Below are 110,911 nucleotides of genomic sequence, written 5' to 3'. Positions count from 1 at the left end.
CACCGTCCGGCGTCAGCCGACCACGACCGCGTATGGAATAGCTGCTCGTTTGGGTGTGTGGAGCGCCGCTCACTGGGGCTCCCTCGCCAGCACGGGATCGGGCAGCCCGCGGGTGGCCAGGAACTGCCCGATGCACGGGGCGAAGTCGCTGGGGATGCAGGGTCGCGCCATCGTGCAGTCCTGGCAGGCGCGCCGGACCAGCCGCACAGTGGCCTCGCCGACTTGCACCGTCCGACGCCGTGACGCCAGCCGCCAGCCCCTCGCAGGACCGACAAACCCCCGAGAAGTTCGCCATGCGCTGATCGTGGTCGCTGAGCAGCGTCCAACCCATCACACGCGGTAGTCCATCAAGGAGTAACTTCTATCCGGCGACCGGATACCGACCACGGGCCGCTGTCCGAAGCGCGGATACGCCGGGAGTGACCAGGGGAGGCACCCTTGAGCACGCGCACAGCGACGACCTTCTCCGTGCCAGAGCATCTATGGGACACCGACGCGATGCTCGACGCCCTGGCCGCCCGCGATATCGCTCAGGTATTTCGCCTGGTCCAGCGCGAGACCAGGGTCAGCCAGACACACCTCGGCGTCGCAACCGGCCTCAGCCAAGCTCAAGTCAGCGAGATCATCGGCGGAGGTCGCCGAGTCAGCAGCATCGACGTCCTGACCAGGATTTCAACCGGCCTCTGTATGCCCAGCGAGGCCCGCGTGGTCCTGCTGCTCGGCGACCGCGGCCACGGCATCGCGCCCACCACGACGCTATCTGGCGATGTGATAGCCGCTCAGCCCGCGCCGTATGCCCAGGCTCTCGCCGAGGAGGCGTTGGCCGAGCGGTATGCCGACGTGGAGGCGGTCTACCCGAGCAGGTCGGAGTTCACCTCCAAGATGCCGCCGCACGCCCTGTTCGACTGCGCCACCGACATCCGCGCCGTCGGGTTGTCCCTCAACCTGATCTGCCAGCAGTACGCCGACAGCCAGCTCGCCCAGCTGGTCGAGAACGGTGCTCGCCTCCGCCTGCTCTTCCTCGACCCGGCCGGCGCCGCGATGCGCCAGCGCGAGATCGAAGAAGACATGACCGTGGGCCACCTCGGCGCTCTCACCATGCTCAACCTGCAAGGCGTGCTCCGCGTCCGCGACCGGCTGGCCGCCGATATTCGGGACCGCATCGAGGTTGCCACCTACGACCAGACAATCCGTGTCAACGTCACTTTGATCAATGACTCGCTCTGCGTCGCGCAGCAGTACCTACCGCACGCGCGAGGCGTCGAGTCCCCGACCATGGTGATCAAGAAACGGTGGCCGGCCGCAGGGCTGTACCACGTGTTCGAGCGCACCTTCGACGAGCTTTGGAGCGGTGGCCAGCCCCGATGACCGACTACGCCGACCTGCTACCGATCGCCCACCAGGCCGTCGACCTCGCCCGCGACATCATGCGCACCATGCAACCCGGTGCGTTGACCGCCAAAGGCGATCGGGACATGGCCTCCGAGGTCGACTTCGCCATCGAGGGACGCGTACGCGCTTTTCTGGCGGAGCGCAGTCCGGACATCGGCTTCCTCGGCGAAGAGAACGGCCCGAGCGGAGCAGCAGGCGACCTGCTGTGGGCGCTCGATCCCGTCGATGGCACCGTCAACTTCGTCCACGGTTCACCTCTGTGCGGCATCTCCCTCGGCCTCATCACCGGGAATCGCTCCGTTCTCGGTGTCATCGACCTCCCCTTCCTTGGCGTCCGCTACCACGCAGCCGAGGGCCTCGGCGCCCACGCCAATGACCAGCCCATCGCCGTCAGCACCACCGCTCGACTCAGCGACGCCGTAGTGGCCCTTGGCGACTACGCCGTGGGCGATGGTGCTGAGGACAAGAACCGCACCAGGTTCGCCCTCACTCAGCGCCTGGCCAGCAGGGTGCAGCGTGTACGCATGCACGGGTCCGCCGCCATCGACCTCGCCTGGCTGGCCGCCGGCCAGGTCGACGCCGCCGTCATGCTGGCCAACAAACCGTGGGACACCGCAGCCGGAGTGATCATCGCCAGGGAGGCCGGCGCAGTCCTCGTCGACCAGGACGGAACGCCGCATCACACCGGGTCGAGTGCCACCATCGCCGTGAACCCCGCGCTTCTTGCAGCCATCCTCGACCTCGTCGCTGGCGAACCCGTTCCCGCCTCATAGCCGATATTCAGCGGTCCGGCCGGAGGGAGATACTCGCCCCTTTCAAGACCTCCAAGGATCACCGCATGAACCCTGATGGCAAGATGCTGTACGTCATCGTCTGTGCGGCCGGCCCCGCCGACGAGGTAGGCCGACTCGTCGGCCTACCTCAAGCCTCGACGCGGCGGGCTCCGACGGCGGCCGTCTGAGTGATGGCGGGTCGACGGTGACGGATGGTTAAAGGATCATCCGCCCATGCCGAGGTTTCGGAACTCTTAGCTAGTCCGTTGGACGAACTGTCGCGACCCCTCGTCCGGTTGGCTCACGGAGGGCACCTCCGGAATCTACCTGCCGGAAGGAGAACATGTGGATGCCCGCCTCGCCCACGGCACAGATCGTGCTTCGACCGTCGGCCCAGCAAACGTCTGAGAGTGTGCTGGCGACACGAATAGTCGCCACGTTCTCCGCACGCATCCAGTCCCAAACCCGGATCGTCGCGTCATTTCCGCACGTCACCAATAGATTACCAAGCCGGTTGAGGTCGCAACCGGTGATCGCCGACTCATGTCCGCGGAGAATGAGCGGCTCAGCGGCACCCGACAGGTCCCACACGCGAGCGGTCGTGTCGTCGCTTCCGGTGATCAGACGATTGCCCGAATTCGCGAACGAACAGCATAGGACCTCGCCTAGATGTCCGGTCAGATGATGCTGTTTCAATCCGCGAGGCATTGACCACAGCAGGGCAGTCCGATCCCAGCTTGTCGTGGCGAGGACGGCATCGTCGGGCGAGAAAGTGCATCCCGATACCCAGTTACCGTGTCCGGGGATAACCTGCTTTGTCTCTGTCGTCACAACGTCCCACCGCGTCAAGCAACCATCGTGGGCGCCCGCGACGATACTTTTCCCATCCCTCGAAAAGGCGCAGCTCTCGAACTTCGCACCATCAATGTGGAGATTGGCTCGCTCATTGCCGGTCTGCATGTCCCAGAGGCGGACGGACCCGTCCCATCCAGCCGTGGCACCGATATCACCAGCGCTTGTCACCGCAGCTGCGGTGATGGGACCTTTATGCCCCGCGACCTCATGCAGCAGCTCGCCGGAGGCTGCCCAAATCTGCACCATCCCGTCGCGTCCACCGGTCAGCACCCGGCCGGAATGAATGTCGGAGGCACAGGCCACGAGACGCCGACGCGTAGTGCTCGCCTCTGCCACGGTCTCGGTAGCTCCTCGCTTCCACAAGCGTGCGGACCTGTCGCGGCTGGCCGTGAGCAAAGACGTGCCATCTTGGCTAAACGTACAGTCGGAAACGAAGTAATTGTGCCCAGACAGCACGGCCAGTCGATGGCTGTGGTGCGGATCCCATAGGCGGACCGCTCGGTCGTCGCCGCAACTCGCGAGGACCTCACCTGATGGGTCCACTGCCACAGCGTTGACTCGGCCCTGATGATCACGAAGTTCGGCAAGCATCCGGAATGTCTCGGTATCCCAAATCCGGACGGCGGAATCTTCCCCGCCGGTTGCGAACCAAGAACCGTCTGGCGCCACAGCACATGCCAGGGCACCTCCGATGTGCGCGCGAATCTTGTGCAGACGCTCGCCGCTGGCGACCGACCAGCAGGTAACTGAGCCGTCCGCGGCAGTTGCCACGATCCACGATCCGTCCGGGGCGATTCCACCGGCCAACAAACGCTCGGAATGATCCTCGAATACGGATAGGAGGGTGCCGTCGTCGGCCCGCCATCGGCGTGCGGTTCGATCGTCGCCGAAGGTCACGACTTCGGTACCATCTGGCGTGATGGTGCAGCCGTTGACGGCACCGGCGTGGCCGGACAACGTCGTTCGGAGCTTGCGGGTTACTACGTCCCAGATACGTCCAGTGCCGTCCACTCCGACGCTGAGCAACGTTAGGCCATCGGGGGCGAAGGCACATTTCGTCACTGCATCTTGGTGACCGCGGAGCTGGAAGAGGCGTTGGCCCGTGGTGCGATTCCAGATGTCCACCGTCTCGCCGAAGCCCGTGGTCGCGATCCAGGCAGCGTCGGAATCTGGTGATATGGAACAACCCGTGAGGGCATGGTCAGAGCCTGCGAAAACACGAATCAGCGCGGAACTCTGCCCGGGCAGCGGCCAGCGATTCTCCAGCCACGGCTGGCTTCGATACAGGGTCGATTCGTAGTCAGAAACTATCTGAGCCAGAGCTGGAGTGCCGGACAGCCGGCTGATCAAGACAGCGGGGTAGGCGTGTTTGGGAGTGATCCGCTGTAGCACGTGCGCTTCCCGGGCGAGTGCGCCCTTGAGCTCAGCGGCCATCGGCGTGTCAGAGCGCGCCAGGTCGGCCTCCACAGCGGCGACGTCGTACCGCTGGCTCTTGGCCACAGTCCATCGTAGATCGGTTACCAGTGCATTCAGTTCGGCTGTCTGGCCGCTCTCCTCCAAATGGTAGGTGAGGTGCTGCCACAGATAGTCGTTCTCTGGAAGAGACCACCAGCGGCCCAGCATGGGCGCGCGATTGGCGTCCAGAAAGAGAGCGTTGAGTTCGTGCAGACGCTCGGCGCCGACCTCGTGGCGCAGGTACAGCCGGAGGACGTCGTGTAAACGGATCGACTGGCTGGCTTGCTGGTATGCCGCGACGAGAGAAAGGTCGACGAGATCGGCGACCAGGCGCATGCTGTCGACCGCGGAGTACTGGCCCGTCGAGGACCACAGAGTCTCCAAGGCTTCTAAGGGGACGTCAACGTCCTCGTTGAAAATCGCAAGTTCCCGGTATCGCTCCCGGTCGGCTTCGGTCAGCATGGCCACGCTTGCCTGCACGGTGGCATGCACGGCACGGTCGCGGCCCTTGGTCACCCGAATGTCGAGCGCAGCGGGTCCCTCGGTCGAGAGTCGGCCGACCAGCCAGTTCACCGCAGACAACAGGTCATTGCCATCGCGCACTGCTCGGCGCAGGGTGCCGTTGAGCAAAGCCATTAGCAGCGGCCAGCGACCTGTCAGCTCCAGGAGGCGCCGTACCTGCTGCGATGGAAGCTTCGGCAGCCCCGCACCCAGGAGGGTCTCGGACTCACGCTGCTCCATCTGGTCGACATGGACGAACTCGGCGTCGTCCGGGATCAGGCCGGGAATTCGCGTCGTAATCAGCCTTGTACAGCGCCGTCCGCCGATCAGAAACGGGCGGAGCTGGTTGTCGTCCCAGACGTCATCAACCACAAGCAGGGTCGCTGGCCCGTCGTCGAGCAACTCGCCCAGGCGATGACCCGCCTGCTCTGGATCAGTGAACGCAGGCCGAGCTCCGGTGAGCTGCTCACAAAGGTCGTTCACAGCGGAAGCGAGGTCGGGACCTTGTCTGTCCTGCCCGACCGTGATCCAAAGGAGTCCGCCCGGGAAGAGTTCTCGCAACTCCGGCCGGGAGCAGACGTAAGAGGTGAGGGTTGTCTTGCCGAATCCGCCAGCCCCGTGGACAGCAGTGGTGATGCCGACCGTCGTTCCGGTTCCGCTAGTCAGCACGCGCAGCATCTGTGCTGTGAGATCGGGGCGGTCGATGGGGCGCCGGTTCAGGGCTGGCATCATCCACGGCGTGTTGCGCCGTGATCCCGTAGCGGTGGACTGCACCTCAGACAGCGGAGCAGTGGCGTCGCGGAAGGCCACCCAGACCTGACGCGCTTCGTCTGGATCACCACCGAGCGCCTCTACCACGCCCTCGAACTGCTCCCAGCCAGGTGGCTTGTCACATTTAAGGATCTTGGCAACCGTCGTGTGGCTGATTGCGCCATCGAGTCGACGTGCGATCTCCCTCGTGCTCGGCTCACCGTTGTCGCGATGCAGTCGCTGAACGAAGGCCCTCAACTCACCTAGGTCGGCAGTGGACACAGCGCGTCAGCCTGGCAGCCCTGTAAACATTTGTAAAGGACAGCGATCCACAATGGTGGAACTCGTATGTCATCAGAAAGCTACGGATCATGACGGAAAGGTTTGTCCACCTGCGTAAACGCCCTCTCCCGGGGATCCAAGCTGGAGGCATGAGCACCTCAGTCGAGTGGACGTCCGCGATCTTTCTCATCACGGTCACGGCCCTAGTGATCATCAATCTCTACTCCCCGGACGAGGGCCGGCGCCGCCGCGCCCTTCGGCTTCTCCGCATGTTCCTCCGGCGCTGACCCTGCCAGTCCACGGCCGGCTCGAGTCCCCAGCTCGGGCCGGTCGATCTTTTCAGCTTCAAATGGCTGACCGACTGTTTCACTGCATTAACTAGCTAGATTCGCCCTTGCAAACGCTCTTCCAAGTGGCGCAAACAAAGGTATCCAAAGTCACCATCTACCAAGATGAATCCGGCTTACCCGTGCCAGGTTCTGTAGCCGCTAATCCCTCTCTCGGCCTTCGGTCGGCATCGGCCGGCGCGCCGGCCAGTTCGCTGCTCAGGGCCATGACGATCGTCGCCTCTGGCTGATCTCCGATGCTGGTTCCGGCGATCGCTGCCGCACCGCTTCGCGACTTGCCACCGGATCTGAACCGGGCGCTGCCTGTGACTCAGCGGACACTTCAGCCGAAGAACTGGGCCTCAGGTGCGAGGCCGGCGAAGAGGGCGTGACTGGCAATGAGGTCGCACTCGACCTCCAGGAGCTGGGCCGCAGTGCAGGTCGGCAAGGCCGCCCAGGAGCTTTCGAGGTCGCCGGTGAACGCGGCCCGCTGGCGGTGGTCTTCGAGGCGGCTCTTGGCCGCGTGAGCGGTCAGCCGAGCCCCGATCCGGCCCTGTCCGAGGTACACGAGGTGCTGCTCCCCGGCGCTGCGGATTCGGTAGACGCCCAGAGTCGGCTCGGCGATCAGCCCGGGGCGCCAAGGACTCCACGGGAGGCCGGCCCACTCAGGGGCGGTGGGGGCATGGTCCAGGTCGAGCACCGGGGCATAATCCAGCGATCGAGTGACAGCGGGATCTTGATACCCGCGAGCTCGGCGCCCGGACTTCGCCAGCGCGGCGTTGTTGCCGGTGGACTTGATCCAACCGTCCGGCATGCGCCCGAAGTTGGCCGTCGGCGAGCGACCGAACTCCGCCCGGTGCTCCGACACCACGACGCACTCGGCGAGCTTGCGCTCCCGGACATCCCCCGCGAGCTCAGCCACTGAGACCTCGAACTCGGCGCCCTCCGCGGTGCGCATCACCCAGAGGCAGGGAGCGGCGGTGTGCGGGTCGTTGTACGGCATCTCGTCGCCATACAGGGCGCAAAGCTGGCTGAGCCGGCCACGGAGCCCCGAACTCTGCCCGACGTAGGCCAGAGTGCTCTCCCCCACCCGCCTCACGCGGTAGAGCCCTGGGCCGCGCGGTACCCGGAGACGGGCCACCCGATCGTTCAGCGGCAGCCAGTCAGCCCAGGAGAGCGCCAGCGTCCTTGGCTCCGGTAGCGGGCGGGATCGCACGGACGAAGGCTAGGACATGAATCCGACGATCTCGGGGCCGCTGGGGCGACTCTGGGCCGTCAGACGTCCCAAAGCGTTGACCAAAGATGACCATGACCAACGGCGTTTACCCAGGTCAGCACCCTTGGCCGGCCCTGCTGCCAGGACCGGCCGAACACCCTATCGGTAATTGTTGAACTGGAGGGCGACGCCGAAGTCCTCCGCCTTGAGCAGGGCGATCACGGCCTGGAGGTCGTCCCGCTTCTTGCCGGTGACGCGGAGCTGGTCGCCCTGGATCTGCGCCTGCACGCCCTTCGGCCCCTCGTCGCGGATCTTCTTGCTGATCGCCTTGGCCTTGTCGGCCTCGATCCCCTCGACCACCTTGAGGTCGATCTTGAAGGTCTTGCCGGACTGCCGGGGCTCCCCCGCGTCCAGGGACTTCAGCGAGATGTTCCGCTTGACCAGCTTCTCCTTGAACACGTCGAGCGCGGCGGCGGCCCGCTCCTCGGTCTCCGACGTGATGGTGAAGGCCTCGCCCGACTTGGCGAGCTCGGTGCCGGTGCCCCGGAAGTCGAACCGGGTGCTCAGCTCCTTCTCCGCCTGGTGGAAAGCGTTGTCGACCTCCTGCCGGTCGACCTTGCTGACGATGTCGAACGACGGGTTGGCTGCCATGATCAGACTCCTGCGGCTGGATGCTTGTCGATGCCGCCCTCGGGCCGTGCTGACCCGGCGACATGCCGACCGTACCCGGTTGCGAGGCGGCCCTGCGGTACGGCTATGCTCATCTCCGCTGCCGCGCGAAAGCGTGGTGGCTGCCCAGGCGGGTTGCCCGAGCGGCCAATGGGAGCGGACTGTAAATCCGTCGCGAAAGCTACAGAGGTTCGAATCCTCTACCCGCCACAGGCAGGCAGGACGGCCCCGGAGTCATGACTCCGGGGCCGTTCTCGTTTTCCGGGGACCACCCGATCCAGCTAACTCACAGCGTTCTCACGGATGAACGTGCAGGGTTTTCGCGTTCTCTGGAGTGTGGGTCATGAGCCCGCATGCTGAAGGAGTCGAACGTGCACACCCATCACAACGGACTCAAGACGGCCGCCCTCCTCGGGCTGCTCACCGGCCTGATCCTGGCCGTGGGCTACTGGCTCGGCGGGAGCACCGGCCTGGTCATCGCGGTGATCTTCTCGCTGGTCACCAACGCGGTCAGCTACTTCTACTCGGACAAGATCGCGCTACGGGCGATGGGCGCCCAGCCGGTCAGCGAGGCCGAGTTCCCGGCGCTGTACCAGATCGTGCGCGAGCTGGCCCAGCAGGCCGGGCAGCCGATGCCCCGGCTGTACGTCTCGCCGTCGATGCAGCCGAACGCTTTCGCGACCGGGCGGGACCCGGAGCACGCGGCGGTCGCCGTGACGGTCGGCATCACCCGGATCCTGGACACGCGGGAGCTGCGCGGCGTGATCGGCCACGAGCTGTCGCACGTCTACAACCGCGACATCCTGATCTCCAGCGTGGCGGGCGCGCTCGCCGGGATCATCACGATGTTCGCCCAGCTGGCGATCTTCCTGCCGTTCGGCGGGTCGGACGACGAGGACTCCTCGAACCCCGCGTCGCTGCTGCTGATGCTGATCCTCGGCCCGCTGGCCGCGTCGGTCATCCAGCTGGCGATCAGCCGGAACAGGGAGTTCCAGGCGGACGCCTCGGGCGCCACCCTCACCGGCGACCCGCTGGCACTGGCCAGCGCGCTCGAAAAGATTCATTACGGTACGCAGCGGGTGCCGCTGCCGGCCGACGGGCAGCTCACCAGCACCGCGCACCTGATGATCGCCAACCCGTTCCGCGGCGGTGGCGTCTCGGCGCTGTTCTCCACCCACCCGCCGATGCAGGAGCGGGTGCGGCGGCTGCACGAGCAGGCGGCGCTCACCAGCGGGGCGTCCCGGCCGTACGTGCGCTGATCTCCCGTACCGGAAACTGACGGCCGCGCCCATCGGCGCGGCCGTCACTGTCATGGTGAGCCGCATGACAGGCGGACCTGTTTCAGGTGTGTTCCGGCAGTGTCGGCGTTAGCGTCGAAAGCCTTGTTGGCCGTTACACCAAGTCCTGGAGGTTCCGCCTGTGACCGCGTTGCGTCAGTACCTTGGCGTGTGGCAGCTCCCGGGCGGACGGACCCTGCTGATAGTCGGCATCCTGGCCCGGCTCGGCATCGGGATGACCCCGCTCGGCCTGCTCCTGCTCGTCGAGCAGGCCACCGGGCGGTACGCGTCCGCCGGACTCGCCGGCGGCGTCTACGCCCTGGCCGGCGCGGCGCTGAGCCCGGTCGCCGGTCGGCTCGCCGACCGGATCGGCCCGGCGCCGATCCTGCTCGCCACCGCGATTCTGCACCCGCTCGCGCTGGGCGCCCTGCTGCTGGCCAGCCGGGGCGGCGAGGACGCGCTCACCTGGATCTTCGCGGCCTCGGCCGCGGCCGGCGCGACCTATCCGCCGCTGACCGCGGCGATCCGCCGCGCCTGGAACGACATGACCGCGCCGGGCAGCGCCGGGCAGGGGCTGCGGTCGGCCGCGCTGGCCGCCGAGACCTCGCTGTTCGAGCTGGTCTTCGTGCTCGGCCCGATGCTCGTCTCGGCCCTGCTGGTGCTGACCACGAATCCGGCGACCGCGCTGGTCAGCGCCGCGATGGCGACCTTCGTCGGGACGACCTGGGTCTCCCGGCTGCCGGTGATGCGGCACCGCGGGGCGCACCACGCCGACCACGCGGCGAAGGGCCTCGGTCCGCTGCGGGCCGGCGGCTTCCCGGCGCTGCTGCTCTGCGTCAGCGCGCTCGGCGTCGCGTTCGGGGCGGCCGGGGTGATCGTGCCGGCCTACGCCGCGCAGCACGGTGGCGACGAGGCGCTGGGCGGGGTGCTGCTCGGCGTGTGGGGTGTCGGCTCGGCGATCGGCGGCATCTGGTTCGGCACCCGGCGGCCGGCCATGGCGCTGCCCCGGCAGTTCGCCTGGCTGCTGGGCGCGGTCGCGCTGAGCTTCCTGGTGCTGGCGTTCATGCCGAGCCCGCTTCACCTGGGCGTGGCCCTGGTGCTCGGCGGCGCCACCATCGCGCCGGCGCTGACCGTGGAGACCAGCCTGGTGGGCCGGCTCGCGCCGGCCGGGATGCTGAACGAGGCGTACACCTGGATGGTGACCGTGTCGGTCTCCGGCAGCGCCGCGGGCGGCGCGCTGGCCGGCGTGATCGTCGACCAGCCGGGCGGGCTGCCGTGGTCGTTCGTCTTCGCGGCCGTCGTGCTGATGCTGGCCGCCGCGGTCGCCGCGATCCCGGAGGGGTCGATGGCCCGGGCCGACCGGCACGCGGCGGAGCGGTTGAGCGGCGCCCTGGCCGCGGAGCCGGTCTAGCGACTTCCTGGGGAGGAAGCGGGGTCGCGCCGGGTTCGCTCGGCGCGACCCTTTTTTGGTGCACTTTGGATAGCCTGACGCGCAGAGGTGGCGTACCCGAAGGAGCGCGGTCATGGCTAAAGAGGTGTCCGGCCCCGGCCGGCGCTCCGAGCAGGTCGAGACGCTGCGCGCGGCGGACGCCGACCGGCAGCAGATCGCCGATCAGCTCAAGGGCGCGCTCGACGAGGGCCGGCTCTCCCTGCACGAGTACGACGAGCGCGTCGCCGGCGCCTACGCCGCCCGGACGTACGCGGAGTTGCTGGTCCTGGTCCAGGATCTGCCGCGGCCCGGGACGAGCGCGGCCGAGGTGCACGCCCGGCGGAGCGCCGAGGCACGCCGCGCGGCTCGCCGGATGCCGGTCGCGCTGCTGGTGCTGTGGACCGTCTGGGCCTCGCTCGCCGCGGTGAACCTGGTGGTCTACGCCCTGGTCCGGGAGACCGTGAACGACTGGGTGTACCCGTGGCCGGCCTGGATGCTGGTGCCCGGCGTGGCGCTGGCCGCCGTCACGGTCGGCGTGCAGGTGATCCGCCACCAGCAGCGCCGGAGGTAATTTCGGGGCATGACCCGAGTACCGCTTTCCGTGCTGGACCTGGCCACCGTCAGCGAGGGGCACACCAGCGCCGACGCACTGCGCGGCACCATCGCGACCGCGCAGGCGGCCGACGAGCTGGGCTACGCCCGGTTCTGGGTCGCCGAGCACCACAACATGCCGGCGGTGGCGTCCACCACCCCGCCGGTGCTGATCGGCGCGGTCGCGGCGCAGACCCGGCGGATCAGGGTCGGGTCCGGCGGGGTGATGCTGCCGAACCACATGCCGTTCGTGGTCGCCGAGCAGTTCGCGCTGCTGGAGGCGCTGTATCCGGATCGCATCGACCTCGGGATCGGGCGGGCGCCGGGCACCGACCAGGCCACCGCGGCCGCGCTGCGCGGGGTCTCGCCCTATCTGACCGTGGAGCATTTCCCGGAGCACCTCCAGACGATGCTGGGGCTGCTCGGCGACGAACGGGCAGCCGGCAAGGCCGGGCGGCTGCATGCCACCCCGGCGCCGACCTCGCACCCGGAGGTCTGGATCCTCGGCTCCTCGACGTACGGGGCGCAGATCGCGGCGGCGCTGGGCCTGCCCTTCTGTTACGCATATCACTTCGCGATCGCGTCCGATGTGGATGCCGCGCTCCAGCTGTACCGGTCCGGTTTCCAGCCGTCGCCCCGGTTCCCCGAGCCGCACGTGATGGTCAGCGCCTCGGTGATCGCGGCGGAGACCACCGAGGAGGCGCGATACCTGGCCGGGCCCAGCCGGGTGATGGCGCTGAGCCTGCGGACCGGGCGGCTCGGCTCGATCGTCTCGCCGGCCGACGCGGCCGATCGGCAACTGTCCGATCTGGACCGGCAGATGCTGGAGTCGCTGCCGGGCACGCAGTACGCGGGAACGGCGGACGAGGTGGTGACCGCCCTGGACACGCTGGTCACGCGTACCGGGGCGGACGAGCTGATCCTGGCCGGGACCGTCTACGACCCGGCGACCCGGCGGGACACCCTGGCCAGAATTGCGAAGGCGTGGGGGATGTAAGTCTGCTTTCATGGCCGGATGACCTGGGAGATCACATCCGACCTGGAGAGGTTCGCCGCGGCCGCGGGGGACTTCCTGCGGGCGTCGCCGGTCCGGCACACGGTGTTCCTCACCCTGATCGACAACCTGCGGGTCCGCGGGCGGCATGCGTACGGTCCGGCTGATCCGTTCTTCGGCTGGTGGACCACGTCGTCGGGGGCGGTGGACGGGGTGCTGCTGCAAACCCCGCCGCACCCGGTGCTGTTCAGCTCGCTGCCTCCCGAGGCGGTACCGGCGGCGGTGGAGGCGCTGGCGGATCGGCCGATCTCCGGCGTCACCATGGCGGAGGGCGACATCCCGGCGTTCGCCGGCGAGCGGTCCTATGTGGCCGGCATGCGGACCCGGCTGTTCCGGCTCGGCACGCTGACCCCGCCCGACCCGGCGCCGCCCGGCTTCGCCCGACCGGCCACAGTGGCCGACCGCGACCTGCTGCTCACGTGGGTGGCAGACTTCGAGGCGTTCGTCGGCGAGCCCCGGGAGGACACGTCCGAGCTCGTCGACGACCACCTGGCGTACGCCGGGGTCACGCTGTGGATCGACGGCGGGAGGCCGGTCGCGATGGCGATCCGGTCCCGCCCGCAGGCCGGGATGGTCCGGATCCTGCGGGTCTGGACACCGCCGGAGTTGCGGCGGCGCGGTTACGCGGGCGGGGCGACCACGGCCGCCACCCGGGCCGCGCTCGACGAGGGGGCGAGCGAGGTGGTGCTGTACACCGACCTGGCGAACCCGACGAGCAACGCGCTGTACCAGCGGCTCGGCTATCGGCCGGTGGAGGATCGAGCGATGGTGAGGTTCGTATGACGGTCGGGACGGTGCTGTCGGTCAACGTGGCGGCCGCGGCGCCGCCGATGGGCAAGGGCGTCGCGTCCACCGGCATTCACAAGTTGCCGGTGTCGGCGCCGGTGGAGGTGCGGGCGCCCGGGTTGAAGGGTGTCGGGCTGCACAGCGGGTTGGTCGGCGACCACATCGGGGACACGAAGAATCACGGCGGGAACGACCAGGCGGTTTACGCGTACGCCACGGAGGACTACGCGTGGTGGGCCGAGTCGCTGGACCGCGAGCTGCCGCCCGGGATCTTCGGGGAGAACCTGACAACCTCGGGGCTGGACCTGCTCGGCGCGGTGATCGGCGAGAAGTGGGCGTTCGGGTCCGGACTGGTGTTGCAGGTCACGTTCGGGCGCCTGCCGTGCGTGACGTTCCAGAACCGGATGGCCGAGCCGCGCTGGGTGAAACGGTTCACGGCGGCCAACCGGCCCGGGACGTACCTGCGGGTTCTGGTACCCGGGCAGCTGGCGCCGGGTGACCGGATCGCGGTGGTCGAGCGGCCGGCGCACGGGCTCACGCTGACCGAGGCGTTCGAGATCTACATGCGGGACCAGTCCCGGCTGGCGCGCCTGCTGGACGCGCCGGAGCTGCCGTCGTCGCTGCGGGACGAGGTGCTCGAGCGTCTCGGCTGATCCGTCCCGGGGCCGTGGTTGGATGACGGGATGGAATTCGCGGTGACCGACGTGCCGGAGAAGGGGCGTTTCGAGGCTCGGGACGAGTCCGGGGCGCCGGCCGGGGTGCTGACCTATCAGGTGACCGGGCCGATCGTCGTGTACACGCACACCGAGGTGGACCCGGCCTTCGAGCGGCAGGGGGTCGGCTCGGCCCTGGCCCGGGCGGCGATGGACGACGCCCGGGCGAAAGCGCGGACCGTCGTCCCGATGTGCCCGTTCGTCGCCGAGTGGCTGGACAAGCACCCGGAGTACGAGTCGCTGGTGGCCCGCACCACCCGCCGCGTCAAGTAAGGGCGTCGAACAGGACTTGCGGGGCGAAGCCCAGCACCACGGCGACCGCGACCGACGCGACCAGGGTGGCGGCCACCGGGCGGGAGATCGGGAGCCGCGGGTGCAGGGCCGCGTCGACCAGGACCGGGTCGGCCACGCTCAGGCCGATCCTCGGGGGCAGGGTGTACAGGGACGCGGCCACCCGGACGTAGTACGCCAGCGCGATGACCGCGTTCAGGACGACCACGGCGGCGAGCCAGGCCCAGTTCCGCTGGACCAGGACGTTGACCACGGACAGCTTGGCGAACAGGCCGGCCAGGCCCGGGGGCAGGCCGGCGAGACCGGCCAGCGCCAGCACCATGGCGGCACCGAGCCACGGGTGGCGGCGGCCGGCGCCGCGGTAGTCGAGCAGCGGGCCGCCGTCGGCGCCGGGCGGGCGCAGCGCGACGACCACGCCGAACACGATGAGCTCCAGGACCACGAAGAAGACGGCGTAGGCCAGGGCCGCGGGGACGCCGGGCGCGCCCAGGGCCAGGGCCGCCAGGATGTAGCCGGCCTGGGCGATCGAGGACCAGGCGAGCAGGCGGACCATCCGGGTCTGGCGCAGGGCGACCAGGTTGCCGACGGTCATCGTGAGGACCGCCAGGACGGCCGTCACGGCCCGGGCGTCCAGGCGGCTGACGATCGCCGCCAGGGCCAGGACCCCGCCGAGCTTGGACGCCGTGGACAGGTAGGCGGCGATCGGGACCGGCGCGCCGTCGTAGGTGGCCGGGGCCCAGGCGTGCAGCGGCACGGCGGCGACCTTGAAGGCCAGGCCGATCACCAGCAGGGCCACCCCGACGCCGGCCAGCGGGCCGAAGACGCCGGTGGCCGGGGTCAGCAGGGCCAGGTGCAGGGCGCCGGTGGCCGCGTAGTTCAGCGCGGCGCCGAGCAGGGTGACGGCCGTCGAGACCACGCTGATCAGGAAGAACGTGACCGAGGCGGCGGCGCCCTCGGTGGTCGCCCGCTCGCCCGGGGCGAAGCGGCGCAGCCCGACCAGCACGTACAGCGGCAGGGTCAGCGTCTCCAGGCCGACGATCAGGGTGATCAGGTCGCCGGCGTAGGCGACCACCACGCCGCCGGTCATCGAGCAGGCCAGCAGGAAGCAGAACTCGCCGGCCGGGGCGATGGCCAGCCGCAGGGCCGGGGTGGAGAGGGCGAGGACGCCGACGGTCAGGGCGGCGAAGAGCGCGGCGGTGACCGCGGCCGGCCAGGTGGGCACCCAGGAGCAGGCGCCGGTGGTGCAGAAGGTGCCCGCCTCGGCGCCGACGGCCAGGGCGGCGACCGCGGTGGCCAGCGCGCCGAGCGCGGTGGCGGCGATCGTGACGGCGCGCTTCGCGACGAACAGGTCGGCCAGGAAGGCGAGGATCGCGGTGCCGGCCGCGGCGTAGAGCGGCAGCAGCGCGACGTGGTTGACCGACTGGCTCACGGGTGGACTCCCAGGAGGGTGGTCAGGGGCAGGGCGGTCTCGGACAGCACCAGCGCGGGCAGGACGCCGACCACCAGGGTGAGCAGCACCAGCGGGGCCCAGGCGAACCACTCGGCCGCGGCGATCGACGGGCGCAGCGCGTGCACCGTCGGGGTGGCCGGGCCGTGGGTGAGCCCGCGCAGCAGCCGCAGGAAGTAGGCCGCGGTCAGCGCGCCGCCGACGGCCGCGACCACCGCCAGGATGACCCACAGCGGACCGCCCCGCTGGACCGCCGCGATGACCGCGAACGCCTCGCCCCAGAAGCCCGCCAGCCCGGGCAGGCCGAGCGAGGCGACGGCGGCGAAGCCGAACAGGCCGGCCAGCCGGGGCGCGGTCTCCCGCAGGCCGCTGAGCTGCGCCAGCGAGCCGGTGCCGGCCCGGTCCTTGATCGTGCCGGCCAGGAAGAACAGCAGGCCGGTGATCAGCCCGTGTGCCACGTTGCCGAGCAGCGCGGCCTGCAGGCCGGTGACGGTCAGCGTGGCGATGCCGAGCAGCACGAAACCCATGTGCCCGACGCTGGAGTAGGCGATCAGCCGCTTCAGCTCGCGCTGCCGCAGGCAGATCAGCGACCCGGCCAGGATCGCGACCACCGCGAGGACGCCGAGCACCGGGGCGGCCCAGGCGGCGCCCTCCGGCGCGACGCCGACGCCGACCCGGATCAGCCCGTAGGTGCCCATCTTGAGCAGCACGCCGGCCAGGATCACCGAGCCGACCGTCGGCGCCTCGGTGTGCGCGTCGGGCAGCCAGGTGTGCAGCGGCCAGAGCGGCGCCTTGACCGCGAACGCGACGGCCAGCAGGGCGAACGCCACGCACTGGGTGGTCCGGCTGAGCTCGGCGGCGCCGGTCAGCGCGACCAGGTCGCCGGTGCCCGCCTTGGTCACCACCAGGACCACGCCGAGCAGCAGCAGGACCGAGCCGAAGAGCGTGTAGAGCACGAACTTGCGCGCGGCCGCCCGGCGGTTCTCGCCGCCCCAGCCGGCGATCACCGCGTACATCGGCAGCAGCACGACTTCGAAGAAGACGAAGAAGAGGATCAGGTCCAGGGCCAGGAAGGTGCCCAGGACACCCACTTCCAAGATCAAGAGCAGGACGGTCAGCGTACGCCCACTGCCGCCACCCTCGGGCACCTTGCGCACCGTGTAGGCGCAGCAGAGCAGCGTCAGCAGCCCGGTCAGCGCCACCAGCGGGTACGAGACGCCGTCGATCCCGAGGTGGAACCGCAGCCCGAGGGCCGGCACCCAGGGCAGATCCAGGTTCAGCCAGGGCAGCAAAGGCGGCACCGGGCGGTCGCCGTAGGCGAACCAGATGTCGCCGCGGTCCGCGCGCAGCGGCAGCGGGGCGAGAGTGAGCACGAAGGTGATCGCGGCGAAGACGGTCGCGACGATCCGGGCCTGCCGGTCGCGGGCCGCCGGAAGCAGCGACACCAGCGCCGCGCCCAGTCCGGGCACCGCGAGCATCGTGGGAAGCAACCAGGACATCAGGCGGCCCCCAGCCACGCGACGATACCGAGTATCAGGGCGCCGAACAGCACCAGGACGGCGGCGCCGGGCAGCGCGGCGGTCCGGTGCGCGTCGGCGAACATCCCGCCGAGCCCGCGGGTCGCCGTGCCGGTGCCCTCCACCGCGACGTCCACCACCCGCTCGTCGGTGGCGGTGGCCAGCCGGGCCAGCGCCTTCACCGGGCGCACGACCAGCACGCCCTGCACGTGGTCCAGGTGGAACCCGGAGGCGAACAGCGGGCGGGCCCGGCCCAGCGCCTCGACCGGGTCGACGCCGGGCGCACCCCACCAGAGCCACCAGGCGGTGCCGGCCCCGGTCGCGAGCAGCAGCATCGGCAGGGCGACGATCACGCCGAGGTGCGGGTCGTCCAGCTCCAGCGCGTGCCGGAACCCGGGGGCGAAGGCGGCCAGGCCGAGCAGCGCGGACGGGATCGTGAGCAGCAGGATCGGCCAGCGCATCAGCGCCGGCGGGTCGTGCGGGAGAGCCGGCGTCCGGTAACGCGCGTCGTCGAAGCCGATCTCCCAGTCCGGGCCGTCCGGCCCGTACGCCCGGGACGGGCCGAAGAACGCCCGGAGCAGCAGCCGCATCGAGTACCAGGCGGTGATGCCGACCGCGAGGAGCGCGGCCAGCCAGACCAGCCAGGCGGCCCAGACCGGCACCGGCTCACCGCCGTCGGTGGCGTGCGCGGCGGCGGTCAGCACGGTCTCCTTGGACCAGAACCCGGCCAGCGGGGGCAGCCCGGCCAGCGCGCCCAGGCCGATCACGAACGACCAGAAGGTGACCGGCATGTGCGCGCGCAGGCCACCCATCCGGGACAGGTAGTTGGTGCCCACCGCGTGGATCACCGCGCCCGCCGCGAGGAACAGCAGCGCCTTGAAGGCGGCGTGGGTGAGCAGGTGGAACAGGGCCGCGGCGGGCGAGCCGACAGCCAGGGCGCCGGTCATGTAGCCGATCTGGGAGACCGTGGACCAGGCCAGCACCCGCTTCAGGTCGTCCTGGGCCATCGCGGAGAGGGCGCCGAGCAGGATGGTGATCGAGGCCATCACCGCGAGCACCGCGAGGGCCACCGCGGACTGCTTGAACAGCGGGTAGGTCCGGAACACCACGTAGACGCCGGCCGCGACCATCGTGGCCGCGTGGATCAGCGCGGAGATCGGGGTCGGGCCGGCCATCGCGTCCGGCAGCCAGGTGTGCAGCGGGAACTGCGCGCTCTTGCCCGCCACCCCGGCCAGGAGCAGCAGCAGCGCGGCGGTCAGCGTGGCGGGCCGGTAGTCGGTGGCGAGCACCTGGTCGAGGCGCGCGGTGCCGGCCCCGGTGACCAGCACGGCGATGCCGAGCAGGAAGCCGACGTCACCCACCCGGGTGACCAGGAACGCCTTCACCGCGGCGGCCGGGGCCTCGGGCAGCCGGCGGTCGTGACCGATCAGCAGGTACGAGCAGGCGCCCATCACCTCCCAGCCGATCAGCATGAGAATCAGGTCGTTGGCGGTCACCACCAGCAGCATCGCGCCGGTGAACAGGCTGATCTGGGCGGCGTAGGGCGCGTACCGCGGGTCGTCGTGCAGGTAGGTGATCGAGTAGAGCTGCACCATCAGCGCGACCAGGCTGACCGCGATCGCCACGTAGACCACCGGCGGGCTGATCGCCGCGCCGAAGGTCACCGGGATGTCCCCGAACCGGACCAGCTCGACGCCGGTCTCGAACGGGCCCCCGTCGTCGGCCAGCAGGCGCAGCGCGAGCAGCAGGGCGGCCGCGGCGCCGGCCACGCCGAGGCCGGCGGCGATCCGGCGGCGCGGCCCGAGACCGTCGCCCGGCGGCAGGAGCAGGCCGAGCAGACCGGCCAGCAACGGTACGACTTGCAGCAACGAAGCAGCGGTGTCGACGCTCACCCGTCCACCCGTTCCGCGTCGGCGTCCAGCCGCACCTCGTCGATCGCGACGGCTTTACGCATCCGGTAGTACTGAAGAACGATCGCCAGGCCGACGCCGACCTCGGCGGCCGCCAGCACGATCACGAACAGGGCGAACACGCCGCCCGAGCCGGGCTGCGCGTTCGGCGTGGCCCAGGCCTCGCCGGGGACGCCGCGCAGCGCGGACCGCAGCGAGACGTCCGCGGTGACCAGGATCAGGTTGACCGCGTTCAGCATCAGCTCGACGGCCATCAGCACCAGGATCGCGTTGCGACGGCGGACGACGCCGTACACACCCAGGCCGAACAGGGCGGCGCCGACAACGTACGGAATGGTCACGTGCATCTAGGCCGGGGCCTCCTCGGACTCGGCCGGCTCGGCGGGGGGCGCCGGACGGGCCCCGATGTCGGGGCGGGACAGCACGATCGCGCCGACCAGCGCGGCCAGCAGCAGGATCGAGAGCACCTCGAAGGGCAGCACCCAGGTCCCGAAGATCTCCTTGCCGACCGTCTCGGCGGTGCCCGGGTCCGGGCTCGGGTACTCGATCCAGCGGAACGCGTCGGCGAACAGCGCGGCCAGGCCGAGACCGACCCCACCGCCGATCAGGGCGGACGGGCCGGTCGGGCGGTCCAGGTCGGCGGACGGGCCGATCGGGGCGCGGGTCAGCATCACCGCGAACAGCAGCAGCACGACGACGGCGCCGACGTAGACCAGGACCTGCACCCAGGCGACCAGTTCGGCGCCGAGGACCAGGTAGAGGCCGGCGATCGCGCCGAGGCTGACGACCAGGTAGAGGCCGGAGCGGACCAGGTGGGTGCTGGTCACGACCAGGGCGCCGGAACCGACCGCGACGGCGCCGAGCGCGAGCAGGAGCACATCGGCGACGGTCACGAGGCGGACTCCGGGCGTGGCTGCTCAGGGCGTACGGAAGCCGGTCTTGCGGTCTTGGCGGCGGTGGCCGCGCCCGGACCCGCGGCCTTGCGCGCCGCGGTCGCCTCCTCCTTGGAGGGCTCGCCCAGCACGTCGTGCGCCGGGGGCGGCGGCACGGTACGCATCCACTCGCCCAGCCGGTTCTTGTCGTGCAGCAAGGAGAGGACGTCGGTCTCCGCGTACTCGAACTCGGGCGTCCAGTGCAGCGCGTCGAACGGGCAGACCTCGATGCAGATGCCGCAGTACATGCAGAGGGAGAAGTCGATGTCGAACTTGTCCAGCACGTTGCGCTGGCGGGCGCGCGCGGCGCCGGGGACGACGACCTCCTCCTTGTGCGAGTCGATGTAGATGCACCAGTCCGGGCACTCGCGGGCGCAGAGCATGCAGACCGTGCAGTTCTCCTCCAGCAGCGCGATCACGCCGCGGGAGCGTGGCGGCAGCTCCGGCTCGACGTCCGGGTACTGCTGGGTGGTGGTCTTCTTGGTCAGCGTCTTGAGCGTGACGGCAAGACCATTGATCAAACCCTTGCCGGGTACGGGGCGATCGCCGTCATCAGTCACAAGGGCATATCCTGCCCGGTTCGTTCGAGTGACGCGAGGTCGACCCGGCCGTATCTTGGAGTAACGTTCGGTTGCGGGTGTTGCTACCCCTGTTCGGAGGCCCAGATGACCATGGCGATCGGTGACATTCCCCGCGCGTCCGGCTGGACCACTGAGGATCTCGAAGACCTGCCCGACGACGGCCTGCGCCGCGAGTTGCTCGATGGAGTGCTGCTCGTGTCCCCCTCCCCCACGGACATTCATCAAATCATCGCCGGCCGCCTGATGGTGGCTCTCGAGGAGAGCTGCCCGGACTACCTTCAGGTGACGCAGGGTGTCGAGATCCGGATGAGCAACAATCGGTCCTTCATCCCGGACGTGCTGGTGGCGACCGACAAGGCGGCACAGCGCGGCGGGGTTATTACACCCCCAAAGAGGTCGTGCTGGCGGTCGAGATCGTGTCGCCGACGTCGATCGCGATGGACCGGATCACGAAACCCGCCCTGTACGCGGCCGCCGGGATCCCCTATTACTGGCGGATCGAGACCTTCGAGGGGCTGGTCGTCCACACCCACACGCTCGATCCCGAGGGCCAGGTCTACCGGCCCACCGGGTCGTACGAGGTGCGCCTCGACGTGCCGGAGCCGTGGGCCATCAGCATCCCGATCGAGCGGCTGCGGCCCCGGCACATGAAAGAGCGTTAGAGCAGGGACTTCACCGCGACGGTGAGGATCAGCTGGGCCAGGGAGAGCGGGACCAGGATCAGCCAGCAGAGGCGTTGCAGCTGGTCCTCGCGCAACCGGGGATAGGTCACCCGGAACCAGATGATCACGAAGGACAGGGCGAAGATCTTCAGCAGCGTCCAGAGCCAGCCGAGCTGATCGCTGAACGGGCCGTGCCAGCCGCCCAGGAACAGGACCGTGGTGAGGCCGGCGATGACGATGATGCCCACATATTCCGCCAGCAGGAAGAACGCGAAGCGCAGGCCGGTGTACTCGGTCATGTAACCGAAGACCAGCTCGGAGTCGGCGATCGGCATGTCGAACGGTGGGCGGCGGATCTCGGCGAGACCGGCGATGAAGAAGACGATCGCGGCCGGGGCCTGCCAGATCAGCCACCACGGGCGCCAGGCCTCGACGATGCCGGGCAGGCTGAGCGTGCCGGCCGCCATCGCGACGCTGGCCGCGGCCAGGACCAGCGGAAGCTCGTAACCGAGCAGCTGGGCGGCCCCGCGCAGGCCGCCGAGCAGGCTGTACTTGTTGGCCGAGGCCCAGGCGGACATCAGCACGGCGACCACGCCGATCCCGAGGATGGCCAGGACCAGGAACAGGCCGATGTCGAGGCGCTGGGCGACCAGGCCGTGCGGGCCGAGCGGGATGGTCAGGATGACGACCAGGTAGGGGAAGAGGGCGACGATCGGGGCCAGGCGGAAGACGGTGCGGTCGGCGCCGTGCGGGTGGACGTCCTCCTTCTGCACGAACTTGACGCCGTCGGCGACCAGCTGGGCCCAGCCGTGGAAGGCGCCGGCGTACATCGGGCCGACGCGGCCCTGCATGTGGGCCATGACCTTGTGCTCGGCCTGGCCGACCAGCAGCGGGAGGACCAGGAAGCCGACCATGACGCCGGCTACCCGGATGAGGAGGTCCAGCCAGAGTGGCATCAGCTCGCCTCTTCCCCGGTCGCGGTGGGCTTTTCAATCCCGGTGGGCGTTTCGGTCGCGGCCGGTTTTTCGGTCGCGGTGGGCGTTTCGGTCGCGGCTGGCTTTTCTGCTGCCGCCGCGTTTTCGGTACGCGGTGAGCGCGCCGGTCGCTCGCCCGGGGTCCGCACCGGGCGCTCGCCCCGGGCCGGACGTGCCGGGGTCTCCGGGGGCGGGATCTTGCCCTTCATCGGCCCCCACTCGTTCGGGTCGGGGACGCCGGGCGGGCGCATCGGGGCGCGCTTGGCCGTCCCGGCCTCCGACTCCCCCGGCTCCTTGGCGCCCGGCCACGGCTTGGCCACCCGGGCGGCCAGCACGAACTCCTTGCGCAGCGGGTGCCCCTCGAACTCCGGCGGCAGCAGCAGCGGCCGCAGATCCGGATGACGGGCGAAGACGATGCCGAACATCTCGTGCGTCTCCCGCTCGTGCCAGGCCGCACCCGGATAGAGGTCCACCAGGGACTCCACCTCGGGATCGGCGCGCGGCACCCGGGCGCGCAGCAGCACCCCGTGCCGGCGGCGGGTCGACCAGAGGTGGGCGACCACGTCGAACCCGTCCTCCAGCTCGTCCACCGCGGACAGCCAGTCGAAGAAGTCGCAGCCCAGCGCGCCCGGATCCTGGGCGATCGTGGCCGCGTGCCACCAGCGGGCAACCGGCACGTCGACGACCGCGCGGGCGTGGCCGGGGCCACCACCGGAGACGCTCGCGGTGACGGCGCCCGGGGCCGGGTCGTCCTCCGTCGCCAGCAGCGCTACCAGTCGATCTCCGACCTCTTCGGGCGTCATGCTGGTCATCCTATGATCTGGGGCCGGTCCACGGTCTGCCGCCGGGCGCCGGTCCGCAAACGGTCCGCAACCTGCTGCCGGGCACGGACGTGTAGTCGCCGTGACAGCCATCGCCGAGAGCAGATCGGGGACGTCGAGCGCCGTGCACCATGACCCGCCGACGTTCGACGAGGTGTACGCCGCCCACTACGCCGACCTGACCGTGCAGTTGTACGCCTACTTCGGCGATCGCCAGGAGGCGCAGGACGTCGTACAGGAAGCCTTCTGCCGGGCCTTGAGCCGGTGGCGGACCGTTTCCCGATATGACGATCCGGTCGCCTGGGTCCGGCGCGTCGCCTGGAACCTCGCGGTCAGCCGCTGGCGGCGGGCGCGGACCGCGCTCGGCTTCCTGCGCCGGCAGCCGAGCAGCGAACCGCGGGCTGACGGGCCGGAACCGGACCGGGTGGCGCTGATCGCGGCGCTCGCCGAACTGCCCGACAAGCAACGGCGCGCCCTCGTCCTGCACTACCTGGCGGACATGCCGGTCGCCGAGGTCGCCCGCCGCGAGGGGGTGGCCGAGGGAACCGTGAAGTCCTGGCTGCACCGCGGCCGGACCGCGATGGCCGTCCAACTGAACCTGACCGACACCGCCGGAGGCGAGCGATGAACGATCAACTCGAGCGACTCTTCGCCGACCTGCGGTCCGAGACGATGGCGACGATCATGCCGCCCGGCGTGGACGCGGCCCGGACCACGGTCCGGCGCCGCCGGATGCGGCGGACCGCGGTCGGCGCCGGACTGGCCGTCCTGCTGGCGTCCGGCGTCGGTCTCGGGGTCGCGAAGCCGCTGCGGCCGGCACCACCGGCCCAGCCCGGCACGCCGCTCTCCCTGGATGCGCGGAAGAGCCTGGCTCTGGACGCCGCCCGGGCGATCCGGCTCAACAGCTGGCCGCAGGTGACCGGCGGGACGATCACCGACGACGTCTCCGTCGGACTTCAAGTCATCCCGAGGGAATACGACTTCGTCGCCGCCTGCGTCGGCGACACCGGCACCGTCGACCTGAGCGCCGGCGACACCCACCTCAGCCTGCCGTGTGCCCGGAACCCTGTTCAGCAGAAGGTCCGGGTGACCTTCACCGGGGAACGGCACCAGATTCTCGTCGGCGCGCACGCCGACCGGGCGGCGGCGGGCCGGGTCGGCGTGGCCTGGGCGCTGAACATCTCCTCCGAGGAGATGACCCGGATGCAGACCGAGGCTGGACAGCTGGTGGGAGAGAACGCGTCGACCTCCTGGCTGGAGGTGGGTGACGGTGAAGAGGACGACACGGCACGGGCCGGGGTCTACCGGATCACCATCGCCTGCGTCGGCACCGGATCGGTCCGGGCCCGGGTCGGGAACACCCAGCTGACTCCTTCAGCCAAGCCGCTCAAGACCTACGATCAGCCCTGCGATGGGACGGTGGGACGTTTCGACGTGACCATGCCGGCCGGCACCAAGCTCGGCACCTTCGAGGTCCGGGCGTCCGAGGACGCCCGGAACAGGGCTGCCGTCGGATACCGGGTGGAGCGCATCTGACCTCAGAGGCCGGGGATGCGGCCGTTGCGGAACACGTCGACGAAGTCCTGGTGGTCCTCGCGGGCCTGGTCACCGTACTTGTGCGCGAAATCGACCAGGTGCCGCACGAAACCGGCCTCGTCCTTGTCGACGACCGCGACGATCGCCTCCTCGGTCGAGAAGTCGACCAGGTCGTGGCTGGACTCGTCGTCGGCGACCGAGTGCATCCGGGCCACCGCGCGGCCCAGGTCGGCGATCACCCCGGACAGCTCCTCCGGCTCGTTGACGTCGGACCAGTCCAGGTCGGCCGCATAGGGCGACACCTCGGCGACCAGCTGGCCGACGCCGTCCAGCTCGGTGAACCCGAGCCACGGGTCGGCGTGCGCCTGCAGGGCCCGCTGCGACTCGGCGGTCCGGTGGCCCTGGTGCTTGAAGTAGGACCGGACCCGGTCGTCGTCGATCCACCGCGCGACGGCCGGGATCTGCGCCTGCTTCATGTAGATGACGACGTCGTTCTCCAGGGCCTCGGTGTGCCCCTCCAGCAGCAGGTTGTAGGACGGCAGGCCGGCCGAGCCGATCCCGACGCCCTTGCGCAGCTTGATGTCCTTGATGTTGGTGGAGATGGTCCGCCCGGCGTCCGGCAGCGTGCCGAGGTACTGCTGGAAGGCGGCCGTCACCCGCTCGACCGTGGCCTCGTCGACCTCGTAGACGCCGTCGCCGAGGGAGAAGCGGCGCTCGTAGTCGTCGATCGTGGTCTGACCGTCGAGCAGGTCGACCCGGGTGTTGAGGCGGGCCTCCTGGAGCACCCGGCGCAGCGCCCCGGTCGCGTTCTCCAGGGTGATCGAGCCGATCGCGTCGTCGCCGCCGTGCGCGATCGCCCGCAGCTCGGTCAGATACGACTCGGCGAACACGGTGACCAGCGCGGAGATGTTGTCGTCGGAGAGCGCCTTGGAGTAACCGATCAGGGCGACGCTGGCGGAGAAACGCTTCAGATCCCAGGAGAACGGCCCGACGTACGCCTCGTCGAAGTCGTTGACGTTGAAGACCAGCCGGCCGGACGAGTTCATGTAGGTGCCGAAGTTCTCCGCGTGCAGGTCGCCGTGGATCCAGACCCGGCTGGTCCGCTCGTCGAGGTAACTGTCGTCGCGGTAGTCGCCGACCTGGTCGGCGTAGAACAGCGACGCGCTGCCCCGGTAGAACGCGAACGGGGAGGCCGCCATCTTCCGGAATTTGCGGCGGAACGCCGCCGGATCGATCGCCATCAGCTCGCCGAACTCACGAGTCAGGACGTCAACAATGAAGTCGGCACGCGACGCTTCGCTCATGCCGATCACGCTAGACCGGCGGGGCCACCACGGGAGCGGTTAACGCGGCCGCGTTCTTGGCCAGGGGGTCGGGGCGGGAGACGCCGCCGGGGCCGGACTGCTCGGCGGCGATCTTCTCCTGGAGACGGAGGATGCCGTGCAGGAGTGCCTCCGGGCGGGGTGGGCAGCCCGGGACGTAGACGTCGACCGGGATGATCTGGTCGACGCCCTTGGTGACCGAGTACGAATCCCAGTACGGCCCGCCGCAGTTGGAGCAGGAGCCGAACGAGATGACGTATTTCGGCTCGGGCATCTGGTCGTAGAGCCGCTTGATGGCCGGGGCCATCTTGTCGGTGACCGTGCCGGAGACCACCATCAGGTCGGCCTGGCGCGGGCCGTGCGCGAACGGGATCACGCCCAGGCGCATGAAGTCGTGCCGGCTCATGCTCGACGCGATGAACTCGATCGCGCAGCAGGCCAGCCCGAAGTTGAACACCCACAGCGAATACCGGCGCCCCCAGTTCAGCACGAACCGGATGGGTTCACCGAGCACGCCAGGAAGGGCCATCCGGTCAACCTACCTCGTTTGCCGCGGGACGTTGGAGGAGGCTCAGGAAGCCGGTCAGCAGGGCCTCGCGCAGGGCCGGTGGGGCGGCGTTCAGCAGCGTGTTCACCTCGGCCATGCGGCTGAAGTCGCCGTCGCCCAGGCCCAGGCCGGCGGCCAGGCCGGCGATGAAGTCGGGGGTGATCATCTCCGGGGAGAGTGGGGGCAGGTTGGGGACCTGGACCGGGCCGCGGGCCTCGGCGGCGGCGACCGCGTCGGACAGGTCCGAGGCGAACGACGCGGCGGTGGGCCGGACCGAGGCGGTCACCGTGAGGTGGATGGTCGAGGGCAGGTCCCGGTACGCCATCTGCGGCTGGGTGTGCCAGCCGCGCGCCGCCAACTCGTCGGCGAGCACGAACAGGTCCACGCCGTCCGAGGCCAGGCAGACGACGCTGGTCTCCGGCGGGGCGTACAGGCGGACGCCGTCGACGGCCCGGACCGCGTCGCCGAGAATGCCGACCGCCTCGCGGGTGGCGGCGGCCAGCTCCAGGTAACCGGCGTCGCCGAGGGAGCGCAGGGTGGCCAGGGCCGCGGCGATCGGGCCGCCGGAGCGGGTGGACGAGATGACCGGGTTGATCATCGTGTAGCCGGGCCAGTCGGCGTACGCGAAGTACTGCGGGCGGCGCAGCTCCTCGGAGGCGTGCAGCAGCACCGAGACGCCCTTCGGCGCGTAGGCGTACTTGTGCAGGTCGACCGAGATGCTGGTGACGCCGGGCACGGACAGGTCGAACGGCGGCAGGTCGGCGCCGAGCCGCCGCAGGTAGGGCAGGATCCAGCCGCCGAAACAGGCGTCGACGTGGAACCGCACGCCGCGATCACGGGCAATGGCCGCGAGAGCGGGGATCGGGTCGACCACACCGTGCGCGTAGGACGGCGCGGAGGCCGCGACAAGCACGGTATCCGGCCCGATCGCCGCCTCGACGAGGGAGGGGTCGGCACGGAGATCTTTCACCGGCACGACGTCGAGCGCGACCCTCAGGTAGTGCGCGGCCTTGGCGAACGCCGCGTGCGCGGTGGACGGGACGACGAGCCGCGGGTTCGCTATGGACGGGTGCGCGTCCCGGGCCGCCTTCACCGCGAGGATCAGTGACTCGGTGCCGCCGCTGGTCACGCTGCCGACCGTCGCCGCGGTGCCGCCGAGCAGCTTGGCGGCCGCGCCGACCAGCGCGTTCTCCATGGCGAGCAGGGACGGGAAGGCGGTCGGGTCGAGACCGTTGACCGAGGCGGAGACGGCGTACGCCTGCCGCGCCAGCTCGTCGAGGCCGGCCACGGCCGGGTCGTAGACGTACGCGAAGAGCCGCCCGCCGTGCGTGGGCAGATCGGCGGACCGCAACCCGCGCAGCTCCGAGAGGATCTGGTCGGCCGGGACGCCCTTCTCGGGAAGCGCGTCGATCATGGTTTGATCCTCTCCTGGTAGCCGCGGAGCAGCACGACCCCGGCGCCGACCAGCAGCGCCGGAAGCACGGTGAACCCGAGCAGCACGCCGAGCCGCGCGGTCGCGTCCTGCACCGCGGCCTCCCCGGTCGCCGACGAGACGTAGCCGAAGATCTGCAACATCAGGGCGTAGATGCCGGGGCCCAGCGCGAGGCCGAGGGTCTCCCCCGCGGTCCACAGGCCGGTGAAGACGCCGGCCTGGCGGCGACCGGTGCGCGCGGTGTCGAAGGCGATGCAGTCCGGCAGCATGGCCATCGCGAACACCTGCTGGCCGGCATATCCGGCGCCGATCACGGCCACGGTCAGGTAGACCACGACGGCGGGCAGCACCTCGGCGGTGAGCAGCGACAACGCGCCGGCCGCGAAGAGCAGCGAGGCGAGGATCAGCGAGCGGAGCTTGCCCCAGCGCTTGCCGAGCGCCGTCCAGATCGGCATGACCAGCAGGGCCGGGCCGACGAACGCGGCGAACAGGAACGTGCCGCCGGCCTCCTGGCGCAGCACGTGGTCGGCGAAGTACTGCACGCCGGCGAGCATGGTGCCGATGCCGGCGGCCTGCACGATCCAGCAGAGCAGCAGGGCACGGAACGGGGCGTTGCCCGACGCGACGCGCAGCTGGGCTAGCAGGGACGGCTCGGCCTCGCGGGCTATGCGGGACTCGGCTCCACGCGTACCGAAAAAGGTGCAGACCGTGCCGGCAGCGATCAGGGCGGCGACGAACAACCCGGACCACCGGTGTCCGGTCCGGCCGCCGCCGGTCGCCTCGACGACGAACGGCGCCAGCGCCCCGGAGATCAGAATGGCGAGCGCCAGGACGGCGACGCGCCAGGTCATGAGACGCGTGCGTTCGGAGTAGCCGTCGGTCAGCTCGGCCGGCATCGCCACATAGGGCACCTGGAAGAAGGCGTAGGCGGTGGCGGCGATCAGGAAGGCGATCGCGACGTAGGCCCCGGAGGCGGCGCTGCCCGGGAACGGCGCGAGAAAGATGGCAGCGAACAGCCCACTCAGCGCTAGTCCAGCGACCAGCAGAAACGGCCGGCGGGAGCCCCTGCGGTCGGAGATCCGACCGGCGAGCGGGTTGACCAAGACGTCCCACGCCTTCGGCAGGAGCACGAGCAGGCCGGATACGCCCGCTGCGACACCCAGCGTGTCGGTCAGATACGGCAGAAGCAACAAACCGGGCACCGTGCCGAACGCTCCGGTGACCAGGGAACCGAGGGCATACCCAGCCAAAACACGCCTGGGCAGGACACTCGCCCGGGTTACCACGGAAGAAGGACCGGTGGGCGTCATCGACGCGCATCGTAACCATGATCGGGCGTTGCCGCCTACGCTCGCCGCATGGGAAGCGTTGCGGCCGGCGTCGCCGCGAGCCATCCGGCGACCGCCCGCACCGGAGTGCGGATTCTCGAAGCGGGCGGCACTGCCGCCGACGCGGCGGTCGCCGCCGTCCTGGCCTGCTGTGTCGCCGAGACGATCTACACCGGGATCGGTGGTGGCGGGTTCGCCACCTACTTCGACGCGCGCACCGGCGAGGTCACCTGCCTGGACTTCTTCGTCGCGGTCCCGGGTCTGGACGGCGACCGCAAGCCGGAGCCGATGGTCGCGGTCGACGTGTTCTTCGGCGGACTGCCACAGATCTATTCGATCGGCGGGGCCAGCGTGGCCGTGCCCGGCGTGCCGGCCGGCCTCGGCGAGGTGCACCGGCGCTGGGGCCGGCTGCCCTGGTCGGACGTGGTCGCCCCGGCGGCCGGCCTGGCCCGGACCGGCGTGCTGCTGCCGGCCGCGCACGCCCGCACGCTGAAGTCGTGCGCGCCGGCGCTGGCCTACGGCGACGGCGCCGGCGCCTACCAGCCGGGCGGCCGGCTGCTGGAGAGCGACGAGCTGCTGTTCCACCACGGTCTCGCGACCGCGATGGACGCGCTCGCGGCGGACGGGCCGGAGGTGTTCTACACCGGGGAGTACGCGGATCTGCTGGTCGCCACGGTCCGCGAGGCCGGCGGCACGCTGGGCCCGGCCGACCTGGCCAGTTACCGGGTGGCCGAGGCGCCGGTGGACAACGCGACGCTGGGCGGCCACCGGGTGTGCGCCCGGCACGACCTGAACCGGACCGTGGACACCATCGGCGCGCTCCCGGCCGACCTGTCCCGGCCCGGACGGGCCGTCGGAGTGGCCACCGCGCTGCGCGACCTCGGGGCGCAGCGACTGGGCGACACCACGAACGTCTCGGTGGTCGACCAGGAGGGGAACGCCTGCGTGATCACCACGACGCTCGGGCTGGGCGCCGGGGTGTGGCTGCCCGGGCTGGGGATCAACCTGAACTCGATGCTCGGCGAGGGCGAGTTGCTCACCGAGGAGCTGGTGCCGGGACGGCGGATGTCGTCCTACATGTGCCCGCTCGTGGTGATCGGGCCGGACGACTCGCTGACCGTGGCAGCCGGGTCGGCGGGTGCCTCGCGGATCCGGACCGCGCTGGTGGACACGCTGCTCGGGGTGCTGGTGGACGGGCTGGACGTGGCGGACGCGATCGCCCGGCCCCGGTTCCACGCGGTGGAGGACACCATCCACGCCGAACACGGGTGCCCGCCGGAGGAGTTGACGGCGCTGCGGGATGCCGGCTGGCAGGTGGTCGAGTGGCCGGACCTCAACCATTACTTCGGCGGGGTGACCGCGGTCGGCCAGGCCGGCGCGGCCGGTGATCCGCGCCGGGGCGGCGTCGGGCTGATCCTCTGAAAAGGCCCGTCACATCCGGCGGGCGGCGGTCGCCTCGGACGCGGCGGCGGTCTCCCGCAGCGCGACGACCAGGTCGGTCGGGGCCAGGCCGAAGACCCGCTCGGTGTGCGAGCTGTCCATCAGGAACGGCGCGTAGAACTGGTAGTCCATCTCGGCCAGCTCGCGGGCGATCGGCACCACCAGGCCGGCCGTGCGCATCACGAACCGCGGCAGGCTCCGCACCGTGACCTGCGGCACGCCGGCCGCCGCGCAGTACCGCTCGGCCAGCCGGCGCATGCTGATCGCCGGCCCGGACGGGACGTGCCAGGCGCGGCCCAGCGCGCGCTCGTCCCGGGCCAGGGTGACCAGGGTGCGGGCCATGTCGCCGGTGTAGGTGAAGGTGTGCGGCGCGTCGACGTCGCCGGGCGCCCAGGCCGTGCGGCCCTTGGCGATCGCCGGCAGCAGTACCGCGGAGATCGTGCTGACCGCGCCGGCGCCGACGTAGTCCGAGGCGCGGGCCTCGAATGTGCGGATCCCGGCGGCCAGCGCGTCCTGCCACATCTGGATCCGGATCTTGCCCTTGCGCCCGGTGGCCGCCAAAGGGGTGTCCTCGGTCATCCGGCCGCCGGGCTGGGGGCCGTAGCCGTACAGGTTGCCGGTGATCGCGTAGACCGCGCCGGAGGCCTTGGCCGCGGCGATCATCGCGTTGTTCATCGGGAACCACTTGTCGGCCCACTCGGTGTACTTCGGGTTCGCGCAGTTGTAGATCACCTCGGCGTCGCGGGCCAGCTCGGTCAGCCGGCGGGCGTCGGAGGCGTCCGCGGCGACCCGCTCGACGAGCGGGTGCTCCGGGCCGCTGCCGCTGCGGGTGACGATGCGGACCCGCTCGCCCTGCTCGGTCAGGATCCGGGCGACCCCGGAACCGATCGGACCGGAACCGATGATCACGTGCGACATTGCTGTTCTCCTTTGCGAGCAGTGCTCTCTGTTGAGAACGACGATGCCATGTTTTCTCGTCACGTGCAAGAGCAGTGCTCTCGTTGTGGCACACTGGCCCCATGAGCGCCGCCAACCTGCGCGCCCGCGTCCGGGCCGAGATGACTGAAGAGATCAAGCAGGTGGCCCGCCGCCACCTGGCCACCGACGGGGCGAACCTCTCGCTCCGGGCCGTCGCCCGTGACCTGGGGATGGCCTCGTCCGCGGTGTACCGGTACTTCGCGAGCCGGGACGACCTGCTCACCGCGCTCATCATCGACGCCTACGAGGCCGTCGGGGAGGCCGCGGCGCGGCAGGACACGCCGGGCGCGGAGCCGGCCGCGCGGTGGGTGGCGATCTCGCACGCGGTCCGGGACTGGGCGCTGGAGAACCCGCACCAGTGGGCGCTGATCTACGGCAGTCCGGTCCCGGGGTACCAGGCGCCGCAGGACACCATCGAGCCGGCGATTCGGGTGATCATGCTGCTGGCCGGGGTGCTGCGGGACGCCCTGACGGCCGGGAAGCTCACCGATGTGCCACCGCAGCCGGAGGGGCGGTTCGGGGAGGAGATGGCCGCGGTCGCCCAGCACTTCGGGGCGGACGTGCCGGCGCATCTGGTGGGGGCGACGATGTACGGCTTCCTGCACCTCTGCGGTGCGGTCAGCGCGGAGTTGTTCGGCCAGCTCAACAACACGATCGAAGAGGATCGGCGGGGATTCTTCGGGTGGCAGATGCGGGCGACGGCACGGTTCGCCGGGCTTGCTGATTGAGAGCTTTGTGTACGGCGGGTCCGCCCGCTCCTCCCTGTCCGCGGGTGGTGCCGGAAACCGGTCAGACGCGCCGGGCGTGCAGGACGTGGCCGCCCGGTGTCTCCGGTGGGACGTCCGGGCGGTCGAAGTAGCGGGCCGCGAGCTGCGACGGGCCCAGGTCCTCGATCTCGCCGAAGCCGAGTTTTTCGAGGTCGGCGGCGATCTCCTCGGGCTCGAAGAAGGTGAGCCACGGCTCCCCGAGCTTGGCGACCCGGGCGGCGCGGGCCTCCAGGGCGGCGCGCCGCTCGGCCGGCATCCGCTCCGGGGACTGGGCGTAGTCGAAGGCGACCTCGCTGCCACTCTCCCGGGCGACGAACTTCAGGGTCTCGCCGAAGCCCTCCTCGGAGAGATAGGGCACCACGCCCAGCCACAGGAAGAACGCCGGACCGTCGAGCTCCAGCTCGTCTCCCAGGCTCTGCTTCTCGAAATCGATCCCGACATATCGCAGATTCGCCGGAACGGCGAGCCCAGCCTGGGCGAGCCGCTCACGCTTCCACGCCTGGGTGTCCGGGTGGTCGATCTCGATCACCTCGAGGCCGGCGTGCGGATTGCGATAGGCGAACGTGTCCAGCCCCGCGCCGAGCACGACCACCGTGCGCACGCCACGACCCACCGCCGCCGCCAGATGATCCTCGGCGAACCGGTGCCGGGCCGCGATGAACAGGCGCATCCCGCGCCGCGGCGCGTCCTGCTCCAGGTTCTCCGCGTCGGCGCCGAGCACTCGCAGGGCGAGCGGATCCCGGAAGATCGACCCCTGCTCCAGCACCTGGTGCGCCGCGCGATACCGCGCCGCGCTGTACGCGGTCTTACTCGCCTGTCCGGTCTCCATCAGGTGCCCACCCGGCCTCGTCGATCCTTACCCGGTCGCCGCGCAACGGTACGCCCTCGGCGAGCAGTCGCGCCCGCGCCTCCCGCTCGTGGCCGGGTGGCAGCCGGCCGGCGCTGGTCACCACGCGGTGCCACGGCACCCCGCCGCCGTGCCGGGCCATGATGCCGCCGATCTGCCGGGGCGAGTTGCGGCCGGACCGCTCGGCCAGCGCGTCGGCGATCGCGCCGTACGACATCACCCGGCCCTCCGGGATGCTCTCGACCAGGCTGAGGACCGCTTCGACGTACTCCTCGGGTGTCATCACCGGCCACGATATGGGATCCGCGGCGGTTCGGCACCGGGCGGCCGAGCAGAATGGGCCGAGTGCGGGACGTGGTGACCGGTGCGCGCCGGATCGTGGTCAAGGTGGGGTCGTCCTCGCTGACCACGGCGGCGGGCGGCATCGATGAGCAGCGGTTGGACACCCTGGTCGAGGTCCTCGGCGGACTGGCCGGGGCGGGACGTGAGGTGGTGCTGGTCTCCAGCGGTGCGATCGCCGCCGGGCTGGCGCCGCTCCAGCTGCCCCGCCGGCCGCGTGACCTGGCGACCCAGCAGGCCGCCGCCGCCGTCGGCCAGGGTCTGCTGATGGGGCGATACACCGCGGGGTTCGCCCGGCACGGGCTGACCGTGGCGCAGGTGCTGCTGACCGTCGACGACGTGACGCGGCGGGCGCACTATCGGAATGCGTACCGGACGCTGCGCAAGCTGCTCGACCTGGGCGCCCTGCCGATCGTGAACGAGAACGACACGGTGGCCACCGAGGAGATCCGGTTCGGTGACAACGACCGGCTGGCCGCGCTGGTCGCCGCGCTGGTCCAGGCCGACCTGCTGGTCCTGCTCTCCGATGTGGACGCGCTGTACACCGGCAGTCCGTCCGACCCGGCCTCCCGGCGCATCCCGCTGGTCCGCGGCGACGCCGACCTCGACGGGGTGGCGATCGGCTCGGCCGGCAAGTCCGGCGTCGGCACCGGCGGCATGGTCACCAAGGTCGAGGCGGCCCGGATCGCCACCGGGTTCGGCATCCCGGTGGTGCTGACCGCCGCCCCGCTGGCCGCGCCCGCGCTGGCCGGCGACGAGGTGGGCACGCTCTTCGAGGCGTCCGCCAGCCGTCCCGCGGCCCGGCTGTTCTGGCTGGCCCACGCCACCGCGCCGCGCGGCCGGCTGCACCTGGACGAGGGCGCGGTCGCCGCCGTGGTGGCCCGCCGCAAGTCGCTGCTGCCGGCCGGGATCACCGCGGTGGACGGCTCGTTCGCGGCCGGCGACCCGGTCGACCTGGTGGATGCCGGCTCCGGCACCCCGGTCGCCCGCGGGCTGGTCAACTATGACGCGGTGGAACTGCCGGCGCTGCTCGGCCGGTCCACTCCGGAACTGGCCGCGGCGCTCGGGCCGGGCTATGAACGAGAGGTGGTCCATCGGGACGACCTCGTACTCCTATGAGAGCTCCTATGAAGGGTTTGACATGAGCGTGCTGGAGCAGGCCGCGGCCGCGCGGGTCGCCGCCATCGACCTGGCCGCGGCCACCCGCGCGGAGAAGGACGCGGCGCTGCTGCTGATGGCCGACCGCCTGGTCGAGCGGACCGACGACATCGTCGCGGCGAACGCGGTCGACGTCGCCGTCGCCCGGGACTCCGGGATCTCCGAGGCGATGATCGACCGGCTCGCGCTGGATCCGGCCCGGATCGCCGCGATGGCCGACGGCCTGCGTCAGCTCGCCGCCCTGCCCGACCCGATCGGTGACGTGGTGCGCGGCTCCACCCTGGCCAACGGCCTGGAGCTGCGGCAGGTCCGGGTGCCGTTCGGCGTGGTCGGCATGATCTACGAGGGCCGGCCGAACGTGACGGCGGACGCCGCCGGCATCTGCCTCAAGTCGGGGAACTCGGCGCTGCTGCGCGGCTCCCGCTCGGCCTTCTCGTCGAACGCGGCGATCGTCTCGGTGCTGCGCAAGGCGGTCGCCGACGCCGGCCTGCCGGCCAACAGCATCCAGCTGCTCGACGCCACCACCCGCGACTCGGTGAAAGAGCTGATGCGCGCCCGCGGCCTGGTCGACGTGCTGATCCCGCGCGGCGGCGCCGACCTGATCAAGACGGTGGTGGAGCAGTCCACGGTGCCGGTGATCGAGACCGGGGTGGGCAACTGCCACGTCTACGTGGACGCCGACGCCGACCTGGAGAAGGCCCTCGCCATCACGATCAACTCCAAGACCCACCGGAACTCGGTGTGCAACGCGGCCGAGTCGCTGCTGGTGCACGCGGAGATCGCCGACTCGTTCCTGCCGCTGGTGCTGGAGGAACTGGGCTCCCGGGGCGTCACCGTGCACGGTGACCCGCGGGTGGCCGGGTACAGCGACGACGTGGTCGCCGCCACCGAGGAGGACTGGGGCCGGGAGTACCTCTCCGCGGACATCGCGGTCGCCGTGGTCGACTCGCTGGAGGACGCGATGGACCACATCCGCCAGTGGGGCACCGGCCACACCGAGGCGATCGTGAGCGAGTCGGTCACCGCGACCCGGCGGTTCGTCGCCGGGGTGGACGCGGCCGCCGTGATGGTGAACGCGTCGACCCGGTTCACCGACGGCGGCGAGTTCGGCTTCGGCGCCGAGATCGGCATCTCGACGCAGAAACTGCACGCCCGCGGCCCGATGGGGCTGCCCGAGCTGACCTCGACGAAATACGTCGTGACCGGCAACGGTCACACCCGCTGACCCGGGTTCATCGGCGAAGGCCCCGCGCCCGCACCTCTCGTGCGGTCGCGGGGCCTTCGGCGTCTTCGTCGTCAGAAGTCGATGTCCGCCGCGCCGGTTTCGAGCCGCACCGGCACCGGGTTCGTCACGAGGACGTTCCCCACGATGTCCTGGACCGCGCCGGAGGTCCACGACATGGTCCCCTGGGTCACCGTGTTCAGCTGACCGGCCGCGGGAGCCGTGCCGAGCGTCACCGTGACCTTGCTGCCGCTCACCACGACCGTGGCCGGCATGTCGACCGTGGGCGAGGACTTCTTGAAGTACCCGGCGACACCCATGGTGACCGTGCCGAGGGGCAGCAAGTTGCCCGCCGAGTCCAGGAAGGTCAGCGTGTCCGGGGTCTTGCAACCCGAGGTGGCGCACTGGGCGACCCGGACGGTGATCGATCGTGCCGAGCCGTCCCAGCTGCCGATGATCGAGGCCGGGCTGATCGGCTCGCTGTAGGTCAATTCGAGGGTGTCACCGGCGTCGAGCTGGCCGGCCGTGTTACCCGCCTTGTTGGCCGCCTGCACGTCCACCATGGTGGGCGGCGTGGCGTCGACGCTGAACCCGCTGGTCACGTTCACGGTCTGGTTCGCGCTGTCGGTGGTGACCACGTGCAGCACGTAGTCGCCGTCGGCGAAGTTGCTGAAGGCGAACGGAATCTGCCAGTTCGCCAGATTGCCGGTGGCGGTGAGGAACTGCTCGGCCGACCCGGTGAACGCGCTGCCGGTCCAGTAGCCGCCACCGGTCCGCCGCACGCTGACCTGCACCTTGGTGAGGGTGGCGCCGGTGGACGGGGTGGCCGTTCCGCAGAACCCGGTGCAGTTCCTGGCCCAGGTGCCCGAGCCGTGCTTGCTGGCGGCGGCCGGGAAGGTGACGGCGGCGGTGCCGGACGTGACCACCGGCGTGAAGACGGTGACCGAGGCGCGGGTGCCGGCCGGGCCGGACCAGGGGCCCTGGACCGCGCGGACGGCGTACTGCCAGGTGCCGTCCGGGACGGAGGTCTCGGTGCAGCTGGTCGAGCCACGCACGCCGGAGCAGCCGGAACCGATCGCCGCGGGGGTGCTGCTGCCGGTCGCGTAACGGAAGACTCGGTAGCCGGCGGCCGGACCGGCGGCCGACCAGTCCACCCGGACCGAGGAATCGGTCGCGGTGGCGGTCACCCCGGTGACCGTGGCCAGGCTGGTGGCGCCCGCGGTGGCCTGCCCGGTGCCCCGGGCGGCCCAGGCGGCGAACGCGACACCGGAGTCGGCGAGCAGCGCGGCGGTCAGGCCGGCGGCCGACAGGGCATAGGCGGAACGCGGCAGTGTCATTTGCTGGCCTTCCGCGCGGTGATGCTGAGCCGGAGGGTGAAGGTGGCGCCCTGACAGGCGTTGGCCACGGTGCGCGGCATGCGGACCGGCAGGTAGCCGATGCGGATCAGCCGCCCGGAGCCGATCCGGGCCGGCAGCGCCGGCTTTCCGGCGTAGCGGCCGATCGTGAGGTCGGCCGACGTCACCGTGCAGCCCTTCCGGTTGACGGCGGTGACCTTGCCGGAGACCGCGGTCAGCGTGACCGGGAATCGGTACGGGTTGTGCACCATGACGGTCATCCGCTGCTCGGCGCCCGGGTACAGCCCGGTGACCGGGAACCCGCCGACACCGAGCTTTGCCGGCGTGCCCTGACCGGCGAGGGTGGCCTCGACGGCCACCTCCGGGTCGTCGTGCCTGGTCGACGCGCCCGCGCCGATCAGTAGCACCGCGGCCACGACCGCGGCCATTGGTGTGTACCGCATGACTCCCCCTCTCCGGTCAGTGACTACCGGCCGGTGGGAAGGACTTCCCACCGGCCGGAGGCGAACGATCAGGCGTTGCTGACGCCGCTCAGCGAGACCGCGACGGTGAACGTGGCGCCCTGGCAACCGTCCTCAGCGTCGGCGATCATGTGGACCGACTTCGCCAGGGTGAAGGTCTTCGACTCGCCCTTGGCCAGGGTGAGCGCGAGCCCGGTCTGGTTGGCGAAGGTGATGTTGCTCGCCGCGCACGAGGCCGCGTGGCCGCTGTCGACCGTGACGGTGCTGCCGGTCACCGTCGTGACCTTGACCGGGTAGCTGTTCGGGTTGTGGATCGTCAGCTTGGCGTCGCCGTCGGCGCCCGGGAACAGGTCGCCGTCGACCGTCACGCTCTCCGTGGTGAGCGCCTGCGCGGTGGTGGCCTTGGCCGCGGCGGTGCCGGTGCCGGTGGCCGACCAGGCGGCGTAGGCGGCGCCGGCGCCGGTGGTGACGGCGAGGACGGCACCGACGACGACAGCGTTCTTCACGGACTTACGCATGGATGTGGCTCCTCGAAGAAAGATCGGTCTTCGCAGGCGCCGGTTTCGCTACTGACTCCCCGCTGGACTGGAGCGACCATCGTTATCGCCCAGCGGATCTTCGTCTCGCCCAGGCCCGTGTCGGGCCTGCACCAACTATGGAGTAATGCCCGGCTTTACCCAATGGCCCCTTATTACGGTGAGTAATTCCGGCCGGGTGTGCCCCGGTAGCCGTTCGGGTTCAATCCGGTGGCGCCGGGTGCAGTTCGGTTGCCGGCCTTGACACCGCGGAAAAATCGACTGCAACCGAGGCCTGTGCCACGGCGTGTCCACCCCGATCGGCCGGCGAACGACGGCCACCGACGGAGAGCGAGGCGGCGAGTGGTGACGTCCCCGGACGGCGACTTCGAGGAGTTCTACCAGGCCTGCGCGCAGCCACTGACGATCCAGCTGTTCGCCTACACCGGCAGCATGGCCGCCGCGCAGGACGTGGTGCAGGAGGCGTTCTGCCGTGCGCTGACCCGGTGGCGCAAGGTCTCGGAGTACGACGACCCCGCCGCCTGGGTCCGCCGGGTCGCCTGGAACCTGGCGACCAGCCAGTGGCGCCGCGCCCGCACCGCCCGACGCTTCCTGCGCCGGCACCGGGTCGAGCACGCCGCAGAGCCGAGCCCGGACCGGGTCGCGCTGGCCCGGGCGCTCGCCACCCTTCCCGACCGGCACCGGCGGGCGGTCATCCTGCACTACCTCGCCGACCTGCCCGTCAGCGAGATCGCCGCCCAAGAAGGGGTGGCCGAGGGCACCGTCAAGTCCTGGCTGCACCGCGGGCGGGCCGCACTCGCCGCCCAGCTCACCGAGAAGGAGACGAACCGTGCGTGACATCGACGACGAACTGCTCACCGACGCCTTCGCCGCGTTCCGGGACGCGGTCACGCCGTACGCCAAGGTCAGCGGCGCGGCGGTGACGCGGACCGTGACCCGGCGCCGCAAGCGCAACCACCTGGCGGCCCTGGGCGTCCTCACCCTCCTGCTGATCGCGGTCCCGGTGACCGCGGCGACCGTGACCGGCGGCGATCGGCCCGGCCCGGCCGCCCCGGTGGCCGCCTCCTCGCCCACCGCGGCGCCCAGCCCGTCGGGTCCGGCCGGCCAGGCCGCCATCACCTTCCGTGATGTGCGATCCGACGCGCAGGGTTTCGTCACCGAGGCGGGCGGCGTCACCTGCTTCATGATTGATTCGACCGGTTACGACGTGGCGCGCTGCGAGGTGAGCGGCGAGGGCGGCTGGGCGCCCGGCGCCGGACTCCCGTGCCCGACCGGGCAGAGGGAACTCTTCGAGGTCGACGGTCCGGAGAAGGGCGCGCGGACGTGCGCCGCCGAGGGGGTCGACCACGAGGGCGCCGAACTGCTGCCGAACGGCTCGGGGCTGCGCCTCAACGACCTCGAATGCGCGGCGGCGCCGGGCTGGCTGCGCTGCGCCAACTCGGCGAGCCGGCACGGGTTCACCATCTTCCCGGACAGCTTCCGGGTGTGGTGAGTCCGGTCAGCGGCAGGCGCGCAGAGCGGTCAGGGTGATGTTGACGTCGAAGATCGGGCCCTCGTTGCTGTCCCAGCCGCCGTCGGTGCGCTGGGTCTCGGCCAGTCGCTTCCACGCGTTCCGCAGCAGCCAGTCGTCGCCGAGGTTGACCCGGCGCAGGGCGGCGGCCATCGCGGCCACGTCGGCCGGCGACATGTCGGGCAGCCGCTCGCCCAGGACCAGCTGCACCCGGGACGACTCGTAGAAATACTGCTGCTGATAGAGCAGGCCGGCGATGTGCCAGCCGGCGGCCAGGAAGGACGGCCAGGTGCCGTCCGGCCGCAGCTGGGCGGCGACGAACGCGGCGGCCGAGGCGAGCACGTCACCATAGCGCCCACGGGTCTGGTACGGATCGACCTCGACGGTGGCCGCGGTCAGCCAGAAACCGGCCACCGAGGTCAGGTAGAGCGTGGCCTCCGGGTCGCCGGGCAGCGCCCACGCCGGGGCCTGGTCGGCGAGCAGCTCGTGCTCCTGCCAGGTGCCGTCCGGGCGCTGGGCGTGCGCCAGCCAGTGCAGCGCGCGCTCGGCGACCGGGCCGGCCTGGAGGCCGCCGAGATCGTCGAGCTCACCGAGGCGGAAACAGGTGGCGTCGACCGAGGGAACCTCGCCGTCGGCCGAGGCCGGCCACCCGCCCTCCGGCATCTGGCCGGCGGCGATCCGGTCGATGATCTCCGAGGACGCCGGCTGCCCGGTCCGCAAGTAGTGCAGGCGCGCACGCTCGACCGGGTCACCATGGGCCACGACGTAACCGATCGCGGCATCAATATCGACCACGGTGGAGACGCTACCCGGCCCTCCTGTGTTTCGGCGGACCAATCAGCCATCTGTCGTAATGGTCCGATTCCGGCACGGCACTGTCACACCGGAGAGTCAAGATCATGACTCTCCGGTGTGACGGCGATCAGTACGACGGGAGCGACGGGTCGACCGTGTTGACCCAGGAGACGATGCCGCCCTGGACGTGCACCGCGTCCTTGAACCCGGCCGCTTTCAGCGCGGCGAGCGCCTCGGCCGAGCGCACCCCGGACTTGCAGTGCAGCACGATCTGCCGGTCCTGCGGGAACCTGGCCAGCGCCTCGCCGGACAGGATCTCGCCCTTGGGGATCAGCACCGCGCCGGGGATCCGGTTGATCTCCCACTCGGCGGGCTCGCGGACGTCGACCAGGAACACGTCCTTGCCGGTGTCCTGCCAGTCCTTGAGCTCACGAGCGGTGATGGTCGAGCCGGTCACCGCCTCCTGCGCCTCCTCGGAGACCGCGCCGCAGAAGTCCTCGTAGTCCTCGAGCAGGTCGGTGACGGTCGGGTTCTCCCCGCAGAGCGCGCAGTTCGGGTCCTTACGGACCTTGATCTTGCGGTACTCCATCTCCAGGGCGTCGTAGACCATCAGGCGGCCGACCAGCGGCTCACCGATGCCGGTGATCAGCTTGATCGCCTCGTTGACCTGGATCGAGCCGATCGACGCGCAGAGCACGCCGAGGACGCCGCCCTCGGCACAGCTCGGCACCATGCCGGGCGGCGGGGGCTCCGGGTAGAGGCAGCGGTAGCAGGGACCGTGCTCCTCCCAGAAGACCGAGGCCTGGCCGTCGAAGCGGTAGATCGAGCCCCACACGTACGGCTTGCCGAGCAGAACGGCCGCGTCGTTCACCATGTAGCGCGTGGCGAAGTTGTCGGTGCCGTCGACGATCAGGTCGTACTGGCTGAAGATCTCTTTGACGTTGTCGCGGTCCAGCGCGGTGTTGTGAATGACCACGTTGACCAGCGGGTTCACCTCGGCGATGCTGCGCGCCGCCGACTCCGCCTTGGGCGTGCCGACGTCGGAGACGCCGTGGATGATCTGGCGCTGGAGGTTGGACTCGTCGACCGTGTCGAAGTCGATGATGCCGAGCGTGCCCACGCCGGCCGCGGCCAGGTAGAGCAACGTCGGCGAGCCGAGGCCGCCCGCGCCCACGGCGAGGACCTTGGCGTTCTTCAGCCGCTTCTGCCCGTCCATCCCGACATCGGGGATGATCAGGTGACGCGAATAGCGGCGGATCTCGTCGACGCTCAGCTCGGCGGCCGGCTCGACGAGCGGGGGCAGAGCCACAGTTCACTCCCCGGGTTCGGTGGTAAGGATCGCCGCCCATTCTTGCTCGTTCGGCGCGGTTGTGCCCATGACGTCCACCACGGGCCCGACATGCGGGATCGCGGAATATTTACGGCCTGGGCTCGCCCGCGTACCGCTTCCCGTCCCGGTAGGGCCAGGCGTTGCGGACGCAACCCTCCAGACCGTACGTCTGGGGCAGCATCACCGGCGCCGGTTTCCCCTCGCCGGGGCAGGCCTCGTGGCCGTGCCCGAGCTGGTGCCCGACCTCGTGGTTGATCGCGTACTCGCGGTACTGGTCGAGCTCGCCCTCGTAGTCCGGGATCGCGGTGGCCCAGCGCTCGGCATTGATCACCACCTCGCCCGGCAGCCGGCACGAGGTGAAACCCTCGGTGTGCAGGCCGCCGGTGGCGCACATCCGCTCCGACGTCTTCGGCGTGGCCAGGAAGATGGTGAACTCGGCGTTCGGATCCGACTTCGGCACCCGGCGCAGGCGGAGCTTGCCGCTCGCGATCCAGCTCCGGTGGTCACCCAGGGTCTGGTCGATCGACTCGGCGAAATCGGCCGGCGCGACCCCGGACACCGTCTCCTCGACGGCCACCCGGAACCGGTGCATCTTGCCGGCTTCGCCGAGGATCGGGCCGCGCGATCTGGCGTACCGGAAATCGCCCGTCTTGCCGGCCTCCGGCGGCGCACCCTGCACCGAGCCGACCCGGTCCGCCTCGTTCTTCGCCGCCACGTCGCCGGCTTGCTCACCGCCGGCCGGTCCGGCCGCGCGCTGGGCCGTCTCCTGGTCGACCGCCGCGGGTCGCTGCCGATCCCGCAGCTCATGACCGACGATCAAAACCAGGGCGACCACCAGGACGTACGCCAGGAAGGTCACCCGGCGCCGGCGACGCAGCAGCTTGCGGCCGGACGGCGTCAGCTTCGCCGGACTCTCCGCCTGACCGTCGACGTCGGGCGGCGGACTGGTCCGGTCGATCTCCACGACCGGCGGCTCCGCATGCTCCTCGTGAGGAACAAATTCCACAGATTTCGGTACGACCAGAGCCGCCTCGGGCTCGGCGGGGGGTGGGACGGGCTGCTCGTGGGCCGGGGGCGGGGTGCGCTCCTCGGCCGGATGCCACAGGCCGTCGGGGATCCCGGCCGGCAGGCGCAGGCTTTCCGGGAGGCCGGGCGGCGGGTGCTCGGTCGACCAGAACCAGGCGGCGTCGTGTGCTTCCTCGGTCGCCGGGTCGGCCCAGGTCTGGTCGGCGGTGACCCGCGGGATCTCGGCGGTGTCGGGCACCGTGCCCGGCATGGTGTCGCCGGTGTGGGGGGGCAGCGCCGGCCGGTTCCCGGCCGGTGCCACTGGCGCCTCAGCGTGCCGGGCCGCTTCCGCGTGCTGGGCCGCCTCAGCGTGCCGGGCCGCCTCAGCGTGCCGGGCCGCCTCAGCGTGCCGGGCCGCCTCAGCGTGCCGGGCCGCCTCAGCGTGCCGGGCCGCTTCCGCCATCGGGTGGGCGGTTTCGGCTTCCGGCATCGGGCGGGCGGTCCTCGCTGGGACGGCCGAGGGCCGCGTGAGGTTCTCGCCCGGCTCTTGATAGGCCGTGGACTGCGAGCCCGTGCTCCCGGCGGTACCCGGTGTCGCGTTCGCCGACCTGCCGCGAGACCGTTCGGCCCGGGTGGGCGCCTCGCCGTCGGGCCGAACCTGCGTCCCGCCGCCTGACCAGCCCATGGGAGTCGGCGCCTCGCCGGCAGATCGGTCCGGTCCGGTCGGCGCTTCGGCAGCGGGCCAGTCGGTCGGGGCCGGTTCGCCAGCGGGCCGGGCCGGATCGCCGGCGGGCCGGGCGGTCGGGGCCGGTTCGCCGGCGGGCCGGGCGGGAAGGGCCGGTTCGCCGACGGGCCGGTCGGTCGAGGCCGGTTCGCCGGCGGGCCGGGCGGGCGCGAAGAAGCCCGACTGGGCGGCGGGGCCGGACGGATCCGGCTGGGTGGACGTGATCGTCGCGGCCTTCAACGGACGGACGATCGGGCGACGACGGCTGGGGCGCTCCGGCGCGACATCCGCCATCTGCTCCGGCTCGGCGGGTGGCTGTGGGACCTCCGGGGCCGCTGAGGAGCGGCGGCGGGTCGCTTCCGGTGAGGCCGGCGGGTGCGGTGGGTCGGCTTCGGGCAGGGTGGTCGGCGGCCGGACGGCCTCCGGCGGGCCGGCCGGGGGACGGGACGCCAGGGGCGGCCGGGAACCGGAACCGGGCCGGGTCCCGGCGGCGGGCGCACCGGTGTTGCGCAGTCCGGCGGCGCTCGACGAGCGGCGGCGGGGCGCGGGGCGGGGTGTCTCCTCGACCGGTTCGGGCTCTTCGGCCTCGGGCTCCGGCTCCGGCTCGGGTGGGAGGGCACGGGCGGCGGCCAGGCGTTCGGCGGCCAGTTCCAGGATTCCCCGGGTCATGCCGGGTGGGAGCCCCGTCTCCGGGTCCACCGGGGGCGGGGCGGCGGCGGGCTGGGCGTGCCGGGGCGCCGAGTGCCGTGACGGCGCTTCGGCGGGAGGCTGCGGCCGCAACGGGCCCTGCGGCGCGGAGTCCGGCTGTGCTGAGGCAGGCTGCCCGAAGTCCGGCTGCGCTGAGGCAGCTTGCCCGAAGTCCGGCTGCGCTGAGCCAGGCTGCCCGAAGCCCGGCTGCGCTGAGCCAGGCTGCCCGAAGCCCGGCTGCGCTGAGCCAGGCTGCCCGAAGCCCGGCTGCGCTGAGCCAGGCTGCCCGAAGTCCGGCTGCGCTGAGCCAGGCTGCCCGAAGTCCGGCTGCGCTGAGCCAGGCTGCCCGAAGCCCGGCTGCGCTGAGCCAGGCTGCCCGAAGCCCGGCTGCGCTGAGCCAGGCTGCCCGAAGCCCGGCTGCGCTGAGCCAGGCTGCCCGAAGCCCGGCTGCGCTGAGCCAGGCTGCCCGAAGCCCGGCTGCGCTGAGCCAGGCTGCCCGAAGCCCGACGTTCCCCGGGACGACGACCTGGAGGAGGACGGGCCAGGAGTCAGGGTCGAGGACCGTGAAGGTCCCGAGATCGACGGTGTGGAGGTCGGCGGCTCGGTGGTCGCGGGATCGGCTCGGTGGCGGGCCGGTGGTTCCTCCGTGGCCGAGCGGTGGCGGCCGACCGGAGGGACGGCCGGTTCGGCGCTCCGCCGGTGGCGGCCACCGCCCGGGGCCGAGGGGTTCCGTTCCGGGGCGGCGTGCAGCGCCGGACGGCCGGGCTCGACAGAGCGGACGACGGTTTTGCGCGGTGTCGCCACCGAGGCGGCCGGCACGTCGGTGGAGAGCGTCTTGCGCGGGCGCGCGGCTGTCCCGGTGTCAGCGGGCACGGCACGGCGCCGGGCCGGCGTGGTCTCCCCGGCGGCCCGGCGTTGGGCCGCCGTTCTGCCGACCTCCGAGGGCTCCCCGATCGCGGCGGCCGCTTTCGCGGCTCGGCCGGCGCCTCCCGCGCCGGTTCCGCCGACTGACTTCCGGGCGGTTGCCGACGTTTTTCCCGAGACCGTGCCCCCGGTCGACTTCCCCGAGACCGTGCCGGCGGTCGACCCATTGGCCGTCTTCCGGGCAACCGTCCTTCCCGCAGTCGCTCCCCCGGCCATTCCGCTGACCGACTTCCGGGCGGCCGTCCGGCGACCGGCGGAATCGGCGGAGCTCGCGGCAGCGGACTTCGCTACGGCCGTCCTGCGAGACAGCGAACCAGCAGAGCTCGCAGCAGCCCTGCGAGAAGCGGAATCGGCAGAGCTAGCGGCAGCGGACTTCGCGGCAGCGGTCCTGCGAGAGGCGGCGTCGGCGGAACTCGCGGCAGCGGTCTTGCGCGCCGTGCCATCCGCCATCGTCGACCGGCCCGCGCCACCGGCCACGCTTGACCGGGTGGCGCCTCCAGCCGCGGTCGGCTGCCGGGTGCCCGAGGCCGAGGCCGACTGGCGGGTGCCCGAGGCCGCGGGCGACTGGCGGGTGCCCGAGGCCGCGGGCGACTGGCGGGTGCCCGAGGCCGCGGGCGACTGGCGGGTGCCCGAGGCCGAGGCCGACTGGCGGGTGCCCGAGGCCGCGGGCGACTGGCGGGTGCCCGAGGCCGAGGCCGACTGGCGGGTACCCGAGGCCGAGGCCGACTGGCGGGTACCCGAGGCCGAGGCCGACTGGCGGGTGCCCGAGGCCGCGGTTGACCGGGTGTTGACGACGGTGGATCTGGTCGTCGCGCGGGTGCCTGCCGGCAGGGCCGGTTCGGTGGCTGCTTTCCGCGTTCGGACGGACTTCTTTGCGGTGTCGGCCTGTGCGGTGATGACGGCCTTCGACGACGTCGCGGTTGCGGCGGACGTCGTCTTGGCGCGGGTCGGCTCGGTGCGGGCGCGGCGGCCGGTGGCGGACGGGTTCGCGCCGGCCGCTGGATCAGGAGAGGCATTTGTCGCGTTTGCCATAACAAGGGCCAGCCTGCCACGACTCGCCGCTCGTCACAGGAGAATCGGATTCCCCACCGGAAGAACCGGACCCCACCTCACCGCGCATGCACCACCAGCGACGACGGCACCTCGCCGACCCCACGGCAGAGCCGAAGCGCGGTGAGTGGGGCCGAGGAGGCCACAGCAGTGCGGGCCGGACACGGCGAGCGGTGGGAACCGAAGAGGGCCCGCAGCACGAGCCGCCCAGGACCAGCGGCCGGGCGAGCAGCGCGAGCCGGACGGGACAAGAGGCCGGGCCAGTGGCGCGAGCCGGACGGGACAGGAGGCGTGGGCTGGACAGGGCTAGAGGTGGGGGCCGGCGAAGGGCTTGTTGTTCAGGCGGGGCCAGGCGTAAGGGACGCAACCGCGGGTGGTGAGGGTCTGCTGGACCATGACCGGGGCCGGCCCACCCGACTTGGGGCACCCTTCGTGGTGCCGGCCGAGTTCGTGGCCGACCTCGTGGTTGATCACATAGTTGCGGTAGGTCGCCAGCGGCACCTTGGCGTTCAGATAGGGCTTCGCCGACTTCCGGTAGCGGTCCAGGTTGATGATCGCCTGGCCGGTGGCGCGGCAGGACGTGTACGGCACGCCGCCGATCCGGATGTTGGTGCCGCCCCGCTGGCACATGCGGCCGGCGCTGTCCCGGGTGGCCAGGTAGACGGTGAAGTCGGCCGTCTCGCCGGCGCCGACCATCTGGAGGCGCAGGGTGCCGTTCCCGATCCAGCTGCGGGGGTCACCGAGGGTGCTCACCACCTGGGTCGCGAACGCTTCCGGGTCCTCGCCACTGCCTTTCTCCACGGCGACCCGGAAACGGCGGATCGGGCCCTTGGCGCCGAGGATCGGGGCGCGCTTCACCGCGTACGCGAAAGTGCCTGAACCGTGTGCCGGGACCGCCCCGGCGATCTGCAGGACCTTGGGGGCGACCGGCGTCGGGGTGGCCGAGGGCGAAGCCGAGGCGGGCGTCGACTCCAGGATCGGGGCCGAAGGGGACGGCGTGACCGGGACGGAGGGCGTGGGCGTGATCGAGAGGGCGGCCGAGGGGGCTGACGACGCGCCGCGGTAGGCCATCGTGACGACGGTGAGCAGGACCATCGTGACGGCGAACAGGGCGAGCCACCACTGGCGCCACCGGTCGTCCGCGGGCGGCGGAGTCTCCGGCTCGAGGACGGGGGCGACGGGAGCGATCATCTCGCGGTTCAGCCTCGCACATGAGCGCGACTCGCACCCACCTGAGTCGATCTTGTGAGACCGGGGTTATGCCGTCTCGTCGAGCATGCCGGCGATGGCGCGGGCGACCAGCCGCGGCACCTCCATCTGCGCCACGTGGCCGACGCCGGGCAGGATCAGCAGGCGGCTGTCCGGGATCGCCCTGGCCACCTGGGCCGGCACGCGCGGATCGACCAGCTTGTCGTTGAGACCACCGATCACCAGCGTGGGCGCCTGCACGCGGGCGGCGAGACGCCACTGCGAGTTGTCGCCCGGCAGGTACGCCCGGAGGAAGCTGCTCACCAGGCCGCGCAGGGTGCCCAGATAGGCCCGCGGATAGTGGGCCACCGTGTAACGGAGCTGGATCTCCTCCATCGCCTCGGCGCGGCGCTGCGGATGCACCTTGGTGGTGTCCCCGAAGCAGGCGGCCAGCACCTGCTCGGCCATCTGCTCCACGGTGATCCGGGTCAGCGCCCAGGCCATCAGACGCTCCGCGCCGGGCAGCGCGAGCAGCGGCAGCACCGGGCCCTGCGCGGTGCGGCGCGGGTCGAGGAACGGCATCGCCGGGGAGACCAGGGTGAGCGTGCGCACCAGGTCGGGGCGGAGCGCGGCGACCCGCACCGCGATGGAGCCGCCGAGCGAATTGCCGACCAGGTGGACCGGGCCGCGGCCGGCGGCCTCCAGATAGTCGATCAGCGTCGCCGCGAAGGCCGGGATCGAATAGCGCGGGCTGGGGTCGCTGTAACCGAAACCGGGCAGGTCGACGGCCTGCCCGTCGAACCGATCGGCGAGCAGGCCGGCCAGGTCGGTGAAATTCTGCGAGGAGCCGCCGAGGCCGTGCACGTAGACCGCGGGCTCGGCGTCGGGACGCAACGCCGGGGTGTCCCGGACGTGCAGCATCGCGCCGCCGACCGTGACCCGTCGCGCGGGCCAGGGCGGTGGCACCTCACCCTCCGGCAACACCGCGGTGTCGCCGGCCAGAACAGCGCCTTTCATCAAGCCAACAGTGCCTCGACACGCCGGTTGACGGCAGCCAATGTGGCCCGCACCATGGCGTGCCGGTCGTCACCCGTGACGACGGCCGAGCCGGCGAGCTGCTCGACCCAGCCGCCTCCGCAGGAGAGCAGCAGCACGACGACGGCGACCTGGGTGGAGCCGAACGAGACGGCGGAGGCGTGCTCGACGAAGCAGCGGGCCGGCCCGTCGGCGTGGGTCGAGGCGGCGAGCAGCTCGTCGACCGCGCCGGCGGTGGCGGTGGCGCAGAGGCGCAGCAGGTAACCGTCGACGGCCGGGCCGGTGGCGACGCCGGAGGCGGTCCGCTCGCCGGCGCGCAGCCGCACCTCGACGGTGGCGTCCGCGCCGAACGTGTTGACGTGCACGTTCTCGATCAGCACGCGGGGGCCGGGGCGGTCGCCCGGGTCGAGCGGGCGGGGCTGGTTGAGGTCGCGCGGGCGGACCGCGGCGACCCGCTCGGGCCGCTGCGGCAGCGGGGGTGGCGACGTCGTCAGCGGGGCCGGCGTGACCGGAGCCGGCGGGGTCACCGGCGCGACCGGCGTAACCGGCGTGACCGGCGCCGCCGAAACGGGGGCGGGAGCGGGCGCGGCCGACACCGGGGCCGCGGAGACCGGCTTGACCGCGGCGCGCGCCGGGCGCGGGACCTGCTGCGGCACGGGCGGGGCGGTGGGCAGGGTCCCGGGCATCGCCGCGTCCAGGCCCATCCGCTCCTGGAGCAGGCGGGCCACGTGCCGGCTCACCTCGGCGGCGTCCGCGCCGTCGGCCAGGTCCAGCCGGAGGCTGTGCGCACCGGCCGGGGTGGCTCGCAGCGACGCGTCGCGGACCCCGTCCACCTCGCGCACGGCGGCCAGGATGGCCTGCACGTCGAAGCCCTCCTGGCGCTCCTGTGCGGGCACCACGTCGCCGCGACGCAGGTGCGTCGCGATGCGCGCCAGGGCAGGCGCCTCGGCCGATGGCTCCACGGACGGCGGCTCCGGAACTCGCGGCACGTCCGGCTGGGCGGGGACGCGCTGAGGCAGGGCTCCGCTCGGCTCGTCCAGCGCGGAGCTCGGGCTCTCGGTCGGGTCGGACAGGTAGGAGGAGGGGGCGGGCTCGTAGCCCCGGCGGGCGAAGCTGCTGGCATCGTACGTCGGCAGGCCCGGCAGGGGCCCGTTGTCCACCGATCGCTGGTCGCCCACCGGTGCGGTGGGCTCCACCCGGGGCAGCCCCTGCGCCAACGTGTCGTTGAGCAGTGCGTGCCGGGATCGGATCGGGTCGGACGGCGCGTCGGTACGGCTCAGTGGATCTCCCTGGGTCGGACCCGGCGGGGTGGGCCGGGTCAGCGGCACGGCGGCGCGTTGCGCCGGGGGTGGCGCGACGACGCGGTAGGAATCGTCGAGGTCACCCTCATAGGGGAACGGCGGCGCGCTGGACGGCGTGGGCGACGCCGGATCGACCGGACGCGGCCGGTGACCGAGAATGTCAGCAAGCCGGCTGCGATCGCCGGGCCACGACGGCGGAATGTCGGTGTTCCCGGAAGGGGGAATCTCGGTGGGCTGCGACAGGTCCCCGAACCCCGGGGGCGGCAGTGCCTGCGCCGGCACGGCCGAGCTGGGGGCGGGCCCGAACGGGTGCTCCGGGAGCGGCTGGCGACCGGCCGGACCACGCCGCCACGGCGGCAGGTCCGCCTCCTGTTCCAGCGCCGCACCCGCGTTCGACCACGGGCTTTCGCTGTTCGCCCAGCCGTTCATCCGATTGCGGTCATACGCGTCGGCACCGTTGCCGCCACCCGCGGCTCCGGTGTCTCCGGAATGCCCTGATTCATCCACCGCGTGCTCCTCGCTCGCCCCCGCTGAGGCTACCGTGTGGTTGCAGTGGCGATAAGTTGCAGCGTCGCGACAATTGCCCGCACGACCGCGACAAGCGCCGATCCGGGCAATCCGCGTCGACAAACCGCGGGGACCGACCCCCTGGAGGTTCACCAGATATGACCGCCGCGTCCGGCGGGGCTCAGACCACTCGCCCCACCCGGCTGCCACGTTCGGCACGCCGCAAGCAACTGCTGGCCGCCGCCCAGCAGATCTTCGTCGCGCACGGCTACCACGCCGCCGCGATGGACGACATCGCGGAACGCGCGGGTGTTTCCAAGCCCGTGCTCTACCAGCACTTCCCCGGCAAGCTGGAGCTGTACCTGGCCCTGCTGGACACGCACTGCGACGCGATAATCGCCAAGGTCCGGGGCGCGTTGGAGGCGACCCCGGACAACAAGGAGCGCGTCAAGGGCGCGGTCCGGGCGTATTTCGACTTCATGGACCACGAGAGCGAGGCGTTCCGTCTCGTCTTCGAGTCCGACCTGCGCAACGATCCACAGGTGCGCCAGCGGGTCGAGCGGGTCGAGCAGGGCTGCATCGAGGCGCTGACCGAGACCATCATCTCGGACACCGGGCTCCGGCCGGACCAGGCGAAGCTGCTCGCTTCCGGCCTCGCCGGCGCCTCCGGTGCGGCCGCGCAGTACTGGCTGGCGAACGGGCGTCCTACGCCCAAAGCTGAAGCCGAGAGCCTCGTCGCCGCTCTGATCTGGCGCGGGATCGCGAGCTTCCCGCTGCAGGGCGGTTCAACGGCCGGAACGGCACCGGAAATCGGATAGCCTTTCCAAGCGGTACACGGGTTGACAGAGGAGGACTCCGTGGAGGTCAAGATCGGCGTGCAACAGTCGCCGCGTGAGCTCGTGCTGGAAAGCGCCCAGTCTCCGGCGGAGGTCGAGCAGGCCGTGTCCGAGGCACTGGCCAAGGACGGCGTCCTTTCGCTCACGGATGAGAAAGGTCGCAAGGTGATCATCCCGGTCGCCAAGCTGGCCTACGTGGAGATCGCCGAGGCCTCGCACCGGCCGTTCGGCTTCACCACCCGTTAATCAGGGAACGGGAGGGCGCGCTGGTCGCAGCGTTCCCTCCCGTAACTGCTCTCGCGTGCGTCTGCTATTGGGTCGGGTAGACTGGCTGGTGTCGCCGTCGATCTGTCAAGTTCGACGGCCTGCGTGTGGCCCGCTTTCGAGCGTGCGGCCCGCGCCAAACCAGACCGCGCCCCAGACACTCAACGGGCGCACCACGAGAGGGCACCCGTAAAACTTCATGACCGACAATGAGCAGGCTCTAGTCCCCGTAACGAATCGCGCCCCGGTCCGCCCGGACAGCCCCACCTTCGCTGAGCTGGGTGTCCGCCCCGAGACCGTGGAGGCGCTGGCCAAGGCCGGCATCACGCACGCCTTCGCCATCCAGGAGTACGCGCTGCCGATCGCGCTGCGCGGCTCCGACCTGATCGGCCAGGCGCCGACCGGCACCGGCAAGACCCTCGGCTTCGGCCTGCCGCTGCTGGAGCGGGTGCTCGCGCCGTCCGAGGGCGCCGACGGCCGCCCCCAGGCCCTGATCGTCGTCCCGACCCGTGAGCTGGGCCTGCAGGTGGCCCGCGACCTGGCCGCCGCAGGCAGCACGCGCGGCGTCCGGGTGCTGCCGATCTACGGCGGCGTGGCGTACGAGCCGCAGGTCGACACCCTGAAGAAGGGCGTCGAGATCCTGGTCGGCACCCCCGGCCGGCTGCTCGACCTGGCGAAGCAGAAGCAGCTCAAGCTGAACGCGGTCCGCGCGCTGGTCCTCGACGAGGCCGACCGGATGCTCGACCTGGGGTTCCTCGACGACGTCGAGAAGATCCTGGCGATGCTCCCGGAGCAGCGGCAGACCATGCTGTTCTCGGCCACCATGCCGGACCCGATCGTGGCGCTGTCCCGCCGGTTCCTGCACAACCCGATGACCATCCACGCCGGGCACACCACCGACAGCGGGCCGAACCCGCTGACCAAGCAGGTGGTCTACCGCACCCACCCGCTCAACAAGATCGAGATGGTGGCGCGGATCCTGCAGGCCAAGGACCGCGGCCTCACGATGATCTTCACGCGGACCAAGCGGGCCGCCGACCGGGTCGCCGAGGACCTCGACTTCCGCGGTTTCGCGGTCGCCGCGGTGCACGGTGACCTGGGCCAGGGCGCCCGGGAGCGTGCCCTGCGCGCGTTCCGCAGCGGCAAGATCGACGTGCTCGTGGCGACCGACGTGGCGGCCCGTGGCCTGGACGTCTCGGGCGTCACCCACGTGATCAACTACGACTGCCCGGAGGACCCGGAGACCTACACGCACCGCATCGGCCGCACCGGTCGCGCGGGCGCCACCGGTGTCGCGGTCACCTTCGTCGACTGGGAGGACATGCCGCGCTGGGTGCTGATCGACAAGTCGCTCGGCCTGACCATGCCGCAGCCCCCGGAGACCTACCACACCAGCCCGGCGCTCTACGTCGACCTGGACATTCCGGCCGACGTCTCGGGCACCCTGCCGACCGCGGAGCGGAACCGGGCCGGGCTCTCCGCCGAGGTCGAGGAGGACCTCGGGGGCGGTGGCCGGGGTCGCCGGCAGCGCCCGGGCCGCGGTGGGCGGTCGCGTGGCGGGTCCGCTCCGGCTTCGCCGGGTGACTCGGCTTCGCCGTCGTCCTCGTCCGAGGACGCGGAGCGGCCCCAGCGGCAGCGGCGCCGGCGGCGGGTCGTCGAGGGTCCGGAGGCCGACGTTTCCGGTACGCCCGAAGCGCCCGCTGCCACGGATGCCTCGTCGGCGACCGCTGAGGAGGCGACCGCTCCCCGGGCTCGGACCCGGCGCCGGCGCAGCCCCGCCACCACGGTCACCTTCTCGGACTCCGGCACCTCGGAGAACGCCGGGGACGCCACCGGATCCGGCTCCCCCGAGCTGACCGTCCCGGCCGCGGATGCCGCTGCTCCGGCCGCCGACGGGGACGCCGAGGCCAAGCCGCGTCGCCGCCGTCGCCGGACGACCGGCCGGGCCGCCGAGGCCGGTGAGCCGGCCGAGAGCATGACCGGTGGCTCCGACGCCGGCGTGGGCACCACCGCCGAGGCCTGATCGCCGCTCGCGCGTGGGACCGCTGGACGCGGTCCCACGGCGTACGCAAAGCCGGTCTTGATCCTGGGTCGGTCAGGTCCAGCGGTTCTCGAGATCGGTGAGCAGGTCGAGGTTGAGCTGGGCCGCGGCGGCCACCTCGGTGAGGAAGGCGTCCTGCTCGGCGCGGTTCCACGGGACCCGGTCGAGGCGGGTGCGATAACGCGCCTGGAACAGCTCGGGGTCGACGCCCTCGAAGACGAAGAAGCGGTAGCCCTGGCGGCGGAACCGGAACGCCTCCAGCACCGCCGCGCCCAGCCACTGCCCGCCGTCGAGATCGTGCAGGTAACGCGTGCAGTGGTGGGCCACGTAACCGGTCGCGCGGTCGAACGCCGCCGACCGGATCCGGGTGCAGTACGTCGTGGTCGCGGGCAGCGCGACGAGCCGGCTCTGCCAGCGTGGCCCGTGCAGGAACCGCAGGTCGGACTCGAGCGCCGGGATCCGGAACAGCTCCGGGAAACAGAACCGGCCGGCCACCGGGTCGTCGGCCATCGCGGTGGTGGCCAGCTCCAGCGACTCGTAGACGAACCAGTGCTGCCCGGTGAGCTCGGCATATGCCGCCATCGGCAGGCGGCCGAGGGTCAGGTCACGGACGAAGCGGCTGTGCCGGGCGACGGTGTACATGTCGGCGAGGATCTGCTGCACCTGGGCCGAGAGCAGGCCGGTGGCCGGCGCTCCGGTCTCCGCATGCCACATCGGACCAACCTAGCGGGGCGGGGCGTCCCGCACACCCCTCGGGGGCATCCCAACCTGCGGGCAGAATGGTGTTATGCCACAACCGCTCGACCAAGCGCTCGCCGAGGTGCGCGAACTCCTCCTCGCGCCCGGACTGATCCGGGCCGTCGCGGCCGGACGACGCCGCGGCCAGACCCCCTCGGTGACCCGCGCCCAGATCCGCCCCGTCACCCTGAAGAGCGGCTCGCGGCTCCAGATCGTCACCGACGACGGCGCCCGCCCCTTCACCCGCAACATCGCGCCCGGCGCCGAGGCCGCCGCCGCGATCGACGAGCTGCTCGCCGAGCCGTTCGGGAACTGGCACGTGGAGACCGCCGCGGCCACCGTACAGGTGCGGATCACCAAGAAGGGTGACGCCCAGGTGCACCGGTCCGCCGCGGTGACCACCCCGGCCGCCGCGCAGCAGCACGACCGGGCCAAGCAGTGGCTGCTCGATCCGGGCGACCCGCTCTTCGACGTGATCGGGGGCAACGCCGCCAAACGCCGGCAGATCGACGCGTTCCTGCGCGCCCTCGCCGCCACGCTGCCCGACGAGCTGCCGACGCCGCTGCGCGTCGTCGATCTCGGCTGCGGGAACGCTTATCTCACCTTCGCCGCCTACCGCTATCTGGCCGGGCGAGGCGTCTCGGTCCAGGTCGTCGGGGTCGATGTCCGCGAGGACCAGAGGGTACGCAACAGCGCCGTCGCCGAGCGGCTGGGTTGCTCCGCCGAGGTCACCTTCGTGGCCGGCACCATCGAGGCGGCCGAGCTGCCGTTCACGCCGGACCTGGTGCTCGCCCTGCACGCCTGCGACACCGCCACCGACCAGGCGCTGGCCCGTGCCGTCCGGTGGGAGGCGCGCTGGGTGCTGGCCGCGCCGTGCTGCCACCACGACATCGCGGCGCAGCTCAAGGGTGGCGCGTCGCCCACGCCGTACGGGGAGTTCACCCGGCACGCGATCCTCCGGGAGCGCTTCGCGGACGTCCTCACCGACTCCCTGCGGGCCGGCCTGCTCCGGCTCAACGGCTACCGGGTGGACGTGGTGGAGTTCATCGACTCCGCGCACACCCCGCGGAACCTGCTGCTCCGCGCCCGGCGGACCGGCGCCCCGGCCACGCGAGAGCAGCGCGCCGAGTACGACGCGCTGCTCGATCAGTGGCAGGTGAAACCGGCGCTCGCGGTGATGCTCAACTGACCCGCAGGGTCCACGCGGCGGTGTGCACCTTCCCGGCGACCTGGAAGTCGAAGAACATCCGGTAGTCGCCGGGGCTGGGCGCGGTGATCCAGAACTTCACCTTGCCGTCGACCAGCTGCTGCTCGGGGTGGACGTGCACGTACGCCAGGTCGCCCTGGCGCATCACCACGAGATGGCCGTACGCCCCCAGGTACGGCTCGACGGCGCCGCCGGTCACCGTCATCAGCAGCGGCTGGACGGCCTGGGTGCCGGGGGTGCCGGCGTAACTCACGGTGAGCCCTCCGGTGGTGGTGGTCCGCTCCGGGGCGGGCAGCGGGACCGGGACGTAGTCGCCGGCCACGATGAGGTCGGTGCCCAGCGTGGTGGCGATCTGGCGGCCGCCGACCAGGGCGGTGAAGTCGGCGATCATCCGGTAGACGCCGGGCGCGGGCAGGGTCAGGTCGACGCTCCACGTGCCGTCGGCGGCCATCTCCGGGTGCAGGTGCTGGAATCCGGTGAGGTCGCGGCGGAGGACGATCAGGTGCAGGGGCTTGTCGTGCACTATCGCGTACGACGTGACCGGGGCGCCGCCGGTGGCGTCGACGGTGAAGCGGAGAGGCTGGGGTTTTCCGGCCTGGAACGTGGTGGCGGCCGGGTGCAGGGTGAGGCCGTCGGAGCTCAGCGAGAGGCCGCCGACCGCGGCGCCGGCGGTCGTGGTGGTGCCGGCTCCGGTGGCGCCGTGGGTGTGCGGCATGTTCTCGTTGATCGCGGTGGGGGCGGCGCTGGGGGTCTGGGCGGCCGGAGCGGGAGTCCCGTTGTTCAGGCGGCCCAGGCCGTAGCCGGCGAAGAGAACGACGATCAGCAGGGCGCCGAAGGCGGCGAAACGGAAGCCTTCGTTGCGGGTGGGTTCGCCGGTGTCCGGTTTGACGTCGACGTCCAGTGCCCATTTGCCGGGCTTCTTGCCGCTTGGGCTCGCCTCGTCGGCTTTGTCCGCCTTGACGGCCTTGCTCTCGGTGGCCTTGCCCTCGGCGTTGCTCTCGGCCTCGCTTCCCACGGCCTTGCTTTCGGCGGCCTTGCTTTCGGCGGGCTGGGCTTTCTGGGGCTGGTCAGGCATCCGCGAGCTCGTAGCCGGCCTCGTCGACGGCCCCGCGGACCGCATCCTGGCTGAGCGGCGCCTCGCTGGTCACCGTCACCGCACCGGAGCCGAGGTCGACCTGCACGCCGGCGACGCCCGGAAGCCCCTCGAGCTCCTCGGTCACCGCGTTGACGCAGTGCGAGCAGGTCATGCCCTTGACGGTGTAGGTGCTGGTCACAGCCATGATGAAGCCTTTCGCTCTGCTGGGCGTCTGAAACTAATGTCGCTCGCCGGACCGATCCGGTTCCCCGCGACGCCTATGACTTGATCAACCGGGCGATCGCGTCGGACGCCTCCTTGACCTTGGCGGAGGGGTCGCCGGCCCGGGCCGCGTCCACCACGCAGTGGGCCAGGTGGTCCTCCAGCAGGCCGACCGCGACCGCCTGCAACGCGCTTTTCGCCGCGGAGATCTGGGTCAGGACGTCGATGCAATAGGTGTCCTCGTCGACCATCCGCTGCAGGCCGCGGATCTGCCCCTCGATCCGGCGCAGGCGGCTGACCAGGGCCGCCTTGTCCCCGGAGTAACCATGCGGTCCGTGCTGCGGAGTCGGCTCGTCGGACATGCGCCCAGCATACCCCCCGCCGGTATCCGCGAACTGTCACACCCCGGCGCCGGCGGCCGTCAGCGTGGGTGGCTCGTTCTTCGTCAATCAGTGGGAATGAGTTGGCGGGCCGGAGCGGTCGGCGTGACACCATGCCGACGGAATCCAAACGGCAAAGGAGTCATCCGTGGGAAACCGCGAGCGCAACGGCTACGTCCTGACCGACGACGCGACCCGGGTCGACGTCGATCGAGTGCACCGCTGGCTGGACGAGGAGTCCTACTGGGCCACCGGCAGATCGCACGAGCTGGTCAGCCGCTCGATCGCCGGCTCCGTGCCCTACTCGGTCCTCGCCGGTGACGAGCAGGTCGCCTTCGCCCGGGTGGTCACCGACGGCGCCACCTTCGCCTGGGTCTGCGACGTCTTCGTCGACCAGGCACACCGCGGCCGCGGCCTGGGCGGCTGGCTCGTCGACAGCATCGTCGAGGACATGACCGCCCGCGGCATCCTCCGCCTCCTGCTCGCCACCCGCGACGCCCACGAGGTGTACCGCCGCTCCGGCTTCACCCCTCTCGAAGGCGCCTCCCGCTACATGGAGCTCGACCGCCGCCCCACTCGGAACGCCATCCTCGCCCACCCTGACCTCGCCCACCCTGACCTCGCCCGGCCCTGACCTCGCCCGGGCCTGAGCAAAACGGACCACCGAGCGAACGGACCGCAGAACGAGCGGATCGCGCACGACGAGCACCGCGCACGAGGAGCGCACCTCCGGCTGCCGGCCCACCGCGCCGCGCCGACCGGACCTCCGGCGGCGGGTGCACCGCGCGCGACAAACGACCGGGGGCGATAAGCACACCGCCCGTGACCAGCGGATCATGGGCAACGAGGCGCCTGCCCGTGACAAACGGACCACGGGACGAGCGGACGGCAGAACGAGCCGACCGCAGAACGAGCCGACCGTGGGACGAGCCGACCGTGGGGCGGGGCTGGGTGGGCGGGTCTTTGGTCAGCCGGCCACCGCGAGGGCGAGCGGGAGGACGGCGTCGGCCCCGGACCTGCGGAGGACTCGGCCCGCCAGGGTCATCGTCCAGCCGGAGTCGACCAGGTCGTCGACCAGGAGCAGCGGGCCGGGGTGAGCGGACACGGCGGCGGCCAGGTCGGGCGGGACCGGGAAGGCGTCGTGCAGGGCGCGGACCCGTTGGGCGCTGTTGCCCCGGAAGGTGTCCGCCCCGGAGCGGGTCGAGGGCAGGCTGCCGAGTAACGGCAGGCGGCCGATCGTTGCGATGTGGTCGGCGAGGCTGTGGACAAGCTGTGGATGACGGCGGGAGCCGATGGCGACGACGCCGGCCGGGCGCTGGGACCAGGCGTCGTCGCCCCGGGCCCAGGCCTTGAGAACCTCGACAACCGCGGCGGCCAGCTCGGCCGGGATCGGCGCGTCCGGCGCGTCCGGGCCGACCACGCCGCGCAGGCGCGCGCCCCAGCCCAGGTCGGAGAGGCGGCCGACGGCCCGGCCGGGCTCGATCTGCTCGGCGGGGCCGATCTTGCCTTTCAGCGAGATGCCGACGGCGGCCATGCCGGTGGGCCACATCTTTTTCGGCGCGACCTCCACGCCGGGCCGGCCGAGGAACGCCTCGGCGGCGGCCAGCGAACCGGACGACACGTCGGCGTCGAAGAGCGGGCCGGCGCAGTTGTCACACCGGCCGCAGGGCGCCGCCTCCGGGTCGTCGAGACACCGGCGGAGGAACTCCATCCGGCAGGTGGGGGTCACTGCGTACTCAAGCATGGTTTGCTGCTCGGTGTCGCGGGCCTCGGCGACGCGCCGCAACCGGGCGGTGTCATAGGTCCACGGCTCGCCGGTGGCGAGCCAGCCGCCGCGCGTGCGACGCACCGCGCCGTCCACGTCGAGCACCTTGAGCAGCAGCTCCAACCGGTTGCGACGCAGGTCGACGAGCGGCTCCAGGGCCTGGGTGGACAGCGGCCGCTCGGCGGAGAGCTGGGTCAGCACCGCCCGCACCTGCTCCTCCGGCGGGAAGGCGAGCGAGGCGAAATAACGCCAGATCGCCGCGTCCTCCGGGCCGGGCAGCAGCACCACCTCGGCGTGCTCGACGGCCCGGCCGGCCCGGCCGACCTGCTGGTAATAGGCGATCGGTGAATTCGGCGCGCCCAGGTGGACGACGAAGCCGAGATCCGGCTTGTCGAAGCCCATGCCGAGCGCGGAGGTGGCCACCAGCGCCTTGATCTTGTTGTCCAGCAGGTCCTGCTCGGCGGCTCGGCGCTCGGCGTCCTCGACCTTGCCGGTGTAGGTCGCGACGGCGAACCCGCGGGAGCGCAGGAAGTCAGCCGCCTCGGTCGCGCCGGCGACGGTCAGTGTGTAGACGATGCCGGAGCCGGGCAGCCGCTCGAGGTGGTCGGCGAGCCAGGCCAGCCGGTGCGCCGGGTCGGGTAGCCGGAGCACCGCGAGGCGCAGCGAGTCACGGTCCAGCGGGCCGCGCAGCACCAGGGCGTCGCCGAGCTGGTCGGCGACGTCGGCGGTGACCCGCGCGTTGGCGGTCGCGGTGGTGGCGAGCACCGGGGTGCTGGCCGGGAGTCCACCGAGGAAGGTCCGCAGTCGCCGATAATCCGGCCGGAAGTCGTGACCCCAGTCCGAGACACAGTGCGCCTCGTCGACCACCAGCAGGCCGGTGCTGTGCGCCAGGCCGGGAAGCACGTTGTCGCGGAAGTCGGGGTTGTTCAGCCGCTCGGGGCTGATCAGCAGCACGTCGACCGTGCCGGCCCGGACCTCCTGCTCGATCTCGGACCACTCCTCGAGATTTGCCGAGTTGATGGTGCGGGCGCGGATGCCGGCCCGGGCGGCCGCGTCCACCTGGTTACGCATCAGGGCGAGCAGCGGGGACACGATCACCGTGGGGCCGGTGGAGCCGGCGGCCCGCAGCAGGGCGGTGGCCACGAAGTAGACCGCCGACTTGCCCCAGCCGGTGCGCTGCACGCAGAGCACCCGCCGGCGGTCCACGGTGAGCGCCTCGATGGCGCGCCACTGATCCTCACGCAGTCTCGCGTGCTCGCCGGCGAGCCGGCGCAGCACCTCCTCGGCGCGCTCCCGCACACTCGCCCGCTCAGCCGCTCCGGCCGTGTTTCGCGTCGTCTCGGTCACCCGGCATGTCTACCAGCCCCCACCGACAGAACCGGAGTTATCCACATTCCGCCGTTGTCCACAGGCTCGGATGCGAGTTCACGAGATCTGGGCCAAGCTGCGTGGGCATCCGAAGTCCAGCGGCAGGAGGAAGCCATGCGGGCAGCACACCGGCCGGGCGCCCGGGGCGACGGGGCTCGTCCGCCACCAGGCGGCCGCCGGGCGGCTGGCTTCGGCGCAAACCCGACCCGGACCCACCCCTGAATGGAAGTCTCAGCACATGAGCAAAACGATCGCCGAGAAGCTGTTGATCAAGCCGAACTCCACCGTCTGGCTCAACCAACCGGCTCGCCTGCCGCTGCTCACGCCGATGCCGGAGGGCGTGCGCGAGACCGGGACGCTGGCCGCGGCCGGCACCGCTGTGCTCTTCGCCGAGGACGCCGCCAGTGTGCGGGAGCAGCTCACCGAGCACCGGGCCGACCTCGACAAGCCGGGCGCGTTCTGGATCGCCTATCCGAAGGGCAATAAGGCGGACATCAACCGGGACACCCTCTGGCCCATCGTGGCCGATTTCGACATGCGGCCGTGCGGGCAGGTGGCGATCGACGAGCGCTGGTCCGGCCTGCGGTTCCGGCCGAACCGGCCGGACGAGGGCCGGTTCACCGGCGGCGGCCAATGACGGGAACCGGCGGCCAAAGACGGGAACCGGCGGCCAAAGACGGAAACCGGCCGCCAAAGACGGGAACCGGCGGCCAAAGACGGAAACCGGCCGCCAAAGACGGGAACCGGCGGCCAAAGACGGAAACCGGCCGCCAAAGACGAAACCCGGCCGCCAATGACCGGGACCGGCCGCCCGTGACGCGCACCCGGCCACCGATGAGCGGGACGGCCCGACCCGGCGGAAGCCACTGACCGCGACCGCCCGGCCCGGCGGCCGGGTGATCCGGCCACCGGGTACCACGGGCAGGGGCTTTACGCGTACCGAAAATGGATTCAGCGACCCAGGACGGTCCCGCCGTTGACGTTGATGATCTGACCGGTGACGAAGCCGCCGCCCGGACCGGTCAGCCAGCGCACCGCCTCGGCGATGTCCGACGGCTCGCCGGCCCGCTTCAGCAGCGACGCGTCGACCCGCGAGGCGTGCCCTTCCGCGGTCATCCGGCCGTCGAAGAACTCGCTGTCGGTGATGTATCCGGGCGAGATCACGTTGGCCGTGATGCCCTCGGCGCCAAGCTTGGTGGCGAGGTCCAGCACGTACCCGTGCAGGGCGGCCTTGGCCGCGGAGTAGGGCCCGCCGCCGCCCCGCTGGGCCGCGATCGAGCTGGTCAGGATGATTTTGCCGCCCGGGCGGCGGAGCAGCGGCAGCAGCGCCGTGGTCATCAGCACGGCGGTGAGCACGTTGGAGTCGAGGTTCGCCCGCCAGCGCGCGGCGACCGCGTCGAGGCTGTCCTCGTCGCCGCCGATGAACGCGCCGGCGTTGTTGACCAGGACGTCCACCGCGCGGCCGGCGATCGCGTCGACCACCGCGGGGATCTGTGCCGGGTCGGCGGCGTCCGCGGTGATCGCCGAGGCCTGCGGGCCGATCCATTTCACCGCGTCCGCGAGCACCTCGGGACGCCGCCCCACGATGATCACGTCGTAACCCTCGCCCGCGAGCATGCCGGCCGTCGCCCGGCCGATTCCGGTGCCACCACCGGTGACCACTGCCAGTCTTGTCATGGAGTCGACCCTATCCGCGCGACCTGACCCCTTTGATCAGAGAGCGAGAGAGAAGCCACCGCCGCGTTTGGCCGGGGGCGGTTGCGAGCGGCCGGCCGGTGGCGGTGGCGGCTGCGGCTTGCGGGAGCCGGTGCCGGGCCGCGACGACGGGCGCTTGCGTTTGCGGATGGTCTCCTCGGGGCCGGGGCGGTCCTCGGCCGAGGCCGCGCTCACCGAGTCGTCCGCGACCGGGGCCGGTTCGCTGACGCTGCCGAGCACCTCGGCCCGGCACGGGTGCCCGTTCATGGCGAACGAGAGCGGCAGCGGGTTGCGCTCCCGGTAGCCGCCGCGCAGCGTGACCACCCGGCTCCGGCCCTGGCCATGGATCATGACGTGCCGGCCGCGCTGGGCGACCGACTTCGGCGTGCCGGCCAGCCGCTGACCGCCGGGGAAGGAGAAGTCGACGCGCCAGCCGTTCGTGCCGCCGGTCGTCTGCACGGTCAGTCGCGCCTCGAAGGTGCCGCCCGAGTCGCGCCTTACCTGGTAACGGACGGCGCAGCGGACCCGTTGCACCGCGCCGCCGCCCGAGGCGGGACCGGCGGCCGAGGCGCTGGAGCGGCCGGCGTCGGCGGCCTCCCGCCGGGCCGACCAGCTGAGTGCGCTGCCGGCCAGCAGGACCACGCTGGCCAGGGCGGCGACCGCCGACAGCCGGTTCCGTGCCGCCGCCGGGCGGTTGCGGCGCGGCCGGGAGCCGACGAAGACGCCGCCGCCCAGCGGCCGCACCCGGCCCAGCCGGAGCAGGGCGCCGATCCGCAGGCCGGCGCGGAGTCGCAGCTTGAGGACCTGGGTGCCGCCGAGGCGGCCCTTGCCGTCGGCGGGTGCGGGGGCCACGCCCCGGGCGGCCGGGACGGCCGGAACTGTGGACAGCTCGCCCGGACGCAGCGGCGGGATGATCGGGCGGACCCCGACGGTGGCGGCCAGGGCGCGGGCGAGTTCAGCCGAGGGCGGGCGGTCGGCCGGGTCCTTGGCGAGGCAGCGCAGGCACAGGTCGGCGACGGCGGGCGGCATGCCGGGGAGGTCCGGGACCGGGTCGGGGTCGGCGTACAGGTGGGCGCGCAGGGCCTCGGCGGTGCTCTCGGCGGGCCACGGCATCCGGCCGGTGAGGGCGCGGTAGAGCAGGAGGCCGAGGGCGTACACGTCGGTGGCCGCGGAGACCTGGGCGCCGGCGAGCCGTTCCGGGGCCAGATAGGCGGGGGTGCCGAGCAGGCTGCCGTCCGGGCCGGCGTCCCGCTGGCCGACCACCGCCGAGATGCCGAAGTCGACCACCTTGGCGCCGGAGCCGGTGAGCATCACGTTGGCCGGGGTGACGTCCCGGTGCACGACGCCGCGGGCGTGTGCGGTGGCGAGCGCCGAGGCGACCTCGGCGCAGACCATCACGGCCTCGCGCCAGTCCAGCGAGCCCTGCCGGCCGATCCGGGCGCCGACCGACTCGCCGTCGTTCAGCTCCATCACCACGTAGGGGACGGTCAGCCGCTGGTCGGTGAGCAGCGCCTCACCGAAGTCGTAGACGCCGGTGATGTGCGGGTGGCAGAGCCGGGCGGCGGCCAGCGCCTCCTGCCGGAGCCGGTCCCGGAACGTGCGGTCCTCGGCCAGCTGCGAGGAGAGCACCTTGACCGCGACCTCACGGCCCAGCGTCTCGTCGTAACCACGCCAGACCACGGACATGCCACCGGTGCCGAGCTTCTCGACGAGGCGATAACGCCCGGCGATACGAAGCGATCCCACATGACCGTTTCGCTCCGTACGCCCCATGCGCCGATTCTCGCCCGATCAGCTCACGCTCCGATGGCGCACACCAAAACCCGTCGCGAATCGCTCCCCAGACTGCCCGAATCACCCCAAAAGTTGGTCCGTCGGCGCGTAGTCGTCGGTCAGCACCCGGGCGCTGCCGACGTACCGGGCGAGCTCGTCGCCGGTGAGTACCTCGACCGGCTTCTCGATCCGGGCCAGCCGGGCGATGAGCGCCGCCAGCGGCAGCGGGCGGCGCGAAGCCACGATGACGAAGTTGGAGCCGGCCTCGCCGGCCAGGGCGTCCGCCGGGGCGATCAGCGCGACGTGCGGGAAGACGGCCATGACGGTCGCCACCTCGGTCGGGATGAACCGGTCCGGCGGGTAGTCGATCACGTTCTGGGCGTAGACGCCGTCGTCCCGCAGGGTGCGCGAGATCTCGGCGGCCATCTCCCGGGTGGCCAGGTGCCAGGGCACCACCTGGTGGCCGAAGGCGTCGCCGACCACCAGGTCGTAACCCGCCGCGGGGCGCTCGGTCAGGCCGACCCGGGCGTCGCCCACCCGGACCCGCAGGTCGGGGCCGGTGACCAGGCCGAGTTCGCGTCTGTCCAGCTCGACCAGCTCACCGTCGAGCTCGAGGACCAGCTGGTCGCTGCCGGGGCGGGTGGCGCGCAGGTAGTTCGGCACGGTGAAGCCGCCACCACCGATGTGCAGGGCGTCGATCGGGGCGCCGGCCGGGCGGAGCACGTCGGCGACCGCGCCGATCCACTGGACGTACTCGAACTCCAGGTGGCGAGGGTCGTCGAGGTCGACGTACGAGTGCGGGGCCGAGTTGAGCAGCAGCAGGCGGCCGCCGGGACGGTCCGGGTCCGCCTCCACCCGGGCGCAGTGATAAGCCGTCTCGATGTCGCAGGGCGTCGGCGAGATCGCGCCCATCCCGGCCCCGAGCAGCCCGATCGTGGCCAGCAGGGCCCGGAACCGCGGCGAGCCGGGCAGCTCCGGGTGGGTCTCGTCGCGCCGCAGCCACCAGCCGAGGGTGAGCCCGCCGAGCGCCAGCAGCACCGCCAAGCTCAGCACGATCGCGCTGCTCGGCATCGCCGCGATGAGGACGAACCCGGTGCCCAGCGTCGCGGTGATCGCGCCCAGGGTGCCGACGCTGGACAGCCGGCCGACCACGGTGCCGGCCTCCCGCAGGCTGCTGAGCTGGAGTTTCACCACCATCGGCGGGATCGCGGAGAGGACGAAGGCGGGCAGGAACACGGCCAGCGCGGCGAGCAGGAGCACGGCCGGGGCGGCACCGCCGCGCAGCAGCTCACCGCCCCAGCGGACCAGCGGCAGGGTGACCGCGGCGCCGATCGCACCGAGGATCAGGGCCGGGGCGAGCAGCATCCGGGGGTCGTACCGGTCGGCGAGGCGGCCGCCCAGCCAGGCGCCGTAGGCGATCGCGGCCAGCGAGATGCCGATCACCGAGCTGCTGACCTGGAGGGTCACCCCGACGTACGGCCCGACCAGGCGCAGCGCGACGATCTCCAGGACCAGGACGGCGCCGCTCGCGCCGAAGGCCAGCGCACTGGCCAGGGCCGACGGCAGGGCGCGGGGCGGCGCGGTCTCCATCGCCGGATGCTATCCGGCCATCGGGTCAGAGCATGGAGAGGTGTACGTGGTTCGTGTGCACCGCCGCCGCGTCACCGGTCGCGCTGTACGCCCGCCAGCCGGTGCTCGGCATCCAGATCTGCCGGTACCAGATCACGTACATCACGCCGAGCTTGTCGGCGTTCTTCACGAAGTAGGCGGCCAGCCGGTCGCCGTACGCCTTGTCGCTCCCGGTCGCCGCCGACGTCTTGAACGTGCTCGCGTTCGCCGAGAAGTCGCAGGCCCGCCCCTTCGGGTGCTCACCCGACGACCGCTGGCTCCAGCAGACCGTGTAGTGGGTGAACCCGTCCGACCGCGCCTCCTGGTACGCGTGCAGCGTCCGCGGCGTCAGGCACCCGCTCGACGTCGGGTCCTTGATCGAGCAGGACTCCTTGGGCCACGACCCGTCCGAGTTGCGCGGCGCCGGGGCGGCGGCCGGCGAGTTCGCGTCGATGAAGCCGCCGGCCGACCCACCACCGACCTCCGCGAGCGCGAGCTCGGCCTGCTTCTTCTTCCGCTCCATCACGGTGACCTGGCGCTGCTGCTCGGTGATCTCGGCGGTCAGCGCGGTCTGCGCCTTCCGGATGGTCTCGATGTCGGTCCGGTAGTCGGCGAGGGTGCTGCTGTCCACCTGCGCGAGCATGTCCAGGCCCTGCACCCGCTCCACGAACTTGTCCGGCGAGCTGCTGTTGAGCAGCAGCATCACGGTGCTGATCCGGCCCATCTGGTACGACCGGTTGGCCACCGCGGAGACCCGCTTGGTGAGCAGGTCGGACCGCCCCTGCGCGCTCTTGAGCGTGGCGGCCAGCTGGACCTGCCGCTTCTTGGACGCGGCGAGCTTGGTCTTCGCCTGGTCGTATCCCTTGGCGGCGGCCTCCAGGTTGGCCCGCAGCTTCTTCGACCCGCCCTCCGGGTCGGCGGCGAGCGCCGGGGTGCCGGGCACGACGAGGATCGCCGTGAGCGCGGCAACGAGGAGAGCGAGCAGGGCGGTGCACCGGCGCGGGGAGAGGGCCGCCACGAAAACCTCCAAGTCGGGAGCGCGGGTACTTTACCGTGCCGGACCTGGAGAAAGGGAGATCGATCAGGTCGCCGAATATCCACCGTCGACGAAGAGTGTCTGACCGGTTACCGCTTGACTCGCCGCACTCGCCAGAAAAACGGCACAACCGACGAAATCCTCAGGCAGGCCGTTCCGGCCGATCATGGCACGAGCGGCGTGCGCGGCCACTTTCGTGGGATCGGCGAAGACCGCCTCGGTGAGCGGCGTGTGCACCACCCCGGGCGCGACCGCGTTGCAGCAGACACCGTGCGACGACCAGGCCTCGGCCTGCGACCGGGTCAGCCCGACCAGGCCGGCCTTGGCCGCTCCGTAGGCGCCGCTGTTGCCGTAGGCGCGGAACGCCTGCTGGGAGACCAGGTTGATGATCCGGCCCCAGCCGCGCCGGGCCATCCCCGGCCCGAACGCCTGCCCGAGCAGGAACGGGGCGGTCAGGTTCGCCGCCAGGGTGAGGTCCCAGACGTCGTCGGTGAGCTCATCGAGTGGCGGGCGCAGGTTCACCCCGGCCGAGTTGACCAGGATGTCCGGCTCGCCGTACCGGGAAGTGATCTCGGTGATCGCACCCCGGACCGCCGCGCGGTCCGCCAGATCGGCGCTGACCGCGCCGCCTTCGGCGCCGTGTTTCTCCAGCTCGGCGACCACCTCGGCGAGCGGATCGGGCCGCCGGGCGACCAGCACCACGCGCGCTCCGGCACGGCCCAGACCCAGGGCGATCTCGCGGCCGATCCCGGAACTGCCGCCGGTCACGACCGCGGTCCGGCCGGCCAACCCGAAAAGCTCATCGAGGTACGACGTCATACCCGCACGGTAGATCGCCGAGTGACCGTGCCGGATCGCACTGTGAGATCGGACACGGATGACGCATCAGTCCTCGATCGTGGGCGGTCCGTCCGGGAAGAGGGTGGTGTGCACGGTCTTCCAGATCTCCTCGTTCGCCGCGACCAGCAGGCCCTTGCGCCGGTGCGCCGGCCGGTAGTCCTCGCCGTCCAGGTGCCGTGCCACGCCGCCGGCCTCGCGGACGATCAGCGTGCCGGGCGCGTGGTCCCACGGCAGGATCCGCCAGAACATGGCGAACTGCTGGAGGTCGGTGGCGATCGCCGGGTACTCGAAACCGGCGCAGTGCCGGCCGGTGGTGAAGCCGCCCAGCGTGGTCGCGTGCGCGTCGACGTGCGCCCGGATGTCGCCCGGGAAGTACCGGTTGGCGATCACGCCGTGCAGGTCGCCCGGCCCGGGGTTGTCGGCCCGGGCGGTGACCCGCTCGCCGTCCCGGAAGGCGCCGGCGCCGGCCTCGGCCACGGTCATCCGGTCCTCGACCACGTCGAGGATCCAGGACGCGGTCGTCTCCCCGTCACGGACCAGCGCGACCATCACGCAGAACGGCGTCCGCCCGGCGGCGAAGTTGTTGGTGCCGTCGACCGGGTCGACGATCCAGACCGCGCCGCCCGCACCGACCCGGTCGCGCACCGCGGGGTCGGCCGCGACCGCCTCCTCGCCGACCACGGACGACCCGGGCAGCAGCGCGGTCAGGCCTCGGGCCAGCGCCCGCTCGGCCTCCTGGTCGGCGATGGTGACCATGTCACCGGGGCCTTTCTGGTGCACCTCGTCGGCCGCCAGCCGCCGGAAGCGGGGCAGCACGACGGTCTGCGCGACCTCCCGGATCAGGTCGGAAACTTGATCAAGCACGCGGCGGCAACTTCACGACGCTGACGAAGAATTCGTCGATCTGCCGGATCACCGCGATGAACCGCTCGAAATCCACCGGCTTCGTCACGTACGCGTTCGCGTGCAGCTGGTAGCTGCGCAGGATGTCCTCGTCGGCGGACGAGGTGGTGAGCACGACGACCGGGATCCGGCCCAGGTCGTCGTCCTTCTTGATCTCGGCGAGCACCTCGCGGCCGTCCCGCTTGGGCAGGTTGAGGTCGAGCAGGATCAGGTCGGGACGGACCGCGTCCGCATACTGCCCCTCGCGGCGCAGGTAGGACAGCGCCTCGGAACCGTCGGAGACCACGTTCAGCCGGTTGCGGACCTTGTGCTCCTCGAACGCCTCCTGGGTCATCAGGACGTCACCCGGGTCGTCCTCGACCAGCAACACCTCGATCGGCGTGCCACTCTCGCGCTCGATGCTCACGCGTCCACCACCTCTCGGCTCTCCCGCTCCTCGTCCGGCTCGTCGGCGCCGATCAGCACCGGAAGCGTGAACCAGATCGACGCCCCCTCGGCGACGCCGACGTCCAGCCAGATCCGTCCGCCATGGTATTCGACGATTTTCTTGACGATCGCCAGTCCGATGCCGGTCCCCTCGTACGCGTCCCGCGCGTGCAGCCGCTGGAAGATCACGAAGACCTTGTCGGCGAACTCGGCCTCGATCCCGATGCCGTTGTCGCGCACGTTGATCCGCCACTCCTTGCCGTCCCGCTCGGCGGTGATCCGCACCTCGGGCACGACGTCCGGGCGACGGAACTTGAGCGAGTTGCCGACCAGGTTGACGAAGAGCGTGGTGAGCAGCGGCTCCTCGCCCTCCACTGTGGGCAGCGCGGACCAGGTGATCTCGGCCTCCCCGCCGGCCCGTGCCTCCAGCTGCGATTTCACCTCGCCCAGCACCCGGTCCAGGTCGACGTCGGTGAAGCCGGTGGTGAGGCGACCGATCCGGGAGAACGCCAGCAGGTCGTTGATCAGCCGCTGCATCCGCTGCGCGCCGTCCACCGCGAACCCGATGTACTGGTCGGCGCGCTCGTCCATCTGCCCGGCGTAGCGCCGCTGGAGCAGCTGGCAGAAGCTCGCCACCTTGCGCAGCGGCTCCTGGAGGTCGTGCGAGGCGACGTAGGCGAACTGCTCCAGGTCCCGGTTCGACCGGGTGAGTTCCTCGGCCTGGCTCTGCAACTGCTGGTTGACCCACTCGACCTGCTGGCGCGCCTCCCGCACCTCGGTGAGCTCGGAGGCGATCTGCTGGCGCATCACGTCGATGTCGGCGGCCAGCGCGACCAGGTCGGGCGAGCCGTGCGCGCTCTCGATGTGCCGCTGGTAGTCCCCGGCCGCCACCTGCCGCACCTGGTCGGCCAGGTCGAGGATCGGGCGGCTGACCAGCCGGTCCAGCAGGATCAGCAGGAACACACCGGCCAGCAGGACGATCAGGGCGGCGGCGATCTCGATGGCCACCATGGTCTGGCTGGAACCCTTGGCGGCGTTCGCGGTGGCCGCCCGCAGCCGCAGGATGTGGTCCTGCATCCGGTTGATCGCGGCGCGGAGCTCGTCGAACTGGGTGGTGTTGCCGGCCTCGATCTGGTCCTGCGCGGCCTGCACGCCCTTGGTCCGCACGGTCTCGATGACCGGCTCGGCCACCGTCCGGTGCCAGGCGTCGATCCGGGTCTTGACCTCGTCCAGCGTGATCTGGATGTCCCGGTCGGTGGGGTGCAGCAGGCTCTCGATCCGGGTGATCTGATCACCCTGATCTTTCAGACCTTTACGGTACGGGTCCAGGTTGGAATCCTGCCCGGTGATCGCGTAGCCCCGGATGCCGGTCTCCTGGTCGACCATGGCGGTGCTCAGCGCCTCGCCGGCGGCGCGCATCGGGCTGGCCCGGTCGAGCACGTCGTCGAGCTGGCGGTTGTGCGCGGCCGCGGTGACCGCGGCGAAGACGCCGAGGCAGGTGAGGATCAGGGCGACCACCGCACAGAGCGCGACGATCCGGCCGCGCAGGGTCCACGACCGTACGTCGAGCCGCTTCACCGCCCACTCCCCCGGGAGATCAGCAGCATCGCCACGTCGTCGGTGAGCGGGCCGCCGTTGTTCTGGTCCGCGCGGCCGACCAGCCAGGCCGGCAGCCCGGTCAGCGGGACCTGGCGCGCGTCCGGCTCGTCCAGCAGCTTGCAGAGGCCGTCGACGTCCAGGCGCTCGTCGCCGGCGCCGGTGCGTCCCTCGATCAGGCCGTCGGTGTACATCAGCAGGGACCAGTCATCGCCGGCGAACTCCAACTCGGTAGCGGGTGTCGGGGTAGGACGCACCCCCAGCACGATCCCGGTACGCGCGTGCACCGGCGCGGCCCGGTCCTCGGTGAGCACCACGGGCGGCGGGTGCCCGGCCAGCCGTACCGTCGCGCGGTTGCCCGGCAGGTCGATCACCACCGAGGCGACCGTGGCGAACACCTCCCGGGCCCGCCGCTCGGTGATCAGTACCTGTTCGAGTGACGCCAGCACCTGCTCCTCGGGGACCCCGGCGAGGATCAGTGCCCGCCAGGCGACCCGGAGCTCGACGCCGAGCGCGGCCTCGTCCACGCCGTGCCCGCAGACGTCGCCGACGATCAGGTGCAGCCGGTCGTCACCGACCTGCACGACGTCGAAGAAGTCGCCGCCGAGCAGGCCGGCCGCCCGGCCGGAGCGGTAGAACGTCTCGACCAGGACCTCGCTGGTCTGCATCAGCGGCTTGGGCAGCAGACCGCGTTCCAGCCGGGCCGACTCCTCCTGGCGCAGCTCCACCTCGCGCAGCCGGCGGGCGTTCTCGTCGGCGCGTTTGCGCTCCACCGCGTAGCGCAGCGCGCGGACCAGCCAGACGCCGTCGACCTGGCCCTTGACCAGGTAGTCCTGGGCGCCCTCGGCGACCGCCTGGACGCCGAGGTGCTCGTCGGAACGGCCGGTGAGCACGCAGACCGCGGCGCTGCCGGCGAGCGACAGCAGCTTGCGCAGCCCGTCGATGCCCTCGGCGTCCGGCAGGCCCAGGTCGAGCAGCACGCAGTCGGCCTCGGCGACCAGCTCACCGGCCTCGCGCAGGGTGCTGGCGACGGTCAGCTCGAACGGCGCCTCGGTCTCGCTGAGCAGCTCACGGACCAGGAAGGCGTCGCCCTCGTCGTCCTCGACCAGCAGAATCCGCAGCCGCTCCAACCGATTGAGCGCGTACGTGCGGGGTGCGAGCGAACGCTCCATCATCTAAGAATCCCCACTCGACGCAGAGGTGACCCGGAAATCGTGTACCACCGGGCGCAACGGCACAACACAAGCCATCACGTCGTGATCTAGTCGCCGGCCTCGGCGGCCCGCCGCAGATGGTCGGCGATCACCTGTCCGAGGACGCCGTGCAGCTGCCCGCAGTCCCGGCAGTGCAGGTTCTCGTCGAGGTGGCGGCCGCCACAGGCGACGCACTCGCCCCGGTCCTCCGGATCGCGATAGGACACCAGGGCACGGCACATCGCCCGGATCAGGTGATCACTCATCGGAAACACCTGGTCACCGTGCGCGGTGCGCAGGCCGAGCAGGACGACCGGCGGGGCGTCCGGCGCGGGGTCGTAAGGAGCCACCGCGTCGATGAACTCCGCGATGACGGCGGCCGGGTCGAGCGAGGCTGTCACCCGGACAACGCTATTGCACGTTGCAATTGATCTACCGGGTACCCGGATGTCGTACCCCGGCTGTTAGATGTCACCCATGCGTGACGCCGCTCTCCTCCGGCCGGCTCGGCGTGGTTTTGCCGCGCTGGCCGTCCTCGCCGTGCTGGCCCTGGCGGGCTTCGCCGCGGTGCGTTCCGTCCTGCCGCCGGCGGCGGCGCCGGTCTCGGCACCGGCCGGGGAGTTCAGCGCCGAGCGCGCCTTCGAGCACGTGCGGACGATCGCCACCCGGCCGCACCCGGCCGGCAGCGCGGCCAACGACCAGGTCCGGGACTATCTCGTGCAGACCCTGCGCGGGCTGGGGCTGAGCCCGGAGGTGCAGGACACGGTCTCGGTGCAGGGCGGCGAGCTGTCCTCCAGCGCGGGCGGCACCGGCCTGGCCCGGGTCCGCAACGTGGTGGCGGTGATCCCGGGCAGCGCCTCGACCGGCCGGGTCTTCCTGGTCGCGCACTACGACTCGGCGCAGACCGGCCCGGGTGGCAACGACGACGCGGCCGGCACCGCCACCATCCTGGAGACCGCCCGCGCACTGACCAACGGCGGGAAACTGCGTAACGACGTGGTGCTGGTGCTCACCGACGCCGAGGAGGCCTGTCTGTGCGGCGCCGAGGCGTTCGTCCGGCAGCATCCGCTGGCCCGGGACAGCGGCGTCGTGCTGAACCTGGAGGCGCGCGGCAGCTCCGGCCCGGCGATCATGTTCGAGACCTCGCCGGGCAACGCCAAGCTGGTCGAGGCGTATTCGCACGCGCCGTACCCGGTCGGTACCTCGTTCGCCGTGGAGATCTACCGCCGCCTGCCGAACGACACCGATTTCACCGCGTTCCGCGACGCCGCGTTCACCGGGCTCAACTCGGCGTACATCGACGGCGCCGCGGTCTACCACGCGCCCACCGACCTGCCGTCGGCGATGGACCGCGACAGCCTCCAGCACCACGGGGCGAACGCGCTGGCCGTCGCCCGGGAGCTGGCCGGCGAGGACCTGAAGTCGCAGCTGCGGGACACCGGCGACGCCACCTACTTCCCGGTGCCGGGCCTGCTGGTCCGATATCCGGGCGCGCTGATCTGGCCGCTCGCCCTGCTGGCCGTCGTCGCGGTCGTGGCGCTGGCCTGGCTGGCCCGGCGGCAGGGCCGGCTGACCGGCCGGCGGCTGGCCCTCGCCGGCGTGCTCACCCTGGCCCCGATCGTGGTCTCGGCCGTGCTGGCCCAGCTGTTCTGGACGGTGCTCACGCTGATCCGCCCGGAGTACGGCGCGCTGCCGATCGACCCGTACCGTCCGGGCTTCTACCGGGTCGCGGTGATCGCCCTGGCCGTGGCCGTGGTGGTCTGCTGGTTCGCCCTGCTGCGCCGCCGGCTGGGCGCGGCCGCCCTCGCGGTCGCCGGCCTGGGCTGGCTCGCCGGGCTCGGCGTGGTGCTCGCCGCGCTCACCCCGGGCGGCGCCTACCTGGCGACACTGCCGGCCTTGGCCGGCGCGCTCGCCGCCCTGGTGGCTCTTTTCGTACGCGACTGGGCCGCCACCGCCGCGATCACCGCCGGCGCTCTGGTCGCCGTGGTGATCCTGCTGCCCACCGTGATCATGCTGTTCCCGGCGCTCGGCATGGGGATGGGCGCGGCCGGCGCGTTCCTGACCGTGCTGCTCCTGCTCGCCCTGCTGCCGGTGATCGACCTGGTCCACCCGTCCGGCGAGCCGGTGCAGGGCCTGCCCGCGGCCCGCGCCCGCCGTCGCGGCGCCCTGCCCACCCTGGTCGCCTCACTGACCGTGCTGGTCTGCACCGCCGCCGGCCTGGTGGCCGACCGATTCGACGCCGAGCACCCGTCCCTCACCCAGTTGATGTACGCGCTGGACGCCGACACCGGCCGGGCCGAGTGGCTGAGCACCGAGGCGAGCACCCAGGAGTGGACCTCGCACTACGTCACCGGCGACCCGAAACCGGTGGCCGAGACGCTGCCCGCCTTCGGCGACGAGCAGTTGCGGACCGGCCCCGCTCAGGCCGCCGACCTGCCCGCGCCGAACGTGACCGTGACGAGCGACCTCAAGAGCCCCGGCAGCGCCGACCGGATCCTCACCCTGCTGGTGAAACCGCAGCGTGCGGTCCGGTTCGTCACCCTGCACGTGTCCGCCGCGGACCAGGTGGTCACCGCGACGGTGGGCGGCAGGGTGGTCCCGGTCGACAAGGCGGCCGGCGGCGGATGGGGTTTCGGCTTCATCTTCCACGCCCCGCCGCCCGAGGGCGTCGAGGTCGCGCTGACCGTCCGCGGCACCGGGCCGGTGAAGCTGCGAGCGATGGACGCCAGTGACAACGTCACCGAGATGCCCGGTTTCCAGGCCCGGCCGGCCGGCGTCGGCGTCCTCGGCTCGCACAGCAGCGAGATGGTCGCGGTCGCCAAGACGTACGAGTTCTAGGGAGGCGTTACCGACCCCGGCCGCGGCGGCCGGCCGGGGCCTCGTGGCGGAAGTGCACGAACAGCCGTCCCCAGTTGTCGCCGTCCTTCTCGATCCGGTGATACAGCTGCTTGATCTCCTTCTGGTCGAGGAAGCGGATCACCTTTTTCTTCAGCGCGCCGCTGCCCTTCCCCGGGATGATCTCGACGAGGGCGGCCTTCTTCTGGATCGCCTCGTCGATGATCCCCCGCAGGGCCCGGTCGATCTCGTGGCCCTTGTTGAAGATGTCGTGCAGGTCGAGCTTGAGCTTCATGGCACAGACCTTAAGCCGATTCGTTCTTGCCGAGCCAGGTCTCGACGCGGCGCAACGCCTCCTGGTAGTCGGTCTGCTGCTTCATCGCGGCGGCCAGGCGCAGATGCGGCAACGCCTCACGGAAACGGCCGGCCCGCTCCAGGGTCCGGCCGAGCACGTGGTGCGCGTAGTGATCCGAGGGATCATGCTCGATCAGTGCTCTGAGCTGGGTCTCCGCGCCGTTCAGCTGGGCCGAGTTGAAGTAGGCCCGGGCGAGCAGCTGACGGACCGCGGCGTTCTGCGGCTCCGCCTCGACGATCGGCTCCAGCAGCCGGGCCGCGCCGAGCGGGTCGCCGGACTCGAAGAAGAAAGTGGCCCTGCGGTACTCCTCGAGAAGATCCACGTGCAGCTCCCCACGCTCGCGCCCCGACGGCGAGGTGCGTTCGCGACGGTGGAGAGGCGAAGCTCAAGACAGGCCGCGAACAAACCTCGATGACCAACGCTTGCACAACGTCGGGCTGACGGCGAGTGTTCCGGCGGCTGAAGTACGCGCTCGCGCTCAACCAGCGCAGCTGTTCTGCCGAAGACAATGACGGCACGGTACGCGGCTCACAGGTGGCGCACAGCAAACAGAAAGCCGGCGCAGAGCGTCGCCCCGCACAGTGAGGGCATGACGATGGCGAACGCAGACTCCAGCACCGAACTCCGGCGGCCCGACGGGACCCCGGTTCGCGTACTCGTGGTGGACGACGAGCCGACGCTGGCCGAGCTCCTCTCGATGGCCCTGCGGTATGAGGGCTGGGAGGTCCGGAGCGCGGGCGACGGGCTCTCCGCGGTGCGTACCGCGCGGGACTTCCGCCCGGACGCCGTCATCCTGGACATGATGCTGCCCGACATCGACGGGCTCGAGGTGCTGCGCCGGTTGCGCGGGGAGGCGCCCGAGGTGCCGGTGCTGTTCCTCACCGCCAAGGACTCGGTGGAGGACCGGATCACCGGGCTCACCGCCGGGGGCGACGACTACGTGACCAAGCCGTTCAGCCTGGAAGAGGTGGTGGCGCGGCTGCGGGGGCTGATGCGGCGGATGGGGCACGCGCCGATGCGTACCGAGTCGCAGCTGATCGTCGGTGACCTCTCGCTGGACGAGGACTCGCACGAGGTGCGGCGGGGCGGTGACCTGATCACGCTGACCGCGACCGAGTTCGAGCTGCTGCGCTATCTGATGCGCAACCCGCGGCGGGTGCTGAGCAAGCCGCAGATCCTGGACCGGGTGTGGAACTACGACTTCGGCGGCCAGGCGAACGTGGTGGAGCTGTACATCTCGTACCTGCGGAAGAAGATCGACGCCGGGCGGGCGCCGATGATCCACACCATGCGTGGCGCCGGGTACGTCCTCAAGCCGGCGGACTGACTGTGCGCGTTGCCGAGACGGCCCATTCCCGTCCCGCCCGCTGGCGCAGCCCGGCGGGCTGGCCGCTGCGCGCCCGCATCGTCGCCATCATGATCGCGCTGCTCGCGGTGCTGGGCCTCGTCGTCGGCGGCACCGCCGAGATCTACGTCTACAAGTCGCTGCACGACCAGAAGGTCACCGAACTGCGGGAGGCCACCAAGCGGCTCGGCATCGGCTTCGACTGCGGCGGTCCCGGCAATCCGGGCGGTCACTCCGGCCAGCGGTCGTGCCCGCAGCTCCCGTCCGGCCAGGACAACGCCACCCAGGACGAGACCAGCCCGTTCGGCAACCGGCCGGTGTTCAACGGCATCCAGCGCGACACCATCCTGCTGTGGGAGGCCGACGACGGAACACTGCGAGGCGGCGTCGTGCAGTTCACCGACAACGGCCAGCAGTTCACCCCGCTCTCGGCCACCGGGCAGGCCACCGTCCGGGACAGGGTCACCGCTGACCGGGAGGTCGAGGTCGATCTCGGCGGGGACCTGCCGGAGTATCTGATGACCAAGGAGACCGCGCGGAACAGCGACCAGACCTACTACGTCGGCCTCTCGCTGGAGAACATGAATTCCACCCTGCTCACCGTCGCCGGATTCACCGGCTGTGTGGTGCTCGGGGCGCTCCTCATCGCCGGGTGGGCCGGTGCGCTCATCGTCCGGCGTACCCTCAAGCCCCTGGATCGGGTCGCGGCCACCGCGAGCCGCGTCGCGGAATTGCGCCTCGACCGAGGCGAGGTGCAACTCGCGCAGCGAGTGCCCGAGTCCGACACCGACCCCCGCACCGAGGTCGGCCAGGTCGGCGCCGCCCTCAACCGCATGCTCGACCACATCGGCAACGCCCTCGAAGCCCGGCACAACAGCGAGATGCAGGTCCGCCAGTTCGTCGCCGACGCGAGCCACGAGCTGCGCACGCCGCTGGCCGCCATCCGTGGATACGCCGAGCTGAGCCGCCGCAGCCGCCAGCCGATCCCGGACGAGCTCGCGCACGTGCTGGGCCGGGTCGAGTCCGAGGCGAAGCGGATGACCACCCTGGTCGAGGACCTGCTGCTGCTGGCCCGGCTGGACGCCGGCCGCCCACTCGCCCAGGACCCGGTCGACCTGACCATGCTGGCCGTCGACGCGACCAGCGACGCGCACGCCGCCGGTCCGGGGCACTATTGGCAGCTGGACCTGCCGGACGAGCCGGTCACCGTGATCGGTGACGGCGCCCGGCTGCACCAGGTGCTGGCGAATCTGCTGGCCAACGCCCGCACGCACACCCCGGAGGGCTCCACCGTCACGGTCAAGGTCGGCACCGTGCCGGACGCCGCCGTGCTCCAGGTGATCGACAACGGTCCAGGCATCCACGCCGAGCTGGTGCCGCACATCTTCGAGCGGTTCGCCCGCGGCGACAGCTCCCGGTCCCGGGCGGCCGGCAGCACGGGTCTCGGCCTGTCGATCGTGCATGCCGTGGTCACCTCGCACGGTGGCAAGGTGGGCGTGCAGAGCCGTCCCGGGCAGACCATCTTCACCGTGCTGCTGCCCGCCGCCCCGGCGCAGGTCGTCCCAACTGCTGAACATCACACGCCATATCTGCCCCGGGTGGGCTGAGCGCGGCTATGCTGGCGGGCATGTCTCGGGGATGGTCGTTCTATTGGTTTACGAGGCCGGCTCACGCCGGTGCCTCGGCCATGACCGCATGACCTGAGACACCCGCCAGAGCCGGCTGAGGCAGCGACGACGTCGCTGCCTTTTTGTTTGCCCCCGAGCAAACCGGCTCTCGCGACAGGGCCGGTCGAGAAAGAGAGATCACCATGACCGCCCCTGAGGTGCAGCGCGTCCGCGACCAGCGCATCGAGAAGGTCGTCCCGTTGATGAGCCCGGCGCTGCTGCACCACGAGCTGCCGCTGACCAGCGAGTTGCACGACACCGTGCTGGCCGGCCGCAAGCAGGTCGAGGACGTGCTCAACGGCCGAGATCAGCGCTTGCTGGTCGTGGTCGGCCCGTGCTCGGTGCACGACCCGGCCGCCGCCGGCGAGTACGCCGACCGGCTCAAGGTCGAGGCCGAGCGGCTCAGCGAGGACCTGCTGATCGTGATGCGGGTGTACTTCGAGAAGCCGCGCTCCACGGTCGGCTGGAAGGGTCTGATCATGGACCCGGCCCTGGACGGCTCCGGCGACGTCGGCACCGGCCTGCGGATCGCCCGCAAGCTGCTGCTCGAGGTGGTCAGCCGGGGGCTGCCGGTGGCCGTCGAGTTCCTCGACCCGATCACCCCGCAGTACATCGCGGACACCGTGGCCTGGGGCGCGATCGGCGCCCGGACCGTCGAGTCGCAGGTGCACCGCCAGCTCTCGTCCGGCCTGTCGATGCCGATCGGCATGAAGAACCGCCCGGACGGCAGCGTCTCCACCGCGGTCGACGCGATCCAGGCCGCCGCGGCGCAGCACGTCTTCCCCGGCATCGACTACTCCGGCACCCCGGCGATCCTGCACACCACCGGGAACCCGGACTGTCACCTGGTGCTGCGCGGCGGTGGCGGCAAGCCGAACTACAGCGCCGCCGACGTCGAGGCCTCGGTGCAGCTGCTGCGCAAGGCCAGGCTTCCGGAGCGCCTGGTGATCGACTGCTCGCACGGCAACAGCAACAAGGACCACAACCGGCAGCCGATCGTGGCCGAGGACATCGCCGGGCAGATGGAGGCCGGGCAGCGCGCGATCAGCGGCGTGATGCTGGAGAGCTTCCTGGTGCCGGGCCGGCAGGAGCTGGGCGCCGAGATGACCTACGGCCAGTCGGTCACCGACGCGTGCATGGGCTGGGACAGCACGGTCGCGACGCTGGAGCGGCTGGCCGCGGCGTCGGCCAAGCGCCGCGCCCTCTGAACCACTTCGCGGTGGGTCCCGCCGGCGCCCGGCGGGACTCACAGGGAGCGCACAGCGACGGCACAAGGATGCGACAGCGCCGGTGTAAATAGTTCATCGAGTACGCATCAGCCAGCTCTGGGAGTACCTCGATGTCATCCGTCGCACCCTCCGCTTCAGTAGCCGTCGTCGACGGTGAAGCGACCCTGGACGAGGCGCCTCCGGCAGTGCGGAAGGACGCCCGGTGGGTCCGCCCGGCCCTGCTCGCCTTGCTGATCGGCACCGCCGTTCTCTACATCTGGGGTCTCGGCGCGTCCGGTTGGGCCAACGCGTTCTACTCGGCCGCGGTCCAGGCCGGATCGGCGAGCTGGAAGGCGTTCTTCTACGGCTCGTCCGACGCGGCCAACTCGATCACTGTGGACAAGACGCCGGCCTCGCTGTGGATCATGGCGCTTTCGGTACGCCTGTTCGGCCTCAGCTCATGGAGCATCCTGGTCCCGCAGGCGCTGCTCGGCGTCGCCGGCACCGGCCTGCTGTACGCCACCGTGCGACGCGGCTTCGGCCCGGCCGCCGGCCTGATCGCCGGCACGGTCTCGGCGCTGACCCCGGTGGCCGTGCTGATGTTCCGGTTCAACAACCCGGACGCCCTGCTCGTGCTGCTGATGGTGGCCGGCGCCTACGCCACCCTGCGCGCCGTGGAGAGCGGCTCGACCAGGTGGATCGTGCTGGCCGGCGTCTTCGTCGGCTTCGGCTTCCTCACCAAGATGCTCCAGGCGCTCCTGGTCGTCCCGGCGTACGGCCTCGCCTACCTGGTCGCCGGCCCGCCCAAGCTCGGCAAGCGGATCGGGCAGCTGCTGCTCTCGCTCGGCGCCCTGATCGTCTCGGCCGGCTGGTACATCGCGATCGTCGAGCTGGTGCCGGCGTCGGCCCGGCCGTACATCGGCGGCTCGCAGAACAACAGCCTGCTGGAGCTGACCCTGGGCTACAACGGCCTGGGCCGGCTCAACGGCGAGGAGACCGGCAGCGTCGGCGGCGGCGGCCGGGGTGGCAACGGCGGCGGGATGTGGGGGTCGACCGGCTGGGGCCGCCTCTTCGAGAGCGCGCAGGGCGGTCAGATCTCGTGGCTGCTGCCGGCCGCGCTGATCGTGCTGGCCGCCGGCCTGGTGATCACCGCCCGCCGGGCACGCACCGACCTCCAGCGGGCCGGTCTGCTGCTGTGGGGCTCGTGGCTGCTGGTCACCGGGCTGATCTTCAGTTTCATGCAGGGCATCTTCCACGCGTACTACACGGTGGCGCTGGCGCCGGCGGTCGGCGCGGTGATCGGCATGGGCGTGACGCTGCTCTGGAGGCACCGGTCCAACCTGTTCGCGGCGCTGACCCTGGGCGCGGCGATCGGGGTGACCGCCTGGTGGTCGTACGTGTTGCTGGGCCGCAGCTCCGACTTCCTGCCGTGGCTGCGCACGCCGGTCCTGGTGGCCGGGATCGTGGCGGCGGTCGCGGTGGTCGCCTCGTTCCGGCTGTCCCGCCGGATCGCCCTGGTGGGCGGGGCGGTCGCGCTGGTCACGGCGCTGGCCGGGCCGGCGGCGTACGCGGTGCAGACGGCGTCCGAGCCGCACACCGGGTCGATCCCGTCGGCCGGGCCCGCGGTCTCCGGCGGCTTCGGCGGACCGGGAGGCGGCCGCGGCGGCTTCCCGGGCGGCTTCCCCGGAGGCGGCCCGAATCAGACCGGCCAGAACCAGGGCGGTTTCCCCGGAGGCGGCCCGAATCAGACCGGCCAGAACCAGGGCGGCTTCCCCGGCTGGGGCACCCCCGGCGGCGCACCGGCCCAGGGCGGAGGCCAGAACCAGGGTCGCGGCAACCGGGGAGGCGGTGGCATGGGCGGCCTCCTCAACGCCGCCTCCGTCAGCGCCGAGATGAAGGCCCTGCTGGAGCAGAACGCCGGCGAGTACACCTGGGTCGCCGCCGCCGTCGGCTCCCAGAACGCCTCCGGCTACCAGTTGGCCACCGAGGAGCCGGTGATGGCCATCGGCGGCTTCAACGGCACCGATCCCTCCCCCACCCTGGCCCAGTTCAAGGAATACGTCGCCGCCGGAAAGATCCACTACTTCATCGGCGGAGGCGGAGGCGGCTTCGGCGGAGGCGCCGGCCGGGGCGGCGGATCCGGTAGCAATGACAGCAGCCAGATCGCGTCCTGGGTGGCCGAGAACTTCACCGCGCAGACCGTCGGCAACACCACCGTTTACGACCTGACCACCGGAGTTACCGGCACCACCGCTTGATCGACCGGCAACAGAACGGGCGGCTCCACGATGGAGCCGCCCGTCACCACGTGCCCCCACCTGACCTCGCTCCCGCCAACCATCCCCGCTGCCGCGATGCCGCTTCCCCCTTGCGGATCTTCTTCCGGTACGACTGCCGGCCCCGTGGCAGCCGGCTCGCGATGCCCGGCTCCCGCACGACCGCGACGCGTGTCGTGCGGGTCCGCCGCCCCATCGCGAGGCCGAGGCCGGCACGGTCCGCGGCGCGCGCCCCGGCCCCGGCCGGCTTCCGAGGGGGTTGGGCGTGGCGAACCCGGATCGGGACCGCTACCGGCCAAGGGCCTCGCGGGGTGCCGGCGGACCCGCACGACACGCGTCGCGGTCGTGCGTGGGACGGACCTCGCGGGCCGATCGGCACGTGACCACCAGTCGTACCCCCAAAGAACCGCAACGGTGGAAGCGGCATCGCGGCAGCGGGGATGGTCCCGCTACCGGCCGGCCGGCGCCGGAACTAGGTGCGCAACCGCTCCTGCCAGCCGGCGTGGACGTCGCGGAGCCCGCCGTCGATCGGCTGCCCGATCAGGTCGGCGTCGATGCCGGTGAGCGCAGCCGCGGCGGCCTGGGCCCGGGTGAGCACGTCCACCGCCCGGTCCCGGGCCTCCGGGTTGCCGGTCCAGGTGGCCACCACGAACTTGATCAGCAGCAAGTGCTTGCTGAGCTGGGCGTGCGCGAGGGCGCGCACCGCTGCGGCACCGCCGTACCCGCTCGCCAGTCCGGCGAACTGCGTGGCGGTGAGGTCGAGCGGCCGGATCATCGCGGTGCGGTCCCGTTCGGCCGGTCCAGGTCGGCGCTGACCCGGCGGTGGATGTGGGTGATCAGGCGGGTCAGGTCGGCGCAGTAGACCGACGGGTTCCGGAAGCCGTCGCCCGGCCGGAACCGGTGCGCGTAGTGGCCGGCCCCGCACACCTGGTGCAACGGGCAGACTCGGCAGTCGTCGGCAAGCGCGTCCCAGCCGATCTGGCGGGCCACCACGCCCGGATGGACCAGTGCCTGGTCCAGGTCGCCGGTGAGCACGTTGACGCCGGTGGCGCAGGCCCCCTCATAAGCGGACTTGAGCGAGTCCTCCTGTTCCACCGCGCCGTCGGTCTCGATCACCGCGACCGCGACCGGGCTGAGTCCGACCTGCTCGCTGCGGCTGCCACCACCGAGCAGCAGGCTGATGACCGACTCGAAGAGACGGATCCGGGTCTCCTGCCGTTCCGCGCCGTACCACCGGTCGAAGACGGCGATCAGCCAGTCCGCGTACGGCGTGGCGTCCGGCGCCGGGCGCCAGGGCGGCTCGGCCCAGTTCGCATGCGGAAAGAGCAGGTCGATGGCCGGCGGCGCGTAGCCGAGCAGGGTCTCGTAACAGACCACCGGGTCGGTGCGCGGATCGACGGTGCAGAGCAGCCCGGCGTACGCCCCGCGCCGCTCCGGCCGGTTGAGCAGCGTGAGCGCTCGGTCCACCGCGGCGAAACTGCCCCGCCCGTTGACCGTCCGCCGGTGTCTGTCGTTCGCCACCGCCGGCCCGTCCAGGCTCACCCCGACGGTCGCCCCGAGCGCCTGCAGCTCGTCCAGCATCGGCTCGTCCAGCAGCACCCCGTTGGTCTGCAGGCCGACGTCGGCGGCGCAGGTTTTCGGCAGCGCGGCGCGCAACGTGCCGACGATCGACCGCAGCCCCTCCCGGCCGACCATCAGCGGCTCTCCGCCGTGCAGGATGAACCGGACGCGCTGCAGGTCGTGGGCGCGCACGTGCGCGCCGATCCGGTCGGCGGCGGCCCGGGCCACCTCGGCCGGCATGGTGGCCGGCCGGGTTTTCCACGACTGGTCCGCCATCGTGTACATGTAGCAGTAGTCGCAGGCCAGATTGCAGCGCTGATGCACCTTGATGACGAATTCCCGGAATGGGCGAGGACGCCAGTTGCCGGCCCGCAGCGCACGGACGTCGAGCAATCGATGCGGCCACGCCGGATCGGCAGCGGGAAGCGGCGTGTCAGATCGGACCGGGATCATCGGGGGCGAAGTTTCCGAAGGCCGCGAAAGCCTCCCAGCGTCGGCTCACCTCCGCCACCAGCTCGGGCAGCGAGTTCACCAGCACGGAGTCGCTGGACAGGCAGAGGGTGATTCCTGCGGTCATTCTCGCCCTCCCGGCATGGCGGCCTGATCATATCGGAGGCGGTTCGATGTCACATTCGGCCATCGCACCGCGGGCTGCACCGATCGTGCTCGGATGATCGCGGCCCAGAACTCTACGAAGGCTGCCCAGTGTAGTGTCCAAAAGCTGCTGCGCACTGCCGGATTCACCGACATTTCGCAACGCCCACCGTCGCCTGCAATGTGGACAGGACCGTCCGACCGATGCCGGAAGCACGTGGATCACCCAGTGCGCGCCGGACGATCGCGTAGTTGACCTCCGCTGCCAGCGTCACGGGATTGTCCGCGCCGAATGTGCGGCGATATCGGGCGACGGCCAGCTCGGCCCAACTCACAGACAGCGCACAGTTTCGCCACACAAGGCGCAAAGCCAGGCGGCGGAGGTTGGTTCCCATGAGCCTTTCGACGCTGCCTTCGCCGGATTCCGGTTCGGCCCGGGTCACCGCCCCGGTGCTCGACGTCGTCGTGCCGGTCCACAACGAAGAGGCCGACCTCGAACCCAGCGTCCGGCGGCTGCACGCCTACCTCGCGGCGCACTTCCCGTACCGGTTCCGGATCACCATCGCGGACAACGCGAGCGTCGACGGGACCGCCGCGGTGGCGCAGCACTTGACCGCCACCTATCCCGAGGTCGAGGCGGTGCACCTGACCCAGAAGGGCCGCGGCCGCGCGCTCAGCCACGTCTGGACCCACTCGGACGCCGCCGTGTTGGCCTACATGGACGTCGACCTCTCCACCGACCTCGGCGCCCTTCTTCCCCTGGTCGCGCCGCTCATCTCGGGGCACTCCGATCTGGCGATCGGATCACGGCTGGCGCGAGGTTCGCGGGTGGTCCGGGGCGCGAAGCGCGAGTTCATCTCGCGCGGCTACAACCTCATTCTGCGTACGACCATGGCCGCCCGTTTCTCCGACGCGCAATGCGGCTTCAAGGCGATCCGCTCCGATGTCGCCCGCCGGCTGCTCCCGATGGTGGAGGACACCGGCTGGTTCTTCGACACCGAGATGCTGGTCCTCGCCGAGCGAGCCGGTCTGCGCATCCACGAGGTCCCGGTCGACTGGGTCGACGATCCGGACAGCCGGGTCGACATCGTGGCCACCGCGATCGCCGACCTGAAGGGCATCGTCCGGATCACCCGCGCGCTGAGCACCGGCAAGCTGCCCCTGGCCGCCCTGCGCGAGCAACTCGGGCGCAACCCGCTGCCGGTCGACGGGGTCCCGACCGGGCTGACCGGCCAGCTGATCCGGTTCGCCGGGGTGGGCGTCGCCAGCACGCTCGCCTACCTGGTGCTCTACGCGCTGCTCCGGGTCGGGATCGGCCCGCAGGCGGCCAACCTGGTGGCGCTGCTGGTCACCGCCGTCGCGAACACCGCGGCCAACCGCCGGCTCACCTTCGGGGTGCGGGGCAACGACGGGGCGCTGCGTCACCAGGCACAGGGTCTGGTCGTCTTCGGCCTCGGGCTGGCGCTGACCAGTGGCTCGCTGGCCCTGCTCGGCGCGGCCACCGGACAGCCGTCCCGGTTCGTCGAGCTCTCGGTGCTGGTGCTGGCCAACCTGGTGGCCACCGCGGTCCGGTTCCTGATGCTGCGCGTCTGGGTGTTCGGCGGCTCGCGCGCTTGAAACCACCCCGCATCCTCGGCGCGGCGCCCGTTCTCACGGGCGCCGCGTTGCCGTTTCTATCGCTATCTGACCCGAACAGTCCGGAATGCGGGACGGCTTTCGGACTACCGGCACCGTCATCGAAAGGCGGCAAACCCGTTGTACCGGTTACCGACGACATCCCGGTCATCTCACCCAGTGGGCGCGTCCTCCACGGCGCACGGGTAGTTCGGCCGGAAAATTCGGCACACGCAGACGTATCACGGAAGCAACTCAGAGGTAACAATGGGCTTTGATCGGGATAGCCGACTCTCGATCCTTGCTTCACCGGCGCGGCGGACCGGAAGGTAGCAAAACATGCTCAGCAAAGAGGACAGCCGACGGCTGGCACAGCTGGAGCGTCAGCTCCGGCGCGACGACCCTGACTTCTGCGCCCGGATGGGTGGGGGCAACTTCAGCGTGCCGACCCCCCGCCCGCCGTTAGCGCTGTTCATCGTCGCCGCCGTGATCGCCGTCGCGGCGATCGTCCTCGGCGCTGTCGGCTGGTGGATCGCCGCCATGATCGTCGCCGTCTGGGGCGTCGTCACCGCGATCGCCGCCGGTTACCGTCTGCACAAATTCCGCACCCGCTGACCCACCACCCATCGAGCCCGCGCCCGGCACGGCGCGGGCTCGATCCGTCCCGCCCCCATCGCGTGCCGCACCCGCGGCTTCCTGCCGCAAGGAGCACTCCACCCAGCCGGCCGTCGGGAGCCGCACCCGCGGCTTCCTGCCGCAAGGCACACTCCGCCCGGCCGGCCCTCGGGAGCCGCACCCGCACTCCGTGCCCACTCACCGGGCCAGTGGACTCACCGGCCGGGAAGGGTCGTCGCGGCCAGCACCGCCGCTCGCGGGCTCGACAGCACGACCCGCCCCGGCAGCAGCGCCGCGACCGGCGCCAGGCTCGGCTGCGCCAGCACGATCACCTCGGCGTCGACCTCGCGCAGCCGCTCGGCGACCACCGCGTAATACCGCTCCAGGTCACCGGCCTCGAAGAACTCCCAGGCCTCCAGGCAGGGCACCAGCAGCAGATCCGCCGCCGGGTCCTCGTCCCGCAGCAACGCGGTCGTCGGCTCCAGAGTGGACGCGACGGAGAACGCCACCGCGATCCGCCCGCCGCCCGCGGCCGCCACCGCGGCCCGTGCCATCGGCCGGTCCCCGCGCAGGACCCCGGCGCGCTCCGCCTCCGGCCCGATCGTCGAACACGTGCAGACGATCACGTCGGCCCCGCCCAGCTCGGCCAGCCGCGCCCGGACCCGCTCCTCCACCGGCAGCCCGGCCCGCGCGTCGGCGAGCAGGCTCGGATCGACCAGATGCCGATCCCGCCACCCCGGCGCCAGCTCGGCGACCAGGTCACGGAACGTCGCCACGTGCACATCCGCGGTATGCAGGAACCCGATCGTGCTCACCCGAACACCGTAGTCGCCGCCGGACACGCAGCGCCCACCCGCACAGCTCGGTCACCGCCGGACACTCCGGCCTCACGGGGAAACCAAAGCCCGTCGGATACCCCCAGCTCGCCCGGAGCCGCCGGGGACACGCCTACCGGAGCACCCCAAGCTGCTGGGCACGACCCGCCCACCGGAACGCCGAGCCGCCGGGCACGCCCCGCCCATTGGAACCCCAGGCCGTCGGGCACGCCGCGCCGGCCGGAACCCCGAGCCGCCGGCCACGCCCCGCCCACCGGACCCCGAGCCGCCGGCCACGCCCCGCCCACCGGACCCCGAGCCGCCGGCCACGCCCCGCCCACCGGACCCCGAGCCGCCGGCCACGCCCCGCCCACCGGACCCCGAGCCGCCGGCCACGCCCCGCCCACCGGAACCCAAAGCCGTCCGGACCGCCCGGCTCGCTCGAACGCCACAGCCGCCGGGCGCTCCAAGCTCACTCGAATGCCACGGTCGCTGCCGGGACGGCCCGGGCACGCGCGACCACCATCGCCTCCGTCTCGATCAGCTCCCGCTGCGCCGCCGTGAACGGCGCGAACCCGGCAACCGTCAGGTCCACCCGTTTCCGCCCGGCCATCCGCGGCCGCCACACCCCGGCGATCTCCGCGTCGAGCAGCACCACACCGGGATTGCCGAGCACCCGCCACACCTCTTTCTGCCGCGCCCGGTCCGGCACCAGCAGATCCCGATCCCGGCTCTGCAAGAGCGGATCCATCGCCGGCAGCAGCCGCACCCCGCGGGGCGTGGCCGCCGACTCCAGCGCGGGCACCCGGTCGGCGGGCAGCCAGGCTTTCCGCCCGTCGACGCGCACCTCCACCAGCTCCGCGGGCCACCTCGCGCGAATCTCGGCGGTCGTGCTCAGCAGATATTTCGCCACCTCGGCCGGCCCCGCCGGCCCGAGGAACCGCAGATAGGTCGCGATCAGCTCGCCGATGCCCCGATTGCCCGCGGGCAGATCCGGCACCGGCGGGTCGAGCGGGCCGAGTGTCGCCTCCCGCCCCCGGGAAAGCACCTGCACCCCGCCGGGCAGCCCGGCCTGCTGCCAGACATTCCCGGCGATGTGCCGCGCCTTGCAGGCCGCGCAGTCATAGGTCAGCTCGGCCGGCACCCGCTTGCTGACCTCGGTGCTCGCCTCGCCGCGGGGCATCGGCGCGCGCACCACCGCACGGAACGCCTCGGCGGTCACCCGCAGCGCGGCGATCCCCCGCCGCATCCCGTCCGGAATCTGCCCGCTCTTGATCCGCGCGGCGGCGTCCGCGTCGCTGACCGGCCACAGCTGGGCGGTCAGGGCCGCGAGGTCGCTCCGCCGGTGCAGGTGCGGCGCCCCGCGGGCCGCCCAGACCGTGACCAGCCGGTCGTCGTCCAGCTCGGCGCTGGTGCGGGCGGCCAGCGCGACATGGGTCGAGCCCGGCGTGTACTCCTGCACGCCCAGGTCGAGCACCGGCAGGTCAGCCGGCCGCGCATCACCGCGCTCGGTCAGTCCCAGCGCAGCGAGCCGGAATGCCAGCACCTGCGCCCGATCCACCTCGATCACTCGCTCACCTCCCGCGTCGGTCAGGTGCGACGACCGTACCGCCGGGATGCGACATTTCTCAGGCGTTCGCGGCGGGCGCCCGGCAGGCCCGACACGTACTCCCAGGTGTCCAGGCTGGTCGGCCCGTACGGCCCCTCCTGCGGGATCGGTGGCTCCCCGGTCAGCCGATAGCCGCACCGGCGGGCCACCGCGGTGCTCGCCGAGTTGCCCGGGTCGATCCGCAGCAGCAGCCGGCTCAGCCGCAGCGTGCCGCAGGCATAGTCGGTGAGCAGCGACAACGCGGCCACCGCGAGTCCCCGCCGCCGATAGGGCGCGCCCACCAGATAACCCAGCTCGGCCTCGCGCAGTGCCGGATTGACCCCGAAGAGCAGCACCTCGCCGAGCGGCAAGCCCCCGTCCGCGGTGATCGCGAGCTGGATCCGCCGCCCGGTCAGCCGCCCCTGCCGGGCACGCTTGAGATAGGCCAGGCCGGCCTCCACATCGAACGGTGACGGCATCGGGGTCCACCGGGCGATCTGCGGCTCGTCCAGGAGCACGACCAGATCGTCCAGATCGTCCTGGCTCCACTCGCGCAGCACGACGCCGTTGCCCGCCAACGTCAGCGGGTGCGGCAACGGGCTGGCGGTCACCCTTCGCATCCTGCCCACAATGACCCGTACCCGGCTAGTGGCGATCCACAGGTCGCGCTCATCAAATTCTCGACCGCTCACCCGTCGGATCACCGATCGCATCGCGGGTCGCCCTCCGGGCGACTCCCCGCATCCCGCCCCGCACGGCAGGATGACCTCCATGCCGCCTTCTTCCGGTACGCCCTCCGGCCAGCCGCCCTCCGGCACACCCGGCACCCCACCGGTGCACGCCGAGGGGCACTGGGCCCGCTACAACGCCGGGCAGGGCGACCGGGAGCCCCGGGAGACCCTCCGCCGCGCGCTGGACCTGGCCGGCCGGGAGACCGGTCGCACCGCCGTCGACCTCGGCTGCGGCGCCGGCCGCGAGACCCGTGCCCTGCTGGACGGCGGCTGGCGGGTGCACGCCTACGACAGCGAACCCACCATGCTCTCGGCCACCGACCGCACCCACCCGGCGCTGACCGCCCACCTGCTCGGCTTCGAGCAGATCACCGAGCTGCCACCGGCCGACCTGGTCTACGCCGGATACGCGCTGCCCTATCAGTCGCGCGCGTCATTCGATCGCTTGTGGACGCTGATCCGGGCCGCGTTGCGCCCCGGCGGCCTGGTCGCCGTGGACCTGTTCGGGGTGCACGACGCCTGGGCCGGCACCCCGGGCATGACCTTCCTGACCGCCGCCGAAGCCACCGCCCTGGCCACCGGCCTCACCGTCGAGCACTGGCACGAGGAGGACGAGGTGGGTCCCGCGTTCGGTGGCCCCAAGCACTGGCACGTCTTCGAGCTGATCGCCCGGGTGTGATCGCCTACAGCTTGCGGGCGGTGATCTCGAAGCCGGCGGTCCGGAGCCTGCTCACCAGCGCGTCGCCGATGCCGGTGGCCGGGGTGAGGACGCCACCCTCCGAGGCCGGCAGCGCGTCCCGGTCCAGGGCCAGCGCCAGCGCCGACTCCCCGAGCATCACCGCGGTCGCCGCGTAACCCGGGTCGCCCTTGGCACGGACCCGGGACGTGTACCGGGCCCCGGTGGTCGTCGTGGTGAAGATGTCCATGGTGAAGTGGCCGGTCTGCTGCGTCTTCTCGCTCGGGCCGTCGCCGGGCTTGGGCAGCAGCCGGTCCAGCAGGAAGCGGGTGGGCGGCACCGCGAGGCCGGCGATCAGCGCGCCCAGGCCCAGCTTGGTGCCGATCGCCAGGACCGGGGAGAGCGGCGACGCGCCGACGCTCATCGCCTCGCGATACTTGAAGCCGCGACCGTAGGCCCAGCCGCGCAGCGCGTTGCTGCGCCGCACCACCCGGGTGTTGTAGGACGCCATCACGAACGGGGCGAGCCGCCCGCGCAGCTTCGGATCCACTTCGGAGGCGGGGAAGGTGTCCAGGTCGCTCTGCCGGCCGAGTTTCGGCTCGGCGTGCCGGTCCGGGCTCAGCGAGTACGGGCTGCCCGCCACCTTGCGCAGCGACGGATCCTTTTTCAGTACGTCCACCTGGTTCCGCATCGAGTCGATCGTCCCGCCGCTCACCCCGCCGCGCATGCTGGTCACCACCAGCGTCGTCTCGGTGAGTTCGCCCGCTGCGTCCTGTTCGACCTGCTGGTGCAGGACGTGCACCCCGATGTCGGACGGGATGGAGTCGAAGCCGCAGGAGTGGACGATCCGCGCACCGGTGCTCCGGGCGAGCTCGTGGTTCTCGTCGATGCTGTCCCGGGCGAACAGCACCTCACCGGTCAGATCCACGTAGTCGGTGCCGGCCGCGGCGCAGGCGTGCGCAAGCGGGCGTCCGTATTTCGCATAGGGACCCACCGTGGTGATGACCACGCGGGCACGAGCGGCCAGGCTGGTCAGCGCCTCGGTGTCCGCGGCATCGGCGATCAGGACCGGCCAGTCGACGTTCAACCGGGACTTGACGTCGGCCAGTTTCGCCGCGGAGCGGCCGGCCAGGGCGATGCGGGTGCCGGCCGGCGCGTATCCGGCGAGGTGTTTCGCCACCAGGGCGCCGACGAAGCCGGACGCGCCGTAGACGACGACGTCGAAGTCTCGGGAGAGATCGCTCATGGTCGGAGATTGTGCACCCTATGCCGGGCTCGTAGGCAACCCGTCGGTAACAAACATCGCGGCATGCAGCCACAACGCCGGCTCCGCTTGCCGAATCTCCACAAAGCAGGTCGAAACTCTAAAAAGCAGTGAAGCTTTACCCACTCCGGACCCCGCCAATCCTGTCGCCGCCCGATTTCCCTCAAAAGACGGACCACCGTGGTGGCAAATCCCGACGCGGCCTGAGAACTCGGGGAGTTATTCACACAAAGGAAGATCAAAGCGGCTAATTTGTGAGAACAAAGTCACCGGCCCCGCTTCCGGACTTGGTCAGTTCCGTGAGGCGGTGGCTACCGTCGACAGTCCGCCATCGCGGACACCGTGGCCGGAACGCCGAGTCCTGCCTGCTGGTCACGGTCAACAACCCACAGGCATGGAGCGGGGGACCCACAGTTCCTCGGCGCGCTCTCCGGAGTGCGCCTCGGGGTGAAGCCGCACCTGACGCGGCCGGGCTCCTCGGCCCGAACCCGACAGCTCACCTCGCAGGCGTGGAGGAAAACTTCATGCTTCACCTGAACAAGCGGGTTCGTCGTGTCCTCTCCCGGCGAGCCCAGTATCCGCGTGCGCTCAAGCGCACTCTCGGCCTCGCCGTGGCCGGCCTGGCCGGCGCCGTCGGTCTGCTGGCCGTCGAGGCTTCCCCGGCCAGCGCCACCCCGAACGTGAACTGGGACGCTGTAGCCCAGTGCGAATCCGGTGGAAACTGGCGCATCAACACCGGGAACGGCTATTACGGCGGTTTGCAGTTCAGCCGCAGCACCTGGCGCGCGCACGGTGGCGCGCAGTACGGCTCCACCGCCAACCTCGCGTCCAAGAGCGAGCAGATCCTGGTCGCCGAACGGGTACTCCGCAACCAGGGCATCGGCGCCTGGCCCACCTGCGGGCGGCGTGGCCTCACCAAGGCCCGCAAGAGCACGTCGGTGAGCCCGTACCGCCTCGCGTCGTACACGACACCGCTCAAGGCCACCCGCACATACGTGGTGAGGCGCGGCGACACCCTTTCCGGCATCGCCGCGCGTTACCACGTCAAGGGCGGGTGGAAGGCGTTGTATCGCGCCAACGCGAGCCGGCTGAGCAGCCCGAACCGGCTGCGGGTGGGTCAGCGCCTGGCCTTCTGAGATCAGGATCGGCCCAGCTCCGGGTGGTCGAGCACCCGGAGCCACGAGCCGTCGGGCTGGCGGCGGACGACCTGTGCCCGCGCCCCGGCCCCGTCTCTCGGCGGGGTCGAGGTGAGGGCCAGGTCGCCGCTGATCAGCGTGGGCAGCGGCGCCTCGGGCTCGAACGCCGGCATTTTCGGCAGCAGGTCGGCCCAGAGCTTCTGGATCGCGGCGCGGCCGACCGTCTCGCTGCCGGGTGGATAGGCCATCACGGCATCCTCCTCATAGAGCAGCGCCAGGCCTTCGGCGTCTTTCGCATTCGCCCGCTCGACGAACAAACGGGTCAGGTCCTCGGGATGCATTGCTTTCTCACGGTCTGCTTTCTCGCGGTCGCTCATGACTCCACCCTGCCGCGCGCGGCTCCACAAGTCCAACGAATGGTTTTCATACCAACTACAATCGCCACTCATGGATCTGCGGCAGCTGGAATACTTCGTCGCGGTCGCCGAGACCGGCAGCTTCACCCGGGCCGCGGCGCGCGTGCACATCACCCAGTCCGGCGTGAGCGCCCAGATCAAGGCGCTGGAGCAGGAGCTGGGCGCGGAGCTGTTCGACCGCGGCAGCCGGGTCGCGCGGCTCACCGAGGCCGGCTCCGCGGCGCTCAAGCACGCCCGGGCCGCGCTCGATTCGACCCTCGACCTGCGGGACGCGATCGACGACGTCAAGGGGCTGATCCGGGGCCGGCTGACCATCGGGATGGTGACCGGGTGCGAGGTCGCGCCGCTGTTCGACGCGCTCGCCGCGTTCCACCGGGAGCATCCGGGCATCGAGCTGGAGCTGGCCGAGGCGAACTCGGATCACCTGGTCGCCGGGGTGCGCGCGGGCAGCCTCGACGTCGCCCTGGCGGGGCTGGCCGGCGAGCCGCCGGAGAGTCTGAAGTCGCGGATCATCGTGAGCGAGCGGCTGGTGGCTCTGGCCGCGCCGGACAGTGAGCTCGCTGCCCGGGGCAGCGTCACGATCACCGCGCTCACCGCGTACGAAAAGATCTGCCTGCCCGTCGGGACAGGGATCCGCGACGTGCTCGATCGTGCCTTCGCCGGGAAGACCGGGCTGCGACCGGAGGTCGCGCTCGTCGCCACCTCGCCGGACACGGTGGCCGGCCTGGCGCGGCGCGGTCTGGGGGTCGCGGTGCTCAGCGAGTCGATGGCCGCCGCGCATCCCGACCTGGTCAGCGTCCCGATCGACGGGATCGAGATCCCGGCGCTGCTCGCGCTGATCTGGCAGGACCGGACCAGTCCGGCTCTGGCGGCGTTCCTCGAGCAGTGCGACGCGGCGTTCCGTTAGGAGGGCCCCCGCCGCGACGCGACGGGGGCCCGGACAACGCTGGTGTTACTTGGTGATCCGCTGGGTGTGCGTCGCAACGTACGACTGGTTACCCGCCTTGTCGGTCGCCCAGTAGGAGACCTTCAGCGTGCCCTTGTCGACGCCGGAGACGGTCGCGTGCCACCCGAAGAACGGGTCGAGCAGCGCGTCCACCGCCGCGGCCTTGGCCGTCGCGTCCTTCTCCGAGGAGGCGACGGTCCAGGTGCCGGCCGCGTAGTAGTACCACTTGCCGGACCGCTCCTCGATCAGCTTCACCGAGACGGTGCCGACACCCGCGCCGAGGTCGACGACCGTGCCGTTGAGCTGCGTCCAGGAGGCCGCCTTGTCCGCGTCACGCGGCAGGCTCAGGCCGACGATCGGGGCGAGGACGTCCTTGACCACGAGCACCGGACCGACCTTGACGGCCGTGCCGGCGCCGGCCGCGTTCACCGGGGTGGCGGTGACCGTGAAGCTGCCGCCCTTGGTGTAGACGTGGGTCAGGCCGCCGACCGTGCCGTCACCCCAGTTGACCTGGAAGCTGTCGGCGCCGGTGACCCCGGTGGGCCGCACGGTGACCGTCTCGCCGGACCACACCAGGCACTTGTCCAGGGTGTACTTGCCGGTCTGGGCGGCCGCCGCCACGGTGCCGCCGGAGACGGTCGCGGCGTTGCCGGCCTCGTCGGTCAGCGTCACGGTGATCGGGTAGCTGCCGGCCGCGGCGTACTTGTGGGTCGCCGTGGTCGCGCCGGCCTCGAGCGTCTCCGCCGCGCTGCCGTCGCCCCAGTTCACCACCTGCTTGATCTTGCCGGCGGCGGTCACGTCGTCGGACAGCGCCGACTGGGTGAGGGTGACCGTCTGGCCCGGCCAGATCGCGGCCGCGTTCACCGCGTACGTCCCGGCCGGAGCCGTGGTGTCGAAGACGCCCGGGGTGCTGCGCGGCGTGGTGTCCGCGGTGATCGGGCTGTACTTGGCGAAGTAGTTGACCAGCATGGTGAGGTCGTTGTCACCGGTGGTCGTCTTGGTCGCCGGGTTCTTGCCCAGGGTGGTGAAGTTGTCGCCACCCGAGGCGAGGAAGGAGTTCATCGTGACCCGGTACGACGCGTTCGGGTCGATGGTGACCCCGTTCAGCTTCATCGAGGACGCGATGATCCGCGAGCCCTTCGGCTGGTTGACGTCGTACGAGTAGGTGAAGCCCTTGGACGAGCCCAGGTGCAGCACCGGCCGGGACGCGGTGGCCGGCTGCCACTGCTCCTCCAGCACGTTCTTGATGTCGGCGCCGGACAGGGTCTTGGTGACCACGTCGTTGGCGAACGGCTGCACCGCGAACGCCTGCGCGTATGTGACCGTGCCGTCGGTGCCGAAGGCGAGATCGTTGCGCAGGCCCCCCGGGTTCATGAAGGCGATCTGCGCCCCGCCGCGACCGGCGTCCTTGGTCTGGTCGAGCTGCACGTCGGCGATGAAGTTGCCCATCACCGACTCGGACCCGCGGTCCTCGGACCCGGTCGCCGAGTACGCCCGCTTGATGTCCGCCGTGATCGAGCCGAGCTTCTGCTTGCCCAGCTCGGTCGCGGTCGCCTTGGCGGTGGCCACGATGCCGGCCACGGTGCTGTTCTCGGCGTAGCCCTTCACGTCGATCAGCTCGGCGGTCGACTTGACCACCGACTTGGTGGCCGGGTCGTAGGTGAGCACCGCGCGGCCCAGCTTGACGCCGTAGTCCTCGGCCTGCAGCACCGGACGGGTCTTGTCGGTGCCGGGGACCGGGATCTCGAACGCGTACGGCTGGTGGGTGTGCCCGCTGAAGATCGCGTCGATGTCGGCGCTGACCTTGGTGAAGTTCCCGAAGACCGGGTCGTTCTGCAGCGCCTCGGCGGAGTTGATGTTCGCGGTCGCCGCGCCCTCGTGGGCGAGCAGCACGATCACGTCCGCCTCGCCGTTCGCCGCGTCGCCGTCGGAGAGCTGCGCCGCGACCGTGTTCGCCTCGGCCACCGGGTCGTGGAACTCCACGCCCTTGATGCCGTCCGGGCTGACCAGCGACTTGGTCTCACCGGTGACCACACCGATGTAGCCGACCTTGACGCCGTTCACGGTCAGCACCGAATACGCCGGCAGCGCCCGCTTGCCGTCCTGGTAGACGTTGGCGCCCAGGAACGGGAACTTGGCCCGGTTCTGCACGCGGCCGGTCAGGTCGGCGATGCCCTTGTCGAACTCGTGGTTGCCGACCGCGGAGACGGCCAGGCCACCGGCGTTCAGCGCGTCGATCGTCGGGTTGTCGCCGTCGATCGCCGAGATGAAGGTGGAGGCGCCGATGTTGTCACCGGCCGAGCTCCACACCGTGTTCGGGTTCTCCGAGCGCAGCTTGTCGACCAGTCCGACGAGCTGGGCCGCGCCACCGGTGCCGGCGGTCGGGGCCTCGAGCCGGCCGTGGAAGTCGTTGATGTTGAGCAGCTGGAGGTCGAACGGCTTGGGCGCGCTGGTGTCCAGGCCGATCACCACCGGGTCGTGGTCGCTGGCCCGGTACGGGGTGGGGCTGTAGAACGGCGCGTACCCGGTGTACTGGTAGGCGTACGACTCGACGGAGTTGATGTTCCAGATGTCGACGCCGGTGACCCGGTCGGTCAGCGACGGCGTGGTGAGCGCGTGGTCCAGCGAGCCGGACTCGCCACCGAAGACGTACGAGGACTTGCCCGGCGCCTTGGTGGTGTGCACGTCGGTGTATCCGGCCTGGTAGAGGACCTGCATCGGGTCCTCCTGGGTGTACGAGTTGAAGTCACCCAGCAGGATCACCTTGTCGGTGCCGCTGTCCTTCTCCACACCCTTGACGAACTCGACGAGCGACGCCGCCTGGCGCTTGCGGTCGCCGTTGTACGGGCCCTGCCCGTCGCCGGTGTCCACATTGTCGCCGGTCGGGGTCACCGAGGCGCTCTTCGACTTGAGGTGGTTGGCCACCACGGTGAAGTCGATGCTGCCGGCGGTGAAGGTCTGCGCGATCGGCTCCCGCGCGTTCGACCACACGGTCTCGTCGCTCAGCGACCGGGACGCGCCCTTCGGCGTGACCTTGGCCGGCTTGAAGATGATCGCCGTGGTGATCAGGTCCTGCTCGGCCGGGCCGGGCAGCTCGGCCGGGGTGCGCACGTAGTCCCAGGTGCCCGCGCCGTCCCGCTCGTTCAGCGCGCCGACCAGGGTCTTCAGCGCCAGCTGCGGGTCGTTCGCCTCGAACCGGACCGAGTTCTCGATCTCCATGAGGGCGACCACGTCGGCGTCCAGCGCGGAGATCGCCGAGACGATCTTCGCCTGCTGCTTGGCCAGCGCCGCCGCGTCGGTCGCACCGCGGGCGTCGCCGCCGAAGTGGACGAAGTAGTTCAGCACGTTGAAGCTGGCCACCTTGACGTCCCCGCCCACGGCCGCCGGGGCGGCGGTACGCGGGTTGGTCGCGGTGAAGGTGGTCCGGTTCGCGGCCGGGGTGGTGGCGTCGACCGGGGTGGTCGGCTCCAGCAGCCAGTCGCCGTACGCGTAGTCGAGCACCACCGGGCCGAACGAGGCGACCGTGTCACCGGTCCGCACCGGCGCGTCCTTGGTGATGTACGGCGGCGCGACGTTCGCCGTCGACAGGTTGGTGGTCCGGCCGTCGTCGAGCAGGATCCGGCCGGCGCGGTTGGCGGCCTTGAGCGCCTTGGCCTCGTCGCTGCCGGGTTTCGCCACGTCGGTCGGCACCTTCGCCACCGAGTCGCCGGCGGCCAGGACCAGCTCGCCGTAGTTGTTCACCGGGTAGGTGTCCGACACGGTGTACTTGCCGGTCGGGGCGACCAGCATGCCCTCCAGTGCCTCGCGCGCGTCGTCGCCGGCCGGCAGGCTCAGCGGGACGGCGGCCGGCACGGTCACGCCGGTAGCGCAGACCTGGGTGTCGGTCTTGGCGCCCAGGGTGACCTCGGTGAGGCCGTTGAACTCGGTGACCGTGCCGGTGACCCGGGCCTTGTCCCCGATGGCGACGGCCGGCAGGTTGGCGGCCACGCCGTACACGAAGACCGCGTCCGAGGCGGTGCCGGCGTGCGTGCCGCCGGTGCCCTCGGTCTGCAGGTAGAAGCCGTTGAAACCGCCGGTGGTGTGCACGGCGGTGACCACGCCCTCGATCGTCACCTTGCTGCCGGCCAGCGGCGACGCGGCGCCCGGGCCCTGCACCTCGGCGATCGTGTTCGTGACGGTGGTGGTGCAGCCGGTGGCCGGCGGCTCCGGGTCGGTGGTCCCGCCGCCGTTCACGGTGCCGAACGAGCTGGTGGCCGCGACCTGCCAGACGCCGTCGATCTTCTGGAGCGACGCGCCGACCGGGGTGCTGCTGGTCTCGGAGACTCCGATGTCGGTGCTGGTCCGGCCGGAGGCCGGGCCGTTGGTGGCGGTGAAGCTGCCCTCGTAGCTGAGGAACTCGGCGACCGTGCCGTCCGGCTTGACCAGGGCCACGCCGTCCGGGGCGCCGTTCTGGAGGCCGTCGGTGGGGTAGGTCTGCACGACCACGCCGGCCGCCGGAACGGCGCCGCTCAGGGTGGCCGCGGTGCCGTAGGTGGCACCACCGGTGCCGTTGTAGAGGACGATCTGCCAGCCGGACAGGTCGGTGCCGGCCGGCGCCTGCACCTCGATCGCCTCGCCGCTGTCCGCGCCGACGTTGTCATAGTGGATCTCGCTGATGAACGGGATCTGGGCCTCGGCCGCGAAGGCCGGCCCGGAGAAGCCGAGACCCAGCGCCGTCGCCAGGGCCGCCGCGCCCAGGGCCCGGAGAGCCGGTGGGCTCACGCTGCGTATGTATGGACGCATCGAAATTGGTCCTCCGATGGAAGTGAGTGGGCCGGAGCGTAGGTACGTACGATGACGTTCCTTTCTCGATCAGGTAACGGAACGGGGTGTGCCCCGCGAAGTAGAGCCCCGAATCGGTCCTAAACGACCACTCAAGAGGGATGCGGCGAGCCGCCCGTCTGTCCACTACGGATTGTTACCTGTCGGCTGTCTATACAGCGCGTGACGATACGTTCCCGTCGCGACGCCTCCCGACCGGCTTCACCCCTCGCCGAACAGAGGCGACCGTGAGCCGCCCCCGGGTCACTCGGCAGCCACGTCAGCCGATCGGGTAACCCGTTCGGGTGACATGCGGGTCGGCTGATCGGCGCCCGGTCGCGGATCACGGCGCCGTGGTCTCGGGCCCGAGCGCTGCGACGATGCGGCACATCCACCGCGCGATCAGCCACAATAGACGGCAATAGATGCAAGTTGCAACGCTGTGCGATCAGGCGGCTACTCTCTGACACTCTTCCGAACGGGGCGTCGGTGTCCGGGCGGCAGAGGGGCCATCATGAACGACGGTGAACGACAGCTTCAGGATCAACTCGGCACTCGGGAGCGGGCCGACGCCTTCGCCGCGCGGCAGACCTTGCCCCGCCTCAACGATCGGATGCGCCACTTCATCGGCCGGCAGGAGATGATGTTCCTGGCCACGGCAGACCGCTCCGGCGCGTGCGACAACACGTTCCGGGCCGGCCCGCCCGGATTCGTCCGGGTGCTCGACGACGAGCGCCTCAGCTGGCCGGAGTACCGGGGCAACGGGGTACTGGCGAGCCTCGGCAACATCACCGAGAACGCCCAGGTCGGGCTGCTCTTCATCGACTTCCGGGAGGTCATCGGCCTGCACGTGAACGGCACCGCGGAGATCGTCGAGGACCCGGACGAGCGGGCGGGCACGCCACCGGGGTTGCGGGCGCGGTTGTGGGTGGTCGTCCGGGTGCACGAGGCCTACATCCACTGCGCGAAGCACATTCCCCGGATGGTGAAGATCCCCCGGCAGCGTGGCCGGCTCCCGGAGTCGGAACAGCGCATCAAGAAGAGCGACTACTTCATTCCGGACCCGGCAACCCGCCCCCTGCCCACGCAGGAAGATGCGCGCCGAGTGAGTTGAGTGATTCGATCGTGATGTAACCCACTCCTTTCGTTGTTGAAGTTTCAAGAGCAACCGGCGAATAGTGTTGGTGAAACTTCAACAACCATGGGGGTTGGCCATGACGGTGACGATCGGCCGGGAGACGGCGCGCGTGAGTCCTCCGGAGGCACGAGTCCGCACCCGCGTCACGGTGCCACTGGAGTTCCCGGACGGCTACCGCACCACCGCCGAGGTGTTCACCTTCATCGGCCTCGCCGACGGGCGCGAGCACCTGGCCCTCGGCCTCGGCGACTGGCGCACGGCGACGAACCCCCTGGTCCGCCCGCACAGCGAGTGCCTCACCGGGGACGTCTTCGGCAGCCAGCGCTGCGACTGCGGCCCGCAGCTGCGCGAGGCCGCCGAGCGGATCACCGAGCAGGGCGGCATCCTGCTCTACCTGCGCCAGGAGGGCCGCGGCATCGGGCTGTACGCGAAGCTCGACGCCTACGCGCTCCAGGACACCGGCCTGGACACCTACGAGGCGAACCTGGCGCTCGGGCACGGCGAGGACGAGCGGGACTACACCGCCGCCGCGCAGATGCTGCTCGCCCTGGGCGTCGACCGGATCCGCCTGCTCAGCAACAACCCGGACAAGGCGGGCCAGCTCGGCGACCTCGGCGTCGAGGTGACGGAGCAGATCCGCACGGGAGTTCACCTGTCCGAAGCGAACGCCCGGTACCTTGCTGCCAAGCGCGACCACACCGCGCACACCCTCGACCTGACCGGTGCCGCATGACGTCTTACACCGATGCCGACCGCTTCTGGACGCGATCGGCCATCGACCTCTCCCGGCTCTCCCCGCCGTCGCCGACGCACTACGCGGTCGGCGCGGTGGTGGTCGGCGCGGCCGGCAACCCGATGGCCACCGGTTACACCGGGGAGACCGACCCGCACTTCCACGCCGAGGAGGAGGCGCTCGCCAAGCTGGCCGGGCGCGGCCTCGACCTGGCCGGAGCGACGATCTACACCTCGCTGGAGCCGTGCACCACCCGCAAGTCCCGCCCGGTCTCGTGCACCGAGCTGATCCTCGCCTCCGGCATCCGCCGGGTGGTGCTGGCGCTGCGCGAGCCGCTGCACTTCGCCGACTGCACCGGGGTGGAGACGCTCCAGGCGCACGGCATCGAGGTGCTCGAGGTTCCGGACCTGGGCGACGCGGTACGGGACATCAACGCCCACGTCATGGGGATGCAAACGACATGATTCAGGATGCCGTCGTGACCGCCCACCCGGAGCCGGACTGGCTGAGCAGCCCCGAGATGGCCGCCTGGCTGAATCTCACCCAGCTGCTGATGCTGCTGCCGAGCGCGCTCGACCGGCAGCTGCGCGACGACGCCGGCATCCCTCACGCGTATTACCAGATCCTCGCGACGCTCAGCGGCGCTCCGGGCCGGTCGATGCGGATGACCGACCTGGCCCGGATGGTGGGCACCACCACCAGCCGCCTGTCGCACGCGGTCGCGAGCCTGGAGCAGCGCGGCTGGATGGCCCGCAAGGCGTGCGCCTTCGACAAGCGGGGTCAGATCGCCTCGCTCACCGACGAGGGCATGGCGGTGCTGGCGGCGGCGGCCCCGGGCCACGTCGCCGAGGTCCGCCGGCTGATCTTCGACCACCTCTCGCCGGCCGAGGTCGACCAGCTCCGGGAGATCACCGGCAAGATCCTCCCCGCGGTCACCGCCTGATCGGACCCCTCAGGCGGCGAAGGCGCGCTCGCCGGTGACCGACCACACCTCGGCGATCCGGTCGCCGGTCACGTGCAGCAGGTCGATCCCGCCGCGGTGCACGCCGGGCCGCCGCACGCTCCACCGCATGACGAAGCCCCGGTCCCCGGCGATCGGCGGTTCGTCGAGGGAGAACCGCGGTCCCTCGCGCTGTTTGCGGAAGTCCTCGACATAGGCGGACATCGCGGCCGGTCCGCGGACCTCGTCGCCGGCCAGCGCGGCCTCGTCGCCGCCGCCGAAGTGGATCCGGAAGTCGTCGGTCAGCAGTGTCCCGGCCCGCCCGAGGTCGCCGTTCCAGAAGGCGACCCAGGCATCGGCCAGTTCGTCGGCACGCGACATGCTTCGTTCTCCTCGCTCGTGGGAAACGCTGCTGAACCCATCCTGCGAGGACGCGGCGACACCGTGCTGTCGGCGTTTCCCGGTCAGCCCTCCTGGCCGGTGCGGCCGCGGATGACCGGGTGGACCTGGAACTCGGCGCACCCGCCGGACCAGGTGAGCTTGACCGAGTCGCGCTGTTTCGGCGGGCTGACCCGGATGCTGGTGATCTGCTGGCAGGCGGTGCCGTCCGGGTTGGCGTTCAGCGCCTCGATCACGGCGGACGCCGTCTCGCCCTTCTTCAGCAGGTAGGGCGAGGGCTCGCCGGTGCTGTCGGCGAGGCCGCCGCCGTAACCGTTCGGGGTCTTCGCGGCCGTGGCGCCGTCGCCGGTGACGACCGTCGGGTAACCCTCGATCCAGCAGTCCGCTCCGGTGTTGCGGAAGTGCACCGGGGCGATGCTGTGCCCGGCGGCGCCGTCCGCGTCGTCGACCGTGATCTTCAAGTCGGCGGTGGCGCAGGTGGGCGCGTCCGGGTCGCCGGGGTCGCTGGTCGGCGTCGACGTCTTCGTCGTCGTCTTCTTCGGCGTCGTGCCGGCGTTCTTGGCCTTAGTGGTGGTCGTGGGCGCGGCCTCCGCCGTCGGAGTCGTGGACGCGGCCGGGGCAGCCGGAGCCGCCACGGTGTCCTGCTTGCAGGCGGTCAGCGCGACCAGCGCGGCAACCGCTACGGCCGGGACAGCGAGAACGGGACGCCAGTTCATCGTGGATTCCTCAAGGTCTGAGATGGATCAACAGGACCACCCCGAACACTAGGGAAACCTGGGAACGCCTCCATCCCATCTTCGTGCCACGGCGTGACATCTAGGCCACGGCGAGAACCGGCACGATCCGAACCGTCCGCCGATACGCCGTGGCGCACAGCACCCCGAGCACCCCGATCAGCAGCCAGCCGGCCGTCAGCGCGATCCCCGACCCGGCCGCCCCGCCGTGCGCGGTCAACGCCCGCACCGCGAACACCGGACCGTACGTCGGCAGGTAGCTCGCCACCGTGGCGAGCGTCCCCGGCACCCCGGAGACCACGACGGTGGCCAGCGCGATCACCGGCACCACCACGCCGAGCAGCCGGCCGGTCGCGCCGAACCCGACCACCAGGGCCTGCACCACCAGCGCGAACACGACCGCGATCAGCCCGTCGACGGCCAGCAGGGCGAGCAGCCGCCACGGGCCGAGACGCAGGAACACCTCGGCGGCCGCGGTCACCACGAGAGCCTGGCCCAGGGCGTACCGAAGCAGGGGGTTGAAATTGATCATCGCGAGGCGCCAGGTCGGGCCGCGCCAGGTGAGCGGGTCGCGGCCCCGATAGGGCAGCAGCAGCGCGCCCAGCCAGAGCACGAGCACCACGATCGGACCGGCGGCGAGCCCGCCCAGGTCGCCGAAGCCGTGTCCGGTGGCGGCGATCGGGGTGGCCGCGACGGCGCGCAGGTGCTCCCGTTCCGCGGCCGAGTAGGTCGGCACCTGGGCACGGCCGTCGTCCAGGGCGCCGGCCAGGTCGGACGCGCCGCCGGCGAGCTGGGTCGACCCGTCGGCGAGGTGGCGTCCGGCGGCGCCGGCCTGCCGTACGCCGGACGTCAGTTGATCGGCGCCGGAGGCGGCGTCCCGCGCGCCGGCCGCGAGGTCGTCCGCTCCCCCGGCCAGCCGCCGCGCGCCGTCGCGGAGCGCGGCCGCACCCCTCGCCGCCTTCCCGGCACCGGTCCGGAGCTCGCCGGCCCCGTCCGCGAGCTGCCCGGCCGCGTGGTGCACGGTGACCGCGCCGGTCGCGGCCTGCTTGATCCCGCCGGCCAGCTGCGGGGTGCGGTCGGCGAGCCGGTCGGCGCCGTCGGCGACCCGCTGCGCGCCGTCGGCCAGATCGGTGATCCCGTCGCGGACCTCGACCACCTTGGCGCGGACCCCGGACTTGGCCGACTCGGCGTCGCCGCTGGCGTCGACGAGCCGGTCGGCGGCCTCGCGCAGCTGCGCGCACACGTCCGCCGGTGTCTGACACTGATCAGCCAGCTCGCGGGCCTGCCGCGCCGCCGAGGTGAGATCGGGGAGCCGATCGATACCGGTCACCACCTGGTTCGCGATCGGCACGACGGTGTCCGCGAGCCGCTGGTTGCCGTCGGCGACCTGCCGCGCGCCGTCGGCCAGCGCCCGGGTTTGCGCGGGCAGCTCGGCGGTGCCTCTGCGCAGCGTGGTGAGGCCGTCGGCCAGTTGCTTCGTGCCGCCGGCGAGCTGGTCGGCGCCGTCGGCCAGGCGGGAGGCGCCTGCGGCGAGCTGCCCGGTTCCGGTCGCCAGCGTGCCGGCGCCGTCGCGGAGCCGTGCCGTCCCACCGGCCAGAGTGGACGCACCGGCACTGAGCTGGTCGGTGCCGTCGGCCAGCGCGCCGCTGCCGGCGGCGAGCCGGCCGAGCCCGATCACCAGCCGGTTGTTGCCGTCGGCGACCCGGCTCGCGCCGTCGGACACCTTGCCGGCGCCGTCCGCGGCCTCGCCGAGCTGGTCGTGCATCTTGCCGAAGCCCAGGTAGACGTTGTCCAGGTAGGTCTCGACCACGGTCTGATTGAGGGTCGCGACCGCGGCGTCGGTCAGGGTCCGGCTGATCACCGGATCAAACCCGTTCGACGTACGGGAGGAGGTCACGTCCACCCGGGCCCGCTCCGCTGTCGCCGGCTCGGCGTTGCCGGTGGAGATCGCGGCGCGGGAGAAGTTCGCCGGGATGGTGACCGCGACCGCGTACTTCCCGGAGTCGAGCCCGGCCGCGGCGTCGTCCGCGTCGGTGAGCACCCAGGTGTAGTTGTCGCCGGTGTGCGCGACCAGCTTGGCGGCCAGTTCCCGGCCGAGCGGGATGGTCTGCCCGGCACGCTCGACCGGCTCGTCGCCGTTGACGATCGCGGCGGTCACCGTGGCCAGCCGGGCGGCCGGGTCGTGGAAGGCGGCCAGCAGCGCGGTCACGGCCAGCAGCGGCACGAGCAGCGCCCCGATCCACTTCTTCGTCATGCGGACACCTTGATGCTCGTCGGGATCTGGGGATCGTGACCGGAACCGGTCACCAGGACCGTGCTGCCGCGGTCGACCGCGGCCCGCAGGCCGGCCAGCACCGCCGCGCGGTCGGGCACCCGGTCGAAGCCGTCGATCAGCAGCAGCGGCGGCGTCACGGCGGCGGCCGCCAGGATCTCGGCGGGGTCCGGGCGGCGGATCAGGACGACCTCGTCGCGTACCTCGGAAGCGCGCTGCGGCAGGACCCGCCCGAGCGTCTTCATCCGGCCCGGCACGCTGGTGGCCCGGCCGCCGACGGCGAGCAGGAAGGCGCTCGCCGCCTTCTGGTCGCCCACCACGGTGACGATCTCGCCGGGCCCGATGCGCACCTGGTCGGTGGCGACCACGTCGGTGGCGCCCGGTTCCGGCCAGTCGGCCAGGGCGAGTTCCCGGGTGACGCCCTCGCCCTCCACGTCGAACGACGGCAGGACCCGGTCCAGCCGCGGCGGCAGCCACCAGGCCCGGTCGCCGAGCAGCGCCAGCACCGCCGGGACCAGCGTCATCCGGACCAGGAACGCGTCCACGAAGACGCCGACGGCCAGGCTCAGCGCGATCGGTTTGACCGTCGCGGCGCTCTCCGGGACGAACGCGGCGAAGACGGCGAACATGATCGCGGCGGCGGCCACCACGACCGGCGCGGAGGCCCGGAACCCGGCGCCGATCGCGTGCCGGGCGTCGCCGGTGTGCACGTACTCCTCGCGGATCCGGGAGACCAGGAAGACCTCGTAGTCCATCGCGAGTCCGAACAGGACACCCATCAGGATGATCGGCAGGAAGCTGATCACGCTGCCGGTGTGCGCCACGTTCAGCTCGCCGGCCAGCCAGCCGCGCTGGAAGACCAGCGCGGTCACCCCGAACGCCGCGCCGACCGAGAGCAGGTAGCCGACGGTCGCCTTGATCGGCACCGCGATCGACCGGAACACCATGGTGAGCAGCACCAGCGACAGCCCGGCCACCAGGATCCCGAACGGCACCAGCGCGCCGCCGAGCCGCGCCGACACGTCCACGCCGACCGCGGTGATGCCGGTGACCGCGGTGGGCACGCCGTATTCGGCGCGCAGGTGCGGCTCCAGGGCGCGCAGCCGGGCGACCAGCGCGACGGTGTCCGGCGAGTCCGGCGCACTGGCCGGGATCACCTGCACGATGCCGATCTCGGCCTTGGGGTTCGGCGTGGCGATCGGCACCAGCGCCACCCCGGGCACCTTCGCGATCTCCGCGCCCAGCCGGTTCATCAGCCCGACCGGGTCGTGCGAGGCGATGATGTCCGCGGTGACCAGCAGCGGACCGTTGTAGCCCGGCCCGAACTCCGCGGTGATCGCGTCGTAGGTCTGCCGGGCCGCGCTGCCCGGCGCCTCACTCGCCCCGTCCGGCAGCGCCAGCCGCAGCTCGGTGGCCGGCAGCGCGAGCGCGCCGAGCCCGATCAGCAGCGTCACGATGGTGATCACCGGCCGGCGCGTCGCCACCGCGACCCAGCGCGCATAGACATCGATCTGCCGCTTGCGCGGCTTCTTCCGGCCTTGCGGCTTTTTCCGGCCTCGCGGCCGCAGGCGTTCGCCGGCCAGTGACAGGAGCGCCGGCATCAGGGTGACGGCTATCAGTACGGCGATCGCCACGGCCACCGCCGCGCACAGTCCCATCGTGGTGAGGAACGGGATGTCCGCCACCACCAGCCCGACCAGGGCGATCACCACGGTCAGGCCGGCGAAGACGACCGCCGAGCCGGCCGTGGCGGTCGCCCGGGCGATCGAGTCGGCGACCGGCAGGCCGTCCCGGAGCTGGTCGCGGTGCCGGGACAGGATGAACAGCGCATAGTCGATGCCGACCGCGAGGCCGAGCATCATCGCCAGGGTGACCGCGGTGGACGGGACGGTGATCACCCGGGTGGCGCCGTAGAGCAGGCCGACCGAGAGCCCGACCCCGAGGATCGCGGTGAGCAGCGGCAAGCCGGCCGCGACCAGGGAGCCGAAAGTGATCAGCAGGACCATCAGCGCGACGACCAGGCCGAGCCCCTCGACCGGGCTGGGCTTCGGCACCCGGTCGGCGTAGGCGTCCCCGCCGACTCTGACCCTCGCGCCCCGGATCTCGTTCTGCAGATCCTTGCCGATCTTGTCGACGGCGGCCTTGGTAGCCGGCTTGACGTCCATGAAGGCGACGTCGAACTGAACCGTGATGATCGCCGCGCGACCGGTGCGGTTGCCTTTGAATCGCTCGTCGAACGGCGAGATCACCGTGATCACCTGGTCGACCCGCGTGGCCTCGGCTACCGCGTCGGTGATCGGTTTCCGGGCCTCGACCGGATCCACCCCGGTGATCACGAGCTGCGCGGAGGAGCCGCTGACCTCGGGAAAGACCCGCTTGAGGGTGTCCAGGGCCTGCTGCGACTCGGAGCCGGGGATGGTGAAGGCGTCGTCGGTGCCGCGGGCGATCAGCAGCCCGCCGCCGGCCAGCACCAGCAGGGCGAGCAGCCAGGCGACCAGGGTGCGGCCGCGATGGCGGACCACGGAGACGGCCAAGCGGTGAAGCGCGGAAGACACGGCGAGCCCCTAACCTGCACAGGTGCGTGCAGGTTAGCGTTATTGCTCAGTCGTGTGCAACTTTCAGATTCCGCGCCTGCGCCACGGCCTCCTCCGCGGCCTTGAGCGGCAGTCCCGCCGCGATCAGCACCCCGGTGGCGACCGCGACGCCGTCGTCCGACCAGACGCCGTCGTTCACCGCCTGGATCATCGACAGGGTCATCCCCTGCAGAGCCAGCGTCAGCAGCTCGGGCGGCAGGTGGGTGGCGAACCGGCCGCTCGCCCGGCCACGGACCAGCAGCTCCACGCCCTGCGCGCGGATCGGGGCGAGCAGCTCGTGCAGCCGCGACACGCTGCCCAGATCCGCGTCGGCCAGGGTCATCAGCAGCCGGTACTCCGCGCCGACGGTCCACACGGTGAGCGCGAAGTCGGCGAGGGCGACCTCCGGGTCGAGCCCCGAACGGTCGGTGCCGCCGAGTGCGCCGAGCAGGTGCCCGGAGACCTTGTCGGAGAGGCCGTCGAGCAGCGCGTCCCGGGTCGGGAAGTGGGCGTACACGGTCCGCCGGACCACGCCGGCGGCCTGGGCCAGGTCGTCCATGCTGGCCGTCGGGTTGCGGGAGAGCAGGTCCTGGGCCGCTCGCAGAATCCGGTCCCGGTTCGCCTCGGCGTCGCGGCGTTTGGCTGGCATGTCGCACAGAGTAGTGCCGCGTTTCGCGACTTCTGGCGGCACCGGTACGGCTATTGACCCGTGCCGTTCGGTGGGGCGGGGTAACCGGCCCGGGGGATTCCGCGCCCGGCCCGCATCACGGATCGTGGGGTTGTCACCGTAGGTGACCATCGGCTCGACACCGTGGATCCGTGCCGGGGAGCCCTCATGATCAACCGACCGCTTTCCCGTCTCCTCGCACTGACCGCGGCCCTGGTCGCCACCCTCACGGTGCTGGTCGCCGCCGGTCCACCACCGACCGCCGCGGCCACCCGCCCGCCCCGGGTGTTCCGCGAGCTCGCCTACGCCCCCGCGCAGCCGGCCGGCACCCGCGGCCACCTGCTCGATCTCTACCTACCGGCGGAATCGGCCACCGCCCCGCACCCCCTGCTGATCGTGATGGGCGGCAGCGGCTGGCTCGCCGACGACGGCAAGGGCTACGCCCCGGCGCTCGTCCCCTACTTCACCTCGCACGGTTTCGTGGTCGCCGGCGTGTCCACCCGCTCCAGCCAGCAGGCGCTCTTCCCGGCCCAGGTGAATGACGTCCAGGCGGCGATCCGCTGGCTGCGCGCCCACGCCGCCCGCTACGAGTTCGACCCGGACCGGATCGCCGTGCTGGGCGACTCGTCGGGCGGCTGGACCGCCCTGATGGCCGGCTTCACCGGCACCGGCGTGCGCGCCGTGGTCGACCTGTACGCCCCGATCGACTTCGGCCAGATGGACGCGCACATGCTGCCCGGCGCATGCTCGTCGTTCAACGCGGCGTTCCACCTGGACGCCTGCCACGCCTCACCGCTCTCACCGGAGTCCTCGCTGCTCGGCTGCCCGATCCTGACCTGCCCGGCCCGGGTCGCCGCGGCCGATCCGATCGCCCGCCTGACCCCGGCGGCCCCACCGGTCCTGATCATCCACGGCACCGAGGACGGCCTGGTGCCGCTGCACCAGAGCGAACTGCTCTTCGATGCCCTGACCACCGCCGCGGTGCCGACGACCTTCTACACGGTCCCGGGGGTCGGCCACAACCGCGACATCGTCTCCCCGGACCACGCCCCGGCCACGGTCCGCCACGTCGGCAAGCCCCTGACCGCGGACGCCGACCACCCGACATATGCGGTGATCGAGTCCTTCGTGCGGGCCGCTTCCGGCTTGCCCGGCCGCTGACGGAGCCGCCTTCATGGAGCCGCAAGCCGCACGCGCCGTAGAGGTGCCCCCGGTAGGAATCGAACCTACGACCTGCGGTTTAGGAAACCGTCGCTCTATCCCCTGAGCTACGAGGGCGCAAGTCGTGATGTTACCTGACCAGCGGCGACCACCCGCACCCGATAACACCCAGCGCTGACCAGCGGTGCCGTCGGCGGGAGGATCCGGCAGACGGATCGCAGGGCGGACAGCGCCACCACGAGGGCTGGCCCACCATCGCGTGACCATCGGTGACCGACTGCGGATGGCGGCCCCTTCGGGCCACCGCTACACTCCATTGACGTCCATCTAAGTCGAGCTAGCGGTGTCCAGGGAAGCGAGCGATGCGGAAAACCATCATCAGCGCCGTCATCACGCTGCTTTCGGCGGCGGCAGGGCTGGCGGTCACGGCCACGCCCGCCGCGGCGATCGCCAACGGCGACCTCGTCCCCCTCGGCCAGTACGCCTTCTCGGTGAAACTGACCATGACCGGTATCCCGACCGCGGACGGCGGACGACGCAACAGCGCCTGTTCCGGCGCGCTCATCGCACCACGATGGGTGATCACCGCCGGGCACTGCTTCCGGACCTTCGACAACGTCCGGGTCGAATACCCGGTGGCCGACCTGACCACCGCAACCGTCGGGCGCACCGACCTCACCCAGACCGACGTCGGGCACGAAATCAAAATCGTCGCTGTGCGGCAGTCCCCGACCGCCGACGTTGCCCTCGCGATGCTGGAGACCCCGGTCCGCGACATCAAGCCGATCCGCCTGGGGCGCAAGCCGCCCGCCATCGGCGCCATCGTGCGGGTAACCGGCTACGGCTCGACCACCAGCGTCAACCCGGCACCGGTCACTTGGCTGCGGACCGGGCAGATGAGCGTCGTCTCACTGACCGACGCGGTCACCGGCCTGACCGGGTATGCCCCGCACCCGGACACCACCCCCTGTCCGTACGACTCCGGCGCACCGATCTTCCTCGAACACGGCCACGGCCGTCCCGTCCTGATCGCGGTGGACAGCAACGGGCCCAGCTGTCCCCACACCGGCGTCGAAAACGGCGCCCGCACCGACAACATCGCCAATTGGATCCTCGCCGTTGTCAAAACGCGCGTGCCCGCCACCGCTCGGTAGCCGACAGCCCGGCGGCTCGAATCGAAGCAGCCCGAACTCAAGCAGGCCCGGCGATCTCCAAGTCGACGAGGAAGCGCCGGGCCTGCCACTGCTCCGCGGGCAGCCGGTCGCCGGCCAGCGAGAAGTACTCTTCGGGGCTCATGATCTGCAGGGTGCCGGGCGCGGGGTCCCCATCGTCTGGCACGGGTTCGCCGAGAGGCGGTTCGTCGCGCAGGCGGCTGGGGCAGGCATCGGGAACGTCGGTCAGGCGCACGGCCCCGGGCCGGCGGATCCACTCGCTGATGCCGCGATCGTGCAGGTCATGAATAACTCGGACTCGCCGGACGATGCCAACCGTGGCGGGCAGATCGCCGATGATCCTCAGGAAGGCGTCGAAGCTCAGGCATCCGTCGAGCGCGACATCACCCGCCCGATGATCGCCGTCCCGGACCGCGCGCAGGTCGCCGGCCTCGACAAGATGCGCCCAGGGCTGTCCGCCGGCATCGAGCAGTGGGCTGGCCCGCACGACCCTCTGGTGCAGCACCAGATCCTCGGGGAGATCGGGATCATCGAGCCATCTGAGGCGGGTCGAGACCCGTTCACCCAGTGCCCACGGGGTGTCGCGCGGAGCAGTGTTGAGTAGGACTGGCCAGAGCATTGCTCCATCGTTTCACTGACGGTGACGGCAGATGGACGGTGAAGACGGTGCTGGAGGTCGTAGCCGGATTCGAACCGGCGTAGGCCGCTTTGCAGGCGGCTCCCTGACCACTCGGGCATACGACCGGGGTGGTGGAGCGCCCGCCGGCACGGGGGAACCGGCGGGCGCCGCCATGAGGCGGTGAAGCCTCGCTTACGGGTGGAGACGGCGCTCCACTTCTGCCTGTTCGACCAGTTCCGCGTACGTGTCAGCATCGTCAAGTGCCGACCGGGAGAGGAGCTGGACGGTCCAGGGCACGGGGCAGGGTGGCGCGTGGTCGGGGTCGGGGCAGAGGAGTCTGGTGATCTGTTCCTTGATGGTCTCCGCCTGTTGCTCGGTGGCGTAGATGCCCAGTCGTACTTCCCAGATGTCTGCGTCTTCCGGCATGCCGGTTCTCCTGCCTGGGACGAAGGCGTGGTTACCGCCTTGCGTGGTGTGCCGCAGCGGTCACCACCGGCGCTTGACGTCGCAGTGGCGCTTGTAGTGACCCTGCGGGACGGGGATGTTGCGCTCGGCGTCCAGTTTGGCC

Annotated in this window: 104 protein-coding genes, 3 tRNA genes, 2 pseudogenes and 1 riboswitch (2 of these 110 running past the window's edge); of the genes and pseudogenes, 44 read left to right on the top strand and 65 right to left on the bottom strand. The window is 71.4% G+C overall.

Annotated features, from left to right (window positions below; genetic code table 11):
- A protein-coding gene (locus tag Aiant_RS24350) for a DivIVA domain-containing protein (RefSeq protein ID WP_189329172.1) crosses the window boundary here: on the bottom strand, nucleotides 1-73 show its start. It extends 194 nt beyond the left edge of the window; 73 of the gene's 267 nt are visible here — the first part of the coding sequence; it begins with the start codon at nucleotides 71-73; its stop codon lies beyond the left edge, outside the window.
- Nucleotides 70-228 (bottom strand): hypothetical protein, encoded by a 159-nt coding sequence (locus Aiant_RS24345; RefSeq protein WP_189329171.1) that lies wholly within the window; start codon nucleotides 226-228, stop codon nucleotides 70-72. Before Aiant_RS24345 ends, Aiant_RS24350 begins: the two co-directional genes overlap by 4 nt.
- 210 nt (nucleotides 229-438) lie before the next feature.
- Between Aiant_RS24345 and Aiant_RS24340 the strand changes: the two genes are divergently transcribed.
- Both Aiant_RS24340 and Aiant_RS24335 read left to right on the top strand, forming a co-directional pair.
- Nucleotides 439-1,368, top strand: coding sequence for a DUF5919 domain-containing protein (locus Aiant_RS24340; RefSeq protein ID WP_229829879.1), 930 nt, complete (start codon nucleotides 439-441; stop codon nucleotides 1,366-1,368).
- Entirely contained in the window at nucleotides 1,365-2,165 is an 801-nt protein-coding gene (locus tag Aiant_RS24335; RefSeq protein ID WP_189329170.1) for an inositol monophosphatase family protein, read from the top strand. Before Aiant_RS24340 ends, Aiant_RS24335 begins: the two co-directional genes overlap by 4 nt.
- A 258-nt stretch (nucleotides 2,166-2,423) precedes the next feature.
- On the opposite strand, the gene Aiant_RS24330 is transcribed toward Aiant_RS24335, so the two are convergent.
- Nucleotides 2,424-6,008: an NB-ARC domain-containing protein gene (locus tag Aiant_RS24330; RefSeq protein ID WP_189329169.1), complete on the bottom strand. Its 3,585-nt coding sequence runs from the start codon at nucleotides 6,006-6,008 to the stop codon at nucleotides 2,424-2,426.
- 149 nt (nucleotides 6,009-6,157) lie between these two features.
- On the opposite strand from Aiant_RS24330, the gene Aiant_RS24325 reads away from it, so the two are divergent.
- Nucleotides 6,158-6,295, top strand: a complete 138-nt coding sequence (locus tag Aiant_RS24325) for a hypothetical protein (protein WP_189329168.1) — start codon at nucleotides 6,158-6,160, stop codon at nucleotides 6,293-6,295.
- A gap of 382 nt (nucleotides 6,296-6,677) precedes the next feature.
- On the opposite strand, the gene Aiant_RS24320 is transcribed toward Aiant_RS24325, so the two are convergent.
- Entirely contained in the window at nucleotides 6,678-7,337 is a 660-nt protein-coding gene (locus Aiant_RS24320) for a hypothetical protein (protein WP_189329167.1), read from the bottom strand.
- A 372-nt stretch (nucleotides 7,338-7,709) separates the two neighbouring features.
- Complete coding sequence (locus Aiant_RS24315) at nucleotides 7,710-8,201, bottom strand: YajQ family cyclic di-GMP-binding protein (protein ID WP_189329166.1); 492 nt, start codon at nucleotides 8,199-8,201, stop codon at nucleotides 7,710-7,712.
- A 147-nt stretch (nucleotides 8,202-8,348) separates the two neighbouring features.
- Between Aiant_RS24315 and Aiant_RS24310 the strand changes: the two genes are divergently transcribed.
- The 8 genes from Aiant_RS24310 (at nucleotide 8,349) to Aiant_RS24275 (ending at nucleotide 14,342) form a co-directional block, all read left to right on the top strand.
- A tRNA-Tyr gene (locus tag Aiant_RS24310) sits at nucleotides 8,349-8,429 on the top strand.
- Nucleotides 8,430-8,572: 143 nt separating this feature from the next.
- Entirely contained in the window at nucleotides 8,573-9,478 is a 906-nt protein-coding gene (gene htpX / locus Aiant_RS24305) for a zinc metalloprotease HtpX (protein ID WP_189329165.1), read from the top strand.
- 160 nt (nucleotides 9,479-9,638) lie between these two features.
- Entirely contained in the window at nucleotides 9,639-10,907 is a 1,269-nt protein-coding gene (locus tag Aiant_RS24300) for an MFS transporter (RefSeq protein ID WP_189329164.1), read from the top strand.
- Nucleotides 10,908-11,019: 112 nt separating this feature from the next.
- Nucleotides 11,020-11,496, top strand: a complete 477-nt coding sequence (locus Aiant_RS24295) for a DUF1707 SHOCT-like domain-containing protein (RefSeq protein WP_189329163.1) — start codon at nucleotides 11,020-11,022, stop codon at nucleotides 11,494-11,496.
- Between the two features lie 9 nt (nucleotides 11,497-11,505).
- Nucleotides 11,506-12,513 carry an LLM class flavin-dependent oxidoreductase gene (locus Aiant_RS24290; RefSeq protein WP_189329162.1) on the top strand — a complete coding sequence of 336 codons (1,008 nt, stop codon included), beginning with the start codon at nucleotides 11,506-11,508 and terminating at the stop codon, nucleotides 12,511-12,513.
- Between the two features lie 18 nt (nucleotides 12,514-12,531).
- Nucleotides 12,532-13,353 (top strand): GNAT family N-acetyltransferase, encoded by an 822-nt coding sequence (locus Aiant_RS24285; RefSeq protein ID WP_189329161.1) that lies wholly within the window; start codon nucleotides 12,532-12,534, stop codon nucleotides 13,351-13,353.
- On the top strand, nucleotides 13,350-14,009 hold the full coding sequence (locus tag Aiant_RS24280; protein ID WP_229829878.1) for an MOSC domain-containing protein: 660 nt from the start codon (nucleotides 13,350-13,352) through the stop codon (nucleotides 14,007-14,009). The genes Aiant_RS24285 and Aiant_RS24280 overlap by 4 nt, the downstream gene beginning before the upstream one ends.
- Before the next feature lie 30 nt (nucleotides 14,010-14,039).
- The gene (locus Aiant_RS24275; protein ID WP_189329160.1) at nucleotides 14,040-14,342 is read left to right on the top strand and encodes a GNAT family N-acetyltransferase; all 303 of its coding nucleotides are present in this window, start codon (nucleotides 14,040-14,042) and stop codon (nucleotides 14,340-14,342) included.
- Here Aiant_RS24275 and Aiant_RS24270 read toward each other — a convergent pair.
- From Aiant_RS24270 to Aiant_RS24245, 6 genes are read right to left on the bottom strand one after another with little or no spacing between them, the layout of a single operon-like run.
- Nucleotides 14,335-15,789 carry an NADH-quinone oxidoreductase subunit N gene (locus Aiant_RS24270; protein WP_189329159.1) on the bottom strand — a complete coding sequence of 485 codons (1,455 nt, stop codon included), beginning with the start codon at nucleotides 15,787-15,789 and terminating at the stop codon, nucleotides 14,335-14,337. The genes Aiant_RS24275 and Aiant_RS24270 overlap by 8 nt on opposite strands.
- Complete coding sequence (locus tag Aiant_RS24265; RefSeq protein ID WP_189329158.1) at nucleotides 15,786-17,306, bottom strand: complex I subunit 4 family protein; 1,521 nt, start codon at nucleotides 17,304-17,306, stop codon at nucleotides 15,786-15,788. The genes Aiant_RS24270 and Aiant_RS24265 overlap by 4 nt, the downstream gene beginning before the upstream one ends.
- Complete coding sequence (locus Aiant_RS24260) at nucleotides 17,306-19,216, bottom strand: NADH-quinone oxidoreductase subunit 5 family protein (protein ID WP_189329157.1); 1,911 nt, start codon at nucleotides 19,214-19,216, stop codon at nucleotides 17,306-17,308. The genes Aiant_RS24265 and Aiant_RS24260 overlap by 1 nt, the downstream gene beginning before the upstream one ends.
- Nucleotides 19,213-19,581: an NADH-quinone oxidoreductase subunit NuoK gene (gene nuoK / locus Aiant_RS24255; protein WP_189329156.1), complete on the bottom strand. Its 369-nt coding sequence runs from the start codon at nucleotides 19,579-19,581 to the stop codon at nucleotides 19,213-19,215. Before nuoK ends, Aiant_RS24260 begins: the two co-directional genes overlap by 4 nt.
- Nucleotides 19,582-20,127, bottom strand: coding sequence for an NADH-quinone oxidoreductase subunit J family protein (locus tag Aiant_RS24250; RefSeq protein WP_189329155.1), 546 nt, complete (start codon nucleotides 20,125-20,127; stop codon nucleotides 19,582-19,584).
- Nucleotides 20,124-20,726 (bottom strand): 4Fe-4S binding protein, encoded by a 603-nt coding sequence (locus Aiant_RS24245; RefSeq protein WP_189329154.1) that lies wholly within the window; start codon nucleotides 20,724-20,726, stop codon nucleotides 20,124-20,126. The genes Aiant_RS24250 and Aiant_RS24245 overlap by 4 nt, the downstream gene beginning before the upstream one ends.
- A 105-nt stretch (nucleotides 20,727-20,831) precedes the next feature.
- On the opposite strand from Aiant_RS24245, the pseudogene Aiant_RS46605 reads away from it, so the two are divergent.
- Nucleotides 20,832-21,053, top strand: a pseudogene (locus tag Aiant_RS46605) (Uma2 family endonuclease); the annotation flags it as partial.
- Between the two features lie 92 nt (nucleotides 21,054-21,145).
- Nucleotides 21,146-21,409, top strand: a complete 264-nt coding sequence (locus Aiant_RS46600) for a Uma2 family endonuclease (protein WP_280528205.1) — start codon at nucleotides 21,146-21,148, stop codon at nucleotides 21,407-21,409.
- On the opposite strand, the gene Aiant_RS24235 is transcribed toward Aiant_RS46600, so the two are convergent.
- Nucleotides 21,406-22,365, bottom strand: coding sequence for a complex I subunit 1/NuoH family protein (locus Aiant_RS24235; protein WP_189329152.1), 960 nt, complete (start codon nucleotides 22,363-22,365; stop codon nucleotides 21,406-21,408). The genes Aiant_RS46600 and Aiant_RS24235 overlap by 4 nt on opposite strands.
- A 152-nt stretch (nucleotides 22,366-22,517) precedes the next feature.
- A pseudogene (locus tag Aiant_RS24230) lies at nucleotides 22,518-23,186 on the bottom strand (NADH-quinone oxidoreductase subunit C); the annotation flags it as partial.
- A 100-nt stretch (nucleotides 23,187-23,286) separates the two neighbouring features.
- On the opposite strand from Aiant_RS24230, the gene Aiant_RS24225 reads away from it, so the two are divergent.
- Both Aiant_RS24225 and Aiant_RS24220 read left to right on the top strand, forming a co-directional pair.
- Nucleotides 23,287-23,832, top strand: coding sequence for an RNA polymerase sigma factor (locus Aiant_RS24225; protein ID WP_425322614.1), 546 nt, complete (start codon nucleotides 23,287-23,289; stop codon nucleotides 23,830-23,832).
- Entirely contained in the window at nucleotides 23,829-24,740 is a 912-nt protein-coding gene (locus tag Aiant_RS24220) for a hypothetical protein (RefSeq protein WP_189329151.1), read from the top strand. The genes Aiant_RS24225 and Aiant_RS24220 overlap by 4 nt, the downstream gene beginning before the upstream one ends.
- A gap of 2 nt (nucleotides 24,741-24,742) precedes the next feature.
- Here the strand turns inward: Aiant_RS24220 and Aiant_RS24215 are convergent, their stop codons facing one another.
- Genes Aiant_RS24215 through Aiant_RS24200 form a run of 4 tightly spaced genes read right to left on the bottom strand, consistent with a single transcriptional unit; the run spans nucleotide 24,743 to nucleotide 29,351 of the window.
- A complete protein-coding gene (locus Aiant_RS24215) occupies nucleotides 24,743-26,044 on the bottom strand; it encodes a DUF2252 domain-containing protein (protein ID WP_189329150.1) in 1,302 nt (433 codons plus the stop codon).
- A 10-nt stretch (nucleotides 26,045-26,054) separates the two neighbouring features.
- Nucleotides 26,055-26,591 (bottom strand): NADH-quinone oxidoreductase subunit B, encoded by a 537-nt coding sequence (locus Aiant_RS24210; RefSeq protein ID WP_189329149.1) that lies wholly within the window; start codon nucleotides 26,589-26,591, stop codon nucleotides 26,055-26,057.
- Between the two features lie 4 nt (nucleotides 26,592-26,595).
- Nucleotides 26,596-28,023: a pyridoxal phosphate-dependent decarboxylase family protein gene (locus Aiant_RS24205; RefSeq protein WP_189329148.1), complete on the bottom strand. Its 1,428-nt coding sequence runs from the start codon at nucleotides 28,021-28,023 to the stop codon at nucleotides 26,596-26,598.
- Nucleotides 28,020-29,351: an MFS transporter gene (locus tag Aiant_RS24200; RefSeq protein WP_189329147.1), complete on the bottom strand. Its 1,332-nt coding sequence runs from the start codon at nucleotides 29,349-29,351 to the stop codon at nucleotides 28,020-28,022. Before Aiant_RS24200 ends, Aiant_RS24205 begins: the two co-directional genes overlap by 4 nt.
- A gap of 48 nt (nucleotides 29,352-29,399) precedes the next feature.
- Here Aiant_RS24200 and Aiant_RS24195 point away from each other — a divergent pair, with 48 nt between their 5' ends.
- Nucleotides 29,400-30,791 (top strand): gamma-glutamyltransferase, encoded by a 1,392-nt coding sequence (locus tag Aiant_RS24195; RefSeq protein ID WP_189329146.1) that lies wholly within the window; start codon nucleotides 29,400-29,402, stop codon nucleotides 30,789-30,791.
- Between the two features lie 9 nt (nucleotides 30,792-30,800).
- Here the strand turns inward: Aiant_RS24195 and Aiant_RS24190 are convergent, their stop codons facing one another.
- Complete coding sequence (locus tag Aiant_RS24190) at nucleotides 30,801-31,727, bottom strand: NAD-dependent epimerase/dehydratase family protein (RefSeq protein ID WP_189329145.1); 927 nt, start codon at nucleotides 31,725-31,727, stop codon at nucleotides 30,801-30,803.
- Between the two features lie 101 nt (nucleotides 31,728-31,828).
- Between Aiant_RS24190 and Aiant_RS24185 the strand changes: the two genes are divergently transcribed.
- The gene (locus Aiant_RS24185) at nucleotides 31,829-32,515 is read left to right on the top strand and encodes a TetR/AcrR family transcriptional regulator (RefSeq protein ID WP_189329144.1); all 687 of its coding nucleotides are present in this window, start codon (nucleotides 31,829-31,831) and stop codon (nucleotides 32,513-32,515) included.
- 61 nt (nucleotides 32,516-32,576) lie between these two features.
- Here Aiant_RS24185 and Aiant_RS24180 read toward each other — a convergent pair whose 3' ends face one another.
- The gene (locus Aiant_RS24180) at nucleotides 32,577-33,383 is read right to left on the bottom strand and encodes a class I SAM-dependent methyltransferase (protein ID WP_189329143.1); all 807 of its coding nucleotides are present in this window, start codon (nucleotides 33,381-33,383) and stop codon (nucleotides 32,577-32,579) included.
- Nucleotides 33,361-33,684 carry an MGMT family protein gene (locus tag Aiant_RS24175; protein ID WP_189329142.1) on the bottom strand — a complete coding sequence of 108 codons (324 nt, stop codon included), beginning with the start codon at nucleotides 33,682-33,684 and terminating at the stop codon, nucleotides 33,361-33,363. The genes Aiant_RS24180 and Aiant_RS24175 overlap by 23 nt, the downstream gene beginning before the upstream one ends.
- Nucleotides 33,685-33,746: 62 nt before the next feature.
- On the opposite strand from Aiant_RS24175, the gene proB reads away from it, so the two are divergent.
- Nucleotides 33,747-34,859 carry a glutamate 5-kinase gene (gene proB / locus Aiant_RS24170; protein ID WP_189329141.1) on the top strand — a complete coding sequence of 371 codons (1,113 nt, stop codon included), beginning with the start codon at nucleotides 33,747-33,749 and terminating at the stop codon, nucleotides 34,857-34,859.
- A 22-nt stretch (nucleotides 34,860-34,881) separates the two neighbouring features.
- Nucleotides 34,882-36,123, top strand: a complete 1,242-nt coding sequence (locus Aiant_RS24165; RefSeq protein WP_189329140.1) for a glutamate-5-semialdehyde dehydrogenase — start codon at nucleotides 34,882-34,884, stop codon at nucleotides 36,121-36,123.
- 71 nt (nucleotides 36,124-36,194) lie between these two features.
- Here the strand turns inward: Aiant_RS24165 and Aiant_RS24160 are convergent, their stop codons facing one another.
- The 3 genes from Aiant_RS24160 to Aiant_RS24150 form a co-directional block, all read right to left on the bottom strand.
- The gene (locus Aiant_RS24160) at nucleotides 36,195-37,457 is read right to left on the bottom strand and encodes a hypothetical protein (protein ID WP_189329139.1); all 1,263 of its coding nucleotides are present in this window, start codon (nucleotides 37,455-37,457) and stop codon (nucleotides 36,195-36,197) included.
- Nucleotides 37,454-37,918 (bottom strand): hypothetical protein, encoded by a 465-nt coding sequence (locus tag Aiant_RS24155; protein WP_189329138.1) that lies wholly within the window; start codon nucleotides 37,916-37,918, stop codon nucleotides 37,454-37,456. The genes Aiant_RS24160 and Aiant_RS24155 overlap by 4 nt, the downstream gene beginning before the upstream one ends.
- Nucleotides 37,919-37,986: 68 nt before the next feature.
- Nucleotides 37,987-38,454 (bottom strand): hypothetical protein, encoded by a 468-nt coding sequence (locus tag Aiant_RS24150; protein WP_189329137.1) that lies wholly within the window; start codon nucleotides 38,452-38,454, stop codon nucleotides 37,987-37,989.
- A 360-nt stretch (nucleotides 38,455-38,814) separates the two neighbouring features.
- Between Aiant_RS24150 and Aiant_RS24145 the strand changes: the two genes are divergently transcribed.
- A complete protein-coding gene (locus Aiant_RS24145) occupies nucleotides 38,815-39,309 on the top strand; it encodes an RNA polymerase sigma factor (protein WP_229829876.1) in 495 nt (164 codons plus the stop codon).
- Nucleotides 39,302-39,964, top strand: coding sequence for a hypothetical protein (locus Aiant_RS24140; protein ID WP_189329136.1), 663 nt, complete (start codon nucleotides 39,302-39,304; stop codon nucleotides 39,962-39,964). The genes Aiant_RS24145 and Aiant_RS24140 overlap by 8 nt, the downstream gene beginning before the upstream one ends.
- Nucleotides 39,965-39,970: 6 nt before the next feature.
- Here Aiant_RS24140 and Aiant_RS24135 read toward each other — a convergent pair whose 3' ends face one another.
- From Aiant_RS24135 to Aiant_RS24125, 3 genes are all read right to left on the bottom strand, one after another.
- Entirely contained in the window at nucleotides 39,971-40,777 is an 807-nt protein-coding gene (locus Aiant_RS24135) for a prenyltransferase/squalene oxidase repeat-containing protein (protein WP_189329135.1), read from the bottom strand.
- A gap of 127 nt (nucleotides 40,778-40,904) precedes the next feature.
- Nucleotides 40,905-42,086, bottom strand: a complete 1,182-nt coding sequence (gene moeZ, locus Aiant_RS24130; RefSeq protein ID WP_189329134.1) for an adenylyltransferase/sulfurtransferase MoeZ — start codon at nucleotides 42,084-42,086, stop codon at nucleotides 40,905-40,907.
- A gap of 109 nt (nucleotides 42,087-42,195) precedes the next feature.
- Nucleotides 42,196-43,602, bottom strand: coding sequence for a DUF3152 domain-containing protein (locus Aiant_RS24125; protein ID WP_229829927.1), 1,407 nt, complete (start codon nucleotides 43,600-43,602; stop codon nucleotides 42,196-42,198).
- A 1,966-nt stretch (nucleotides 43,603-45,568) separates the two neighbouring features.
- Here Aiant_RS24125 and Aiant_RS24120 point away from each other — a divergent pair.
- Nucleotides 45,569-46,624, top strand: coding sequence for a hypothetical protein (locus Aiant_RS24120; protein WP_189329133.1), 1,056 nt, complete (start codon nucleotides 45,569-45,571; stop codon nucleotides 46,622-46,624).
- 179 nt (nucleotides 46,625-46,803) lie between these two features.
- Here the strand turns inward: Aiant_RS24120 and Aiant_RS24115 are convergent, their stop codons facing one another.
- The 3 genes from Aiant_RS24115 to Aiant_RS24105 all read right to left on the bottom strand — a co-directional run bounded on the left by Aiant_RS24115 (nucleotide 46,804) and on the right by Aiant_RS24105 (nucleotide 50,528).
- A complete protein-coding gene (locus Aiant_RS24115; protein ID WP_189329132.1) occupies nucleotides 46,804-47,688 on the bottom strand; it encodes a DUF3152 domain-containing protein in 885 nt (294 codons plus the stop codon).
- Nucleotides 47,689-47,754: 66 nt separating this feature from the next.
- Nucleotides 47,755-48,702 (bottom strand): alpha/beta hydrolase, encoded by a 948-nt coding sequence (locus Aiant_RS24110; protein ID WP_189329131.1) that lies wholly within the window; start codon nucleotides 48,700-48,702, stop codon nucleotides 47,755-47,757.
- On the bottom strand, nucleotides 48,702-50,528 hold the full coding sequence (locus Aiant_RS24105; protein WP_189329130.1) for a Daple: 1,827 nt from the start codon (nucleotides 50,526-50,528) through the stop codon (nucleotides 48,702-48,704). Before Aiant_RS24105 ends, Aiant_RS24110 begins: the two co-directional genes overlap by 1 nt.
- 158 nt (nucleotides 50,529-50,686) lie before the next feature.
- Between Aiant_RS24105 and Aiant_RS24100 the strand changes: the two genes are divergently transcribed.
- The 3 genes from Aiant_RS24100 (at nucleotide 50,687) to Aiant_RS24090 (ending at nucleotide 53,651) form a co-directional block, all read left to right on the top strand.
- Nucleotides 50,687-51,346, top strand: coding sequence for a TetR/AcrR family transcriptional regulator (locus tag Aiant_RS24100; RefSeq protein WP_185039360.1), 660 nt, complete (start codon nucleotides 50,687-50,689; stop codon nucleotides 51,344-51,346).
- Nucleotides 51,347-51,385: 39 nt separating this feature from the next.
- Complete coding sequence (locus Aiant_RS24095; RefSeq protein WP_189329129.1) at nucleotides 51,386-51,610, top strand: DUF3107 domain-containing protein; 225 nt, start codon at nucleotides 51,386-51,388, stop codon at nucleotides 51,608-51,610.
- A 217-nt stretch (nucleotides 51,611-51,827) separates the two neighbouring features.
- On the top strand, nucleotides 51,828-53,651 hold the full coding sequence (locus Aiant_RS24090; RefSeq protein ID WP_189329128.1) for a DEAD/DEAH box helicase: 1,824 nt from the start codon (nucleotides 51,828-51,830) through the stop codon (nucleotides 53,649-53,651).
- A 72-nt stretch (nucleotides 53,652-53,723) separates the two neighbouring features.
- Here the strand turns inward: Aiant_RS24090 and Aiant_RS24085 are convergent, their stop codons facing one another.
- Nucleotides 53,724-54,383, bottom strand: a complete 660-nt coding sequence (locus tag Aiant_RS24085) for a biliverdin-producing heme oxygenase (protein WP_189329127.1) — start codon at nucleotides 54,381-54,383, stop codon at nucleotides 53,724-53,726.
- 73 nt (nucleotides 54,384-54,456) lie between these two features.
- Here Aiant_RS24085 and Aiant_RS24080 point away from each other — a divergent pair, with 73 nt between their 5' ends.
- Complete coding sequence (locus tag Aiant_RS24080; RefSeq protein ID WP_189329126.1) at nucleotides 54,457-55,596, top strand: class I SAM-dependent methyltransferase; 1,140 nt, start codon at nucleotides 54,457-54,459, stop codon at nucleotides 55,594-55,596.
- Here Aiant_RS24080 and Aiant_RS24075 read toward each other — a convergent pair.
- The 3 genes from Aiant_RS24075 to Aiant_RS24065 form a co-directional block, all read right to left on the bottom strand.
- A complete protein-coding gene (locus tag Aiant_RS24075) occupies nucleotides 55,589-56,689 on the bottom strand; it encodes a hypothetical protein (RefSeq protein ID WP_229829875.1) in 1,101 nt (366 codons plus the stop codon). The two genes, Aiant_RS24080 and Aiant_RS24075, sit on opposite strands and share 8 nt — an antisense overlap.
- Complete coding sequence (locus tag Aiant_RS24070) at nucleotides 56,682-56,894, bottom strand: heavy-metal-associated domain-containing protein (protein ID WP_189329125.1); 213 nt, start codon at nucleotides 56,892-56,894, stop codon at nucleotides 56,682-56,684. The genes Aiant_RS24075 and Aiant_RS24070 overlap by 8 nt, the downstream gene beginning before the upstream one ends.
- A 73-nt stretch (nucleotides 56,895-56,967) precedes the next feature.
- Nucleotides 56,968-57,273, bottom strand: coding sequence for a metal-sensitive transcriptional regulator (locus tag Aiant_RS24065; protein ID WP_189329124.1), 306 nt, complete (start codon nucleotides 57,271-57,273; stop codon nucleotides 56,968-56,970).
- A gap of 166 nt (nucleotides 57,274-57,439) precedes the next feature.
- Here Aiant_RS24065 and Aiant_RS24060 point away from each other — a divergent pair, with 166 nt between their 5' ends.
- Nucleotides 57,440-57,925, top strand: coding sequence for a GNAT family N-acetyltransferase (locus tag Aiant_RS24060; protein WP_189329123.1), 486 nt, complete (start codon nucleotides 57,440-57,442; stop codon nucleotides 57,923-57,925).
- Nucleotides 57,926-58,258: 333 nt separating this feature from the next.
- Here Aiant_RS24060 and Aiant_RS24055 read toward each other — a convergent pair whose 3' ends face one another.
- A complete protein-coding gene (locus Aiant_RS24055; protein WP_189329122.1) occupies nucleotides 58,259-60,403 on the bottom strand; it encodes a RecQ family ATP-dependent DNA helicase in 2,145 nt (714 codons plus the stop codon).
- Nucleotides 60,404-60,662: 259 nt separating this feature from the next.
- On the opposite strand from Aiant_RS24055, the gene Aiant_RS24050 reads away from it, so the two are divergent.
- The gene (locus Aiant_RS24050) at nucleotides 60,663-61,061 is read left to right on the top strand and encodes a hypothetical protein (RefSeq protein WP_189329121.1); all 399 of its coding nucleotides are present in this window, start codon (nucleotides 60,663-60,665) and stop codon (nucleotides 61,059-61,061) included.
- A 314-nt stretch (nucleotides 61,062-61,375) separates the two neighbouring features.
- Here Aiant_RS24050 and Aiant_RS24045 read toward each other — a convergent pair whose 3' ends face one another.
- The 10 genes from Aiant_RS24045 to Aiant_RS24000 all read right to left on the bottom strand — a co-directional run bounded on the left by Aiant_RS24045 (nucleotide 61,376) and on the right by Aiant_RS24000 (nucleotide 71,895).
- On the bottom strand, nucleotides 61,376-62,101 hold the full coding sequence (locus Aiant_RS24045) for an SDR family NAD(P)-dependent oxidoreductase (protein WP_189329120.1): 726 nt from the start codon (nucleotides 62,099-62,101) through the stop codon (nucleotides 61,376-61,378).
- Between the two features lie 36 nt (nucleotides 62,102-62,137).
- A complete protein-coding gene (locus Aiant_RS24040) occupies nucleotides 62,138-63,892 on the bottom strand; it encodes a serine/threonine-protein kinase (RefSeq protein ID WP_189329119.1) in 1,755 nt (584 codons plus the stop codon).
- Between the two features lie 81 nt (nucleotides 63,893-63,973).
- Nucleotides 63,974-65,482: a fused MFS/spermidine synthase gene (locus tag Aiant_RS24035; RefSeq protein ID WP_189329118.1), complete on the bottom strand. Its 1,509-nt coding sequence runs from the start codon at nucleotides 65,480-65,482 to the stop codon at nucleotides 63,974-63,976.
- 25 nt (nucleotides 65,483-65,507) lie between these two features.
- Nucleotides 65,508-66,518, bottom strand: a complete 1,011-nt coding sequence (locus Aiant_RS24030) for a coiled-coil domain-containing protein (protein WP_189329117.1) — start codon at nucleotides 66,516-66,518, stop codon at nucleotides 65,508-65,510.
- Between the two features lie 63 nt (nucleotides 66,519-66,581).
- The gene (locus tag Aiant_RS24025; RefSeq protein WP_189329116.1) at nucleotides 66,582-67,355 is read right to left on the bottom strand and encodes an SDR family NAD(P)-dependent oxidoreductase; all 774 of its coding nucleotides are present in this window, start codon (nucleotides 67,353-67,355) and stop codon (nucleotides 66,582-66,584) included.
- A gap of 66 nt (nucleotides 67,356-67,421) precedes the next feature.
- The gene (locus tag Aiant_RS24020; protein ID WP_189329115.1) at nucleotides 67,422-68,240 is read right to left on the bottom strand and encodes an inositol monophosphatase family protein; all 819 of its coding nucleotides are present in this window, start codon (nucleotides 68,238-68,240) and stop codon (nucleotides 67,422-67,424) included.
- Nucleotides 68,233-68,685, bottom strand: a complete 453-nt coding sequence (locus tag Aiant_RS24015) for a response regulator (protein WP_189329114.1) — start codon at nucleotides 68,683-68,685, stop codon at nucleotides 68,233-68,235. The genes Aiant_RS24020 and Aiant_RS24015 overlap by 8 nt, the downstream gene beginning before the upstream one ends.
- Entirely contained in the window at nucleotides 68,682-70,283 is a 1,602-nt protein-coding gene (locus Aiant_RS24010) for a sensor histidine kinase (protein WP_189329113.1), read from the bottom strand. The genes Aiant_RS24015 and Aiant_RS24010 overlap by 4 nt, the downstream gene beginning before the upstream one ends.
- Nucleotides 70,280-71,476 carry a PP2C family protein-serine/threonine phosphatase gene (locus Aiant_RS24005; protein WP_189329112.1) on the bottom strand — a complete coding sequence of 399 codons (1,197 nt, stop codon included), beginning with the start codon at nucleotides 71,474-71,476 and terminating at the stop codon, nucleotides 70,280-70,282. Before Aiant_RS24005 ends, Aiant_RS24010 begins: the two co-directional genes overlap by 4 nt.
- 86 nt (nucleotides 71,477-71,562) lie before the next feature.
- A complete protein-coding gene (locus tag Aiant_RS24000) occupies nucleotides 71,563-71,895 on the bottom strand; it encodes a hypothetical protein (protein WP_189329111.1) in 333 nt (110 codons plus the stop codon).
- Between the two features lie 76 nt (nucleotides 71,896-71,971).
- Between Aiant_RS24000 and Aiant_RS23995 the strand changes: the two genes are divergently transcribed.
- Complete coding sequence (locus tag Aiant_RS23995) at nucleotides 71,972-74,332, top strand: M28 family peptidase (protein WP_189329110.1); 2,361 nt, start codon at nucleotides 71,972-71,974, stop codon at nucleotides 74,330-74,332.
- A 7-nt stretch (nucleotides 74,333-74,339) separates the two neighbouring features.
- Here Aiant_RS23995 and Aiant_RS23990 read toward each other — a convergent pair whose 3' ends face one another.
- Together Aiant_RS23990 and Aiant_RS23985 are read right to left on the bottom strand one after the other, a co-directional pair.
- Entirely contained in the window at nucleotides 74,340-74,624 is a 285-nt protein-coding gene (locus tag Aiant_RS23990) for a Smr/MutS family protein (RefSeq protein WP_189329109.1), read from the bottom strand.
- A gap of 10 nt (nucleotides 74,625-74,634) precedes the next feature.
- Nucleotides 74,635-75,006, bottom strand: coding sequence for a tetratricopeptide repeat protein (locus Aiant_RS23985; RefSeq protein ID WP_189329108.1), 372 nt, complete (start codon nucleotides 75,004-75,006; stop codon nucleotides 74,635-74,637).
- Between the two features lie 267 nt (nucleotides 75,007-75,273).
- On the opposite strand from Aiant_RS23985, the gene Aiant_RS23980 reads away from it, so the two are divergent.
- The 4 genes from Aiant_RS23980 to Aiant_RS23965 all read left to right on the top strand — a co-directional run bounded on the left by Aiant_RS23980 (nucleotide 75,274) and on the right by Aiant_RS23965 (nucleotide 81,162).
- Nucleotides 75,274-76,011 (top strand): response regulator transcription factor, encoded by a 738-nt coding sequence (locus Aiant_RS23980; protein WP_189329107.1) that lies wholly within the window; start codon nucleotides 75,274-75,276, stop codon nucleotides 76,009-76,011.
- A gap of 2 nt (nucleotides 76,012-76,013) precedes the next feature.
- Entirely contained in the window at nucleotides 76,014-77,636 is a 1,623-nt protein-coding gene (locus Aiant_RS23975) for a sensor histidine kinase (protein ID WP_212846511.1), read from the top strand.
- A gap of 203 nt (nucleotides 77,637-77,839) precedes the next feature.
- Complete coding sequence (locus Aiant_RS23970) at nucleotides 77,840-78,904, top strand: 3-deoxy-7-phosphoheptulonate synthase (protein ID WP_189329106.1); 1,065 nt, start codon at nucleotides 77,840-77,842, stop codon at nucleotides 78,902-78,904.
- Between the two features lie 131 nt (nucleotides 78,905-79,035).
- Entirely contained in the window at nucleotides 79,036-81,162 is a 2,127-nt protein-coding gene (locus Aiant_RS23965; RefSeq protein WP_189329105.1) for an ArnT family glycosyltransferase, read from the top strand.
- 490 nt (nucleotides 81,163-81,652) lie between these two features.
- Here the strand turns inward: Aiant_RS23965 and Aiant_RS23960 are convergent, their stop codons facing one another.
- Genes Aiant_RS23960 through Aiant_RS23950 form a run of 3 tightly spaced genes read right to left on the bottom strand, consistent with a single transcriptional unit; the run spans nucleotide 81,653 to nucleotide 83,317 of the window.
- Nucleotides 81,653-81,955, bottom strand: a complete 303-nt coding sequence (locus Aiant_RS23960) for an HEXXH motif-containing putative peptide modification protein (RefSeq protein WP_189329104.1) — start codon at nucleotides 81,953-81,955, stop codon at nucleotides 81,653-81,655.
- On the bottom strand, nucleotides 81,952-83,133 hold the full coding sequence (locus Aiant_RS23955; protein ID WP_229829873.1) for an FxsB family cyclophane-forming radical SAM/SPASM peptide maturase: 1,182 nt from the start codon (nucleotides 83,131-83,133) through the stop codon (nucleotides 81,952-81,954). The genes Aiant_RS23960 and Aiant_RS23955 overlap by 4 nt, the downstream gene beginning before the upstream one ends.
- A gap of 40 nt (nucleotides 83,134-83,173) precedes the next feature.
- Nucleotides 83,174-83,317, bottom strand: coding sequence for a hypothetical protein (locus Aiant_RS23950; protein ID WP_189329102.1), 144 nt, complete (start codon nucleotides 83,315-83,317; stop codon nucleotides 83,174-83,176).
- A 410-nt stretch (nucleotides 83,318-83,727) separates the two neighbouring features.
- Here Aiant_RS23950 and Aiant_RS23945 point away from each other — a divergent pair, with 410 nt between their 5' ends.
- Together Aiant_RS23945 and Aiant_RS23940 are read left to right on the top strand one after the other, a co-directional pair.
- Entirely contained in the window at nucleotides 83,728-84,951 is a 1,224-nt protein-coding gene (locus Aiant_RS23945) for a bifunctional glycosyltransferase family 2/GtrA family protein (protein ID WP_189329101.1), read from the top strand.
- 336 nt (nucleotides 84,952-85,287) lie between these two features.
- Nucleotides 85,288-85,563 (top strand): DUF3040 domain-containing protein, encoded by a 276-nt coding sequence (locus Aiant_RS23940; protein ID WP_189329100.1) that lies wholly within the window; start codon nucleotides 85,288-85,290, stop codon nucleotides 85,561-85,563.
- A 215-nt stretch (nucleotides 85,564-85,778) separates the two neighbouring features.
- Here the strand turns inward: Aiant_RS23940 and Aiant_RS23935 are convergent, their stop codons facing one another.
- From Aiant_RS23935 to Aiant_RS23925, 3 genes are all read right to left on the bottom strand, one after another.
- Entirely contained in the window at nucleotides 85,779-86,378 is a 600-nt protein-coding gene (locus tag Aiant_RS23935) for a hypothetical protein (RefSeq protein ID WP_189329099.1), read from the bottom strand.
- Nucleotides 86,379-86,850: 472 nt separating this feature from the next.
- Complete coding sequence (locus Aiant_RS23930; RefSeq protein ID WP_189329098.1) at nucleotides 86,851-87,948, bottom strand: DNA glycosylase AlkZ-like family protein; 1,098 nt, start codon at nucleotides 87,946-87,948, stop codon at nucleotides 86,851-86,853.
- Between the two features lie 20 nt (nucleotides 87,949-87,968).
- On the bottom strand, nucleotides 87,969-88,586 hold the full coding sequence (locus Aiant_RS23925; protein ID WP_229829872.1) for a GNAT family N-acetyltransferase: 618 nt from the start codon (nucleotides 88,584-88,586) through the stop codon (nucleotides 87,969-87,971).
- A gap of 151 nt (nucleotides 88,587-88,737) precedes the next feature.
- Between Aiant_RS23925 and Aiant_RS23920 the strand changes: the two genes are divergently transcribed.
- Complete coding sequence (locus Aiant_RS23920; RefSeq protein WP_189329097.1) at nucleotides 88,738-89,376, top strand: class I SAM-dependent methyltransferase; 639 nt, start codon at nucleotides 88,738-88,740, stop codon at nucleotides 89,374-89,376.
- A 4-nt stretch (nucleotides 89,377-89,380) separates the two neighbouring features.
- Here Aiant_RS23920 and Aiant_RS23915 read toward each other — a convergent pair whose 3' ends face one another.
- Nucleotides 89,381-90,619: a saccharopine dehydrogenase family protein gene (locus tag Aiant_RS23915; RefSeq protein ID WP_189329096.1), complete on the bottom strand. Its 1,239-nt coding sequence runs from the start codon at nucleotides 90,617-90,619 to the stop codon at nucleotides 89,381-89,383.
- A 368-nt stretch (nucleotides 90,620-90,987) separates the two neighbouring features.
- Nucleotides 90,988-91,162, top strand: a riboswitch (cyclic di-AMP (ydaO/yuaA leader).
- Between Aiant_RS23915 and Aiant_RS23910 the strand changes: the two genes are divergently transcribed.
- A complete protein-coding gene (locus Aiant_RS23910) occupies nucleotides 91,162-91,773 on the top strand; it encodes a LysM peptidoglycan-binding domain-containing protein (protein WP_189329095.1) in 612 nt (203 codons plus the stop codon). It overlaps the preceding riboswitch by 1 nt.
- A gap of 2 nt (nucleotides 91,774-91,775) precedes the next feature.
- Here Aiant_RS23910 and Aiant_RS23905 read toward each other — a convergent pair whose 3' ends face one another.
- Nucleotides 91,776-92,114, bottom strand: coding sequence for a YybH family protein (locus tag Aiant_RS23905; RefSeq protein WP_212847218.1), 339 nt, complete (start codon nucleotides 92,112-92,114; stop codon nucleotides 91,776-91,778).
- Between the two features lie 106 nt (nucleotides 92,115-92,220).
- Between Aiant_RS23905 and Aiant_RS23900 the strand changes: the two genes are divergently transcribed.
- On the top strand, nucleotides 92,221-93,096 hold the full coding sequence (locus tag Aiant_RS23900; RefSeq protein WP_189329093.1) for a LysR family transcriptional regulator: 876 nt from the start codon (nucleotides 92,221-92,223) through the stop codon (nucleotides 93,094-93,096).
- A gap of 45 nt (nucleotides 93,097-93,141) precedes the next feature.
- On the opposite strand, the gene Aiant_RS23895 is transcribed toward Aiant_RS23900, so the two are convergent.
- A complete protein-coding gene (locus tag Aiant_RS23895; protein ID WP_229829871.1) occupies nucleotides 93,142-97,896 on the bottom strand; it encodes an ExeM/NucH family extracellular endonuclease in 4,755 nt (1,584 codons plus the stop codon).
- 553 nt (nucleotides 97,897-98,449) lie between these two features.
- On the opposite strand from Aiant_RS23895, the gene Aiant_RS23890 reads away from it, so the two are divergent.
- The 4 genes from Aiant_RS23890 to Aiant_RS23875 all read left to right on the top strand — a co-directional run bounded on the left by Aiant_RS23890 (nucleotide 98,450) and on the right by Aiant_RS23875 (nucleotide 100,749).
- Entirely contained in the window at nucleotides 98,450-99,049 is a 600-nt protein-coding gene (locus tag Aiant_RS23890) for a pyridoxamine 5'-phosphate oxidase family protein (RefSeq protein ID WP_189329091.1), read from the top strand.
- 100 nt (nucleotides 99,050-99,149) lie between these two features.
- The gene (locus tag Aiant_RS23885; RefSeq protein WP_189329090.1) at nucleotides 99,150-99,806 is read left to right on the top strand and encodes a GTP cyclohydrolase II; all 657 of its coding nucleotides are present in this window, start codon (nucleotides 99,150-99,152) and stop codon (nucleotides 99,804-99,806) included.
- The gene (locus tag Aiant_RS23880; RefSeq protein ID WP_189329089.1) at nucleotides 99,803-100,270 is read left to right on the top strand and encodes a deaminase; all 468 of its coding nucleotides are present in this window, start codon (nucleotides 99,803-99,805) and stop codon (nucleotides 100,268-100,270) included. The genes Aiant_RS23885 and Aiant_RS23880 overlap by 4 nt, the downstream gene beginning before the upstream one ends.
- Nucleotides 100,267-100,749: a MarR family winged helix-turn-helix transcriptional regulator gene (locus Aiant_RS23875; protein ID WP_189329088.1), complete on the top strand. Its 483-nt coding sequence runs from the start codon at nucleotides 100,267-100,269 to the stop codon at nucleotides 100,747-100,749. The genes Aiant_RS23880 and Aiant_RS23875 overlap by 4 nt, the downstream gene beginning before the upstream one ends.
- Before the next feature lie 9 nt (nucleotides 100,750-100,758).
- On the opposite strand, the gene Aiant_RS23870 is transcribed toward Aiant_RS23875, so the two are convergent.
- The 5 genes from Aiant_RS23870 to Aiant_RS23850 all read right to left on the bottom strand — a co-directional run bounded on the left by Aiant_RS23870 (nucleotide 100,759) and on the right by Aiant_RS23850 (nucleotide 107,373).
- Nucleotides 100,759-101,127 (bottom strand): nuclear transport factor 2 family protein, encoded by a 369-nt coding sequence (locus Aiant_RS23870; protein ID WP_189329087.1) that lies wholly within the window; start codon nucleotides 101,125-101,127, stop codon nucleotides 100,759-100,761.
- An 83-nt stretch (nucleotides 101,128-101,210) separates the two neighbouring features.
- On the bottom strand, nucleotides 101,211-101,861 hold the full coding sequence (locus tag Aiant_RS23865; RefSeq protein WP_189329086.1) for a DUF4232 domain-containing protein: 651 nt from the start codon (nucleotides 101,859-101,861) through the stop codon (nucleotides 101,211-101,213).
- A gap of 100 nt (nucleotides 101,862-101,961) precedes the next feature.
- Nucleotides 101,962-104,133, bottom strand: a complete 2,172-nt coding sequence (locus Aiant_RS23860) for a YhgE/Pip domain-containing protein (protein ID WP_189329085.1) — start codon at nucleotides 104,131-104,133, stop codon at nucleotides 101,962-101,964.
- Nucleotides 104,130-106,706: an MMPL family transporter gene (locus Aiant_RS23855; RefSeq protein ID WP_189329084.1), complete on the bottom strand. Its 2,577-nt coding sequence runs from the start codon at nucleotides 106,704-106,706 to the stop codon at nucleotides 104,130-104,132. Before Aiant_RS23855 ends, Aiant_RS23860 begins: the two co-directional genes overlap by 4 nt.
- A gap of 46 nt (nucleotides 106,707-106,752) precedes the next feature.
- Entirely contained in the window at nucleotides 106,753-107,373 is a 621-nt protein-coding gene (locus tag Aiant_RS23850) for a TetR/AcrR family transcriptional regulator (protein WP_189329083.1), read from the bottom strand.
- A 186-nt stretch (nucleotides 107,374-107,559) separates the two neighbouring features.
- Between Aiant_RS23850 and Aiant_RS23845 the strand changes: the two genes are divergently transcribed.
- Entirely contained in the window at nucleotides 107,560-108,552 is a 993-nt protein-coding gene (locus tag Aiant_RS23845; RefSeq protein ID WP_189329082.1) for an alpha/beta hydrolase, read from the top strand.
- 44 nt (nucleotides 108,553-108,596) lie between these two features.
- Here Aiant_RS23845 and Aiant_RS23840 read toward each other — a convergent pair.
- A tRNA-Arg gene (locus Aiant_RS23840) sits at nucleotides 108,597-108,669 on the bottom strand.
- Between the two features lie 245 nt (nucleotides 108,670-108,914).
- Between Aiant_RS23840 and Aiant_RS23835 the strand changes: the two genes are divergently transcribed.
- Complete coding sequence (locus Aiant_RS23835; RefSeq protein WP_189329081.1) at nucleotides 108,915-109,706, top strand: S1 family peptidase; 792 nt, start codon at nucleotides 108,915-108,917, stop codon at nucleotides 109,704-109,706.
- Between the two features lie 37 nt (nucleotides 109,707-109,743).
- Here the strand turns inward: Aiant_RS23835 and Aiant_RS23830 are convergent, their stop codons facing one another.
- From Aiant_RS23830 to Aiant_RS23815, 4 genes are all read right to left on the bottom strand, one after another.
- Nucleotides 109,744-110,343 carry a hypothetical protein gene (locus Aiant_RS23830; protein WP_189329080.1) on the bottom strand — a complete coding sequence of 200 codons (600 nt, stop codon included), beginning with the start codon at nucleotides 110,341-110,343 and terminating at the stop codon, nucleotides 109,744-109,746.
- Nucleotides 110,344-110,394: 51 nt separating this feature from the next.
- Nucleotides 110,395-110,468 (bottom strand) — tRNA-Cys (locus tag Aiant_RS23825).
- A 67-nt stretch (nucleotides 110,469-110,535) separates the two neighbouring features.
- Complete coding sequence (locus Aiant_RS23820; protein ID WP_189329079.1) at nucleotides 110,536-110,769, bottom strand: hypothetical protein; 234 nt, start codon at nucleotides 110,767-110,769, stop codon at nucleotides 110,536-110,538.
- A 60-nt stretch (nucleotides 110,770-110,829) separates the two neighbouring features.
- Nucleotides 110,830-110,911 carry the end of a hypothetical protein gene (locus tag Aiant_RS23815; RefSeq protein ID WP_189329078.1) on the bottom strand. Its footprint extends 233 nt past the window's final position, so the window shows 82 of its 315 coding nt (coding positions 234-315); the start codon falls outside the window, past its right edge; its stop codon occupies nucleotides 110,830-110,832.

It is taken from the genome of Actinoplanes ianthinogenes (assembly GCF_018324205.1).
Lineage (GTDB): Bacteria > Actinomycetota > Actinomycetes > Mycobacteriales > Micromonosporaceae > Actinoplanes > Actinoplanes ianthinogenes.
This window is presented reverse-complemented; position numbering and strand designations above follow the sequence as displayed.

Excerpts from the sequence above, each read along its gene's own strand:
- Aiant_RS23850 (WP_189329083.1), bottom strand. The coding sequence starts at position 107,373 with ATGCCAGCCAAACGCCGCGACGCCGAGGCGAACCGGGACCGGATTCTG.
- Aiant_RS24150 (WP_189329137.1), bottom strand. The coding sequence starts at position 38,454 with ATGCGTAAGTCCGTGAAGAACGCTGTCGTCGTCGGTGCCGTCCTCGCC.
- Aiant_RS23905 (WP_212847218.1), bottom strand. The coding sequence starts at position 92,114 with ATGCATCCCGAGGACCTGACCCGTTTGTTCGTCGAGCGGGCGAATGCG.
- Aiant_RS23890 (WP_189329091.1), top strand. The coding sequence starts at position 98,450 with ATGAACGACGGTGAACGACAGCTTCAGGATCAACTCGGCACTCGGGAG.
- Aiant_RS24190 (WP_189329145.1), bottom strand. The coding sequence starts at position 31,727 with ATGTCGCACGTGATCATCGGTTCCGGTCCGATCGGTTCCGGGGTCGCC.
- Aiant_RS24235 (WP_189329152.1), bottom strand. The coding sequence starts at position 22,365 with ATGCCACTCTGGCTGGACCTCCTCATCCGGGTAGCCGGCGTCATGGTC.
- Aiant_RS24045 (WP_189329120.1), bottom strand. The coding sequence starts at position 62,101 with ATGACAAGACTGGCAGTGGTCACCGGTGGTGGCACCGGAATCGGCCGG.
- Aiant_RS24185 (WP_189329144.1), top strand. The coding sequence starts at position 31,829 with ATGAGCGCCGCCAACCTGCGCGCCCGCGTCCGGGCCGAGATGACTGAA.
- Aiant_RS24065 (WP_189329124.1), bottom strand. The coding sequence starts at position 57,273 with ATGTCCGACGAGCCGACTCCGCAGCACGGACCGCATGGTTACTCCGGG.
- Aiant_RS23950 (WP_189329102.1), bottom strand. The coding sequence starts at position 83,317 with ATGACCGCAGGAATCACCCTCTGCCTGTCCAGCGACTCCGTGCTGGTG.
- Aiant_RS24115 (WP_189329132.1), bottom strand. The coding sequence starts at position 47,688 with ATGATCGCTCCCGTCGCCCCCGTCCTCGAGCCGGAGACTCCGCCGCCC.
- Aiant_RS23990 (WP_189329109.1), bottom strand. The coding sequence starts at position 74,624 with ATGAAGCTCAAGCTCGACCTGCACGACATCTTCAACAAGGGCCACGAG.
- Aiant_RS24210 (WP_189329149.1), bottom strand. The coding sequence starts at position 26,591 with ATGGCCCTTCCTGGCGTGCTCGGTGAACCCATCCGGTTCGTGCTGAAC.
- Aiant_RS24180 (WP_189329143.1), bottom strand. The coding sequence starts at position 33,383 with ATGGAGACCGGACAGGCGAGTAAGACCGCGTACAGCGCGGCGCGGTAT.
- Aiant_RS24155 (WP_189329138.1), bottom strand. The coding sequence starts at position 37,918 with ATGCGGTACACACCAATGGCCGCGGTCGTGGCCGCGGTGCTACTGATC.
- Aiant_RS23940 (WP_189329100.1), top strand. The coding sequence starts at position 85,288 with ATGCTCAGCAAAGAGGACAGCCGACGGCTGGCACAGCTGGAGCGTCAG.
- Aiant_RS24085 (WP_189329127.1), bottom strand. The coding sequence starts at position 54,383 with ATGTGGCATGCGGAGACCGGAGCGCCGGCCACCGGCCTGCTCTCGGCC.
- Aiant_RS23820 (WP_189329079.1), bottom strand. The coding sequence starts at position 110,769 with ATGCCGGAAGACGCAGACATCTGGGAAGTACGACTGGGCATCTACGCC.
- Aiant_RS24040 (WP_189329119.1), bottom strand. The coding sequence starts at position 63,892 with ATGGGGCGTACGGAGCGAAACGGTCATGTGGGATCGCTTCGTATCGCC.
- Aiant_RS24110 (WP_189329131.1), bottom strand. The coding sequence starts at position 48,702 with ATGAAAGGCGCTGTTCTGGCCGGCGACACCGCGGTGTTGCCGGAGGGT.
- Aiant_RS24265 (WP_189329158.1), bottom strand. The coding sequence starts at position 17,306 with ATGTCCTGGTTGCTTCCCACGATGCTCGCGGTGCCCGGACTGGGCGCG.
- Aiant_RS24215 (WP_189329150.1), bottom strand. The coding sequence starts at position 26,044 with ATGAGCGAAGCGTCGCGTGCCGACTTCATTGTTGACGTCCTGACTCGT.
- Aiant_RS24075 (WP_229829875.1), bottom strand. The coding sequence starts at position 56,689 with ATGCCTGACCAGCCCCAGAAAGCCCAGCCCGCCGAAAGCAAGGCCGCC.
- Aiant_RS23835 (WP_189329081.1), top strand. The coding sequence starts at position 108,915 with ATGCGGAAAACCATCATCAGCGCCGTCATCACGCTGCTTTCGGCGGCG.
- Aiant_RS24325 (WP_189329168.1), top strand. The coding sequence starts at position 6,158 with ATGAGCACCTCAGTCGAGTGGACGTCCGCGATCTTTCTCATCACGGTC.
- Aiant_RS23920 (WP_189329097.1), top strand. The coding sequence starts at position 88,738 with ATGCCGCCTTCTTCCGGTACGCCCTCCGGCCAGCCGCCCTCCGGCACA.
- Aiant_RS24070 (WP_189329125.1), bottom strand. The coding sequence starts at position 56,894 with ATGGCTGTGACCAGCACCTACACCGTCAAGGGCATGACCTGCTCGCAC.
- Aiant_RS24080 (WP_189329126.1), top strand. The coding sequence starts at position 54,457 with ATGCCACAACCGCTCGACCAAGCGCTCGCCGAGGTGCGCGAACTCCTC.
- Aiant_RS23865 (WP_189329086.1), bottom strand. The coding sequence starts at position 101,861 with ATGAACTGGCGTCCCGTTCTCGCTGTCCCGGCCGTAGCGGTTGCCGCG.
- Aiant_RS24220 (WP_189329151.1), top strand. The coding sequence starts at position 23,829 with ATGAACGATCAACTCGAGCGACTCTTCGCCGACCTGCGGTCCGAGACG.
- Aiant_RS23965 (WP_189329105.1), top strand. The coding sequence starts at position 79,036 with ATGTCATCCGTCGCACCCTCCGCTTCAGTAGCCGTCGTCGACGGTGAA.
- Aiant_RS24315 (WP_189329166.1), bottom strand. The coding sequence starts at position 8,201 with ATGGCAGCCAACCCGTCGTTCGACATCGTCAGCAAGGTCGACCGGCAG.
- Aiant_RS24100 (WP_185039360.1), top strand. The coding sequence starts at position 50,687 with ATGACCGCCGCGTCCGGCGGGGCTCAGACCACTCGCCCCACCCGGCTG.
- Aiant_RS24125 (WP_229829927.1), bottom strand. The coding sequence starts at position 43,602 with ATGCCGGAAGCCGAAACCGCCCACCCGATGGCGGAAGCGGCCCGGCAC.
- Aiant_RS24335 (WP_189329170.1), top strand. The coding sequence starts at position 1,365 with ATGACCGACTACGCCGACCTGCTACCGATCGCCCACCAGGCCGTCGAC.
- Aiant_RS24005 (WP_189329112.1), bottom strand. The coding sequence starts at position 71,476 with ATGATGGAGCGTTCGCTCGCACCCCGCACGTACGCGCTCAATCGGTTG.
- Aiant_RS23910 (WP_189329095.1), top strand. The coding sequence starts at position 91,162 with ATGCTTCACCTGAACAAGCGGGTTCGTCGTGTCCTCTCCCGGCGAGCC.
- Aiant_RS23900 (WP_189329093.1), top strand. The coding sequence starts at position 92,221 with ATGGATCTGCGGCAGCTGGAATACTTCGTCGCGGTCGCCGAGACCGGC.
- Aiant_RS24035 (WP_189329118.1), bottom strand. The coding sequence starts at position 65,482 with ATGGAGACCGCGCCGCCCCGCGCCCTGCCGTCGGCCCTGGCCAGTGCG.
- Aiant_RS23875 (WP_189329088.1), top strand. The coding sequence starts at position 100,267 with ATGATTCAGGATGCCGTCGTGACCGCCCACCCGGAGCCGGACTGGCTG.
- Aiant_RS24160 (WP_189329139.1), bottom strand. The coding sequence starts at position 37,457 with ATGACACTGCCGCGTTCCGCCTATGCCCTGTCGGCCGCCGGCCTGACC.
- Aiant_RS23960 (WP_189329104.1), bottom strand. The coding sequence starts at position 81,955 with ATGATCCGGCCGCTCGACCTCACCGCCACGCAGTTCGCCGGACTGGCG.
- Aiant_RS24290 (WP_189329162.1), top strand. The coding sequence starts at position 11,506 with ATGACCCGAGTACCGCTTTCCGTGCTGGACCTGGCCACCGTCAGCGAG.
- Aiant_RS24175 (WP_189329142.1), bottom strand. The coding sequence starts at position 33,684 with ATGACACCCGAGGAGTACGTCGAAGCGGTCCTCAGCCTGGTCGAGAGC.
- Aiant_RS24280 (WP_229829878.1), top strand. The coding sequence starts at position 13,350 with ATGACGGTCGGGACGGTGCTGTCGGTCAACGTGGCGGCCGCGGCGCCG.
- Aiant_RS23885 (WP_189329090.1), top strand. The coding sequence starts at position 99,150 with ATGACGGTGACGATCGGCCGGGAGACGGCGCGCGTGAGTCCTCCGGAG.
- Aiant_RS24195 (WP_189329146.1), top strand. The coding sequence starts at position 29,400 with ATGGGAAGCGTTGCGGCCGGCGTCGCCGCGAGCCATCCGGCGACCGCC.
- Aiant_RS24285 (WP_189329161.1), top strand. The coding sequence starts at position 12,532 with ATGACCTGGGAGATCACATCCGACCTGGAGAGGTTCGCCGCGGCCGCG.
- Aiant_RS23870 (WP_189329087.1), bottom strand. The coding sequence starts at position 101,127 with ATGTCGCGTGCCGACGAACTGGCCGATGCCTGGGTCGCCTTCTGGAAC.
- nuoK (WP_189329156.1), bottom strand. The coding sequence starts at position 19,581 with ATGCACGTGACCATTCCGTACGTTGTCGGCGCCGCCCTGTTCGGCCTG.
- Aiant_RS23830 (WP_189329080.1), bottom strand. The coding sequence starts at position 110,343 with ATGCTCTGGCCAGTCCTACTCAACACTGCTCCGCGCGACACCCCGTGG.
- Aiant_RS23970 (WP_189329106.1), top strand. The coding sequence starts at position 77,840 with ATGACCGCCCCTGAGGTGCAGCGCGTCCGCGACCAGCGCATCGAGAAG.
- Aiant_RS24025 (WP_189329116.1), bottom strand. The coding sequence starts at position 67,355 with ATGACGTCGTACCTCGATGAGCTTTTCGGGTTGGCCGGCCGGACCGCG.
- Aiant_RS24205 (WP_189329148.1), bottom strand. The coding sequence starts at position 28,023 with ATGATCGACGCGCTTCCCGAGAAGGGCGTCCCGGCCGACCAGATCCTC.
- Aiant_RS24320 (WP_189329167.1), bottom strand. The coding sequence starts at position 7,337 with ATGCCGTACAACGACCCGCACACCGCCGCTCCCTGCCTCTGGGTGATG.
- htpX (WP_189329165.1), top strand. The coding sequence starts at position 8,573 with ATGCTGAAGGAGTCGAACGTGCACACCCATCACAACGGACTCAAGACG.
- Aiant_RS23945 (WP_189329101.1), top strand. The coding sequence starts at position 83,728 with ATGAGCCTTTCGACGCTGCCTTCGCCGGATTCCGGTTCGGCCCGGGTC.
- Aiant_RS24090 (WP_189329128.1), top strand. The coding sequence starts at position 51,828 with ATGACCGACAATGAGCAGGCTCTAGTCCCCGTAACGAATCGCGCCCCG.
- Aiant_RS23925 (WP_229829872.1), bottom strand. The coding sequence starts at position 88,586 with ATGCGAAGGGTGACCGCCAGCCCGTTGCCGCACCCGCTGACGTTGGCG.
- Aiant_RS23980 (WP_189329107.1), top strand. The coding sequence starts at position 75,274 with ATGACGATGGCGAACGCAGACTCCAGCACCGAACTCCGGCGGCCCGAC.
- Aiant_RS23995 (WP_189329110.1), top strand. The coding sequence starts at position 71,972 with ATGCGTGACGCCGCTCTCCTCCGGCCGGCTCGGCGTGGTTTTGCCGCG.
- Aiant_RS23880 (WP_189329089.1), top strand. The coding sequence starts at position 99,803 with ATGACGTCTTACACCGATGCCGACCGCTTCTGGACGCGATCGGCCATC.
- Aiant_RS24050 (WP_189329121.1), top strand. The coding sequence starts at position 60,663 with ATGAGCAAAACGATCGCCGAGAAGCTGTTGATCAAGCCGAACTCCACC.
- Aiant_RS24165 (WP_189329140.1), top strand. The coding sequence starts at position 34,882 with ATGAGCGTGCTGGAGCAGGCCGCGGCCGCGCGGGTCGCCGCCATCGAC.
- Aiant_RS23845 (WP_189329082.1), top strand. The coding sequence starts at position 107,560 with ATGATCAACCGACCGCTTTCCCGTCTCCTCGCACTGACCGCGGCCCTG.
- Aiant_RS24275 (WP_189329160.1), top strand. The coding sequence starts at position 14,040 with ATGGAATTCGCGGTGACCGACGTGCCGGAGAAGGGGCGTTTCGAGGCT.
- Aiant_RS23915 (WP_189329096.1), bottom strand. The coding sequence starts at position 90,619 with ATGAGCGATCTCTCCCGAGACTTCGACGTCGTCGTCTACGGCGCGTCC.
- Aiant_RS24295 (WP_189329163.1), top strand. The coding sequence starts at position 11,020 with ATGGCTAAAGAGGTGTCCGGCCCCGGCCGGCGCTCCGAGCAGGTCGAG.
- Aiant_RS23860 (WP_189329085.1), bottom strand. The coding sequence starts at position 104,133 with ATGACGAAGAAGTGGATCGGGGCGCTGCTCGTGCCGCTGCTGGCCGTG.
- Aiant_RS24200 (WP_189329147.1), bottom strand. The coding sequence starts at position 29,351 with ATGACGCCCACCGGTCCTTCTTCCGTGGTAACCCGGGCGAGTGTCCTG.